The organism is Streptomyces sp. WI03-4A, from assembly GCF_033792105.1.
In the GTDB taxonomy this organism is placed as follows: Bacteria; Actinomycetota; Actinomycetes; order Streptomycetales; family Streptomycetaceae; genus Streptomyces; species Streptomyces collinus_A.
The window spans coordinates 1-112,514 of sequence record NZ_JARAUO010000017.1 but is presented as its reverse complement, the minus strand read 5'-3'; the positions used below and the strand labels follow the sequence as shown (position 1 = coordinate 112,514).

At 72.3% G+C, this 112,514-nt stretch carries 102 protein-coding genes, 3 tRNA genes and 1 pseudogene (1 of these 106 running past the window's edge); 58 read left to right on the top strand and 48 right to left on the bottom strand.

The window, feature by feature from the left end:
• Together PV343_RS19305 and PV343_RS19300 are read left to right on the top strand one after the other, a co-directional pair.
• On the top strand, positions 1 to 422 hold the end of the coding sequence (locus PV343_RS19305) for a helix-turn-helix domain-containing protein (protein WP_319148185.1). It extends 436 nt beyond the left edge of the window; 422 of the gene's 858 nt are visible here — the last part of the coding sequence; the start codon falls outside the window, past its left edge; the stop codon is at positions 420 to 422.
• Positions 423 to 610: 188 nt separating this feature from the next.
• Positions 611 to 802 carry a DUF397 domain-containing protein gene (locus tag PV343_RS19300; protein WP_020940643.1) on the top strand — a complete coding sequence of 64 codons (192 nt, stop codon included), beginning with the start codon at positions 611 to 613 and terminating at the stop codon, positions 800 to 802.
• A gap of 133 nt (positions 803 to 935) precedes the next feature.
• Here PV343_RS19300 and PV343_RS19295 read toward each other — a convergent pair whose 3' ends face one another.
• Complete coding sequence (locus PV343_RS19295; protein ID WP_319148184.1) at positions 936 to 1,442, bottom strand: glutathione peroxidase; 507 nt, start codon at positions 1,440 to 1,442, stop codon at positions 936 to 938.
• Positions 1,443 to 1,473: 31 nt separating this feature from the next.
• Positions 1,474 to 2,382, bottom strand: coding sequence for a slipin family protein (locus PV343_RS19290; protein WP_319148183.1), 909 nt, complete (start codon positions 2,380 to 2,382; stop codon positions 1,474 to 1,476).
• A gap of 280 nt (positions 2,383 to 2,662) precedes the next feature.
• Here PV343_RS19290 and PV343_RS19285 point away from each other — a divergent pair, with 280 nt between their 5' ends.
• Both PV343_RS19285 and PV343_RS19280 read left to right on the top strand, forming a co-directional pair.
• On the top strand, positions 2,663 to 4,735 hold the full coding sequence (locus PV343_RS19285) for a molybdopterin-dependent oxidoreductase (RefSeq protein WP_319148182.1): 2,073 nt from the start codon (positions 2,663 to 2,665) through the stop codon (positions 4,733 to 4,735).
• Between the two features lie 87 nt (positions 4,736 to 4,822).
• Entirely contained in the window at positions 4,823 to 5,482 is a 660-nt protein-coding gene (locus tag PV343_RS19280) for a fasciclin domain-containing protein (RefSeq protein WP_319148181.1), read from the top strand.
• A 59-nt stretch (positions 5,483 to 5,541) separates the two neighbouring features.
• Here PV343_RS19280 and PV343_RS19275 read toward each other — a convergent pair whose 3' ends face one another.
• The 3 genes from PV343_RS19275 to PV343_RS19265 form a co-directional block, all read right to left on the bottom strand.
• Positions 5,542 to 6,309, bottom strand: a complete 768-nt coding sequence (locus tag PV343_RS19275; protein WP_319148180.1) for an anti-sigma factor — start codon at positions 6,307 to 6,309, stop codon at positions 5,542 to 5,544.
• The gene (locus PV343_RS19270) at positions 6,306 to 6,890 is read right to left on the bottom strand and encodes a sigma-70 family RNA polymerase sigma factor (protein WP_319148179.1); all 585 of its coding nucleotides are present in this window, start codon (positions 6,888 to 6,890) and stop codon (positions 6,306 to 6,308) included. Before PV343_RS19270 ends, PV343_RS19275 begins: the two co-directional genes overlap by 4 nt.
• 115 nt (positions 6,891 to 7,005) lie before the next feature.
• A complete protein-coding gene (locus PV343_RS19265; protein ID WP_319148178.1) occupies positions 7,006 to 8,556 on the bottom strand; it encodes a transcriptional regulator in 1,551 nt (516 codons plus the stop codon).
• 174 nt (positions 8,557 to 8,730) lie between these two features.
• Here PV343_RS19265 and PV343_RS19260 point away from each other — a divergent pair, with 174 nt between their 5' ends.
• Positions 8,731 to 9,357, top strand: a complete 627-nt coding sequence (locus PV343_RS19260; protein ID WP_319148177.1) for a hypothetical protein — start codon at positions 8,731 to 8,733, stop codon at positions 9,355 to 9,357.
• Between the two features lie 162 nt (positions 9,358 to 9,519).
• Positions 9,520 to 9,981, top strand: coding sequence for a hypothetical protein (locus tag PV343_RS19255; RefSeq protein WP_319148176.1), 462 nt, complete (start codon positions 9,520 to 9,522; stop codon positions 9,979 to 9,981).
• 233 nt (positions 9,982 to 10,214) lie between these two features.
• Here the strand turns inward: PV343_RS19255 and PV343_RS19250 are convergent.
• The 3 genes from PV343_RS19250 to PV343_RS19240 all read right to left on the bottom strand — a co-directional run bounded on the left by PV343_RS19250 (position 10,215) and on the right by PV343_RS19240 (position 13,425).
• A tRNA-Arg gene (locus tag PV343_RS19250) sits at positions 10,215 to 10,290 on the bottom strand.
• Between the two features lie 59 nt (positions 10,291 to 10,349).
• Positions 10,350 to 11,984, bottom strand: coding sequence for an IclR family transcriptional regulator domain-containing protein (locus PV343_RS19245; RefSeq protein WP_319148175.1), 1,635 nt, complete (start codon positions 11,982 to 11,984; stop codon positions 10,350 to 10,352).
• Positions 11,985 to 12,144: 160 nt separating this feature from the next.
• Positions 12,145 to 13,425: a M6 family metalloprotease domain-containing protein gene (locus PV343_RS19240; RefSeq protein ID WP_319148174.1), complete on the bottom strand. Its 1,281-nt coding sequence runs from the start codon at positions 13,423 to 13,425 to the stop codon at positions 12,145 to 12,147.
• A gap of 293 nt (positions 13,426 to 13,718) precedes the next feature.
• Here PV343_RS19240 and PV343_RS19235 point away from each other — a divergent pair, with 293 nt between their 5' ends.
• Both PV343_RS19235 and PV343_RS19230 read left to right on the top strand, forming a co-directional pair.
• Entirely contained in the window at positions 13,719 to 14,360 is a 642-nt protein-coding gene (locus PV343_RS19235) for a TetR/AcrR family transcriptional regulator (RefSeq protein ID WP_319148173.1), read from the top strand.
• Between the two features lie 195 nt (positions 14,361 to 14,555).
• Positions 14,556 to 16,094, top strand: coding sequence for an MFS transporter (locus PV343_RS19230; RefSeq protein ID WP_319148172.1), 1,539 nt, complete (start codon positions 14,556 to 14,558; stop codon positions 16,092 to 16,094).
• An 84-nt stretch (positions 16,095 to 16,178) separates the two neighbouring features.
• Here PV343_RS19230 and PV343_RS19225 read toward each other — a convergent pair whose 3' ends face one another.
• Positions 16,179 to 16,688 (bottom strand): MarR family winged helix-turn-helix transcriptional regulator, encoded by a 510-nt coding sequence (locus PV343_RS19225; protein WP_319148171.1) that lies wholly within the window; start codon positions 16,686 to 16,688, stop codon positions 16,179 to 16,181.
• Positions 16,689 to 16,784: 96 nt separating this feature from the next.
• On the opposite strand from PV343_RS19225, the gene PV343_RS19220 reads away from it, so the two are divergent.
• On the top strand, positions 16,785 to 17,573 hold the full coding sequence (locus tag PV343_RS19220; RefSeq protein ID WP_319148170.1) for a dioxygenase: 789 nt from the start codon (positions 16,785 to 16,787) through the stop codon (positions 17,571 to 17,573).
• Between the two features lie 173 nt (positions 17,574 to 17,746).
• Here PV343_RS19220 and PV343_RS19215 read toward each other — a convergent pair whose 3' ends face one another.
• Complete coding sequence (locus PV343_RS19215; RefSeq protein ID WP_319148169.1) at positions 17,747 to 17,872, bottom strand: hypothetical protein; 126 nt, start codon at positions 17,870 to 17,872, stop codon at positions 17,747 to 17,749.
• Between the two features lie 214 nt (positions 17,873 to 18,086).
• Between PV343_RS19215 and PV343_RS19210 the strand changes: the two genes are divergently transcribed.
• Both PV343_RS19210 and PV343_RS19205 read left to right on the top strand, forming a co-directional pair.
• The gene (locus PV343_RS19210; RefSeq protein WP_020940605.1) at positions 18,087 to 19,085 is read left to right on the top strand and encodes an RNA polymerase sigma factor RpoD/SigA; all 999 of its coding nucleotides are present in this window, start codon (positions 18,087 to 18,089) and stop codon (positions 19,083 to 19,085) included.
• Between the two features lie 551 nt (positions 19,086 to 19,636).
• Positions 19,637 to 20,326 carry a TetR/AcrR family transcriptional regulator gene (locus PV343_RS19205; RefSeq protein WP_319148223.1) on the top strand — a complete coding sequence of 230 codons (690 nt, stop codon included), beginning with the start codon at positions 19,637 to 19,639 and terminating at the stop codon, positions 20,324 to 20,326.
• Between the two features lie 93 nt (positions 20,327 to 20,419).
• Here PV343_RS19205 and PV343_RS19200 read toward each other — a convergent pair whose 3' ends face one another.
• A complete protein-coding gene (locus PV343_RS19200) occupies positions 20,420 to 21,391 on the bottom strand; it encodes a helix-turn-helix transcriptional regulator (protein ID WP_319148168.1) in 972 nt (323 codons plus the stop codon).
• A 62-nt stretch (positions 21,392 to 21,453) separates the two neighbouring features.
• On the opposite strand from PV343_RS19200, the gene PV343_RS19195 reads away from it, so the two are divergent.
• The 5 genes from PV343_RS19195 (at position 21,454) to PV343_RS19175 (ending at position 27,651) form a co-directional block, all read left to right on the top strand.
• On the top strand, positions 21,454 to 22,971 hold the full coding sequence (locus PV343_RS19195; RefSeq protein WP_319148167.1) for an MFS transporter: 1,518 nt from the start codon (positions 21,454 to 21,456) through the stop codon (positions 22,969 to 22,971).
• Between the two features lie 211 nt (positions 22,972 to 23,182).
• Entirely contained in the window at positions 23,183 to 23,944 is a 762-nt protein-coding gene (locus PV343_RS19190) for a DeoR/GlpR family DNA-binding transcription regulator (protein WP_319148166.1), read from the top strand.
• The gene (gene pfkB / locus PV343_RS19185; RefSeq protein WP_319148165.1) at positions 23,941 to 24,888 is read left to right on the top strand and encodes a 1-phosphofructokinase; all 948 of its coding nucleotides are present in this window, start codon (positions 23,941 to 23,943) and stop codon (positions 24,886 to 24,888) included. Before PV343_RS19190 ends, pfkB begins: the two co-directional genes overlap by 4 nt.
• A gap of 202 nt (positions 24,889 to 25,090) precedes the next feature.
• The gene (locus tag PV343_RS19180; protein ID WP_319148164.1) at positions 25,091 to 27,286 is read left to right on the top strand and encodes a fructose-specific PTS transporter subunit EIIC; all 2,196 of its coding nucleotides are present in this window, start codon (positions 25,091 to 25,093) and stop codon (positions 27,284 to 27,286) included.
• A 110-nt stretch (positions 27,287 to 27,396) separates the two neighbouring features.
• Positions 27,397 to 27,651, top strand: coding sequence for a hypothetical protein (locus tag PV343_RS19175; protein WP_319148163.1), 255 nt, complete (start codon positions 27,397 to 27,399; stop codon positions 27,649 to 27,651).
• A 13-nt stretch (positions 27,652 to 27,664) separates the two neighbouring features.
• On the opposite strand, the gene PV343_RS19170 is transcribed toward PV343_RS19175, so the two are convergent.
• The 4 genes from PV343_RS19170 to PV343_RS19155 all read right to left on the bottom strand — a co-directional run bounded on the left by PV343_RS19170 (position 27,665) and on the right by PV343_RS19155 (position 32,267).
• A complete protein-coding gene (locus PV343_RS19170) occupies positions 27,665 to 28,411 on the bottom strand; it encodes a DUF6227 family protein (RefSeq protein ID WP_319148162.1) in 747 nt (248 codons plus the stop codon).
• Between the two features lie 157 nt (positions 28,412 to 28,568).
• Positions 28,569 to 29,789, bottom strand: coding sequence for a L,D-transpeptidase (locus PV343_RS19165; protein WP_319148161.1), 1,221 nt, complete (start codon positions 29,787 to 29,789; stop codon positions 28,569 to 28,571).
• Between the two features lie 170 nt (positions 29,790 to 29,959).
• Positions 29,960 to 30,991, bottom strand: a complete 1,032-nt coding sequence (locus PV343_RS19160) for a P1 family peptidase (RefSeq protein WP_319148160.1) — start codon at positions 30,989 to 30,991, stop codon at positions 29,960 to 29,962.
• Positions 30,992 to 31,031: 40 nt separating this feature from the next.
• Positions 31,032 to 32,267, bottom strand: a complete 1,236-nt coding sequence (locus PV343_RS19155) for a low temperature requirement protein A (protein ID WP_319148159.1) — start codon at positions 32,265 to 32,267, stop codon at positions 31,032 to 31,034.
• A gap of 115 nt (positions 32,268 to 32,382) precedes the next feature.
• Between PV343_RS19155 and PV343_RS19150 the strand changes: the two genes are divergently transcribed.
• On the top strand, positions 32,383 to 32,562 hold the full coding sequence (locus PV343_RS19150; protein WP_319148158.1) for a hypothetical protein: 180 nt from the start codon (positions 32,383 to 32,385) through the stop codon (positions 32,560 to 32,562).
• 19 nt (positions 32,563 to 32,581) lie between these two features.
• Here the strand turns inward: PV343_RS19150 and mscL are convergent, their stop codons facing one another.
• The 6 genes from mscL to PV343_RS19120 form a co-directional block, all read right to left on the bottom strand.
• Entirely contained in the window at positions 32,582 to 33,058 is a 477-nt protein-coding gene (mscL, locus tag PV343_RS19145) for a large conductance mechanosensitive channel protein MscL (RefSeq protein ID WP_319148157.1), read from the bottom strand.
• A gap of 138 nt (positions 33,059 to 33,196) precedes the next feature.
• A complete protein-coding gene (locus tag PV343_RS19140; RefSeq protein WP_388236520.1) occupies positions 33,197 to 33,679 on the bottom strand; it encodes an RcpC/CpaB family pilus assembly protein in 483 nt (160 codons plus the stop codon).
• 320 nt (positions 33,680 to 33,999) lie between these two features.
• A complete protein-coding gene (locus PV343_RS19135; protein ID WP_319148155.1) occupies positions 34,000 to 34,833 on the bottom strand; it encodes an S-methyl-5'-thioadenosine phosphorylase in 834 nt (277 codons plus the stop codon).
• A gap of 98 nt (positions 34,834 to 34,931) precedes the next feature.
• Positions 34,932 to 35,258, bottom strand: a complete 327-nt coding sequence (locus tag PV343_RS19130) for an FmdB family zinc ribbon protein (protein WP_319148154.1) — start codon at positions 35,256 to 35,258, stop codon at positions 34,932 to 34,934.
• A gap of 67 nt (positions 35,259 to 35,325) precedes the next feature.
• Positions 35,326 to 36,624 carry an MFS transporter gene (locus PV343_RS19125; RefSeq protein ID WP_319148153.1) on the bottom strand — a complete coding sequence of 433 codons (1,299 nt, stop codon included), beginning with the start codon at positions 36,622 to 36,624 and terminating at the stop codon, positions 35,326 to 35,328.
• Positions 36,625 to 36,879: 255 nt separating this feature from the next.
• On the bottom strand, positions 36,880 to 38,415 hold the full coding sequence (locus PV343_RS19120) for a potassium/proton antiporter (protein ID WP_319148152.1): 1,536 nt from the start codon (positions 38,413 to 38,415) through the stop codon (positions 36,880 to 36,882).
• 236 nt (positions 38,416 to 38,651) lie between these two features.
• Between PV343_RS19120 and PV343_RS19115 the strand changes: the two genes are divergently transcribed.
• A complete protein-coding gene (locus tag PV343_RS19115; RefSeq protein ID WP_319148151.1) occupies positions 38,652 to 41,504 on the top strand; it encodes a penicillin acylase family protein in 2,853 nt (950 codons plus the stop codon).
• Between the two features lie 74 nt (positions 41,505 to 41,578).
• On the opposite strand, the gene PV343_RS19110 is transcribed toward PV343_RS19115, so the two are convergent.
• The gene (locus tag PV343_RS19110) at positions 41,579 to 42,232 is read right to left on the bottom strand and encodes a 5-formyltetrahydrofolate cyclo-ligase (RefSeq protein ID WP_415923499.1); all 654 of its coding nucleotides are present in this window, start codon (positions 42,230 to 42,232) and stop codon (positions 41,579 to 41,581) included.
• A gap of 75 nt (positions 42,233 to 42,307) precedes the next feature.
• Here PV343_RS19110 and galU point away from each other — a divergent pair, with 75 nt between their 5' ends.
• The 7 genes from galU to PV343_RS19075 all read left to right on the top strand — a co-directional run bounded on the left by galU (position 42,308) and on the right by PV343_RS19075 (position 47,869).
• Entirely contained in the window at positions 42,308 to 43,219 is a 912-nt protein-coding gene (gene galU / locus PV343_RS19105) for a UTP--glucose-1-phosphate uridylyltransferase GalU (protein ID WP_319148148.1), read from the top strand.
• Complete coding sequence (gene glp, locus PV343_RS19100) at positions 43,216 to 44,538, top strand: gephyrin-like molybdotransferase Glp (protein WP_319148147.1); 1,323 nt, start codon at positions 43,216 to 43,218, stop codon at positions 44,536 to 44,538. Before galU ends, glp begins: the two co-directional genes overlap by 4 nt.
• Positions 44,539 to 44,652: 114 nt before the next feature.
• Positions 44,653 to 45,165: a cyclic pyranopterin monophosphate synthase MoaC gene (gene moaC, locus PV343_RS19095; protein WP_319148146.1), complete on the top strand. Its 513-nt coding sequence runs from the start codon at positions 44,653 to 44,655 to the stop codon at positions 45,163 to 45,165.
• Positions 45,162 to 45,677 (top strand): molybdenum cofactor biosynthesis protein B, encoded by a 516-nt coding sequence (locus tag PV343_RS19090; RefSeq protein ID WP_319148144.1) that lies wholly within the window; start codon positions 45,162 to 45,164, stop codon positions 45,675 to 45,677. The genes moaC and PV343_RS19090 overlap by 4 nt, the downstream gene beginning before the upstream one ends.
• A gap of 20 nt (positions 45,678 to 45,697) precedes the next feature.
• Entirely contained in the window at positions 45,698 to 46,336 is a 639-nt protein-coding gene (locus PV343_RS19085) for a GNAT family N-acetyltransferase (RefSeq protein WP_319148143.1), read from the top strand.
• 172 nt (positions 46,337 to 46,508) lie between these two features.
• A complete protein-coding gene (glpR, locus tag PV343_RS19080; RefSeq protein ID WP_319148142.1) occupies positions 46,509 to 47,702 on the top strand; it encodes a gephyrin-like molybdotransferase receptor GlpR in 1,194 nt (397 codons plus the stop codon).
• A 93-nt stretch (positions 47,703 to 47,795) separates the two neighbouring features.
• Positions 47,796 to 47,869: transfer RNA gene (locus PV343_RS19075), tRNA-Ala, on the top strand.
• A 48-nt stretch (positions 47,870 to 47,917) separates the two neighbouring features.
• On the opposite strand, the gene PV343_RS19070 is transcribed toward PV343_RS19075, so the two are convergent.
• Positions 47,918 to 48,394 carry a GNAT family N-acetyltransferase gene (locus tag PV343_RS19070; protein ID WP_319148141.1) on the bottom strand — a complete coding sequence of 159 codons (477 nt, stop codon included), beginning with the start codon at positions 48,392 to 48,394 and terminating at the stop codon, positions 47,918 to 47,920.
• Positions 48,395 to 48,465: 71 nt separating this feature from the next.
• Between PV343_RS19070 and PV343_RS19065 the strand changes: the two genes are divergently transcribed.
• Positions 48,466 to 49,269 carry an exodeoxyribonuclease III gene (locus PV343_RS19065; RefSeq protein WP_319148140.1) on the top strand — a complete coding sequence of 268 codons (804 nt, stop codon included), beginning with the start codon at positions 48,466 to 48,468 and terminating at the stop codon, positions 49,267 to 49,269.
• A 9-nt stretch (positions 49,270 to 49,278) separates the two neighbouring features.
• On the opposite strand, the gene PV343_RS19060 is transcribed toward PV343_RS19065, so the two are convergent.
• Positions 49,279 to 49,899, bottom strand: a complete 621-nt coding sequence (locus tag PV343_RS19060) for a MerR family transcriptional regulator (protein ID WP_319148222.1) — start codon at positions 49,897 to 49,899, stop codon at positions 49,279 to 49,281.
• Between the two features lie 201 nt (positions 49,900 to 50,100).
• Between PV343_RS19060 and PV343_RS19055 the strand changes: the two genes are divergently transcribed.
• The 4 genes from PV343_RS19055 (at position 50,101) to PV343_RS19040 (ending at position 53,882) form a co-directional block, all read left to right on the top strand.
• A complete protein-coding gene (locus PV343_RS19055; RefSeq protein WP_319148139.1) occupies positions 50,101 to 51,687 on the top strand; it encodes an NAD(P)/FAD-dependent oxidoreductase in 1,587 nt (528 codons plus the stop codon).
• Complete coding sequence (locus tag PV343_RS19050) at positions 51,684 to 52,685, top strand: alpha/beta hydrolase (protein ID WP_319148138.1); 1,002 nt, start codon at positions 51,684 to 51,686, stop codon at positions 52,683 to 52,685. Before PV343_RS19055 ends, PV343_RS19050 begins: the two co-directional genes overlap by 4 nt.
• Positions 52,682 to 53,566: an SDR family oxidoreductase gene (locus PV343_RS19045; RefSeq protein ID WP_020940573.1), complete on the top strand. Its 885-nt coding sequence runs from the start codon at positions 52,682 to 52,684 to the stop codon at positions 53,564 to 53,566. The genes PV343_RS19050 and PV343_RS19045 overlap by 4 nt, the downstream gene beginning before the upstream one ends.
• 94 nt (positions 53,567 to 53,660) lie before the next feature.
• On the top strand, positions 53,661 to 53,882 hold the full coding sequence (locus PV343_RS19040; protein ID WP_319148136.1) for a hypothetical protein: 222 nt from the start codon (positions 53,661 to 53,663) through the stop codon (positions 53,880 to 53,882).
• Between the two features lie 127 nt (positions 53,883 to 54,009).
• Here the strand turns inward: PV343_RS19040 and PV343_RS19035 are convergent, their stop codons facing one another.
• Positions 54,010 to 57,558 (bottom strand): S41 family peptidase, encoded by a 3,549-nt coding sequence (locus PV343_RS19035; protein WP_319148135.1) that lies wholly within the window; start codon positions 57,556 to 57,558, stop codon positions 54,010 to 54,012.
• Positions 57,559 to 57,706: 148 nt separating this feature from the next.
• Here PV343_RS19035 and PV343_RS19030 point away from each other — a divergent pair, with 148 nt between their 5' ends.
• The 6 genes from PV343_RS19030 to PV343_RS19005 all read left to right on the top strand — a co-directional run bounded on the left by PV343_RS19030 (position 57,707) and on the right by PV343_RS19005 (position 63,524).
• Entirely contained in the window at positions 57,707 to 58,312 is a 606-nt protein-coding gene (locus PV343_RS19030) for a TetR/AcrR family transcriptional regulator (protein WP_319148133.1), read from the top strand.
• Positions 58,313 to 58,437: 125 nt separating this feature from the next.
• Positions 58,438 to 60,678 (top strand): MMPL family transporter, encoded by a 2,241-nt coding sequence (locus PV343_RS19025; RefSeq protein ID WP_319148132.1) that lies wholly within the window; start codon positions 58,438 to 58,440, stop codon positions 60,676 to 60,678.
• A gap of 168 nt (positions 60,679 to 60,846) precedes the next feature.
• On the top strand, positions 60,847 to 61,356 hold the full coding sequence (locus tag PV343_RS19020) for a YbaK/EbsC family protein (RefSeq protein ID WP_319148131.1): 510 nt from the start codon (positions 60,847 to 60,849) through the stop codon (positions 61,354 to 61,356).
• Positions 61,353 to 62,201, top strand: a complete 849-nt coding sequence (locus tag PV343_RS19015; RefSeq protein WP_319148130.1) for an EamA family transporter — start codon at positions 61,353 to 61,355, stop codon at positions 62,199 to 62,201. Before PV343_RS19020 ends, PV343_RS19015 begins: the two co-directional genes overlap by 4 nt.
• Before the next feature lie 86 nt (positions 62,202 to 62,287).
• The gene (locus PV343_RS19010) at positions 62,288 to 63,193 is read left to right on the top strand and encodes an NAD(P)-dependent oxidoreductase (RefSeq protein ID WP_319148129.1); all 906 of its coding nucleotides are present in this window, start codon (positions 62,288 to 62,290) and stop codon (positions 63,191 to 63,193) included.
• A 55-nt stretch (positions 63,194 to 63,248) separates the two neighbouring features.
• Positions 63,249 to 63,524, top strand: coding sequence for a DUF1876 domain-containing protein (locus PV343_RS19005; protein ID WP_319148128.1), 276 nt, complete (start codon positions 63,249 to 63,251; stop codon positions 63,522 to 63,524).
• A gap of 30 nt (positions 63,525 to 63,554) precedes the next feature.
• Here PV343_RS19005 and PV343_RS19000 read toward each other — a convergent pair whose 3' ends face one another.
• The 6 genes from PV343_RS19000 to PV343_RS18975 all read right to left on the bottom strand — a co-directional run bounded on the left by PV343_RS19000 (position 63,555) and on the right by PV343_RS18975 (position 68,525).
• Positions 63,555 to 64,727 (bottom strand): serine hydrolase domain-containing protein, encoded by a 1,173-nt coding sequence (locus tag PV343_RS19000; RefSeq protein ID WP_319148221.1) that lies wholly within the window; start codon positions 64,725 to 64,727, stop codon positions 63,555 to 63,557.
• Positions 64,728 to 64,854: 127 nt separating this feature from the next.
• On the bottom strand, positions 64,855 to 65,310 hold the full coding sequence (locus PV343_RS18995; RefSeq protein ID WP_319148127.1) for an organic hydroperoxide resistance protein: 456 nt from the start codon (positions 65,308 to 65,310) through the stop codon (positions 64,855 to 64,857).
• A gap of 150 nt (positions 65,311 to 65,460) precedes the next feature.
• A complete protein-coding gene (locus PV343_RS18990) occupies positions 65,461 to 65,967 on the bottom strand; it encodes a MarR family winged helix-turn-helix transcriptional regulator (protein WP_319148126.1) in 507 nt (168 codons plus the stop codon).
• Positions 65,964 to 66,725, bottom strand: a complete 762-nt coding sequence (locus tag PV343_RS18985; RefSeq protein WP_319148125.1) for an ABC transporter ATP-binding protein — start codon at positions 66,723 to 66,725, stop codon at positions 65,964 to 65,966. Before PV343_RS18985 ends, PV343_RS18990 begins: the two co-directional genes overlap by 4 nt.
• A complete protein-coding gene (gene cbiQ / locus PV343_RS18980; RefSeq protein ID WP_319148123.1) occupies positions 66,713 to 67,474 on the bottom strand; it encodes a cobalt ECF transporter T component CbiQ in 762 nt (253 codons plus the stop codon). Before cbiQ ends, PV343_RS18985 begins: the two co-directional genes overlap by 13 nt.
• A gap of 1 nt (position 67,475) precedes the next feature.
• A complete protein-coding gene (locus tag PV343_RS18975) occupies positions 67,476 to 68,525 on the bottom strand; it encodes an energy-coupling factor ABC transporter permease (protein ID WP_319148122.1) in 1,050 nt (349 codons plus the stop codon).
• 174 nt (positions 68,526 to 68,699) lie between these two features.
• Here PV343_RS18975 and PV343_RS18970 point away from each other — a divergent pair, with 174 nt between their 5' ends.
• The gene (locus tag PV343_RS18970; protein WP_133921640.1) at positions 68,700 to 69,038 is read left to right on the top strand and encodes an SsgA family sporulation/cell division regulator; all 339 of its coding nucleotides are present in this window, start codon (positions 68,700 to 68,702) and stop codon (positions 69,036 to 69,038) included.
• 47 nt (positions 69,039 to 69,085) lie between these two features.
• On the opposite strand, the gene PV343_RS18965 is transcribed toward PV343_RS18970, so the two are convergent.
• Together PV343_RS18965 and PV343_RS18960 are read right to left on the bottom strand one after the other, a co-directional pair.
• On the bottom strand, positions 69,086 to 70,744 hold the full coding sequence (locus PV343_RS18965; protein WP_319148120.1) for a penicillin-binding transpeptidase domain-containing protein: 1,659 nt from the start codon (positions 70,742 to 70,744) through the stop codon (positions 69,086 to 69,088).
• Positions 70,745 to 72,074: 1,330 nt separating this feature from the next.
• Entirely contained in the window at positions 72,075 to 73,823 is a 1,749-nt protein-coding gene (locus PV343_RS18960; RefSeq protein ID WP_319148118.1) for a dolichyl-phosphate-mannose--protein mannosyltransferase, read from the bottom strand.
• Positions 73,824 to 73,928: 105 nt separating this feature from the next.
• Here PV343_RS18960 and rsmI point away from each other — a divergent pair, with 105 nt between their 5' ends.
• From rsmI to PV343_RS18910, 10 genes are all read left to right on the top strand, one after another.
• Complete coding sequence (gene rsmI, locus PV343_RS18955; RefSeq protein WP_020940555.1) at positions 73,929 to 74,780, top strand: 16S rRNA (cytidine(1402)-2'-O)-methyltransferase; 852 nt, start codon at positions 73,929 to 73,931, stop codon at positions 74,778 to 74,780.
• Positions 74,781 to 75,060: 280 nt separating this feature from the next.
• Entirely contained in the window at positions 75,061 to 75,486 is a 426-nt protein-coding gene (locus PV343_RS18950; protein WP_319148117.1) for a hypothetical protein, read from the top strand.
• Positions 75,487 to 75,581: 95 nt separating this feature from the next.
• Positions 75,582 to 76,481, top strand: a complete 900-nt coding sequence (locus PV343_RS18945) for a TatD family hydrolase (RefSeq protein WP_319148116.1) — start codon at positions 75,582 to 75,584, stop codon at positions 76,479 to 76,481.
• Between the two features lie 156 nt (positions 76,482 to 76,637).
• The gene (locus PV343_RS18940; protein WP_388236491.1) at positions 76,638 to 78,149 is read left to right on the top strand and encodes a ubiquitin-like domain-containing protein; all 1,512 of its coding nucleotides are present in this window, start codon (positions 76,638 to 76,640) and stop codon (positions 78,147 to 78,149) included.
• Positions 78,150 to 78,323: 174 nt separating this feature from the next.
• Positions 78,324 to 79,193 carry a 16S rRNA (adenine(1518)-N(6)/adenine(1519)-N(6))-dimethyltransferase RsmA gene (gene rsmA, locus PV343_RS18935; protein ID WP_319148114.1) on the top strand — a complete coding sequence of 290 codons (870 nt, stop codon included), beginning with the start codon at positions 78,324 to 78,326 and terminating at the stop codon, positions 79,191 to 79,193.
• On the top strand, positions 79,190 to 80,113 hold the full coding sequence (locus tag PV343_RS18930) for a 4-(cytidine 5'-diphospho)-2-C-methyl-D-erythritol kinase (protein WP_319148113.1): 924 nt from the start codon (positions 79,190 to 79,192) through the stop codon (positions 80,111 to 80,113). The genes rsmA and PV343_RS18930 overlap by 4 nt, the downstream gene beginning before the upstream one ends.
• Positions 80,114 to 80,161: 48 nt before the next feature.
• Complete coding sequence (locus tag PV343_RS18925; RefSeq protein WP_319148112.1) at positions 80,162 to 81,970, top strand: ABC-F family ATP-binding cassette domain-containing protein; 1,809 nt, start codon at positions 80,162 to 80,164, stop codon at positions 81,968 to 81,970.
• 235 nt (positions 81,971 to 82,205) lie between these two features.
• Positions 82,206 to 84,020 (top strand): PQQ-binding-like beta-propeller repeat protein, encoded by a 1,815-nt coding sequence (locus PV343_RS18920; RefSeq protein WP_319148111.1) that lies wholly within the window; start codon positions 82,206 to 82,208, stop codon positions 84,018 to 84,020.
• A 124-nt stretch (positions 84,021 to 84,144) separates the two neighbouring features.
• Positions 84,145 to 85,944 carry a PQQ-binding-like beta-propeller repeat protein gene (locus PV343_RS18915; RefSeq protein WP_319148109.1) on the top strand — a complete coding sequence of 600 codons (1,800 nt, stop codon included), beginning with the start codon at positions 84,145 to 84,147 and terminating at the stop codon, positions 85,942 to 85,944.
• A gap of 228 nt (positions 85,945 to 86,172) precedes the next feature.
• On the top strand, positions 86,173 to 86,859 hold the full coding sequence (locus PV343_RS18910) for a helix-turn-helix transcriptional regulator (RefSeq protein WP_319148108.1): 687 nt from the start codon (positions 86,173 to 86,175) through the stop codon (positions 86,857 to 86,859).
• Between the two features lie 42 nt (positions 86,860 to 86,901).
• Here the strand turns inward: PV343_RS18910 and PV343_RS18905 are convergent, their stop codons facing one another.
• A complete protein-coding gene (locus PV343_RS18905; protein WP_319148106.1) occupies positions 86,902 to 87,249 on the bottom strand; it encodes a hypothetical protein in 348 nt (115 codons plus the stop codon).
• Positions 87,250 to 87,270: 21 nt separating this feature from the next.
• Positions 87,271 to 88,962, bottom strand: a complete 1,692-nt coding sequence (locus PV343_RS18900; protein WP_319148104.1) for a sodium:solute symporter family protein — start codon at positions 88,960 to 88,962, stop codon at positions 87,271 to 87,273.
• A gap of 181 nt (positions 88,963 to 89,143) precedes the next feature.
• Between PV343_RS18900 and galT the strand changes: the two genes are divergently transcribed.
• From galT to PV343_RS18880, 4 genes are all read left to right on the top strand, one after another.
• Positions 89,144 to 90,235 carry a galactose-1-phosphate uridylyltransferase gene (gene galT, locus PV343_RS18895; protein ID WP_319148103.1) on the top strand — a complete coding sequence of 364 codons (1,092 nt, stop codon included), beginning with the start codon at positions 89,144 to 89,146 and terminating at the stop codon, positions 90,233 to 90,235.
• Entirely contained in the window at positions 90,232 to 91,194 is a 963-nt protein-coding gene (gene galE / locus PV343_RS18890; RefSeq protein WP_319148101.1) for a UDP-glucose 4-epimerase GalE, read from the top strand. Before galT ends, galE begins: the two co-directional genes overlap by 4 nt.
• A complete protein-coding gene (galK, locus tag PV343_RS18885) occupies positions 91,194 to 92,348 on the top strand; it encodes a galactokinase (protein ID WP_319148100.1) in 1,155 nt (384 codons plus the stop codon). The genes galE and galK overlap by 1 nt, the downstream gene beginning before the upstream one ends.
• 69 nt (positions 92,349 to 92,417) lie before the next feature.
• On the top strand, positions 92,418 to 92,915 hold the full coding sequence (locus PV343_RS18880; RefSeq protein WP_319148099.1) for a hypothetical protein: 498 nt from the start codon (positions 92,418 to 92,420) through the stop codon (positions 92,913 to 92,915).
• A gap of 7 nt (positions 92,916 to 92,922) precedes the next feature.
• Here the strand turns inward: PV343_RS18880 and PV343_RS18875 are convergent, their stop codons facing one another.
• Complete coding sequence (locus PV343_RS18875) at positions 92,923 to 93,378, bottom strand: GNAT family N-acetyltransferase (protein WP_319148098.1); 456 nt, start codon at positions 93,376 to 93,378, stop codon at positions 92,923 to 92,925.
• 265 nt (positions 93,379 to 93,643) lie between these two features.
• On the opposite strand from PV343_RS18875, the gene PV343_RS18870 reads away from it, so the two are divergent.
• The gene (locus tag PV343_RS18870; RefSeq protein ID WP_319148097.1) at positions 93,644 to 94,411 is read left to right on the top strand and encodes a response regulator transcription factor; all 768 of its coding nucleotides are present in this window, start codon (positions 93,644 to 93,646) and stop codon (positions 94,409 to 94,411) included.
• Here PV343_RS18870 and PV343_RS18865 read toward each other — a convergent pair.
• A complete protein-coding gene (locus tag PV343_RS18865) occupies positions 94,370 to 94,867 on the bottom strand; it encodes a MarR family winged helix-turn-helix transcriptional regulator (RefSeq protein WP_319148096.1) in 498 nt (165 codons plus the stop codon). The two genes, PV343_RS18870 and PV343_RS18865, sit on opposite strands and share 42 nt — an antisense overlap.
• Before the next feature lie 88 nt (positions 94,868 to 94,955).
• Between PV343_RS18865 and PV343_RS18860 the strand changes: the two genes are divergently transcribed.
• Both PV343_RS18860 and PV343_RS18855 read left to right on the top strand, forming a co-directional pair.
• Complete coding sequence (locus tag PV343_RS18860) at positions 94,956 to 95,774, top strand: trans-aconitate 2-methyltransferase (RefSeq protein ID WP_319148095.1); 819 nt, start codon at positions 94,956 to 94,958, stop codon at positions 95,772 to 95,774.
• 2 nt (positions 95,775 to 95,776) lie between these two features.
• A complete protein-coding gene (locus tag PV343_RS18855; protein ID WP_319148219.1) occupies positions 95,777 to 96,136 on the top strand; it encodes a VOC family protein in 360 nt (119 codons plus the stop codon).
• 31 nt (positions 96,137 to 96,167) lie between these two features.
• On the opposite strand, the gene PV343_RS18850 is transcribed toward PV343_RS18855, so the two are convergent.
• Together PV343_RS18850 and PV343_RS18845 are read right to left on the bottom strand one after the other, a co-directional pair.
• The gene (locus PV343_RS18850) at positions 96,168 to 96,845 is read right to left on the bottom strand and encodes a TetR/AcrR family transcriptional regulator (protein ID WP_043475731.1); all 678 of its coding nucleotides are present in this window, start codon (positions 96,843 to 96,845) and stop codon (positions 96,168 to 96,170) included.
• Complete coding sequence (locus PV343_RS18845) at positions 96,842 to 97,849, bottom strand: acyl-CoA desaturase (RefSeq protein WP_319148094.1); 1,008 nt, start codon at positions 97,847 to 97,849, stop codon at positions 96,842 to 96,844. The genes PV343_RS18850 and PV343_RS18845 overlap by 4 nt, the downstream gene beginning before the upstream one ends.
• Positions 97,850 to 98,159: 310 nt before the next feature.
• On the opposite strand from PV343_RS18845, the gene ppc reads away from it, so the two are divergent.
• Positions 98,160 to 100,904: a phosphoenolpyruvate carboxylase gene (ppc, locus tag PV343_RS18840; RefSeq protein WP_319148093.1), complete on the top strand. Its 2,745-nt coding sequence runs from the start codon at positions 98,160 to 98,162 to the stop codon at positions 100,902 to 100,904.
• 76 nt (positions 100,905 to 100,980) lie between these two features.
• On the opposite strand, the gene PV343_RS18835 is transcribed toward ppc, so the two are convergent.
• From PV343_RS18835 to PV343_RS18805, 7 genes are all read right to left on the bottom strand, one after another.
• Positions 100,981 to 101,487 (bottom strand): hypothetical protein, encoded by a 507-nt coding sequence (locus PV343_RS18835; protein ID WP_319148092.1) that lies wholly within the window; start codon positions 101,485 to 101,487, stop codon positions 100,981 to 100,983.
• A gap of 51 nt (positions 101,488 to 101,538) precedes the next feature.
• Positions 101,539 to 102,141, bottom strand: coding sequence for an aminoacyl-tRNA hydrolase (gene pth / locus PV343_RS18830; protein ID WP_319148091.1), 603 nt, complete (start codon positions 102,139 to 102,141; stop codon positions 101,539 to 101,541).
• A gap of 69 nt (positions 102,142 to 102,210) precedes the next feature.
• Positions 102,211 to 102,807, bottom strand: a complete 597-nt coding sequence (locus tag PV343_RS18825) for a 50S ribosomal protein L25/general stress protein Ctc (protein WP_319148090.1) — start codon at positions 102,805 to 102,807, stop codon at positions 102,211 to 102,213.
• Positions 102,808 to 103,012: 205 nt separating this feature from the next.
• Positions 103,013 to 103,993 (bottom strand): ribose-phosphate diphosphokinase, encoded by a 981-nt coding sequence (locus PV343_RS18820; protein WP_319148089.1) that lies wholly within the window; start codon positions 103,991 to 103,993, stop codon positions 103,013 to 103,015.
• A 152-nt stretch (positions 103,994 to 104,145) separates the two neighbouring features.
• Positions 104,146 to 105,594 carry a bifunctional UDP-N-acetylglucosamine diphosphorylase/glucosamine-1-phosphate N-acetyltransferase GlmU gene (glmU, locus tag PV343_RS18815; RefSeq protein WP_319148088.1) on the bottom strand — a complete coding sequence of 483 codons (1,449 nt, stop codon included), beginning with the start codon at positions 105,592 to 105,594 and terminating at the stop codon, positions 104,146 to 104,148.
• A gap of 124 nt (positions 105,595 to 105,718) precedes the next feature.
• Positions 105,719 to 105,794 (bottom strand) — tRNA-Gln (locus PV343_RS18810).
• A gap of 14 nt (positions 105,795 to 105,808) precedes the next feature.
• Positions 105,809 to 106,678, bottom strand: coding sequence for a hypothetical protein (locus PV343_RS18805; RefSeq protein ID WP_319148087.1), 870 nt, complete (start codon positions 106,676 to 106,678; stop codon positions 105,809 to 105,811).
• 166 nt (positions 106,679 to 106,844) lie between these two features.
• On the opposite strand from PV343_RS18805, the gene PV343_RS18800 reads away from it, so the two are divergent.
• A complete protein-coding gene (locus tag PV343_RS18800; RefSeq protein WP_319148086.1) occupies positions 106,845 to 108,146 on the top strand; it encodes a sensor histidine kinase in 1,302 nt (433 codons plus the stop codon).
• 122 nt (positions 108,147 to 108,268) lie between these two features.
• On the opposite strand, the gene PV343_RS18795 is transcribed toward PV343_RS18800, so the two are convergent.
• Together PV343_RS18795 and PV343_RS18790 are read right to left on the bottom strand one after the other, a co-directional pair.
• Positions 108,269 to 108,763, bottom strand: a complete 495-nt coding sequence (locus PV343_RS18795) for an SUKH-3 domain-containing protein (RefSeq protein ID WP_319148085.1) — start codon at positions 108,761 to 108,763, stop codon at positions 108,269 to 108,271.
• A 52-nt stretch (positions 108,764 to 108,815) separates the two neighbouring features.
• Positions 108,816 to 109,340, bottom strand: a complete 525-nt coding sequence (locus tag PV343_RS18790) for a YwqJ-related putative deaminase (protein ID WP_319148084.1) — start codon at positions 109,338 to 109,340, stop codon at positions 108,816 to 108,818.
• 254 nt (positions 109,341 to 109,594) lie between these two features.
• Between PV343_RS18790 and PV343_RS18785 the strand changes: the two genes are divergently transcribed.
• A complete protein-coding gene (locus PV343_RS18785) occupies positions 109,595 to 110,620 on the top strand; it encodes an SMI1/KNR4 family protein (RefSeq protein ID WP_319148083.1) in 1,026 nt (341 codons plus the stop codon).
• A 10-nt stretch (positions 110,621 to 110,630) separates the two neighbouring features.
• Positions 110,631 to 112,514: pseudogene (locus tag PV343_RS18780) on the top strand (hypothetical protein); the annotation flags it as partial.

Sequence of the window (112,514 nt, the reverse complement as noted above, 5' to 3'; positions counted from 1 at the left end):
AGCGCGTCCAGGTGCGCATGCGCCGACAGGAACGTATCACCGCAGAGGGCAACCCCCTGCGGCTGTGGGTGGTGCTCGACGAGGCGGCGCTGCGCCGGGTCGTGGGCAACAAACTCGTGATGCGCGAGCAGTTGGAGCACCTCATCGAGATGTCCCACCTGCCGCACGTCACCGTGCAGGTGCTGCCCTTCGAGGTGGGTGCCCACCCCGGGCTCAACGGCCAGTACGCCATCCTGGAGTTCACCGACGCGGCCGACTCCAGCGTGGTCTACCTGGAGGGCGTCACCAGCGACCTCTATCTGGAGAAGGCGCTGGACGTGCAGAAGTACGCCGTGATGTACGAGCATCTGCGGGCACAGTCCCTCAATGTGGAGCAATCCCGGCAATGCATCTCGGATGTGGCGAAAACCTACGCCGATTGAGCCTGCTCCACAGGAAGTGCCGGATCGTACACGGTGGTCCACTCAAGCGGAAGCTCACCTGGAATATGCCATCCGCTTGAGTGAACGACTACTCCGGCGGGGGCGGTTGCCCGGTAGCGTCGATCACGCCAATCAGTCGACAAGGTTGGCGTGAACCGCACCACCAGCAACTCGCAACAGGAGTGGACATGGCACTGATTCAGGGCGCTTCGGAGACGTGGATGAAGTCTTCTTATTCCGCGGGCAACGGCGCCTGCGTCGAGGTCAAGTCGCCCACCACCGCGGAACTCGCCGTGCGCGACTCCAAGGTCCACGAGGGTCCCGTCCTGGCCTTCCCCGCCGACGCGTGGAACGCCTTCGTGGCCTCGGTCAAGGCGTAGGGGGGCCTTCCCTGACCCTCGCCGGCAGACACGCACGACGACAACTGCACAAGCGTCACCCCGGAGCCCTCTCGACCAGTCGCCGTCCTTGCCGAGAGGGCTCGGGCATGCCTCGCCGCGCGGGGTCGGCCGGCTAGGCCAGCTGCGCCTCGATGGCAGCGACGACCTCGGCGGACTCTGGCTCGGTCTGCGGCGAGAAGCGGGCGACGACCTGTCCGTCCCGGCCGATCAGGAACTTCTCGAAGTTCCAGCGGATGTCCCCGCTGTGGCCCTCGGCGTCGGCGAAGCCCACCAGACGCTCGTACAGCGCGTGCCGGCCCTCCCCGTTCACCTCGACCTTCTCGGTCAGCGGGAAGGACACCCCGTACGTGGCCGAGCAGAACTCGGCGATCTCCTCGGCGGTGCCGGGCTCCTGCCCGAGGAACTGGTTGCAGGGCACGCCGAGCACGGTGAAGCCCTGCTCGGCGTAGCGCTCCTGCAGCCGCTCCAGGCCCGTGTACTGCGGGGTCAGGCCGCACTTGGAGGCCACGTTCACGATGAGCACGGTCTTGCCTGCGTAGCCCGGCAGAGCGGCGGAGCCGCCGCGCAGGGCGCCGATCTCGACGTCCAGCGCGGAGCCGTTGTGGTCAGTAGTGGTCATGAGCGGATGCTAACCCGGCCCGCTCGCGCGTTTACGGCTGGTCGGCACCCTCCTGGGCCTGCTGGGCCTGCTGGGCCTGCTGGGCCTGCTGGGTCTGCTGGGCCTGCTGGGTCTCCGGGGACTGGTGAACCGGCTGGGACGGCTGGGGCGGCACGCTCTTGGCGGTGAGGTCGGCACCGATGTGCTGCGCGGCCCGGTCGAAGTACCGCAGCAGCTCGACCGGGAACGGCATCACGAGCGTGGAGTTCTTCTCGGCCGCGACCTCCACGACGGTCTGGAGCAGACGCAGCTGCATCGCCTCGGGGGTGTCGGACATGATCCGCGAGGCGTTGGCGAGCTGCTGCGCGGCCTGGAACTCACCGTCGGCGGTGATGACCCGGGCCCGCCGCTCCCGCTCGGCCTCGGCCTGCCGCGACATCGACCGCTTGAGCGACTCGGGCAGCTGGACGTCCTTGATCTCGACGCGATCGATGTGAACGCCCCACGCGGCGGCCGGGCTGTCGATCATCAGGGCCAGCCCCTCGTGCAGCCGCTCCCGGTCGGTCAGCAGATCGTCCAGGTCGCTCTTGCCGATGATCGAGCGCAGTGAGGACTGGGCGACCTGGCCGACGGCGAAGACGTAGTCCTGCACCTCGATGGCGGCCCGCAGCGGGTCGGTCACCCGGAAGTAGACCACCGCGTCGACCTTCACCGACACGTTGTCCTTGGTGATGCCCTCCTGCGTGGGCACCGGCATGGTGACGACCTGCACGTTCACCTTGCGCATCCGGTCGGCGAACGGGATGAGGAAGGTGATCCCGGGCTGCCGGTGGCTCGGCAGGGCCTTGCCCCACCGGAACACCACCCCGCGCTCCACCTGGTTGACGACCCGCATGCCGCTCTTCAGCACGAGCAGCAGGAACACGGCCACGACGACCACTGCGACGACGGTGCCTTCCATGGCACTCCATTCTCCGACGCGACTTACGCCTCGTCCCGACCTGCTGGTCCGGACACCGGTGAGGACACCGCGGCGGGAGCCGCCGGATGCGGCGGGCGCGTCAGGGAAACGTAAAGAAACGGACGGGGCAGCGGTCCGCGAGGGGTGCCGGCCACCGGCGGACGGGTGAGGCGAACACGTAATACGTCACCGGGAGCGGGGCCGGATTGGTCCCGGACCGTTGTTCACCTGATCAGGGCAACTCACCCATCCGGCCCGGCCGCGGCACCGGATTCCCCGCGTGACGGACGAGGAGAAGGACCCGCGGGCACGGCGGCCGCCGCGCGCCGCGCTCGGCGCCCTGAGCGGGCTGCTGGGCGCGTTCGGCGCGCTCGCCGTGGCCGAACTGGCGGCGTCCGCCGTCCGCCCCGAGGCCGGCCCGGTCGTCGCCGTGGGCGGTGCGGCGATCGACCGGGCGCCGGCCGCCGTGAAGGACTGGGCGATCCGCCACTTCGGGACCGACGACAAACTGGTGCTCCAGGTGGGCATCCTGGCCGTGCTGGCCGTCGTGGCGGTGGTGCTGGGCGCACTGGCGGCACGGCTCGGCCGGGCGGCCGCAGCCGTCCTCGTCCTCGCGGCCTTCGGCCTCTTCGGAACCGCCGGAGCGTTGGCCGCGACCGGCCGCCCCGACTCCACCGGCTACCCCGACGCCCTGCCCTCGGCACTCGGCGCCCTGTTCGGCACGCTTCTCCTCCACACCCTGCTGACCCACCTCCGCCCGACCACGACCGGAACCGGTCCCGCGACGGGGAGGCGGGGCGTATCCGGCCCCGCGACCGGGCCGCTGGACCGACCCGCACCCGCGGCCGGCCCGCGGGGCGAATCCGGTCCCGTGACCGGTCCCCGGGCCGAACCCAGCCCCGCCACCGGCCCGGGGGCCGAACCCGGGCCCGCGACCGGGCCGCTGGACCGACCCGCACCCGCGGCCGGCCCGCGGGGCGGACGCGAGCCCGTGACCGGCCCGGGGGCCGAACCCGGGCCCGCGACCGGACCGCAGGATCAACCCACACCCGCGGCCGGCCCGCGGGGCGGACGCGAGCCCGTGACCGGCCCGGGGGCCGAACCCGGGCCTGCGACCGGACCGCAGGATCAACCCACACCCGTGACCGGCCCCCAGGGCGAACTGGGCCTCGCCACCGGCCGCCAGGCCGACCCCAGCTCCGCCTCCGGCCGCCAGGTCGACCCCAGCTCCGCCTCCGGCCGCCACAGCGAAGCGACCGGTGACTTCGATCGCCGGGGATTCGTCCGTACGGCAGTGGCCGCCGCGGTGGTCTCGGCCTCCGCCGGGGTCGTCGGGCGGTCGCTGAACGGTTCGAGCGGTGAGGACGCGGTCGCCTCGCGGCGGCGGCTGACCCTGCCCGCTCCCGGCTCACCGGCACGCCCCGTACCCGCCCGGGCCGGGCTGCGCGTCCCCGGGATCAGCCCCTTCCACACCCCGAACACCGGCTTCTACCGGGTCGACACGGCCCTGGTCGTGCCCAAGGTCGACGCGACCGCCTGGCGCCTGCGCATCCACGGCAAGGGGGTGCGCCGGCCGGTCGTCCACTCCTTCGGCGACCTGCTGCGCCGTGAGCTGATCGAGCGGGACATCACCCTCACCTGCGTCTCGAACGAGGTCGGCGGCCCCTACGTGGGCAACGTCCGCTGGATCGGCGTACGGCTGGCCGACCTGCTGGCCGAGGCCGGCGTGCGTCCGCCGTCGCGGGGCGGCCCGGCCGACCAGCTGGTGGCCCGCTCGGTCGACGGCATGACCCTCGGCACACCGGTCGAGGACGTGCTGGACGGCCGGGACGCGATGCTGGCCGTGGGCATGAACGGCGAGCCGCTGCCCTTCGCGCACGGCTTCCCGGTCCGCATGCTGGTGCCCGGCCTCTACGGCTACGTCTCCGCCTGCAAGTGGATCGAGGACATCGAGCTCACCACCTTCGACTCCTACGACCCCTACTGGGTCGAGCGGGGCTGGGCACGCCGGGCCCCGGTCAAGACCCAGTCCCGGATCGACACCCCGAAGCCGTTCGCCCCGCCGAAGGCGGGCCCGGTCATGGTCGCCGGAGTCGCCTGGGCCCAGCACCGCGGCATCGACAAGGTCGAGGTACGCGTCGACGACGGGCCCTGGCAGGAGGCCCGGCTGGCCGCCGAGGACACCCGCGACACCTGGCGGCAGTGGTCCTTCCCCTGGCAGGCCGCCAAGGGCCCGCACACCCTCACGGTCCGTGCGACCGACCGCACGGGCCGGGTCCAGACCGAGCGCCGCACGCGCACGATCCCGGACGGCGCGAGCGGCCGGCACTCGGTGGTGGTCACCGTCGACTGACCCGCCGCCCCCGCACGACCGACAACCGACCAACCCGACAACCGACCGACCAACCCAACAACCCAACAACCCAACAGGAGAACCGTGATGAACGCCCGTACCCGCCGTCTGGCCGTCACCCTCGCCGCCACCGCGGTGCTGCCCCTGGCCCTGAGCGCCTGTTCCGACTCCAAGGGCGGTGACTCCGGCAAGTCGGACTCGTCGAGCCCGGCGTCGGCCTCGCGCGGCGGCGGCGACATGGGCGGCTCGGCCGGCGACAGCACCGCCATGGACCAGCCGTTCGGCCCCGCCTGCTCCGCCGTCCCGAAGAACGGCGCGGGCTCCTTCGACGGCATGGCCAAGGACCCGGTGGCCACGGCCGCCTCGCACAACCCCGCGCTGTCCACGCTCGTGGCGGCGGTGCAGAAGGCCGGCCTGGTCGACACGCTCAACAACGCCCAGGACATCACCGTGTTCGCCCCGACCGACGACGCCTTCAAGAAGATCCCGAAGGCCACCCTGGACAAGGTCCTCGCCGACAAGGCCGCGCTGACGAAGATCCTGACCTACCACGTCGTCGGCAAGAAGCTGACCCCGAAGGACCTGGAGCACGGCTCCTTCGCCACGCTGGAGAAGTCGAAGCTGAGCACCGCCGGTTCGGGCGAGTCCTACACCGTCGACGACTCCGCGAAGGTCGTCTGCGGCAACGTCAAGACGGCCAACGCCAACGTGTACATCGTCGACACCGTGCTGATGCCGCAGAGCTGACACGGCGAAGGGGCCCGCCCCGCGACCACCACGGTCGCGGGCCGGGCCCCTTCGTGCGTTCAGCTCACGCGTGCGGGACGTGCGGGAACGGACAGCAGGCCGAGCGGCTTCGTGGTCGGCTGCCGCGACCCGCCGGCCGGCTCCACGGTGACGCCCACTCCGGAGGCGTCGTCCACCCGCCCCCGCATCAGCACCGTCTGGCCCGCCCGGCCGGTGCCCAGCAGACCGGCGGGCCGCATCCTGCCGCCGTCCGCGAACCACAGCTGGTAGACCTTGCCCTCGGGCGGGGCCGCCATGCCCGAGGCCACGAACACGGCCCGGTCCCGGCCCGCGGAGACCACCAGGGTGCCGGTGCCGCCCGCCATCCGCGCCGACCTCGTCGCCGCGTCCGGCGCGCCCAGCACCCCGGCCACCTCGTCGGCGTGCCGCTCCGCGACCGCCGCCTGCCGCCGGGCGTCCTGGGCCCGTTCGTACTGCCACACCGCCGTGCCCCCGAACACCGCCGCCGCGGCCAGGCAGGCGGCCAGCGCCCACCGGGCCGGCCCACGCCCACCCGGTACGGAACGCCCGGCCTGCGCCGGGGCGGGCTTGCCCGGGGGCACCTGACGGACCCCGGTGACGCGGCGCAGCACCTGCCCGCGCAGCGCCGCGCGGACGGGCTCGGAGGCGGCCGAGGCCAGCCGGGCGGCCGTCGCGGTGAACTCCGCGACCTCCCCCGCGCAGGACTCGCAGCCGGCCAGATGGCGTTCGAAGTCGGCGCGCTCGTCGTCGGGCAGCGCGTGCAGCGCGTAGGCACCCGTCAGCAGGTGCGGATCGGCCGTGTTCACGCGGTCACCCCCAGGCAGTCCCGCAGCCGGATGAGCCCGTCCCGCAGCCGGGTCTTCACCGTGCCCAGCGGCAGCGCGAGCGCCTCGGCGACCTGCCGGTAGGTCAGCCCGCGGTAGTACGCCAGCGTGAGGGACTGCCGCTGCAGCTCGGTGAGGGTCCGCAGGCAGCGCCGTACCTGCTCCTGCTCCAGCCGGATCTCGACCTGTTCGGTCACCTGGTCGTACTCGGGCGTCCGGGCCAGCAGCGCGGCCTTGCTGTCGCGGGCGGCGGCCGCTTCCACCGACCGGACCCGGTCCACCGCCCGCCGGTGGGCGAGGGTCAGGATCCAGTTGATCGCCGTACCGCGGTCGGGCCGGTAGCGCGGCGCGGTGCGCCACACCTCCACCAGGACGTCCTGTGCCACCTCCTCCGACTGCGCCTGGTCGCGCAGTACCGCCCGGACGACGCCGAGCACCGAGCCGGCCACCGCGTCGTACACCGCGGCGAACGCCTCCTGGTCGCCGAGGGCCACCTCGCGCACCAGTTGTTGCAGATCCGGCTTGGACGCCGGGTTCGTGCCGATGTGGACGGCTTCCTTCACCAGAGATCTCCCCAGGGTGCGACGGACGTTACGTCCCCGCGTAATCCGGGGCCCGGACGCCCGCGGATTGGTCGCACCGCGGGTTTTTCCGGCCGGGCGGGACCGGCGGCGCTCCTCACGCGTCGGCGGGCACCCACTGACGCTCACCCTGGCCGTTCGTGCCGTACCAGTAGCGGGGCAGCCCCTTGATGCCGCTGGTACGGAACGGGCGGCCGTGGTCGTCCACGCGGACCGTGCCGGAGCGGCCCTGGGAGGACCAGTCGAGCTCCAGGTACCAGGCGCAGTCGTACACGTCGGTCGTCGCGGTGACCAGCAGCACCTCCGGGTCCCCGGCGGACACGCGGTAGGGGAACCGCACCGCGGGGAGGGCCTTTCCGGCGTCGTTGCCGGGGCGCGGGTGGGCGATCGGCCGGTCGACGTCCAGGTTCACCGAGAACTCGCGGGGCGTCAGGTCGCCGCCACAGCCCTGTTCCATGGCGTACGCGGTGCCGGCGACCGGCGTGCCGCGGCTGACGACACGCACCCGGAGCGCCGTGAGGACCACGGCCGTGGACGACTTCCCCTGCACCGAGATCTGCACCATCGTCTGGTGCCCGTGCACCGCCCCCTGCGTCGCCGCCCAGCTCCCGGCGTCCTGCTGCACCGGCGGCGGCGGCACCTGCGCCGGGTCCTTCCGGATGACGTAGTCGTGCCCGCAACCGCCCTGCCAGACCTGCGAGTCGGCACTCCAGGCGAGCGGCACACCGGTCGGCGCGGGGGCGTCGCTCTTCCCGCCCGCCGACGGCTTCGGCCCGGCGCCGCCCGAAGCCCGTACGCCGGCGGAGGGCGAGGCCGAGGCCGAAGAACGGCTGGGGGAGGGGCTGCCGTGCGCGGCGGCGGTGGGGCGGTGCGACGCGCCGGCCGCCGCGGTACGGGTCCGTCCGTGCCCCTTGGCGGCCGGGTCGTCGTGGGACCGGTCGGCCGGCAGCGCGGCCAGGCTGCCCAGCGTCACCAGCAGCACGGCCGCCGCGGCGACACCGACGACGGTACGGCGACGGCGGTACCAGGGGCCGTCGGTCGGGCGGCTCGCGTCCCGCAGGACCGTCGGCTCGGAACCGCCGGCGTCGGCACCCGGGGCGCCGGCACCCGGGGCGCCCGCGGTACGGCTGCCGGGCCCGAAAGCCGGCTCTGCTGCCGCCGGTCGCAGCGGACTGTCGGCTGTGTCGGCTGTGGCGGCTGTGTCGGTTGCCGCCGGTTCGGCCGCTGCACCCGTGTGCGTGGGCTCCGGTGGCGGGTCGGCCGTCGCGGACTCCGCCGCCGCGTCGACGTTCGCCGGCTCCGAAGCGCCCCCGGCCGGTTCCGGTTTCCGAGCCTCGTCGGGCCTCGGCCGCTGGCGTGCCGTCAGTGCCAGCAGCCACAGGCGGTGCAGGTCGAGGCGTTCCTCCGGGGTCGCCCCGCAGAAGGCGGCCATGCGCTCCACGGGGGCGTAGTCCTGCGGGACCGCGTCGCCCGCGCAGTAGCGGTGCAGCGTGGAGGTGTTCATGTTGAGGCGCCGGGCCAGCGAGCCGTAGCTCCGGTCCGTGCGGTCCTTCAGCCGGCGCAGCAGCGCCGCGAACTGCTCGACGTCGTCCCCGATCGACACCGTTCCCCCGTCCTGCCGTGTGTCCCCGTATCCCAGGCGGTCCATATACCTGCACGTCAGATGGGCTGGGATGGTTCCACCGTCGGCGGAGGGGCTTCGGGCGTTGCGCCGGGCCGCCCCGACGGCCAATGCTCTTGGTGTCGCACCGACCAGGGCCAGGCCGACCAGCCGGCGGCGAGCGACAGACGACACCCATGCACTCATCCACGGGGGACACCCATGCCCAAGCGCACCCGAGCAGGCACGCTCCTCGCACTCGCCGTCACGGGCCTCGCCCTCGGCACGACGCTCGCCGCACCGGCGAACGCCGCCGCGTCCAAGGCGCCCGGCTTCCTCAAGGCGGCCGACCTCCCGCCGCACCCGAGCTCGGCCTGGACGGCCGGCAAGGTGACCGCCGGCGTACCGGAGGCCGTGGAGCGGGACCGCTGCCTGAGCATGGCGCTGGGCGGTGACGGCCGGGGCACCTGGTACCGGGAGTTCCGCACCGACCTGGACACGAACGCACGGCAGATCAGCGTGCGGTCGTCCACGACGGCCGCGGCGAAGGGCCGCTTCTCGCGGCTGAACAAGGACATCAAGTCCTGCGCGGCACGCATCGAGAAGGCAGACCCGGAGACCGAGGCCAGGCTGAAGGACTACGGCGCGCTGCGCGTCGAGGAGGGCGCCCACGTGTACGGCCTGCACACGGTGACCTCCTGGGGTGCCTCCGACATCCGGCTGCTCTCCGTCGGCCGGGACGGCAGGACCGTCACGGTCGTCGACTGGGGGCAGCTCGGCGGCTTCCGGGACGCGCCGGTGAAGGCGTTCAGGAAGACGACCGTCACGGCCGTGAACAGGCTCCACTGACCGCACGACCGGGGCCGCTCTCCGTCACGGGGGTGGGGAGAGCGGCTCGTGGACCGACCACGGACAGCGCCGAACGGCGCGGCCCGGCCCAACCGACTGACTGACTGACTGATCGACCGACTGACCGACTCCGAAACGACCATGAATACGGGGAACACACACATGAACAGCAAGACCCGCACCGTCCTGACCGCCGGCGTCCTCGCCGTCGCCCTGGGCCTCGGCGCCACCGCCCAGGCCTCCGCCGGCGCCCCGCGCAGTGTCAGCGGCAAGGCGAACGACAACATCACGCGCATCGCCGACTTCTACGGCACCTACATCGACGCGGTGTACGACGAGGACAGCGGCAAGCTCGGCAAGGCCCTGCGCAGCCACTACCTGACCCCGGCCTTCCAGAAGGAACTGGCGGCCTGGGAGGACCGGGAGCACGCCGACGGCGTCCTGCGCGCCCAGAACGTCCCGCTCGCCTGGAAGGTCACCGACAACGGCACCGCCCGCAACCACACGGAGGCCATCGTCACCCTGACCTGGAGCCGCGGCTCCAGCACCAAGCTGGTCGTCGACATGACCCGCGACACCCACCGGATCTACCACATCAGCGAGAAGAGCACGGTCCGCCGGTAGTCACCGGGGCCCGGCCGTCCGAAGGGCCACCCAGGGATCCGCGGAGGATCCCTGGCATCACCATGGATGTCTGCACACACGTCGTGCAGGACACCCAGCGCGAGGCCATGAGCCACATGACCGTCTGCTCCGGAAGAGGCGCCCCGAGCGTGGCTGACCACCCGCGTTGATGTCAGCGGTGGATGTCAAAGGCCCCTCACCTACGGAAATCCGTAGGTGAGGGGCCTTTGAACTGGTGCCCCCGGCAGGATTCGAACCTGCGACACCCGCTTTAGGAGAGCGGTGCTCTATCCCCTGAGCTACGAAGGCGCGGTACTCGGTCCACAGGGTACCGGATCGGGCCGGGGCGTGTGTGGGGTGATCTCGGGTCAGGCGGGGGGCACGGGGGTGAAGCGGGAGGCGGTGTGCAGGTCCGTCTCGATGTGGGCGGCGGTCGCGCGGAGGGCGGGGAGGAGGCCCTGGACGCAGTCGGCCAGGGTGCGGCGGGCCGCGTGGGTGGCCACGGTCAGGGCGGCGACCGTCCGGCCGGACCGGTCCCGCAGCGGTACGGCGATGGCGCGCAGGCCCGACTCCAGTTCCTCGTCGACCAGGGCGTAGCCCTGCGCGCGGACCTCGGCGAGGGCGGGCGGGAGCGGGGCGTCGGTGTCCGCCAGCAGGACCCGGCCCAGGGACGTCGACGCGGCCGGCAGCCGGGTGCCGACGGCGAAGTCCACGGTCAGTACCCGGCTCGCGCCGGCCCAGGCGGTGTACTGGACCTCCGGTTCCGGGCCCGGCACCAGGACCGCCAGCGCCGTCGGCTCGTGCAGCAGGTCCGCCAGCGCGCGGAGCCTGGGCCCGGCGAGCCGGGGGAGTGTGCTGCGGGACAGGGGCGGGAAGCCCAGGTCCAGGACGCGGGGGGTGAGGGTGAAGGTGCGGTCGGGCCCCGCGGTCACCAGCCCCAGGTGCTCGTACGTGATCAGCGCCCGGCGGGCCGTGGCCCGGGCCAGGCCGGTCGCGCGGGCCACCTCGGTCAGCGGCAGCGCCGAGCGGCCCTCGCCGAACGCGGTCAGCACGGTCAGGCCCCGGGCCAGCGACTCCACGAACTCCCGGCCCAGCTCGTGCTTGGACGCCGTCGTCCAGCCGGCCAGTCCCGAGGGCGGCGGTCCCGGCAGCGGCCGCGGTGCCTCCCGCAGCTCGTCCTCCATCGCCGCCACCGCCGTCCGCAGCCGCGGGAGCAGCGTGGTCCGCAGGCCGTCCGCGGAGTGGCGGCTGGTGTGGCTGACGACGCTGGCCACGCACGCGACGCGACCGGTGCCCGGCTCCCGCACCGGAACGGACACCGCGACCAGCCCGGGTTCGATCAACTGGTCGTCCAGCGCCCAGCCCTCGCGGCCGGCCTCCTCCGCCCGGCTTTCGAAGTCGTCGGCGGCGGACGGGGAACGGGACGGTACGGCCGGGAAGGACGCGTCCTTCGGGTCCGCGGCCCGCCGGTCCCGCCACCGCCGCCACTCCGCCCGCGTCCACTCGGCCGCGAACAGCGGTCCCGGCGCGGTGCGTTCGGCCGGCAGCAGGTCGCCGATGCGGAAGCTGACCGACATCGCGCGGCGGCGGGTCGCCTGGTGGATGAAGCGGATGCCGTCCAGGTCGGCCACCGCCAGCGACACCGACTCGTCCAGCTCGTCGGCGAGGGCGTCGGCGCGTGCGGCGAGCAGCGCGGGCAGGCGCAGGGCGGCCAGGTAGGCGTTGCCCAGCTCCATCACGCGGGGCGTCAGGACGACGTCCCGGCCGTCCAGGCGTACGTATCCCATCCGGGAGAGGGTGGCGGTGATCCGGTCGACCGTGGACCGCGCGAGGCCGGTGTCCCGTTCCAGCGCGCTCGGGCTCAGCGTGCCGCCCGCCTCGGTCAGCCGCCGCAGTACGGCGATGCCGCGCATGAGCGGCGCCACCGCCTCGGCCGGCGGCCCGGCCTCGGCGCCGGCCTCTGCGCCGGCCTCGGCGTCCTCCCGTGCGGTGTTCGCGGGCATCGACTCTCCGTTACGGCATCCAGGAACGACGCCTACGCTAAACCCCGCCGCCTCCGCGTCCCCTCGCGTCCCACCGCCATCCGGACGGTCCTCACACCCGTCCCAGCACCCGGCTGCCGCAGCCGTGGCGAACACTCCGGTGCCCCCACCCCGCCCCTACCTATCCCCGAGTGATCCGCATCCGATACGCCCCGCCGGGCGTCCCGCTCAGTACCTGGACGGTGATCCGGTGGCGGGGGTCCTTGAAGGTTTGGCCGACGGAGAAGGGGGCGTCGGAGAGTTCGGCGTGGACGTTGGGGCTGCGGGTGCAGCCGCCGCTGTCGCGGTGGCCGTCGTAGACCGTGATGGGGCCGCGCCCGGTGTCCACGGTGGAGTCGACGCGGTAGATGAGGATGCCGGGTTCGCAGACGTCCTCGTCATTGCCGCCCGGTGCGCGCAGCTCCAGTGCGTACACGCTGCGGGAGTCGACCGGCACCAGGACGAGTTTCCCGCCGCCCGCCTTGTACAGCGGGGTCAGCGTGTACTCGACGCTGCCCCGGGCCGCCGCGCAGCCGACCTGGGTGCCGTCCAGCCAGCCCAGCTTCCACTTGTGCCAGCCGAGCAGGTCGTTGTTGGCCCCCCAGTCCTCGCTCATGATGTCCCAGTGCCCGACCGCGCCCCCGCCCTCCTGGGTGTACAGGTCGGGCAGGCCGAAGGTGTGGCCGTTCTCGTGCGGCAGCACCCGGTAGCCGGTGCGGGCGTAGGAGCCGGAGCCGTCGTCCTGGCGGGAGTAGACGAAGGACGCGTTGGAGATGGGGACGCCGTCGGCGACCGGGGCGTCGGAGTTGCCGGCGAAGGTCACGGACAGCACCGTGTCCAGGGCGGAGGGGCCGGCGTTCGGGGTGACCAGCACGTTCAGCAGGTCGTACGAGCGGAAGTCCACGTCGGGATCGGCGGCGGCCACGATGTCCTGGACCAGGTCCCGGTAGCCGGGGTCGAAGGGCGCGCCGCGCTCTATTCCGTACGCCTTGAAGGGCTTCGGCATCCGCAGCCAGGTGGGTATGGGGGTCTCGGGGCGGTAGTCGAGGCGGCCGTAGGACGCCGTGCGGAACCACTCCTGGGTCTGCGGGAAGAACTCGTGGAAGCGGTCGAGCGCGCTGCCCTGTCCGGGCGCGTCGGAGAAGTCGACCATCAGGGTCAGGGCGTGGACCGTGCCCGTGGAGTGCGAGTAGCCGGTGGGGGTGGGCAGACCTTCCGTCATCTGTACGTCCAGGCCGCCGCGTATGAAGCAGGGGGAGAGCGCGGAGGAGCGGGCCAGGCCGACCGGCCCCGCGGTGGTGCGCGCCGTCAGACGCCCGGTTCCGGCCGAGGTGCTGACCGCGAAGGTCAGGACGGTCACCGCGGCGAGGGCGGCCACACGGCGCGGGCGTATGCGGCGGCGACGGGGTGACTGCGGCTGCATGCATGGACCTTTCGCTCCACGGCAGCCGTGGTCTCCGGCTGCACCCTTGCGATCACCCTGTGTGGCCGGGGTGACGGGCGCGCGCTGGAGGAGACCGATCGTGGGAAATCCCGGCGCGGGCGGGTGGGATGCTCACGCGGCGGGTGTGAGCCAGGTCACGGGAATTCTTTTCGACGGCGGGAAATAACCGGGGAACCTCTCCCCGTTTAGACCTGTGTCCGAGCGAAACGGGGAGTCACTCCCCGGATCCCCTCACCGCCCCGGACACACCGTCGAGACCCGAGGAGTACGCCGTGCAGACCGCAGCCCCCGAGCGCAAGGTGCCCCGGCCGCGCGCCGACGCCCTGCGCAACCGGGAGCGGATCGTCACCGCCGCCCGGGAGATGTTCGTCGAGCACGGCCCGGACGTGCCGCTCGACGAGATCGCCCGCCGGGCCGGTGTCGGCAACGCCACGCTGTACCGCAACTTCCCTGACCGCGATGCCCTCGTCCGCGAGGTCGTCTGCTCCGTGATGGACCGTACGGCCGAGGCGGCCGAGCAGGCCCTCGCGGAGACCGGAGACGCCTTCGCCGCACTGGAGCGCTTCGTGCACGCCGCCGCCGACGAGCGGATCAGCGCCCTGTGCCCGATGGTCTCCAGCACCTTCGACCAGCACCACCCCGACCTGGAGGCGTCCCGGGAACGCGTCGAGCAGCTCATCGGCGAGATCGTGGGCCGCGCCAAGGCGGCCGGGCAGCTCAGGACCGATGTCGGTGTCGGTGATCTGATGGTCGCCGCGGCCCAGCTCAGCCGGCCCCCGGCGGGTACGGGCTGTGGGTTCGGCGATCGCTTCGTGCACCGTCATCTGCAGCTGTTCCTGGACGGCCTGCGGGCCCCGGCCCGCTCCGCCCTGCCGGGCACGGCAGTGACCATGAAGGAGCTGCGTCAGTCCTGACCGCTTCCGCGATCACCAACCGCGTCGCCCGGTTCCGCATCGCTCGGTTCCGCACTGCTTAGTTCCGCACTGCTCAGTTCCGTATCGCTCGGTTCCGCATCGCTCAGTTCCGTACGGCTCGGCGGTCCTTCCTCTCGCCCTGCCTCCCTCTCTTCTTCTCTTTTTCCGTCACGAAGTCCCGAAGTGGGTACCTCCATGTCCGAAACAGCCCTCAAGGCTCGCGGCGCCGCCGCTCCGAGCGGTGACGCCAACCGCTGGAAAGCGCTCGTCTTCATCGCGCTCGCCCAGCTGATGGTCGTCCTCGACGCCACCATCGTGAACATCGCCCTGCCCTCCGCCCAGCAGGACCTCGGCATATCCGACGGCAACCGCCAGTGGGTGGTCACCGCCTACGCCCTGGCCTTCGGCGGTCTGCTGCTGTTCGGCGGCCGCATCGCCGACCTGTGGGGCCGCAAGCGCGCGTTCGTGCTCGGTCTGGCCGGCTTCGCCGCCGCGTCCGCGCTCGGCGGTGCCGCGACCAGCGGGTCGATGATGTTCGGCGCCCGCGCCCTGCAGGGTGTGTTCGGCGCGCTGCTCGCCCCGGCCGCGCTCTCGCTGCTGGCCGTGATGTTCACCGACGCCAAGGAGCGCGCCAAGGCGTTCGGCATCTACGGCGCCATCGCCGGTGGTGGCGGTGCCGTCGGCCTGATCCTCGGCGGTTTCCTCACCGAGTACCTGGACTGGCGCTGGACCTTCTTCGTGAACGTCCCGTTCGCCTTCGTCGCCGCCGCCGGTGCCTACTTCGTCATCCGTGAGCCGGAGGGCGGCCGCAACCGCTCCCCGCTCGACATCCCCGGCGTGGTCCTGTCCACCCTGGGTCTGGTCTCCCTCGTCTACGGCTTCACGCGTGCCGAGAGCGACGGCTGGGGCGACGCCGTGACCGTCTCGATGTTCGTCGCCTCCGCGGTGCTGCTGGTCGCCTTCGCCCTCGTCGAGTCGCGGGTCAAGGCGCCGCTGCTGCCGCTGCGCGTGGTGACCGACCGCAACCGCGGCGGCATCTACCTCTCCCTCGGTCTCGCGATCATCGGCATGTTCGGCCTGTTCCTCTTCCTGACCTACTACCTCCAGGTCGTGAAGGGCTACACGCCGGTCAAGACCGGCTTCGCCTTCCTGCCGATGGTGGCGGGCATGATCACCGGCTCCACCCAGATCGGCGCCCGGCTGATGACCCGGGTCCCGGCCCGCCTCCTGATGGGCCCGGGCTTCCTGGTCGCCGCGCTCGGCATGCTGATCCTGACCCAGCTGAGGATCGACTCGTCGTACACCACCCAGCTCCTGCCCGCGATGCTGCTGCTCGGCCTCGGCATGGGTACGGCGTTCATGCCGGCCATGTCGCTGGCCACCCAGGGCGTGCAGCCCCGGGACGCCGGTGTGGCCTCCGCGATGGTCAACACCTCGCAGCAGGTGGGCGGCGCGATCGGCACCGCCCTGCTGAACACGATCGCCGCGTCCGCGACCACCTCGTACATCACGGACCACATCGGCGGTGCGGCCGGCAGGCCGCAGCAGGAGCTGGTCAAGCTCCAGGGCATGGTGCACGGCTACAGCACCGCGATCTGGTTCGCCGTCGGCATCCTGACGCTCGCCTCGGTGATCGCCTTCACCTTCGTCAACGCGGGCCGGCCGGGCAGCACTCCGGTCGCCTCCGGCGAGGGTGCCGAGGACGAGCTGCCGGTGCCGGTGGTGGCCCACTGACCCCGGGCCACGGCCCGCTGGCCCGGACCCGGTCCGCGGTCCGCTGACCCGGTTCCGGTCCCCGGCTCCGCTGACAACGGGCCGTCAGCGGAGCCAGGGCAGGTCCGCACCCGCTTCGTTGGGCTGAAGGCCCTCGGCGACGATCTCCATGATCTCGCCGAGGGCCTTCTGCTGTTCCGGTGTCAGCCGCTCGAACAACGCCTGCCGCACGGCGGCCACATGACCCGGCGCGGTCCGGCGCAGCACCTCGGCGCCCTCGTCGGTGAGCACCGCGAACTGGCCCCGCTTGTCGGACGGGCAGTCCTCGCGGCGGACCCAGCCGCTCTTCTCCAGGCGGGCGATCGCGTGCGACAGCCGGGAGCGGGTGATCTTCGACCGCATCGCCAGCTCGGTCATCCGCAGCCGGCGGCGCGGCGCCTCGGCGAGGCCGACGAGCAGGCCGTAGTAGATGTGCGGCATCCCCGCGTCACGCTGGAGCTGCCGGTCGAGGTGGTCCTCCAGGAGGGTGGTGGCGTGCAGGTAGGCGCGCCAGACGCGCTGCTCCTCGTCGGTGAGCCAGCGGTGCCGGCCCGCGGAGTCCGTTGCCCTGTTCATGGGTCCCACTGTACGAGCCATCTCCTTGAAACTTGAACAAGTCGGGCGTAGGCTGGGGTGAAAAGCTTGAGAGTTAAAACATCTGGAGTCGCCGTCATGTCCGCAGCCACCGAGGAACGCATGCCCGCGCTGTACCTCAGTCACGGCGCCCCGCCCCTCGCCGACGACCCGGTCTGGCCCGGCCAGCTCGCCGCCTGGTCCGCCGACCTGCCGCGCCCCAAGGCCATCCTGATGGTCTCCGCCCATTGGGAGGAGGCGCCCCTCGCTCTGGGCGCCACGCACACCGTCCCCCTCGTCTACGACTTCTGGGGCTTCCCCGAGCACTACTACCAGGTGCGGTACGCCGCCCCCGGCGCCCCCGAACTGGCCGACTCCGTACGCAAGCTGCTGCGCGCCCCCGGCATCCCCGTCCAGGACATCCCCGACCGGGGCCTCGACCACGGCGCCTACGTCCCGCTGGCCGAGATGTTCCCGGCCGCCGACATCCCGGTGCTGCAGATCTCCATGCCCACCCTCGACCCGGTCCGGCTGATGGACATCGGGCGCAAGCTCGCCCCGCTGCGCGACGAGGGCGTGCTGATCGTCGGTTCAGGCTTCTTCACGCACAACCTGGCCGCCCTGCGCCACGCGGGCGGGGTGCCGAGCTGGTCCTCGGAGTTCGACGACTGGGGCAGGCGGGCCCTGGAGGCCCGGGACTGGGACGCCCTGCTCGACTTCCTCCACAAGGCCCCGGCCGGCCGCTACGCCCACCCGCGCACCGAACACTTCGCCCCGCTGTTCGTGACCATGGGCGCGGCGGAGGCCGGCGGCGAGCCGAGCGCGCACCGGTCGGTGATCGACGGGTTCTGGATGGGAATGGCGAAGCGGTCGGTGCAGTTCGACTGAGCGGCGGGCCGGGCTGGGCCGGGCCGTGGGCGGCGGTCCGCCTCCGTGAAGGCCGGTGGGCGGCGGTCCGCGTCCGTGACGGTCGGCGGGCGCCGACGGGTACGGGTGAGCGGGCGGAGCGTGCCGCCCTGGCAACCTTCGGGCCGCTGACGTCGTCTTCCGGGTGGGAGCGGTCAACGGCGGCGCTCCTCGGCGGTGACGACCGCCGTACGGAACGTGATGACCGTCTCATCCACGCAGTGGCCCCAGGGGTTGCCGAGGCTGCCGGTGCCGACCTCGACTCCCGTCCTGACCTGCACCTCCGTACGTCCGCACGGCCCCATGGGTCTCCGTGCGGCCGACAGGGTACTGCATGATCAGAAAAATAGCGGGCCTGGTTGGGAATTCTGTCCGGATTCCAGTCGTTGTTTCCCACGGATGCAGGGCACTCGAGGAGAGTCCCCAGAGACAGTCCCCGGAGAGCCGAGCGTTCACAAGGACCACCCGCCAGCCCACCATCGCAAGGGAGCACGCATGGCAACCCGTGCCGTCGCCCGTCGTAAGACCGCCTCCGGCGAGACGGTCGACTCGGCAAGCAGTGTTCGCGCCCATGGCGGCGAGATCGCCGACCGCGACCTGGTCGGCATGTACCTCGACGAGATCGCGCGTACGCCGCTGCTCGACGCCGCCAAGGAGGTCGAGCTGTCCCAGACCATCGAGGCGGGTGTGTTCGCGCGGCAGGTCCTCGACGGCGAGGAGGAGTCCGCCACGGACGCCACCCGCGAGGAACTGGAGTCCCTGTTCGCCGCCGGCGAGCGGGCCAAGGACGTCTTCATCCGCTCCAACCTCCGCCTGGTCGTGGCGGTGGCCCGGCGCTACCCGCGCAGCGGCCTGCCGCTCCTCGACCTGATCCAGGAGGGCAACGCCGGTCTGGTGCGCGCCGTCGAGAAGTTCGACTACCGCAAGGGCTTCAAGTTCTCCACGTACGCCACCTGGTGGATCCGTCAGGCCATCACCCGCTCCATCGCCGACCAGTCCCGTACGATCCGGCTCCCCGTCCACCTGGTGGAGGAGCTGGGCCGCATCCGCCGTGTGCAGCGCGAGTTCAACCGCGAGCACGGGCGCGAGCCGGAGCCCGCGGAGATCGCCGCCGAGCTCGGCTCGACGCCGGAGCGCGTGACCGACGTGCTCGACTGGTCCCGTGACCCGGTCTCGCTGAACATGCCGGTGGACGACGAGGGTGAGACGCAGTTCGGCGACCTGCTGGAGGACACCTCCGCGGTCTCCCCGGAGCAGTCGGTCCTCACCCTGCTGCGCAGCGAGGAGCTGGACGACCTGATCGGCCGTCTGGACCAGCGCACGGCCTCCATCATCAAGATGCGGTACGGCATCGACGACGGCCGCGAGCGCACGCTGACCGAGGTCGGCAAGGAGCACGGCCTGACCCGCGAGCGCATCCGCCAGATCGAGAAGCACGCGCTGCTGGAGCTGAAGAAGCTGGCCCGCCAGACCGGCTTCGACGCGGCGGCGTAACGGGGGGTACGGGAGCGCGGTGCGCGTGCGCCGTGGCGAAAGACGGCGCAAACATGGCGCGGTACCGTCGCTTCAATCCGCGGTCCCGAGGGAAAAACCACTCCGGGCCCCGTAGCAGGGGCCCAGGACCGCACTCCCCGCCTCGCGCACCCACCCCCACATCCGGTCGGCCGCACCTGGTCCGGCCGGGCGAGTGAGCCACGTCCTGACGCGATCCCCCCCCAGCGCCGGGACGTTCCAGAGCCGGGCTCCGGCGCCCCACCCCCCCTGGGCGCCGGGCCCGGCTTCTTCGTGCTGCCGGGGCCGGGCCTTCGTGCTGCCGGGAGCGGTCCGCGGCGCGATGATGAGGTCGCCGGGGCGGTCTTCCGTGGGTGGAGTGGTGGGCCACCCCGTACCTGAACCCCGGGGTGGCCCGCCGGATGGCAGATTCTGCCACACCGGCATAGCCTGCCGAGGTGAGCACCCCCCGTACTACCGGCAGCACCGCCCACCAGCACGTTCCCGCCTCTCCCACGGCGTCCCTCACCGAACGCCGCAAGGCGGAGACCCGTATGGAGATCGCCCGCGCGGCGGCGGCCCTCTTCGTCCGCCAGGGGCTGCGCGCCACTCGCGCCGAGGACATCGCCCAGGCGGCGGGCATCGCCCCGCGCACCTTCTACCGCTACTTCGCCTCCAAGGAGGAGGCGGTGGCCCCGCTCTACGCCGCGGGCGCCCAGCGCTGGACCCAGGCCGTCCGCGAGGCCCCGGCCTCCCTCAGTGTCCTGGAGGCCTTGCGGCACGCGGTCCGCGAGACCCTCACCCCCGGTTTCGGCGTCTCGGCGTCGGCCTGGGAGTGGGTGCGCACCCTCATCCGGCTGGCCGACGCCAGCCCCGCCCTGCGCAAGGTGTGGGCCGAGGTCTGCCAGGCGGAGGAGGGGGCACTCGCGGAGATCCTGGCCCAACGGCTGTCGACGTACCCGGGGCAGACGGCGGCCGCCGGGGACGACAACGTTTCCCACCCGGACACGGACCCGGACCCGACCCCCGGTCCGGACCTGACCACCGGCCCAGGCGGGGCGGCCCCCGCCCCCGTCCCGCCCCGTCTGCGCTTCGCCGCGGCGGTCGCGGGGGCGGCGATCCGGGTCGCCGTCGAATCCTGGGCCGCCACCACCGAGCCGCCCACGGGCGCCGACGGCCCGGCCGCGCTGGCCCTGCGCAACCTCGACGCCCTGGCCCACTTCACCTGGGAGGAAGCGAACTGACCCCGGCCGACGGCCGGTTGTCCCCATGCCTCGGCGCGCGGCTCACCGGCCGTCCCACCCGCGCGCCTCACCCAACCATCCCACTCGCGCGCCTCACCCGGCCGTCCCACCCGCGCGGCTCAGCCGGTCGCCCAGTTCCCTCGCGCAGTCCGCCAGTTCGGCCGGTGACCGTACGGTGAACTCGCAGCCCACCATGGCCAGGCGTACCGCCAGCCACTCCGGCTGGTCCCCGCCCGCGCCGCGCAGCACGCACCCGCCCTCCCCGTCCGCCTCCGGTGCGCCGAGCCATTCCGGCAGCCGTGCGGACACCGTCTCCACGGGGGCGGCGAACCGGACCTCGAACTCGTACCGGTCATGCCGCTGCCCGATGGACCGGCGCAGGTACTCCGCCGCGCCGCCCTCCGGCAGTTCCCGCGGCGCGAACCGCATCCCGGTGGCGAACGGCTCCCGCACCCGGTCGACCCGGAACGTGCGCCAGTCCTCCCGGTCGAGGTCGTAGGCGACGAGGTACCACCGGCGCCCGGTCGAGACGAGCCGGTGCGGCTCGGTCAGCCGCCGGGTCTCACCGCCCTCCTTGTCGCGGTAGGCGAAGCGCAGCCGCTCCCGTCCCGCCACCGTCGACGCCATCACGGTCAGCGTCTCCGGTGCGATGCTCGCCCCGTCCCCGCTGGTCAGCGGAGTCGTCGCGGCCTGCAGTGTGGAGACCCGGTGGCGCAGCCGGGCCGGCAGCACCTGCTCCAGCTTCGCGAGCGCCCGCACCGACGCCTCGTCCACGCCCGCCACCGCGTGCCCGGCACCTGCCCGCAGGCCGACCGCGATCGCCACCGCCTCCTCGTCGTCGAGCACCAGCGGGGGCATCGCCTTGCCCGCGACCAGCCGGTACCCGCCGTCCGAGCCCATCGTCGCCTGCACCGGGTAGCCCAGCTCCCGCAGCCGGTCGATGTCCCGCCGGACGGTACGGCGGGACACCCCGAGCCGGTCGGCGAGCTCGCCGCCGGGCCACTCGCGCGGCGTCTGGAGGAGGGAGAGCAGCTGGAGAAGCCGGGCCGGAGTGTCCGTCGTCATGCCTTCGAGGATGCCGTACGACTAGGACACGATCTGACCTACTGGGGTCCTAGCTTGGACGCATGACCTCCACGGAACCAACCCTCAGCACGCAGCAGGCACCGGGCGACCGCCGCCGCTGGTTCGCGCTCGCGATCGTCATGGCGGCGGCCTTCATGGACCTCGTCGACGTCACGATCGTCAACATCGCGATCCCCTCGATCCAGCGGGACGCGGACGCCTCGCTCAGCCAGATCCAGTGGATAACCGCGGGGTACGCCCTGGCCTTCGCGGCGGGACTGATCACCGGTGGCCGTCTCGGCGACATCCACGGCCGGCGCCGGCTGTTCCTCGTCGGCATCGGCGGCTTCACCCTGGCCTCCGCGCTGTGCGGGTTCGCCGCGAACCCGGAGATGCTGGTCGCCTCCCGCCTCCTCCAGGGCGGCATGGCGGCGATGATGGTCCCGCAGGTCCTGTCGATCGTGCACGCCACCTTCCCCGCCCACGAACGCGGCAAGGTCTTCGGGCTGTTCGGCGCGATCGTCGGCCTCGGTGCGGTGTCCGGACCGCTGCTCGGCGCGCTGCTGACGGAGTGGAACCTGTTCGGTCTCGAGTGGCGGCCCATCTTCCTGATCAACCTGCCGGTCGGCGTCGTCGCCTTCCTGCTCGGCCGCCGCTACATCACCGAGTCCCGCGCGCCGAAGGCGCTGAAGCTGGACCTGGTCGGCGTCGCCCTGGTGACCCTCGGCCTGCTGATGCTGCTCTACCCGCTCACCCGTGGCCGTGAGCTGCACTGGCCGCTGTGGGGCCACCTGTGCATGGCGGGCGCGCTCGTGGTGTTCGCGGCGCTGGTGGCGTACGAGCGGCGCAAGGCGGCCCGCGACGGCTCCCCGCTGATCGAGCTGTCGCTGTTCAAGGTCAAGAGCTTCGCCGCCGGCATCGCCGTGCAGACCGTCTTCGGTGTCGCACTCGGCATCTTCTTCCTGGTCTGGACGCTGTACATGCAGTTCGGCCTCGGCTGGAGCCCGCTGCGGGCCGGCCTGACCGGTGTGCCGTTCTCGCTCGCGGTGTCCACGGCGGCCGGGATGTCGGTGCAGAAGCTGGTCCCGCGGTTCGGCCGCAAGGTGCTCCAGGCGGGTGCGCTGGTGATGGCGGCGGGTGTCCTCCTCTACGTCTGGGAGGCCCACCGGTACGGCCTCGCCATCGCCTCCTGGCAGATGGCCCTCCCGCTGGTCGTCATGGGGGCCGGCATGGGGCTGATCGTCGCCCCGCTGACGGACGCGGTGCTCTCGGAGGTCCCGCGCGAGCACGCCGGATCGGCGTCCGGCCTCATCAACACCGTGCAGCAGATGGGCAACGCGCTCGGCCTCGGGCTGGTGTCCGTGGTGTTCTTCGGGGTGATCGGCGACCGGCTGACGCGTGCCCAGGTGGGCCCGGCCTTCGTGCACGCCTTCCAGCACGCGCTGTGGTGGGTCGCCGGGATCCTGGGCGTGATCTTCCTGCTGATGTCCGCCCTCCCGAAGCGTCCGGCGCAGCACGTGGAGGGCGCGCCGGACGACGAGCTCCCGGCGACCGAGCGGGAGCCCGAGCTGGTGGGCTGAGACCGGCAGGCAGCACGAGGGCCCGGCACCGCACAGGTGCCGGGCCCTCCGTCGTCCGCTCAGACACGGACACACGGACACAGGGACACATGGACACGCTCGGAAGTCCGTTCATGCCCGATTCAAATCCGAACCTGTTTACTTCCGGGAAATCGGCGCGTAGCCTCGAATCGAAACCACACGTTCGGGCATCAGTCGGAGGCGAACGGACATGTACGCACCGGAGCGGCAGCAGGAGATCCTCCGGATCGCCCGTGACGGCGGCCGGGTGGACGTGCTGTCGCTGGCCGAGGAGTTCCAGGTGACGGCGGAGACGATCCGCCGCGATCTGAAGGCCCTCGACCGCGCGGGCCTGGTGCGCCGGGTGCACGGGGGCGCCATCCCGGCCGGACGCCTCGACTTCGAGCCCGATCTCACGGAACGCGAGTCCACCGCCGCCGACGAGAAGGACCGCATCGCCAAGGCGGCCCTCGCCGAGCTGCCCGTCGAGGGCACCCTGGTCCTCGACGCCGGTACGACCGTGGCACGCCTGGCCGCCGCCGTCCCGCTGGAGGCCTCCCTCACCGTGGTCACCCACAGCCTGCCGATCGCGGCCCGCCTCGCCGATCACCCGGGCATCCAGCTCCACCTGGTCGGCGGCCGGGTACGGCACCGCACGCGCGCCGCCGTCGACGCCTGGGCCCTGCGCGCCTACGCCGAGATCCGCGCCGACGTCGCGTTCGTCGCCGCCAACGGCTTCTCCGTGGAGCACGGTCTGACCACCCCCGACCTCGCCGAGGCGGCGGTCAAGCGCGCGGCCGTCGCCGCCGCCCGCCGCGTCGTGCTGCTCGCCGACTCCGCCAAGCACGGCCAGGAGCACTTCGCCCGCTTCGGCGGCCTGAACGACGTGGACCTGCTGATCACCGACAGCGGGCTGAGCCCCGAGGACAGCGCCGCCATCGAGCGCGGCGGCACGGAAGTGGTGCGCGCATGATTCTCACCGTCACCCCCAACCCCTCCCTCGACCGCACCTACGAGGTCCACGCCCTGGAGCGGGGCGAGGTCATCCGCGCCGAGACCGAGCGCACCGACCCGGGCGGCAAGGGCGTGAACGTCTCACGTGCCGTCGCGGCCGCCGGCCGGCGCACCGTCGCGGTGCTGCCCCTGGGCGGCGCGGCGGGAGCCCTCGTCGCCGAACTGCTCGACGCCCAGGGCATCGAGGTCGCGCCGGTCGCGATCGCCGGGACCACCCGGTCCAACATCGCGCTCGTCGAGGTGGACGGGGTGCTGACGAAGATCAACGCTCCCGGCCCCAAGCTGTCGCCCGCCGAGCAGGAACTCCTCCTGGACACCGTCCGCGCGCAGTCCCCGGGCGCCGGCTGGATCGCCTGCTGCGGGAGCCTGCCCCGCGGGCTCGCGCCCTCCTGGTACGCCGACCTCGTGGCCCGGGCGCACGCGGCGGGCGTCCGCATCGCCCTGGACACCTCGGGGCGTGCGCTGCTCGAAGCGCTGCGCGCGCGGCCGGACGTGGTGAAGCCCAACGCCGCGGAACTCGCGGAAGCGGTCGGGCGCTCCCTGGCGACCGTGGGCGACGCGGTGAAGGCGGCCGAGGAACTGCGCGGCATGGGCGCGCGCGCCGTGCTCGCGAGCCTGGGCGCCGACGGTCAGTTGCTCGTGGACGCCGCCGGCACCTGGTTCGGCAGCGCCCGCGTGGACGCCGTACGCAGCAACGTCGGCGCGGGTGACTCCTCCCTCGCCGGCTTCCTGATCGCCGGCGGCAGCGGCCCCGGGGCGCTGGCCTCCGCCGTCGCCCACGGCGCCGCCGCCGTCCGGCTCCCCGGCAGCGTGATGCCCACCCCGGCCGACCTGGACCCGGCCGCGGTCACCGTCACGGACGACGTCCCGATGGACCGCGAACTGACGGAGCCGGTGTCATGAACACCGGGGCCGCACCGGGCCTGACGGCACACGAGGCTCCGCTCTGCTTCGTGGACCCGCTCGAACCAACCGCCCCCGGGAGGCGGGGACTCCCCGGCCCCGCCTGCGCCGGACCCGATCCCGCCGTCTGCCCCCGCAGCACCCCCGTCCCCACCCCCGCCCACGTCACCCACCGGGCGATACGCGTGCAGAGGAGCCCGCGATGAGCGACATGATCACCGCGGACCTGGTCGATCTCGACCTGTCCGCCGACACGAAGGAAGCGGCGGCGCGCGCCCTCGCCGAGCGCATGGTGAGCCTGGGCCGGGTGACCGACCTGGAGGGCTTCCTCGCCGACGTCGCCGCCCGCGAGGCACAGATGCCGACCGGCCTGGACGGTGGCATCGGCATCCCGCACTGCCGCAGCGCCCACGTCACCGAGCCGACGCTCGGCTTCGGCCGCAGCTCCGCCGGGATCGACTTCGGCGCCCCCGACGGGCCGGCCGACCTGATCTTCCTGATCGCGGCCCCGGCCGGCGCCGACGACGCCCATCTGACGATCCTCTCCTCCCTGGCCCGGCAGCTGATGAACACCGAGTTCACGGACGCGCTGCGGTCGGCGCAGGACGCGCGGACCGCGACCGCGCTGATCCGCGGGGAGGAGGCGCCCGCCGCCACGGCCGAGGGCGCCGGGGAAGACACCGCCGCGGCGTCGGGGGCGGCCTCCGCCGACGCCGCGGCGGGCAGCACCGTACAGGACACGGCCGCACCGGCACCGGCGCCCGCGGCGGTGCCGGCTCCGGCACCTGGCCCGGCGGCCGCCGGGACCGCTGATGCCACGGCAGGCGCCACGGAGGGCTCCGCGGTGAGTGCCGCCGAGGGCGGGGCCGGCGGGTCCGGTGCCGCTGAGCGGCCGTTCCGGGTCGTCGCCGTCACCTCCTGCCCGACCGGCATCGCCCACACCTACATGGCGGCCGAGTCGCTGGAGAACGCGGGCCGCGAGGCCGGCGTCGAGGTCGTCGTCGAGACGCAGGGCTCGGCCGGCTTCACCCGGCTCGACCCCGCGGTGATCGCGGCGGCGGACGGCGTGATCTTCGCGCACGACGTCCCCGTGCGCGACAAGGACCGCTTCGCGGGCAAGCCGACGGTCGACGTCGGGGTGAAGGCGGGGATCAACCGCGCCGCCGAGCTGATCGGCGAGGTGCGCGGCAAGGCGGAGCGCGGCGAGGCCACCTCGGGCGCGGCACCCGCCACCCCCGTGGAGCGGGCCGGTGACTCCACCGAGGGCTACGGCACCAAGCTGCGCAAATGGCTGATGAGCGGCGTGAGTTACATGGTCCCGTTCGTCGCCGCGGGCGGTCTGCTGATCGCCCTCGGCTTCGCGATCGGCGGCTACACCGTCAACAAGGCGCCCTCGGTGATGGACCACTTCCTGTGGACCCAGGCCGACAGCTGGGGCGCGCTGCTGTACCAGATCGGTGTGGTGTCCTTCGGGTTCCTGGTCCCGGTCCTGGCCGGGTACATCGCCTACGGCATGGCCGACCGCCCCGGACTCGTCCCCGGCTTCGTCGGCGGCGCGATCGCCCTGACCATCAACGCCGGTTTCCTGGGCGGCCTGGTGGCCGGTCTGGTCGCCGGCGGGGTGGTGATGGCGATCCAGAGGGCGCGCATCCCGGCGGCCCTGCGCGGCATCATGCCGGTGGTGGTGATCCCGTTGATCTCCTCGGCGATCGTCGGGTTCCTGATGTTCGTCGTGATCGGCAAGCCCATCGCGGCCGCCCAGAAGGGCATGACCGACTGGCTGAACGGCCTCACCGGCACCAACGCGATCCTGCTCGGCGCGCTGCTCGGCCTGATGATGTGCTTCGACCTCGGCGGACCGGTGAACAAGGTGGCCTACACCTTCGCCACCGCCGGCATCGCGGTCGCCAGCCCGAGCGACTCCGCGATGAAGATCATGGCCGCGGTCATGGCGGCCGGCATGGTCCCGCCGCTGGCGATGGCCCTGGCCACGACCGCCCGCGGCCGGCTCTTCACCCAGACCGAGCGCGAGAACGGCAAGGCCGCCTGGGTGCTGGGCGCCTCCTTCATCTCCGAGGGCGCCATCCCGTTCGCCGCCGCCGACCCGCTGCGGGTCATCCCCTCCGCGATGGTGGGCGGCGCCCTCACCGGCGCCCTGTCGATGACCTTCGGCGCCACCCTGCGCGCCCCTCACGGCGGCATCTTCGTGGTCCCGCTGATCGGCAACCCGTTCTTCTACCTGATCGCCATCGCGGCCGGTGTGTGCGTCACCACCGCCCTGGTCGTCGTCCTCAAGGGCATGCGCAAGCAGGCCCCCGAGGCCACCGCCGCCGGCACCGACCCCGCCGCGGGGCCGGCCACGGCGGCGCGGGACGCCGAGCACACGGTGGCCGCCTGACGGCACCGCCGCCTCTTGTCCCTTTGGCGCACTGTGAGTTGTTCACGGCACCTGCGAGATACGTCACGGTCCGGGACCAAAGTCCCGGACCGTGGTGTGTACTGGGGCGTATGCCTGCGCACGTCTCGACTCTTCAGCTGATCGGCCTGGCCGCGCTCACCGTGGCCGGGCTGGCCTGGGCCGTCGTGGTGATGCGCCTGCTGCGCCGTGCCCGCGTCGAGGCCGTCGCCGAATGGCAGGCCGCGGCCGTGCTGCCGGCGCTGCCGGAACAGCCCAAGGCCGGTCCCGCGCGCGAGTCGGTCGAGCTGACCCCGGCCGAACAGGACGCCTTCGCGGGCCTGATACGGCGAATCGGCGACCGCTGACCCGCCCGGCCCGCTAGGACTGCCGGGCCGCGCGCCGGTCCATGGCGTCGCGGGCCGCGTCCTCCGTCGCGTAGACCTCGCACATGTGCCGTCCGTCGGGGGTCGCCGTGTGCTCGACCTCCCACAGCGAGATCTCCCGGCCGTCGGGCAGCAGGAACGCGTGCTCGTACAGCGCGAAGCTCAGCCCCGCGCGGGCGGACCGCCCGCACCGGCCGAACGCCTGGGTGATCTGGTGCGCGGCCGCCGTCGCCAGCAGCGCCGCCGTCTCCTCGCCCGGCCGGTCATGGTTCTCCGCGCGGCGCAGCACCCGGCGGGCGTGGTCCGCGGAGTCGTCCGGCGCGTAGACGTGCCGGGGCTCGGGGACCGCCCAGAGCTGCGTCAGCGCGGGCAGCTCGAAGTCCGGCGCCTCCGGCGGCAACGGGAGCCGGGAGGTGGCCGCGTGCAGCTCCTCCTCGTCCACGTACACCTCGTGCTGGGCGTCGCCGCCCGGGGCGGTGTTGTGCACCAGCTCCCACAGGGTCACCGGCGAGCCGTCCGCCAGCAGCCAGGTGTGCCGGTACGTCTCGCGGTGCAGGCCCGCGCTGTGGTGGGCGGAGAGCAGGCAGCTGTCGTGCGCCAGCGCGCAGTCGAGCCGCCGTATCACCTCGTCGGGCAGCTCGAAGGAGTTCAGGGCACGGCCGAGAAGCCGCGCGAGGTGCTCCTCCGGAGACTCGGGCGACTCGGCTGGTTCGTACGCTGCCGTCTCGTACGGAACGCTCAAGGCTTCTCCCGGCGTTGCTGCATGTCACCTAGTGGGTGCATACCGTAGCCCCTCGGTCGGACATCGTGTCCCCGAACCGAGAAAACGTATGCCGGGAAAACGCGAGGGCCGCGCGAATAGTTCCCGTGCGGCCCCACGTACCGTCAAAACCCGCCGTTCAGAGGGCACTTCCCGCGGTCCAGGCGCTCCACGCCATGTTCCAGCCGTTGAGCCCGTTGTCCGGCGAGACCGTCCTGTCCGGGGAGTTCTTCACGATCACGACGTCCCCGACGAGCGAGTTGTCGTAGAACCACTTGGCCGTCGTGGCGCCCTGCGCGCCCTGCACGTCCGCCAGGCCCACGCAGCCGTGGCTGGTGCCCTCCCGGCCGAAGGGCGGGTTGCCCTTGTTGTACCAGTAGTTGCCGTGGATGAAGGTGCCGGACGAGGTCAGGCGCATGGCGTGCGGCACGTCCGAGATGTCGTACTCCCCGCCGAAGCCGACCGTCGAGCCGTTCATCCGCGTCTGCACGAACTTCTCGGAGATCACCATCTGCCCGTTGTACGTGGTGTGCTGCGGGCTGCCGGCGGAGATCGGCACCGTCTTGAGCGTCCTGCCGTCCCGCACCACCGTCATGGTCTGCGTGCGGGCGTCGACCGTGGAGACCTGGGCGCGCCCGACCGTGAACGACACGGTCTTCTTCTGCACCCCGTAGACGCCGTTCGCGCCCCGCACGCCGTCCAGGTCGATCCTCATCGTGACCTTGGAGCCGGCCTTCCAGTACTCCTGCGGCCGGAAGTCCAGCCGACGGTCCCCGAACCAGTGCCCGACGACCTGCTGGCCGCTGCTGGTGCCGACCGTGATGTGCGACTGCACGGCCTTCTTGTCGGTGATGGACTTGTCGAAGGTGAACGACACCGGCATGCCCACGCCGACCGTGGTGCCGTTGTCCGGGGTGTAGGTGCCGATGAAGCTGTTCGCCGAGGTGACGGTGGTGAAGATGGAGTTGGCCGCCGCGGTGTGTCCCCCGGCGTCCTTGGCGGTCGCGGCGATCTCGTACTTCGTCCCGCGCTCCAGCCGCGCCTTCGGCTTCCAGCTCGCGCCGTCGGCCGATATCGCCCCCGGCACCGCCTGCCCGGATCCCGCCACGGTCATCTTCACGTCCGTCAGCTTCCCGCCGCTGACCTTCACGCCGGTGGCGTTGATGGACGCGTTCGTCGCCCCGTCCTTCGCCGAGATCGTGATCGTGGCCGCCGACGTCTGCGACGACTTGCCGCCGCCGTTGCCGTTGTCGTCGGTCGCGCTGGCGTCGCCGCCGCATGCGGTGAGGGTCAGGCTGCCGACCATCAGGGCGGCACAGGCCAGCAGTGCGCGCCGCGCTGCGAGGTCCGGCGTAGTCACGGGCTGCTCCAGGTTCGTGTGAGGTGGGTGATCCGCTCCAGTGCGTGGGAAGAGAGGGACAGCGGCCGGGGCAAGGTTCCACCCCGGGCCCGAGAACGCCGTTGCGTGACAGAACCGCGACAATCAGGACCCCTTCGGGTCCTTTTGCCCCCGGGGCGCCCGCCGGGTGCCTACCGGCCGTCGCCGTACAGCTCCCGGTACGACGGCCACGCTCCGCCCGGCCCCTCGACCGGCTCGGCGGCGCGCACGGCACGGACGATCGCCCGGGTCACCAGGTCCGCGCCCGCCGCCAGGATCTCGTTGAGCGCCGACGGGTCCGCGGTGCCGAGCGGCCGCGCCCCCGTCGCCAGCGCGAACACCGTGTCGCCGTCGTGCAGCAGGTGCACCGGTCGTACGGCGCGTGCGATGCCGTCGTGTGCCGTGCCCGCCATCTTCTGCGCCTGCGCCTTCGTGAGGCCGGCGTCGGTCGCGACCACCGCGAGCGTCGTGTTCAGCGGCGGCAGCGTCGTGCGGGAGGCCACCTCGTCGAGGCGCCTGCGCGCGGCCTCGTGCACGGCCCGCTCCGGGTAGGCCACCCGGCCCTGGAAGAACTCCCCGTACAGCGCGCCCGTCTCCGGGTCGGCCACCGCGCCCGCGGAGTTCACGACCACCAGGGCCGCCACGGTGACGCCCGAGCCGAGGACCGTGCTCGCGGTCCCCACCCCGCCCTTGAGCCGCCCCGCCACCGCGCCCGTGCCCGCGCCCACGCACCCCTCGGGCACGGCCGCGCCCGGTGCGCCGGCCGCCGCGTCCTCCACCGCCGCGCGCCCCGTCGCCGCGTCCGGCCGGGCCCGGAAGTCGCCACCGCGCCCCAGGTCGAAGACGCACGCGGCCGGGACCACCGGTACGACGTGCGCCGGACCGGGCCCGACCCGCACCCCGCGCCCCCGCTCCTCCAGCCAGGCCATGACGCCCGACGCCGCGTCGAGCCCGTACGCGCTGCCGCCGGTCAGCACGACGGCGTCCACCCGCTGCACCACGTTGCGCGGGTCGAGGGCGTCGGTCTCCTTGGTACCGGGGCCGCCTCCGCGCACGTCCACCGCGGCGACGGCGCCGCCCTCCGGCGCGAGGACGACCGTGGTGCCGGTGAGCCGGCCCTCGCCGGTCCGGGTGGCGTGGCCCACCCGCAGCCCGGCGACATCCGTCAGAGCGTCAACTGTCATGGGGCCAGTCTGGCCCACCCCCGTGCGGCGTCAGGGGAGTTCAGCGGGCGGACCCCGCCTCGGCCGCGTGCCGTCGGCGGAAGGCCCCGTGGGCCGTCAGCGAGACCCCGACGGCCACCGCGGCCGCCGACACGAGCCCCGCCGCCAGGACCGCCCAGAAGCCCAGGAAGGTGCAGCAGACCACCAGCAGCGCGGTCCCGGGAAGCACCAGCTGCTGGGCGATGCCCATCTTGAAGTGCCGCGCGTGCAGCCCCCACACCGTCAGCAGGTACAGCGCCGTCGGCAGGGTCACCGCCGCCGAGGCGGCCAGCGCCGAGATCTGCGCCTTGCCGACCGCCTGCTCCACCGCCACCTCCAGACCCGCGCCGATCGCGGCCGCCGAGGCGAAGATCAGATAGTGGCCGTAGCCCCACAGGAACGCCTGCGCGTTGGAACGCAGATGGACGTGGATGGGCACCGCGAAGTAGATCCACCAGGCCGAGAAGACGATCAGCAGACCGCCCGCCGCGATCGGCAGCAGCTCGCCCAGCGCGTCGTGCTCGCCCACCGCCGACTTCACGGCGACCGTCGCCGCGGCGATCGTCTCGCCGAGCACGATGATGGTGAACAGGCCGTACCGCTCGGCGATGTGGTGCGGATGCCAGGACGTCTCGTGGTGCCGCTCCGCGAACAGCGGCACGCACAGCTCCACGACCGCCATCACCAGGAACACCCAGACCCGGGCGGGACCGGGCAGCAGCACCAGCCCCAGCCAGCCGACCTGGCACAGCAGCACACCGCCCGCGTATCTGAGCGCGGCGGTCCGCTCCCGCCCCTCGGCCGACCGCGCCGCTCTCAGCCACTGCGCGGCCATCGCCAGCCGCATGATCACGTACCCGAGCCAGACCACCAGGTAGTCGTGCTGCTGGAACGCCCGCGAGACACCCGCGGCCAGCACCAGCACGCCGGCGATCTGGACCAGGGTCACGACCCGGTAGAGCGCGTCGTCGTTGTCGTACGCCGAGGCGAACCAGGTGAAGTTCATCCACGCCCACCAGATGGCGAAGAACACCAGCGCGTAGTTCAGGATCCCCTCGCCCGGATGCCCTCCGGCCACGGCGTGCACGAGCTGCGCGCCGGCCTGGGCGATGGCCACGACGAAACACAGGTCGAAGAAGAGCTCGAGCGGTGACGAGACGCGGTGCGCCTCGTGGCGGCCGCGCGCGGTGAGCCGCCGCAGGGGCCCCTCGGACTGCGCACCCGGTGAGGCGGGCGCCGGAGCGGAACTCGACGTCATGCCTCCCAGCACAGCAGAAAACCCCGGCGAAATCTTGTGAACGCTTTCACAAGGGCTGGGTGGGCCGTCCGGGCCGCACCCGAGGAGGTCCGGGCCCGCGCCGTACCCTTGACGCATGAGTACAGTCCCCGCCCCCGAGCCGCGCGACCCGAAGACGGCGCTGGTCTTCGACGACCCGCTGAGCCAGCAGTCCTCGGACGACACCGACCGCGGGTGGGGCGAGCGCCCGGACGGCCGGGACAGCGCCGCCGACCTCAAGCGCTTCCTCGACGAGATGCCGCCCCACCACATCTGAGCCGCACGGGGCGGCCCCGCTAGCGGATGTCGCGCTCCATACCGCGCTGCGCGAGCAGCGCGTCGCGGATCTCCTTGAGGAGCTCCAGCTCGGTCACCTCCATGACCTCCTGCGTGCCCATGCGCGCCTTCTTGCGGGCCTCCTGCCGCGCCAGGTACTTCGACATGGGCAGGACCATCAGGAAGTACACGACGCCCGCGGTGATCACGAACGTCAGCGTGGCGCCGATGACCGAGCCCCACATGATCAGTACACCGCTCTTGGCCGACCCGTCCGCGTTCACGACGCACGGTTCCTTCAGGCAGGAGTGGTAGTGGTCCAGGTTCTGCGTGCCGATCGCTCCGACCAGCGGGTTGATGAGCCCCTTCACGACCGAGTTGACGATGTTCGTGAAGGCGGCGCCGATGACCACCGCGACTGCCAGATCGACGACGTTCCCGCGCATCAGGAAGGCCTTGAAGCCCTGCCAGACGCTCGGTTCCTTCTTCGCGCTCACCTCGGGGACTCTCCTCGTATGCACAGGCTGTGGAACGAAACGCTCCGCAACCTACGCCACCATGCCGCCATCCTGTCGAATTTCCGGGCTCGATCGGGCGACGGTGCGGCGTGTCACCGTGCACACGGCCAGGACCGGTCAGCACAGCGTCACCGCGAGCCGTGCCGTGGCACTGGCGCCGACGAGCCGGGCCGCCGAGCCGCGCGGCACCGTGAGCACGACCAGCGCCCCGCCCCCGCCGGAGCCCCCGTCCGTGCCGGCCAGGCCCTCAAGGCGGTCCGGCACCTCTCTCACCCGCACCCCGCGCGCCAGCACCCGGGCGTCGCCCCCGGTCGCCGGATCCCCGGCGGCGATGACGTCGACCCGGTCGCCGGGCCGGAGCAGCCGGACGGTGGCGGCGTCGGCGATCCGCACCGGCGCCGTCACCATGTCGCCCGCCCGGTGGTGCCGTCCCGGCGGCTCCACGGCCGGCCGGCCCGGGGCACGGGCGGAGGGGTGCGGCGGCGCGCCGGTCCGCGGACCCGCCGCGACGAGCGCGGCGGCGGTCACCGCCAGGCCGGCCGCCAGGGCGCGCCCGCGCCGGTGCGCCAGCCGCTGCAACCGGTACCGCCCGCCGCGCACCCGCACCGGACCGAACGGCGGGACCTCACAGGTCGCCGGAGCGTCGGTGCCCGGCGGGCGCGGCAGACGGAACGGAACCGGTCCGTGAGCGGGGGAGGGGAAAGGAGAGGGTGTGGGAGCGGGGGAGAGGGCGGGAGGCGTCGGGGACGACGAGGTCGAGGGCATGGGGTGTCACCACCTGCGACGAGGGCCTGGGCTTGCCCTGCCACGATGGCGCCCCGCGCCGATCCCCGCCGGAGCCCGTGCACCACCCGCCGGTTGTGGAAAACCCCGCCCCCCGAACCGGTGAACCCCGTCGGCGGGCCACGGAGACGAAACGACTACGGCAGGGGGAAGCCCGGGTCCATCCCGCCGAGGGCGTTCACGCACAGGCAGTCCCGCGCCGCGGTCTCCGGCAGCGCCGCCACGGCGTCGAACAGCACACCCCGCAGCCGGTCCACGTTCGCCGCGAACACCCGCAGCACCTCCTCGTGCGAGACGCCCTCGCCCGTCTCGGCGCCCGCGTCCAGGTCGGTGACCAGGGTCAGCGAGGTGTAGCAGAGCTCCAGCTCACGGGCGAGCGCCGCCTCGGGGTGGCCCGTCATGCCCACCACCGACCAGCCCTGCGCCTGGTGCCAGAGCGATTCGGCGCGGGTCGAGAAGCGCGGGCCCTCGACGACGACCAGCGTGCCGCCGTCCACCGGCTCCCAGTCCCGTCCGCGCGCCGCCTTCAGTGCGGCGGCCCGCCCGGTGGGGCAGTAGGGGTCGGCCATGGACACGTGCACCACGTGCGGCACCGTGCCGTCCGGCAGCGGGAGTCCGTCGAAGTAGGTCCCGGTCCGGGACTTCGTCCGGTCCGCGAACTGGTCGGGCACGAGCAGGGTGCCCGGGCCGTACTCGGGGCGCAGCCCGCCCACCGCGCAGGGGCCGAGGACCTGCCGGACGCCGACCGAGCGCAGCGCCCAGAGGTTGGCGCGGTAGTTGATGCGGTGGGGCGGCAGGTGGTGGCCGCGGCCGTGCCGGGGCAGGAAGGCCACCCGCCGGCCGGCGATCTCGCCGAGGAAGAGGGAGTCGCTGGGCTGCCCGTAGGGGGTGTCCACCTGGACCTCGGTCACGTCGTCGAGGAACGAGTAGAAACCCGAGCCCCCGATCACGCCGATCTCTGCGTTCGCCATGACGAGCACCCTAGTCGCCTGCCGCACCGGCGGGGAGGCGTGCCCGGGTACGCCTCAGGCCCCGCGTCCGACGACGGCGGGGCCCGGGAAGCGGGATGTCAGGCCGCGGAGCTGCTGGAGGAGCTCGACGACGAGGACGACGAGCTCGACGACGCCGACGACGTCGAGGAAGCCGACGAGGAGGACGACTTCGAGTCGGACGACGACGAGCCGGCCGGCTTGGAGGCCGGGCTGCTGCTCGACGTGGAGCCGCGGGAGTCGTTGCGGTAGAAGCCGGAGCCCTTGAAGACGATGCCGACGGCGGAGAACACCTTCTTCAGGCGGCCACCGCAGTTGGGGCACTCGGTCAGGGCGTCGTCGGTGAACTTCTGCACCGCCTCGAGGCCCTCGCCGCACTCGGTGCACTGGTACTGGTAGGTCGGCACTGTCTTCCTCCTGGCACTCTCACTCGATGAGTGCTAACGACGATCCATAGTGACGTATTCCAGGGCTTCAGTCCACCGTCACCGGTACGCGGTGACCGACGCCACGCGCGACGGTCCGGTTCCGGGCCGGGGTGACCAGCCGCGAACGCAGGGCCACGAGGGTGGCCAGCGCGAGCAGGGTGCCGGCCATCGGCACCAGGAATCCGGCGCCGCCCCACAGCCGGTCCTCCAGCTGTCCGGCGACCGTGACGGCGGCCGCCTGGCCCAGCGCCACGGCGCCGGTCAGCCAGGTGAACGCCTCGGTGCGGGCGCCGGCCGGGACGAGGCCCTCGACCAGGGTGTAGCCGGTGATCAGGGCCGGGGCGATGCACATGCCGACCAGCAGGCCGAGGCCGGCCAGCAGCAGGACCGAGTGCGCCGTCCACAGCGCGGCGGCGGTCAGGGCGAGCCCCGTGTAGCCGACGAGCAGGCGCCGCTGCGGGGCCGCCTTCCAGGCGATGGCGCCGCAGGCGACGCCGGAGAGCATGTTGCCCGCGGCGAAGACGCCGTACAGGACGCCGTTCAGACCGGGCTCGCCGATCGACTCGGTGAACGCGGCCAGCGACACCTGCATGCCGCCGAAGACCGACCCGATGCCGAGGAACGTCACGACCAGGACCCGCACGCCTGGGACGCGCAGCGCGGAGGTGTGCTCCACGCGCGCGTGGCCGCCCTCGACGGCGGTCACCGGCGGCTGCGTGCTCTTCTGCGCGGCGAACAGCAGACCGCCGACGAGGGTGAGCGCGGCCTCGGTGACCAGGCCGGCGGACGGGGTCACCGTCGTGCACAGCGCGGTCGCCAGCAGCGGCCCGAAGACGAAGGTCAGCTCGTCCGTGACGGACTCGAAGGCCGCCGCGGTGCTCATCAGGGGCGAGCCCTGGAGCCGGACGCCCCAGCGGGCGCGCACCATGGGGCCGACCTGCGGCACCGAGGCGCCGGTCGGGACGGCGGCCGCGAACAGCGCCCACAGCGGCGCGTGCGCCAGCGCGAGTGCCGTCAGGGAGAGGCCGGACACCGCGTGCACCAGGACGCCGGGGATCAGGACGGCGCGCTGCCCGTAGCGGTCGGCGAGACGGCCGCTGTAGGGCGCGAACAGCGCCATGGAGACACCGGTGGCGGCCGCGGCGGCGCCGGCGGCGCCGTACGAGCCGGTGGTGTGCTGCACGAGCAGCACGATGGAGATGGTGAGCATCGCGAACGGCTGGCGTGCCGCGAAGCCGGGGAGCAGGAACGTCCAGGCGCCGCGGGTGCGCAGCAGCTGTCCGTAGCCCGGTCGGGAGGAGGACGACGGGTTCTCCGCCGCCTCGCTGGTGACCGTGGACGCCACGGCCCGTGCCTTTCTACCGCCTGGTAGCGCGCCCGTGCGGGGGCGCCGAGAGCTGTCCTCTTGCGCGGAACTGCGGTAGATACCGGTGCCACTGCGGAGGGCGTTCCGGCCGCCATACGGTCGCGCCAGCTCTGCGTCAGGCAGAGTTGGTTCGATCAGGGTGCGCCTTCATACTACAGGGATCAAGAGCTTGTGCCCCTGTGAAAAGGCGCACCCCGGCGGGCGTCCGCCTGTGAAGGCAGCGCATGCGCGCCCTCAGCGCGAGCCCGCCCCGCTCGTCCCGAGCCAGTCGGCCAGTTTGCCGCCGTGGGCGACGGCGCGCAGCCGCCGTTCCGCGGCGTCGCGGACCGGGTCGGTGGCCACCACGAGGAGTTCGTCGGCGTGCCGCAGCACCGTCGTGGGCAGCGGGACGAACGACTTCCCCTCCCGCACGACCAGCGTGACGGCGGCTCCGGGTGGCAGCCGCAGCTCGTTGACCTCGACGCCGTTCATCCGCGAGCCCTCGGGGATGGAGACGGACAGCAGGTGCCCACGCAGCCGCTCCAGGGGTGCCGACTCGATGCCGAGGTCGGACGCCTCGCCCTGCTCGCCCAGCCGCAGCTTGCGGGCCAGCCAGGGCAGTGTCGGCCCCTGGATGAGGGTGTAGACGACGACCAGCACGAAGACGATGTTGAAGATGCGCCGGCTGCCCACGACGCCGTTCACCATGGGGATGGTGGCCAGGATGACGGGCACGGCGCCGCGCAGGCCCGCCCACGACATCAGGACCTGCTCCTGCCAGGGCACCCGGAACGGGGCCAGGCTGAGGACCACGCTCAGTGGGCGCGCGACCATGGTCAGCACCAGCCCGATGACCAGCGCGGGCAGGATGTCGTCGCCCAGCTCGTGCGGGGTGACCAGCAGGCCGAGCACGACGAACATGCCGATCTGCGCGATCCAGCCGAGCCCCTCGGCGAAGCCGCGGGTGGCGGGCCAGTGCGGCAGCTTGGCGTTGCCGAGCACCATCGAGGCCAGGTAGACGGCGAGGAAGCCGCTGCCGTGCGCCAGGGCGCCGCCGGCGTACGCGGTGACGGCGATGGCCATCACGGCGATCGGGTACAGACCCGAGGCGGGCAGTGCCACGTGCCGCAGCGCCCAGGAGCCGATCCAGCCCACCGCGAGGCCGACGGCCGCCCCGATGGCCAGCTCCAGGGCTATCTCGCCGACCAGGGTGTACCAGTGCTCGACCGGGCCCGCCTGGGAGAAGGCGACGACCAGGATGACGACCGGGGCGTCGTTGAAGCCGGACTCCGCCTCCAGGGTGCCCGTCACGCGCGCGGGGAGCGGGATGCGCCGCAGCACGGAGAAGACCGCCGCCGCGTCCGTCGACGACACCACGGCCCCGACGATGAGCGCCTGCCGCCACTCCAGCCCGACCAGGTAATGGGCGCCGGCCGCCGTGACGCCGACACTGACCGCGACTCCCGCCGTCGCCAGGACCGACGCGGACGACAGGACCGGCCTGACCTCCTTCCACTTCGTGCCCAGACCGCCCTCGGCGAGGATCACGACCAGGGCCGCGTATCCCATCACCTGGGTCACTTCGGCGCTGTTGAAGTGGATGTGCCCGATGCCGTCCTGGCCCATGAGGACGCCGATCCCCAGGTAGACGAGCAGGCTGGGGAGCCCGCTGCGGGAGGAGATCCGGACCGCCGCGACGGCGACGAGCAGGACGAGGGAGCAGACGAGCAGGAGCTGGTTGAGGTGGTGGACAGTCAGCGGCGGTTCCCTTCCTTGGCACGCGCGGGGCACGCGCGGGCTCCCGTACACAAGACCCGAGGCTGCGGCGCACCGCACCCAAGTACTTCGTTACCTTACCTAATTCTTGACGCTTTCTTGACGCTTCGCGGGGCAAGATCGAACGCTCGTGCGCGCTGGTTCCCGACTCCGCGTCAAGCGGGACAGGGCCCTGCGCCTATGGTTGCTCCCAGCGCTCATTCAAAGTCACAGCCCGACCTGCCGCTCGCGTTAGGACAGCAAGGACAGCGATGCCCCCCAACACCACCGCCACAACGGGTGACACCGCCACGACCGGTGCCACGCCCGTCAAGTCCGGCAGGAAGAAGGGGCGCAAAGCCCGACTCCTCGTGCTGGTCCTGGTCCTGGCCCTCGTCGGAGGCGTCGCCTACGGGGCGTACTGGTCGATCAGCACCGTCCGCGCCTCCTTCCCGCAGACCCAGGGCACGATCACGCTCGACGGCCTCTCCGGGCCCGTCGACGTGAAGCGGGACGGCAACGGCATCCCGCAGATCTACGCCTCCTCCGACGCGGACCTGTTCATGGCGCAGGGCTACGTCCAGGCGCAGGACCGGTTCTACGAGATGGACGTGCGCCGGCACATGACCTCCGGGCGCCTGTCGGAGATGTTCGGCAAGGGCCAGGTCAAGAACGACGAGTTCTTGCGCACCCTCGGCTGGGACCGCATCGCCGAGCAGGAGTACGACACCAAGCTGTCGTCCTCCACCAAGGCGTACCTGCGGGCCTACGCCAAGGGTGTCAACGCCTACCTCAAGGGCCGGAGCGGCAAGGACATCTCCCTGGAGTACGCGGCGCTGGGCCTGACCAACGACTACAAGCCGCAGCAGTGGACCCCGATCGACTCGGTCTCCTGGCTGAAGGCGATGGCCTGGGACCTGCGCGGCAACATGCAGGACGAGGTCGACCGCGCGCTGATGACCAGCCGTCTCGGCCCGCAGCAGATCCAGGACCTGTACCCGCGGTACCCGTACAGCCGCCACAAGCCGATCGTGCAGGAGGGCCAGTACAGCGAGCTGACCCACTCCTTCCAGCAGAGCGGCAGCGGCTCCACCGGCGCGACCGGCTCCACCGGCACGACGGGCACGACCGGGACCACCGGCACGACGGGCACCACCGGTACGACGGGCACGACCGGCTCCACGTCGTCCGGTGCCTCGGCCTCGACCTCGTCGGGTTCGGCGCTCACCAGCCAGCTCGCGGGTCTCTACAAGGTCCTGGACGACGTGCCGACGGCCGTCGGAGTGAACGGCCAGGGCATCGGCTCCAACTCCTGGGTCGTCTCCGGCAAGTACACGATCACCAAGAAGCCGCTGCTCGCCAACGATCCGCACCTGTCGGCGTCGCTGCCGTCCGTCTGGTACCAGATGGGCCTGCACTGCCGCACCGTCTCCAGCAAGTGCCAGTACGACGTGGCCGGCTACACCTTCGCCGGGATGCCCGGTGTGATCATCGGCCACAACGCCGACATCGCCTGGGGCATGACCAACTCCGGGGTCGACGTCACCGACCTCTACCTGGAGAAGGTCACCGCGAACGGCTACCTGTACGACGGCAAGGTGCGGCCCTTCAAGAACCGGCAGGAGACCATCAAGGTCGCCGGCGGCAAGTCCAAGACCATCGTCGTGCGCCAGACCGCCGACGGGATGCCGCTGCTGTCCGACCGCGACGACGAACTCGTCCAGGTCGGCAGGAAGGCCGGGGTCAACGCGGCCGCGCCCGACCGCGGCGACGGCTACGGCATCGCCCTGAGGTGGACGGCGCTCGACCCGGGCACCTCCATGGACGCGGTGTTCGCCCTCGACAAGGCGGCCGGCTGGAGCGACTTCCGCTCCGCCGCCGCACTGTTCGACGTGCCCTCGCAGAACCTCGTCTACGCCGACACCGCCGGGCACATCGGCTACACCCTGCCCGGGAAGATCCCCACGCGCTCCTCGGCGGACGACGGCTCGATCCCGGCTCCCGGCTGGGACTCCAAGTACCGCTGGACCGGCTTCATCAAGAAGAACGAGCTGCCCTACGAGTACGACCCCGCGCGCGGCTACATCGTCACCGCCAACCAGGCCGTGGTCGACCCGGACAAGTACCCGTACACGCTCACCACGGACTGGGGCTACGGCACCCGCAGCCAGCGCATCACCGACCTGATCGAGTCGAAGATCAAGGACGGCGGCAAGATCTCCACCGAGGACATGCGCCAGATGCAGCTGGACAACAGCAGCGACATCGCCAAGCTGCTCGTGCCCAAGCTGCTGAAGATCAACGTCGACGACAAGGACGTCCGCCAGGCGCAGAAGCTTCTGGAGGGCTGGGACTACACCCAGGACGCCGACTCCGCCGCGGCCGCCTACTTCAACGCGGTCTGGCGCAACATCCTCAAGCTCGCCTTCGGCAACAAGCTGCCCAAGGAGCTGCGGGTCAAGGGTCAGTGCCTGTGGGTCGACAAGATCGACAGCACCGGTCCGGTCGACGACGACGCCAAGGTGCGCGAGTGCGGCGAGCGCGACGCCGACCAGGCCCAGCCGGACGGCGGCGACCGCTGGTTCGAGGTGGTCCGCACCCTCATGGAGAAGCCGGACAGCGACTGGTGGAAGACCCCGGCGGGGGCGGGTGACCGCAAGAAGGCCGACAACATGGACCAGCTCTTCGAGCGCGCCATGGTCGACGCCCGCTGGGAGCTGACCGCCAAGCTCGGCAAGGACATCGACTCCTGGAGCTGGGGCCGGCTGCACCGCCTGTTCCTGAAGAACCAGACGCTCGGCACCGAGGGCCCCGGATTCCTGCAGTACGTCCTCAACCGCGGCCCCTGGAAGCTCAGCGGCGGCGAGGCGACCGTCAACGCGTCCGGCTGGAACGCGGCCGGCGGCTATGGCGTGGTCTGGGTGCCGTCCATGCGGATGGTGGTCAACCTCAAGGATCTCGACAAGTCCCGGTGGATCAACCTGACCGGCGCCTCGGGGCACGCCTACAGCGCCCACTACGTCGACCAGACGGGCAAGTGGGCCAAGGGCGAACTGCTGCCCTGGTCGTTCACGGACAAGGCGGTCGACGGGAGCACGAGCGACACCCTCGTCCTCAAACCGTGAGCCACGGCCGGCACATCGACGGCGGGGGCCGCCACGCGCGCGTGGCGGCCCCCGCCGTCGGCGTACCGGCCGGATCAGGCGCCGGGGAAGCGGCGCACGCCCGACGGCGTCACCACCGCGTGCACCGGCCGGTCGTGCGGCTCCGCCGGCACACGCGCGACGACCTCCGTGTCGTAGAGCAGCACCACCAGGGCGGGGTGGGCGCCCGCGCGCTCCAGACGGGCGAGCACCCGGTCGTACGACCCGCCGCCGCGCCCCAGGCGCATCCCGCGCGCGTCCACCGCGAGCCCGGGCAGCAGGACCACGTCGGCCGCGGTGACCGCCTCCGGCCCGAGCCGCTCGCCCGAGGGCTCGAACAGGGCCAACTTTCCGCCATGTCGGATCCGCGCGAGCGAGCCGGGACCGGCGTACTCGCCCCAGTCCAGGTCGTTGTCGGGCAGCAGCGCGGGGAGCAGGACACGGACGCCCCGCGCGCGCAGCGCGTCCAGCAGCGCGGCCGTGCCGGGCTCGGACCCGACCGAGACGTACGCCGCCACCGTGCGGGCGTCCGCGAGTTCGGGCAGCTCCAGGGCGCGTCCGGCCAGCGTGCCGCCCGCCTCCCGGACGACATCCGCCGTCAACCTGTTCCTCACCGCGAGGAACTCCCGCCGCAACGTGCGCTTGTCAGGCTCGTCGGTGCGTCCGTCGTGTTCCACTGGTCGTTCTCGCGCCTTTCTCGATGTGCTCATTCTCAATGTGCTCATATGAGAGTCAAATAACCGGAGCCACACATTCCGCGCAAAGGCACCGGATAAGGTTCGGGCATGACTCAGTCGCACCCCAGGATCAGCAAGGCTGTCATTCCCGCAGCAGGCCTCGGCACCCGGTTCCTGCCGGCCACCAAGGCCACTCCCAAGGAGATGCTGCCGGTCGTGGACAAGCCGGCGATCCAGTACGTGGTCGAGGAGGCCGTGTCGGCGGGGCTCGACGACGTCCTCATGATCACCGGACGCAACAAGCGTCCCCTGGAGGACCACTTCGACCGCAACTACGAGCTGGAGTCGGCGCTCGAGAAGAAGGGCGACGCCGAGCGGCTCTCGAAGGTGCAGGAGTCCAGCGACCTGGCCACCATGCACTACGTGCGCCAGGGCGACCCCAGGGGCCTCGGCCACGCCGTCCTGTGCGCCGCCCCGCACGTCGGTCACGAGCCCTTCGCCGTCCTCCTGGGTGACGACCTGATCGACCCCCGCGACCCGCTGCTCCACCGCATGATCGAGGTCCAGGAGCGGCACGGCGGCAGTGTGATCGCCCTCATGGAGGTCGCCCCCGAGCAGATCCACCTCTACGGCTGCGCCGCCGTGGAGGCCACCGCCGACGGTGACGTGGTCCGGGTGACCGGCCTGGTCGAGAAGCCCGACCCGGCCGACGCGCCGTCGAGCTACGCCATCATCGGCCGTTACGTCCTCGACCCCCACATCTTCGACATACTCCGCAAGACCGAGCCCGGCCGCGGCGGCGAGATCCAGCTCACCGACGCCCTCCAGCAGCTCACCGAGGACGAGAAGGTCGGCGGCCCGGTGCACGGCGTCGTCTTCAAGGGCCGCCGTTATGACACCGGCGACCGTGGCGACTACCTGCGTGCCATTGTCAGACTGGCGTGCGAACGTGAAGACCTGGGCCCGGACTTCCGGACCTGGCTTCGCAGTTACGTAGCCGAGGAGATGCAGCAACGTTGAGCAGCGCCGCGACCCGTCCCGCCGACCCGGACCACCTCTGGTCGGTGGACGAGCACCTGGACGACATCCTCACCACCGTCCGCCCCCTCGAACCCATCGAGCTGCAACTGCTCGACGCCCAGGGCTGCGTCCTGGTCGACGACGTCACGGTGCCGGTCTCCCTCCCGCCGTTCGACAACAGCTCCATGGACGGCTACGCGGTGCGGGTCGCGGACGTGGCGGGTGCCAGCGAGGAGTTCCCGGCCGTCCTGGAGGTCGTCGGGGACGTCGCGGCGGGTGCGGCCGGCCCGGTCCGGGTCGGCCCCGGCCAGGCGGCCCGCATCATGACCGGCGCCCCGCTGCCGCCCGGCGCCGAGGCCGTCGTCCCCGTCGAATGGACCGACGGCGGGCTCGGCGAGGGACCGGTGAGCGGGATGCGGGCGCGCAGCTCGGCCCCCGAGGGCGCCGAGGGGCAGGTGCGCGTGCACCGCCCCGCCGAGGCACGCGCGCACGTGCGCGCCAAGGGCGGCGACGTGAAGGCCGGGGACCTCGCCCTGGAGGCCGGGACGATCCTCGGCCCGCCGCAGATCGCGCTGCTCGCCGCCATCGGCCGGGGCACGGTCCGGGTGCGCCCGCGCCCGCGCGTGGTCGTCCTGTCCACGGGCAGCGAACTCGTCCAGCCCGGCGAGGAACTGGCCCACGGCCAGATCTACGACTCCAACAGCTTCGCCCTCACCGCCGCCGCGCGGGACGCGGGCGCCATCGCCTACCGGGTGGGCGCCGTCGCCGACGACGCCGACATCCTCCGGTCCACCGTCGAGGACCAGCTCATCCGCGCCGACCTGCTGGTCACCACCGGCGGGGTCAGCGTCGGGGCGTACGACGTCGTCAAGGAGGCGCTGTCGTACGCCGGCGACGAGGACGAGGCGGGCGGCGGCATCGACTTCCGCAAGCTCGCCATGCAGCCCGGCAAGCCCCAGGGCTTCGGCTCCATCGGCCGCGACCACACCCCGCTGCTGGCCCTGCCCGGCAACCCCGTGTCGTCGTACGTCTCCTTCGAGCTGTTCGTGCGCCCCGCGATCCGCACCCTGATGGGCCTGAAGGACGTCCACCGGCCCCGCGCCCGGGCCACCCTGCGCTCGGACAAGGCGCTCGGCTCGCCCCGGGGGCGCCGGCAGTTCCTGCGCGGCACCTACGCCGACGGCGAGGTGACCCCGGTGGGCGGCTCCGGCTCGCACCTCGTCGCGGCGCTCGCCCACGCCGACGCGCTGATCGTCCTGCCCGAGGACGTGGATTCCGCCGAGCCGGGCACCGAGGTGGAGGTCGTGCTGCTCGGCTGAGCGTCCGCCCGGAGGTCCTGGCCCGGTGCCCGTCCCGACTTGGCGGTACCGTGTCGCGCACAACAGGTCCGCGCACCGCACCGCGCCGGGCCCGGACCGGGAGCGCCACACATCATGACCGTGCCTTCCCGGGGGGAGACCCCCGGAACCTCCGCACAGGACCGACTGACGCACATCGACGAGGCGGGCGCCGCCCGCATGGTCGACGTGTCCGGCAAGGACGTCACCGCGCGCACCGCCCGCGCCACCGGACGGGTCCTCGTCTCGCCCCGCGTGGTGGAGCTGCTGCGCGGCGAGGGCATGCCCAAGGGGGACGCCCTGGCCACCGCCCGCATCGCGGGCATCATGGGCGCCAAGCGCACCCCCGATCTGATCCCGCTCTGTCACCCGTTGTCGGTGTCCGGTGTGAAACTGGACCTGTCGGTCGCGGACGACGCCGTGGAGATCCGGGCCACCGTGAAGACGACGGACCGGACCGGTGTCGAGATGGAGGCCCTGACCGCGGTGACGGTCGCCGCGCTCACCGTGATCGACATGGTCAAGGCGGTCGACAAGGGAGCGGTCATCACGGACGTGCGGGTCGAGGAGAAGACGGGCGGCAAGTCGGGCGACTGGAGCCGGGCATGAGCGGCGGGCCGTACCGCGCGCTGGTCGTGACCGCCTCCAACCGCGCCGCCGCCGGCGTCTACGAGGACAGGGGCGGGCCGCTGGTCGCGGACGGCCTCAGGAGCCTCGGGTTCGCCGTCGAAGGGCCGCGGGTCGTGCCCGACGGCGACCCGGTCGAGGCAGCGCTGCGGGAGGCCGTGGCGGCCGGTTTCGACGTCGTCGTCACCACCGGGGGCACCGGCATCTCGCCCACCGACCGCACGCCGGAGGCGACCCGGAGCGTGCTCGACCACGAGGTGCCGGGCATCGCGGAGGCCATCCGCGCGTTCGGCCGGGAGAAAGTGCCGACCGCCGCGCTCTCCCGGGGACTGGCCGGGGTCGCGGGGCGGACGCTGATCGTCAACCTGCCGGGTTCCACCGGCGGGGTGCGGGACGGGCTGGCCGTCCTGGAGCCCCTGCTGGCGCACGCCGTCGACCAGATCCGCGGCGGCGACCACACCCGCCCCGGAGCCATAAGTGGGGGTGCGAGCTGAACAGCCCATCCTGGCCGGTCGTGCTGGCGGACGGCGATGTCGTCCTCCGGCCGATAAAGCTGCGCGACCAGCGGGCCTGGCGTGAGGTGAACCGGCGCAACCGGGACTGGCTGCGTCCCTGGGAGGCGACCATCCCGCCGCCCACGCCGAGCGGTCCGGTCGTGCACCGGCCGACCTACCGCCAGATGGTCCGGCACCTGCGGTCCGAGGCCAACGCGGGCCGGATGCTGCCCTTCGTCATCGAGTACCAGGGGGAGCTCGTCGGGCAGTTGACGGTCGCCGGGATCACCTGGGGGTCGATGTGCTCTGGGCACGTCGGCTACTGGGTCGACGAGGCGGTCGCCGGGCGCGGAGTGATGCCGACGGCCGTCGCGCTGGCGGTGGACCACTGTTTCCGCGCCGTCGGGCTGCACCGCATCGAGGTCTGCATTCGCCCCGAGAACCGGCCCAGTCGCCGGGTCGTGGAGAAACTCGGATTCCGCGAGGAGGGGCTGCGGCCGCGTTATCTGCACATCGACGGCGCCTGGCGGGACCACCTCGTCTTCGCGCTCACCGCGGAGGAGGTGCCCGAGGGGCTGCTCGGGCGCTGGAAGCGGGCCCGCTCCGCGCGCGACCAGCACACCCGGCACCCCGGGAATCACGCGCAGTCCGGTAATTGAATATGTGTTCGAAATTGACCGCTCGGCGACCGTCTCCGGGCATTCAATTCGCGACTTCGGCGGTCCTGTGATCGCATCGGTCGCAAAAAAAGCTGGAAATATCAGCCGGATCGTGCGACACACCGGCTCAATTGGCGGATGGCCCCACGCAAACCCCTCTACCGTGTGAGACGTGAGCAGCAGCGGCCTCATCTACGCAGTCATCGTCGGGGCCTGGGCCGCCTACTTGGTGCCGATGTGGCTCCGTAGGCAGGACGAGCTGAACGAGGCCCGTCCGACGGAACGCTTCAGTACCGCCATCCGGCTGCTGTCCGGACGGGCGGGTATGGAGCGCCGGTACGCCAAGGACCTGCGGGCGCGCTCCGCCCAGGAGGGGGAGCCGGACGCCGGTGAACCGGACGTCACCGACTCGGTCGACGTCCGGGCCTTCGCCGTGCCTCCGACCCGCCGTCAGGTCCACGCCGACGCCGAACCGGAGACCTCCGAACGGGCGGAACCGGCAACCGGCCGGCCCGTCATCCCGGCGCCCAAGTCCCCGTCCGCGCACACCCCGGGCCCCGTCCCCGCGCAGAAGCGGGTGCCGGCCCCCCGGCGCACGCCCTCGGCGCAGGCGTCCGCGGCACGCGCCCAGCGCTCCAAGGCGCTCGCGCGCCGCCGGCGCACCACCGTGATGCTCTTCCTCGCCTTCACCCTGGGCGCGATCGTCGCGGCCGTCGGCGGCCTCGCCTTCCTCTGGGCGCCCGGCGTGCCCGCCATCCTGCTGAGCGGATACATCGCGCACCTCCGCTCCCAGGAACGCCGCCGCTTCGCCTACCAGATGGACCGGCGCAGCGCCGAGGCCGCGGCCCAGCGGCTGCGCGAACGCCAGCCGCGCCGCCGCCCCCTCCCGGACGCCGGCCCCGTCGCCGACGAACCGGAAGAGGGAGCGGAGACGGACACCGACACCGGCCTCTCCGCGCTCGCCGCGGACCGCCGCGCCCTCGTCGAGCAGACCGACCACGCCGAGTGGGTCGACCAGCAGCGCGAGCGCCGGCGGCGCCCCGGGCACGGGGACAGCTGGGACCCGGTGCCGGTGCCGCTGCCGACCTACGTGACCGCCCCCGTCGCGCCCCGGGCCACCTCTGACGTCGACCTCGGCGCACCCGACACCTGGAGCTCGGCACGCTCCAGCACGGTCGCGCCGGACCAGGAGAGCGGGCACGCCCCCGAGGCGGACGCCCCCGCGCCCGACGCCGAGGACCGGCCGGCGGACGGCCGCGGTGACCAGCGCCGCGCCGCCTCCGCCCGGCGGGCACGCGGCCGTGGACGCACACCGCTGTTCGATCAGTACGAGGACGGCGACCGCCCCCGTGCGGCGAACGAGTGACAGCCGTCACGCCGTCGGAGGCCCGCCCCTGACCAGTCAGGGAACGGATTTCCAAGCACCCCGACGGGGATGCTAGAGTTTCACTCGTTGCAAGGGCCTGTGGCGCAGTCCGGTAGCGCACCTCGTTCGCATCGAGGGGGCCAGGGGTTCAAATCCCCTCAGGTCCACGCATCATGAAGCCCCAGTCGGCAGAGCCGACTGGGGCTTCATCGCGTCTACAGGGCCTTCGCGTAGCAGCGGCTGTCCTCGTAGTGCCGGTAGTAGCCGAACTTGTCGCACGGCTCGTAACCGCACGAGGTGTACAGCGCGATGGCCTCCGGCTGCTTGGTGCCGGTCTCCAGGACCATGCGGAGCCGGCCGGCCGCGCGGGCGTCCTCCTCCAGGGCCGCGAGGATGCGGCGGGCCAGACCCCGGCCGCGCATCTGCGAGACGACGAACATCCGCTTCAGCTCGGCGTCGCCGTCCGCGTTGCCCTCGTCGTTGTCGTCCTGGCTGCGCCAGCCGCCGGTGGCCACCGGGCGGTCGAGCTCGTCGTAGACGATCAGGTACGCCCCGCGCGGTGGGTCGAAGTCGGTGGCGTCGAGGCTCGTGGCATCGCCGCCGTCGCCGTAGCGCAGGTGGTACTCGGCCTGGACCTCGTCGTTGAGCTTGACGGCGTCAGGGTGATCGAAACGAACGCGACGTATATTCATTCTGGGCATCGTACTTCTATGCAGGCGATGGGGAAGGCGGACCTGCACCAGTGTGCCGGTATCGTGCCCTGGTGCTGACTGTGACCTCGGTGAACGTGAACGGGCTGCGGGCCGCCGCCAAGAAGGGCTTCGTGGAGTGGCTCGCCCAGACCCCGGCGGACGTCGTCTGCCTCCAGGAGGTGCGCGCCGAACCGCACCAGCTTCCCGAGGAGGTCAGGCAGCCCGAGGGCTGGCACGTGGTGCACGCCCCGGCCGCCGCCAAGGGCCGCGCCGGCGTCTCCCTCTACACCCGCCGCGAGCCCGACCGCGTCCGGATCGGCTTCGGCTCGGCCGAGTTCGACGGCAGCGGCCGCTACGTGGAGGCCGACCTGCCCGGCGTCACGGTCGCCTCCCTCTACCTGCCCTCCGGCGAGGTCGGCACGGAGCGCCAGGACGAGAAGACCCGCTTCATGGGCGAGTTCCTCGCCCACCTCAAGGTGCTGCGCGAGAAGGCCGCCGCCGACGGCCGCCACGTGGTCGTCTGCGGCGACTGGAACATCGCCCACCAGCAGGCCGATCTCAAGAACTGGCGCGGCAACACCAAGAACTCGGGCTTCCTCCCCGAGGAGCGGTCCTGGCTCGACCGCGTCCTCGCCCCGGCCGAGGGCGGCTACGTCGACGTCGTACGCGCCCTGCACCCGGACACGGAGGGCCCGTACACGTGGTGGTCGTACCGGGGGCGGGCCTTTGACAACGACTCAGGATGGAGAATCGACTACCACCTCGCGACGCCGGGGCTCGCGGACAAGGCGGTCAAGGGGTTCGTCGAGCGTGCGGCCACGCATGCCGAGCGCTGGTCCGACCACGCACCCGTGACCGTCGTGTACGACCTGTAGGGGCGCCGCTCAGTCCCGCTTCGCCAGTCGCCGGTCCAGGGCCAGGGACAGTTCCGCCTCCACCACACTGCGGGCCAGGGGGCGCAGGCGGGGGAGGTCGTGTTCGGTGGTGTGGCGCAGGATCAGGTCGGTGAAGAGGTCCGCCAGGGCCTCGGCGTGTTCGCGGACGCGTTCGCCCGCCGCCAGGACCTCCGCGAGCGGGATGCCCTCGCGGACCAGGGCGGAGGAGACGTCCAGCAGGCGGCGGCTGATGTGGACGATCTCGCCGCCGTCGGTGCCGAGGTAGCCGAGGTCCAGGGCGGCCGCCAGGTTCTCCGGGGTGACCTCGCCCTCGAAGCGGGCGGCGAGCTCCTCGGGGGTGAGGCGGACCGGCTCCTCCTCGGTCGGGGTGCCGACGCCCAGCAGGTCGGCCACGTCGCGGCCCTGGTCGAGGGCCTCGGCGAGTTCCGCGATGCCGGTGAGGGTGTGGCCGCGTTCCAGGAGCGCCGCGATGGTGCGCAGGCGGGCCAGGTGGCGGTCGTCGTACCAGGCGATGCGGCCCTCGCGGCGGGGCGGCGGGATCAGCTTGCGCTCACGGTAGAAGCGCAGGGTGCGCACGGTGATGCCGGCCAGGCCGGCCAGTTCCTCCATGCGGTACTCGCGCGGTCCGCCGGTGTGCCCGGGGCTCTGCTCGACCTTGTGTCCGCCGTCGTCTGCCACGCCCGCAGCCTATGTTGTACCGCCGGTAACTTTCCTTTCCGCGCCCCCTACCGCTCGGTACGGAGCTGCTCTACAGTCCCATTGCGCCAGTGTTCACTGGCAGAGTCCAAGGCGATGCGTGGAGGCTTCGGGATGGCCGAGCACGAGCATGTTCGAGTGGCGGTGATCGGGTCCGGGTTCGGCGGGCTGGGGGCCGCGGTGCGGCTGCGCCGGGTGGGGATCACCGACTTCGTCGTCCTGGAGCGGGCCGACAGCGTCGGCGGCACCTGGCGGGACAACAGCTATCCCGGGTGCGCCTGTGACGTCCCGTCCCACCTGTACTCCTTCTCGTTCGCGCCGAACCCCCACTGGCCGCGCACCTTCTCCGGCCAGGAGCACATCCGGGCCTACCTGGAGCACGTCACCGACGTCTTCGGGCTGCGCCCGCACCTGCGCTTCAACGCCGAGGTGAAGATGATGCGCTGGGACGGCGAGGAACTGCGCTGGGAGATCGAGACCGCGGCCGGGACGCTGACCGCCGACGTCGTCGTCTCCGCGACCGGACCGCTGTCCGACCCGAAGACCCCGGAGATCCCCGGTCTCGAGACCTTCCCGGGCGAGGTGTTCCACTCGGCCCGCTGGGACCACGACTACGACCTGGCCGGCAAGCGCGTGGCCGTGATCGGCACCGGCGCCTCCGCCATCCAGATCGTGCCCGCCATCCAGCCCCGGGTCGGCCGGCTCACCCTCTTCCAGCGCACCCCGGCCTGGGTGATGCCCCGGGTGGACCGCGCGATCAGCGGCGCCGAGCGCCGGCTGCACCGGGCGCTGCCCTTCACCACCCAGCTGCGGCGCGGCCTGCTGTGGGGCATCAGGGAGCTCCAGGTGCAGGCGTTCACCAAGCACCCCGACGAACTCGGCCTGGTCGAGCAGCTCGCCAAGCGCAACATGGCCCGTGCGATCAAGGACCCGGCGCTGCGCGCCAAGCTCACCCCGGACTACCGCATCGGCTGCAAGCGGATCCTGCTGTCCAGCGCGTACTACCCGGCGCTGGCCCAGCCGAACGTGGACGTCGTCGCGAGCGGGCTCGCCGAGGTCCGCGGCTCGACCCTGGTCGCCGCCGACGGCAGCGAGGCCGAGGTCGACGCGATCGTCTTCGGCACGGGCTTCCACGTCACGGACATGCCCATAGCCGAGCGGGTGGTCGGCGCGGACGGCGTCACCCTCGCGGAGACGTGGAAGAACGGGATGCAGGCGCTGCGCGGAGCCGCGGCGGCCGGGTTCCCCAACTGGATGACGATCATCGGGCCCAACACCGGCCTCGGGAACTCCTCCATGATCCTGATGATCGAGTCGCAGCTGAACTACATGGCGGACTACCTGCGCCAGCTCGACGTCCTCGGCGGCCGGGCCGCGCTCGACGCCCGCCCCGCCGCCGTCGACGCCTGGAACCACCGGGTGCAGGAGCGCATGCGGCGGACCGTGTGGAACACCGGCGGCTGCACGAGCTGGTACCTCGACCCGAGCGGCCGCAACACCACCATCTGGCCCGGCACGACGACGGAGTTCCGGCGCGCGACCCGGCGGGTGGACCTGGCGGAGTACCAGGTCGTCCGGAAGGCCGGCACGCAGGGGACCGACGGGCCGGCGCCCGCCGCCTCGTCCGCGTCCACCTCCTCGCCCGAGTCCGCCCCCTCGCCCGCGACCGGCGGCGCGCCGAAGAGCGGGGCCGTCGCATGAGCCGCGTCCTCTCCGTGGCCTCCGGGCCCTACGCGCCGCCCGTCCCCGCCCGCACCCTCACCGTCGTCTCCGCCGACGGCGCGCGGCTGCACGTCGAGGTGCACGGACCCGAGGGGGCGCCCGCGGTCGTGCTCTCCCACGGCTGGACCTGCTCGACCGCCTTCTGGGCGGCCCAGATCCGGGAACTGGCGCGCGACCACCGGGTGATCGCCTACGACCAGCGGGGGCACGGGCGCAGCCCGGCGAGTCCCGCCTGCACCACCGACGCACTGGCCGACGACCTCGAGGCGGTGCTCGGGCAGACGCTGGAGAGCAGGGAGAAGGCCCTGGTGGTCGGCCACTCCATGGGCGGGATGACGGTCATGGCCGCCGCCGGCCGGGCCCGCTTCCGTGAGCACGCCGCCGCCGTCCTGCTGTGCAGCACGGGCAGTTCCCGGCTGGTCGCCGAGTCGCGAGTGGTGCCGCTGCGCGCCGGGCGGGCGCGCACCTGGATCACCGGACGCATCCTCGGTTCGCGGGCCCCGCTGGGCCCGGTCACGCCGCTGGCGATGCGCGTCCTCAAGTACGGCACCATGGGCGCCGGTTCGGCCCCGCACATGGTGGAGGCGTGCGCGCGGATCGTGCACGCCTGCCCCCGGGCCGTGCGCCACGCCTGGGCCGGTGTCCTCGCGGCGCTCGATCTCGACCACGGTGTACGGGAGTTGCGGGTGCCCACCGCGGTGATGCACGGTACCCGCGACCGGCTCACCCCGCCCGTGCACGCCCGCGCGCTGGCGGCCGCGCTGCCGTACTGCGTCGGGCTGACCGAACTGCCCGGGGTCGGCCACATGACCCCGGTCGAGGCTCCCGACCCGGTGACCGGCAGGATCCGGGACCTGGTCACCACGTACGTCACGTCGGACGACGCCAGGTCGGAAGGCGCCACGTCGGACACCCCCGGCGTACCGCAGCAGCAGTCCCACGGCACCCCGGTGCAGCAGATCAAGGAGGGCGCATGAGCAGGGTCGGTCTCGAAGGGCAGGTCGCCGTCGTCACCGGAGCGGCGCGCGGCGTCGGTGAGTTGCTCGCCCGCAAGCTCTCCGCCCGGGGCGCCAAGGTGGCGCTGGTCGGGCTTGAGGAGGAGGCGCTCAAGGAGGTCTCCGAGCGGCTGCACAGCGACAGCGCGCACTGGTACGCGGACGTCACCGACCACGAGGCGATGAGCCGGGTGGCGCGGGAGGTGAAGGCGCACTTCGGCAAGGTGGACATCGTCGTCGCCAACGCCGGTGTGGCGACCGGGGGGCCGTTCATCGACTCCGACCCGGAGGCCTGGCGGCGGGTGATCGAGGTGAACCTGATCGGTTCGGCGGTGACGGCCCGCGCGTTCCTGCCGGTGCTGGTCGAGAGCCGGGGCTATCTGCTGCAGATCGCCTCGCTGGCCGCGATCACCCCGGCGCCGATGATGTCGGCGTACTGCGCCTCCAAGTCGGGGGTGGAGGCGTACGCGCACAGTCTGCGGGCCGAGGTCGGCTACCAGGGGGTCCGGGTCGGCGTCGGCTACCTGTCCTGGACCGACACCGACATGGTGCGCGGCGCCGACCAGGACGACGTGATGCGCGAGTTGCGGCAGCGGCTGCCGTGGCCGTCGAACAAGACGTACCCGCTGGGCCCGGCGGTGGAGCGGATCGTGGCCGGGATCGAGCGGCGCTCGGCGCACGTGTACGGGCAGTGGTGGCTGCGCGGCATGCAGGGCGTGCGCGGATATCTGCCGGCCCTCATCGGCACGGTCGGCCAGCGCGAGATGCGCAGGTTCGCGCCGAGGCTTCAGGGGATGCGTTCCGGGCTCGTCGGCGCAGGTGGGGAGGCCGACGAGGCAGCGAGGGCTACGCACCGTAACTGATCGACATGCGCAGCGTGTTCGCCCGTGTGAATCTGGTCGAGGCCCCACCAAGGGGCCGAATCCCCCACCTCACTCATTACGGGAGTGAACCCACATGGGTATGAAGGACAAGTCGAACGAGTGGCAGGACCAGGCCAAGCAGAAGGTCGGCGAGGCCCGTGAGAAGGCCGGTCAGCGCGGCCCGCAGTCGGGCCAGCAGCGTGGCCAGCAGCCTCAGCGTGGCCAGCAGCCGCAGCGTGGGCAGCAGAACGCCCGCGACATCACGGACCCGGAGCGGGAGATGGACGACCGCTTCGACCACGACTACGACGCCTAGTCGCTGCGCTCGGCTTCGGCCGGTCGACGTGGGGTGCCCTTCTTCCCGGAGGGTGCCCCGCGTCGTCTTGTGCGTGCGGGCCGGTGGGGGGCTGGGCGCGCAGTTCCCCGCGCCCCTTACGGGGCGCTCATCTCGGGGGGAGGTGGGGGCGGGATCTGTTCGGTACGTCGGTGAGGTTCGGGGGGGTCGCGGGTGGGTTGTCCTTGAGGAGGTCCAGGGCGAGTCGGACCGCGTCGTCGAGCTGGGCGTGGCGGCCCTCGGCCCAGTCCAGGGGGGTGCGCTGGATCTCCAGGTCGGGGGCGACGCCGTGGTTCTCCACGGACCAGCCGTAGGCGTCGAACCAGGCCGCGTTCATCGGGACGGTGATCACGGTGCCGTCGCCGAGCCGGTGCCGGCCGGTCATGCCGACGACCCCGCCCCAGGTGCGCTGGCCGACGACCGGTCCGAGCCGCATGAGCTTGAAGGCGGCGGTGATCATGTCGCCGTCGGAGGAGGTCGCCTCGTCCGCGAGGGCCACCACCGGGCCCCGGGGCGCGTTGGAGGTGTACGACACCGGCTGCGCGTCCCGGGTCAGGTCCCAGCCCAGGATGGTCCGGGAGAGCTTCTCGATGACGAGTTCGCTGATGTGGCCGCCCGCGTTTCCGCGCACGTCGACGATCAGCGCGGGCCGGGACACCTCCAGGCGCAGGTCCCGGTTGAACTGGGCCCAGCCGGAGCCGCCCATGTCCGGGATGTGCAGGTAGCCGCACTTGCCGCCGCTCAGCTCCCGGACGACGGCCCGGCGTTTGGCGACCCAGTCCTGGTAGCGCAGCGGCCGTTCGTCGACGAGCGGGACGACCGCGACCCGCCGGGGCCGTGCCCTGCCGCCCTCGGTGGGTGCGGCCGGGGTGAAGGTCAGTTCCACGGTCGTCCCGCCGGAGCCCGCGAGCAGTGGGTACGGTCCCGCCACCGGGTCGACGGGGCGGCCGTCCACGTGGGTCAGCACGGCGCCCTCGCGGATGCCCGTGCCGGCCAGCGGTGAGCGCGCCTTGGAGTCGGACGAGTCGCCGGGCAGGATGCGCTTGACCGCCCAGCCGCCGTCCCGGCGCACGAGGTTGGCGCCGAGCAGGCCCTGCCAGCGCTGGTAGTGGGGCGGGCCCTCGTTGCGGCGGGCGGCGGTGACGTAGGCGTGCGAGGTGCCCAGCTCGCCCAGCACCTCGCGCAGCAGGTCGGCGAACTCGTCGGGGGAGGCGACCCGTTCGACCAGCGGCCGGTACTGGTCGAGCACGGCGTCCCAGTCGATGCCGCACATGCCGGGGTCCCAGAAGTAGGCGCGGATGATCCGGCCCGCCTCCTCGTACGCCTGGCGCCACTCGGCGGGTGGGTCGACCTCGTGCAGGATGCGGCGCAGGTCGATCCACACGGTGGTGTCGGAGTCGCCGGACTCGGTCGACGGCACGGCCCGCAGGTCGCCCTCGTCGACCACCACCAGGCGGCTGCCGTCCCCGCTCACCGCGAACCAGTCGAGGTGGTCGACGAGTTCGGCCTTCTTCGCCTTGGCGATGTTGAAGTACTCCAGCGTCGGCCGTCCGCTGATATCGGCCGGGTTGGCGAAGGTCTCGCCGAGCGCGCCGGAGATGGGCCAGCGCAGCCAGACCAGGCCGCCGCCCGCCACCGGGTACAGCGCCGAGTACTTGGAGGCGACCACCGGGAAGGGGGTCACCCGGCTCTCCAGGCCCTCCGCCTCCACCGTCACCGTGCCGTCGCCGGTCTCCTCGTCCTCGACGGGGTCGAGCCCGCCCGCGGCCGGCCGTCCCTCCGGGTTCAGGGCGAACGGGGAGGGGGTCGCGGAGGACAGCGGGACCAGGTAGGGGCGGCAGCCCAGCGGGAAGGACAGGTCACCGGTGTGGACGTCGTACACCGGGTCGAAGCCGCGCCAGGACAGGAAGGCGAGGTAGCGGCCGTCGCGGGTGAAGACGGGGTTCTCGTCCTCGAAGCGGCCGTTGGTGACGTCCACGACGAACCGGTCCTTGATGCGGGCCAGCTTGATCTGGCGCAGCGAGCGCCCGATGCCCGGGTGGGACCAGGTGAGCCAGGACCCGTCCGGGGAGAACGCCAGGTCGCGGACGGGGCCGTTGACGGACCGGATCAGTTCGGTGACCCCCGTGCCGTCGGCGGCTTCCGGGGCGCTCGTCCCCACCTCATCGGCGGCTTCCTCCGCCGGGCTCGCCTCCGGCTCCCCGGCAACTCCCCCCGCGGGGCTCGCCTCCGGCTCCCCGGCAACTCCCCCCGCGGGGCTCGCCTCCGGCTCCCCGGCAACTCCCCCCGCGGGGCTCGCCTCCGCCTCCGCCGTCCCCTCCCCGGTTCCCGCGCCCGCGTCCCCCTCGGCCCCCGCACCCGCGCCCTCCCCGTCCTCCGCGCCCGCGACCGCCGCGGCCTCCGCCGCCTGCGCCGCTTCCGTCTCCCCCGTCAGGTCGAGCAGCAGGAGCCGTCCGTCGTGGGAGGCGATCGCCATCCGTTCGCCGAGCGGGTCGGACACCATCTCCAGGACCCGGCCCAGCTCGCCGGAGGCCAGCCGGTGCGGTGGGCGGTCGCCGCTGGCCCGGGGCAGCTGGGCGATCTCGACGGCGTCCGCGCCGTCGGCGTCCGTCACGTAGGCGACCTGGCCGGTGGAGCCGAGCATCTCGGGCAGCCGGACCCGTACCCCGGGCGTGTCCGTGATGGTGCGGGCCGGTCCGTCCCGGTGGGTGAGCCAGTACAGGCTGCCGCGTACGACGACGGCGCTGGCGCGTCCGGTCTCGTCCACCGAGATGCCGTCCACGTGCTGGGCGGCCGGCACCTGGTACCTGCGGCGTCCCGGGCACGGGCCGCTCAGCCGGACGTCGAGCCGGCGCGGCCGCGCGTCCGGGGCCAAGTCCTCCATCAGCCACAGGTCGCCGGCGCACTGGTAGACGACGCGGGTGCCGTCGCTGGAGGCGCCGCGGGCGTAGAAGGCGTCGTGGTCGGTGTGCCGGCGCAGGTCGGAGCCGTCGTAGGCGCAGGAGTAGAGGTTGCCGATGCCCTCGTGGTCGGAGAGGAAGGCGATGCGCCCGGCGACGAACATGGGCGCCTCCAGGTGGCCGCCGATGTCCTCGAGGAGCCGCTCGCCGTGCAGCCACAGCCGGCCCATGGCGCCGCCCCGGTACCGCTTCCAGGAGGCCGGTTCGTGCGGTGGGGTGCCGGTGAGCAGCAGGGTCTTGTGCACGCCGTCGAGGTCGGCGACCTGGAGGTCGGCGACCGGGCCCCAGGGCAGTTTGCGGCCGGGGTCGCCGTCGGTGGTCACCTTGTAGGCCCAGGTGAAGTAGGAGAAGGGCTCGCCGTGCGAGGCGACGGCGAGGATGTCGCTGCGGCCGTCCTCGTCCGGGGGTGTCCAGCCGCGCACCTGGGTGTCGGTGCTGCCCCAGTAGGTCAGCTGCCGCGCGGGCCCGCCGTCGACGCCGACGACGTGGATCTCGGGCACCAGGCTGCGCCAGGTCGTGTACGCGATCCGGCGGCCGTCGGGCGAGAAGCGGGGATGGCCGGTCTTGGTGCGGTCGACGGTGAGCCGCCAGGCGCGGCCGGGCGCGTCGAGGGGGGCCAGCCAGAGGTCGTCCTCGGCCACGAAGCACAGCAGGTCGCCGCTGATGTGGGGAAGGCGCAGATAGCTCACCCTCACCATGCTTTTCCGGGGGAGAGGGGCCAGCAACTTATGCGGAACCGACAGCCGTGAGCCAGGACACGTACGAAACGGTTTCGTTTCGCTTGCTCTCGGGGTATCTTCATGGATGTACGACGAAGGAAGGCTCCGGAGCGGGAAGGTGACTGGCATGACCGAGGCTGCCGCAACCACGCGTCGCAGTCGGATCACGCCCGAGCGCGAGGCCGAGCTGTACGAGGCCGTGCTCGACCTGCTCCGGGAAGTCGGCTACGACGCCCTCACCATGGACGCCGTGGCGGCCCGCACCCGTTCCAGCAAGGCCACCCTCTACCGCCAGTGGGGCGGGAAGGCCGAGCTGGTGGCCAAGGCGGTGCGGCACGGCAAGCCGGGCACGTTCGCCGACGACATCGACACCGGGTCGCTCAAGGGCGACCTGCACGCGCTCACGCTGCGCGCGGACGACTGCGAGATGGAGCAGAACTCCGCGCTGATGCGGGGCCTGGCCATGGCGACCCACTCCAACCCGGACCTCCTGCGGGCGTTCCGGGACCACCTGATCGAGCCGGAGCTGGCGGAGTTCCGCCGGGTCCTGCAGCGGGCGATCCACCGGGGTGAGGTCCGAGCGGACAATCCCGCCATCCAGTACGTGATGCACATGATGATCGGTGGCTTCGCCGCCCGCACGCTGATCGACGAACAGCCGCCCACGCAGGAGTTCCTCCTGTCGTACATCGACGCCGTGGTCCTCCCCGCCCTCGGCGCGCCCACCGGCTGAAGCCCAGTCGAGCCCAGCTGAACCCCATCCCCAGCAAGCCCACCACCTGACGTCACCCGCTCACGTCGTCGGGCTGATCTCCCCTGCCCTGATGAACCCCACGACCTGACCGGGAGTACGCCTCCATGGCCACGTTCCTCTACAAGATCGGCCGTCTCGCCTTCCGGCGACGGCACTATGTCGCCCTCATGTGGGTGGCGCTGCTGACCCTCGCCGGAGTGGGCGCCGCCTCGGCGCCGGCCGCCGGCAACTCGTCCTTCTCCATCCCCGGCACCGAGGCCCAGAAGGCCTTCGACCTGCTGGAACAGCGCTTCCCCGGAATGAGCGCCGACGGCGCCACCGCGCGCGTCGTCTTCAAGGCGCCGAGCGGCGAGAAGATGACGGGCAAGGCCAACAAGGCCACCGTCCGCGACACGGTCAAGGAGCTGCGGTCCGGCTCCGAGGTCACCTCCGTCGCCGACCCGTACACCGCGCACGCCGTCAGCAAGGACGGCACGATCGCCTACGCCTCGGTGAAGTACAAGGTCTCCGGCATGGAGCTGGAAGACGCCTCCCGGGACGCCCTGAAGGCGGCCGCGCAGGACGCGCGGGACGCCGGGCTCACGGTCGAGGTCGGCGGTGACGCGCTCACCGCGGCCCCCGAGACCGGCTCCAGCGAGATCATCGGCATCGCGGTCGCGGCCGTCGTCCTCGTCATCACCTTCGGCTCGCTGCTCGCGGCCGGGTTCCCGCTGCTCACCGCGCTCATCGGGGTCGGCATCGGGGTCTCCACGATCACCGCGCTCGCCAGCGCCCTGGACCTCGGCACCACCACCTCCACCCTGGCGTCGATGATCGGCCTCGCCGTCGGCATCGACTACGCCCTGTTCATCGTCTCCCGCTACCGCTCCGAACTGGCCGAGGGCCGCGAGCGCGAGGAGGCCGCCGGCCGGGCCGTCGGCACCGCGGGCTCGGCGGTGGTCTTCGCGGGCCTGACCGTCCTGATCGCCCTGGTCGGCCTGTCCGTGGTCAACATCCCGATGCTGACCAAGATGGGCGTGGCGGCCGCGGGCACGGTGGCCATCGCGGTCCTCATCGCCCTCACCCTGATCCCGGCCCTGCTCGGCTACGCGGGCCGCCGGATCAAGCCGACCGGCGAGAAGAGCAGGCTCCTCGGCGGCGGCCGCAAGGCCAAGGCCGGTAAGCCGGGTGGCCACGGCAAGCAGACCCGCCCGAACATGGGCACCCGCTGGGCGAGCTTCGTCGTACGGCGCCCCGTCGCCGTGCTGCTGCTCGGCGTGATCGGCCTCGGCGCCGCGGCCGTCCCGGCCGCCTCCCTGGAACTGGGCCTGCCCGACGACGGCGCGCAGCCGACGTCCACCACCCAGCGCCGCGCCTACGACCTGCTGTCCGAGGGCTTCGGGCCGGGCTTCAACGGGCCCCTGATGGTCGTGGTCGACGCCAAGGACAGCGCCCACCCGAAGGCGGCCTTCACCGAGGTCGGCCACGAGATCAAGGGGCTCAAGGACGTCGTCACGGTCACCCCGGCCGTGCCCAACAAGGCGGGCGACACCGCGACGATCACCGTCGTCCCGAACTCCAAGCCGTCCTCGACCACCACCGAGGACCTGGTCCACGCCATCCGCGGCAAGGGCGCGGACATCACCTCGGCGACCGACGCGAAGGTGCTGGTCACCGGCTCGACGGCGATGAACATCGACGTCTCGCAGCGACTGAACGACGCCCTGCTGCCCTACCTCGCCCTCGTGGTCGGCCTGGCCTTCCTGCTGCTGATCGTGGTCTTCCGCTCGGTCCTCGTCCCGCTGAAGGCGGCCCTCGGCTTCCTGCTCAGCGTGATGGCGGCGCTCGGCGCCGTGGTCGCGGTCTTCCAGTGGGGCTGGCTGTCCAACCTGATGAGCGTCGAGCAGACCGGCCCGGTCATGTCGATGATGCCGATCTTCATGGTCGGCGTGGTCTTCGGTCTCGCCATGGACTACGAGGTGTTCCTCGTGACCCGCATGCGGGAGGCGTACGTCCACGGGGAGAAGCCCAGCCAGGCCGTGGTGACCGGCTTCCGGCACGGCGCACGGGTGGTCACGGCCGCCGCCGTCATCATGATCGCCGTCTTCTCCGGCTTCATCGGCTCCAGCGAGTCGATGATCAAGATGATCGGCTTCGGCCTGGCCGTCGCCGTCTTCTTCGACGCGTTCATCGTCCGCATGGCCATCGTCCCGGCGGTGCTCGCCCTGCTCGGCCGGCGGGCCTGGTGGCTGCCCAGGTGGCTGGACCGGGCGCTGCCCAACGTCGACGTCGAGGGCGAGGGCCTGCGCACCGCCGGGGACCGGCACGCCGACCCCGACGGGGAGCGGGAGCTGGTGCGCGCCTGACCCAGCGCGCGCGACCGACGCCACGCGGGCGTCCGGGACGGCGCGTGCGATGAGGACCAGCCGGTGAGGGATCCGTGGGGACGGGGCTACCCTCACCGGCTTCTTCATGCCCTCGTCGCCGGTCAATCCGTTCGCCCCCGCCGCCACCCCGCCGCTAGCGTGCCCCGCATGACGACAGCCGCCACTGACGAAGAACCCGGAGCCCACCCCCGCTTCGCCGAGGCCCTGCGCGGGCTCGGCCTCGAGGACGTGCTCGCCCGGACCCGGCGCTTCCCCGAGGGCACCCGCACCGCCGCCGAGGCCGCGGCCGCCCTCGGCTGCGCACTGAGCCAGATCTGCAAGTCACTGATCTTCGCGGCGGACGGCGTGCCGGTGCTGGTCCTGATGGACGGCGCCTCCCGCGTCGACGTGGAGCGCGTCCGCGAGGAACTGGCGGCCGGGAAGGTCACCCGCGCCGACGCCGGGCTCGTGCGCGAGACCACCGGGTACGCCATCGGCGGCGTACCGCCCTTCGGTCACCGCACCCGCACCCGGGTCCTCGCCGATCGCTCGCTGCTCGCGCACGACGTGGTGTGGGCGGCCGCCGGGACCCCGCACGCGGTGTTCCCCATCGAGCCGAAGGCGCTCGTGGCCCACGCCGGTGCCGCACTCGTGGACGTGCGCGAGCGGACCGCGTGACACCCCTGGTCGCCGCGGCGGTCCTGCTCGCCGCGGTCACCCACGCCGGCTGGAACGCCCTCGCCCACCGGATCACCGACAAACTGGTCGGATTCACGCTGATCCTGGCCGGCGGCGTGCTCATCGGCCTGCTGCTGGCCCCGTTCGCCGCGTTCCCGGCACCCGCGGCCTGGCCGTACCTCGCCGTCTCGGCCGCCGTCCACCTCGTGTACGTCGTCCTGCTGATGACGTCGTTCCGGCTGGGCGACTTCGGGCAGGCCTACCCGATCGCGCGGGGCACCGCGCCCCTGGTGGTCACCCTGTTCGCGGCCGTGTTCGCGCACGAGGTGCCGGACGGCTGGGCCGCCACCGGCATCGCCCTGTCCTGCGCCGGGCTCACCGGCGTGGCGCTGTGGGGGCTGCGCGGCCGCCGGCCCGACTGGGCGGCGATCGGGGCCGCGCTGGCGACGGGCCTGTCCATCGCCTCCTACACGGTCGTCGACGGCCTCGGCGTCCGCGCCTCCGGATCGGCGCTCGGCTACACGGCCTGGCTGATGGTGGCGCAGGGCGTGGCGATACCGGCGTACGCCGTCAGCCGCCGCTGGCGGCGCGACACGGTTGCCGTGCTGCGCCCGTACGCCGCCGCGGGCCTGCTGGGCGCGCTTTTGTCCGTCGGCGCCTACGGCCTGGTCCTGTGGGCCCAGACCCGCGCCGAACTCGCCCCGATCGCCGCCCTGCGCGAGTCCTCGATCATCGTCGGCGCGGCCATCGGCGCGGTGTTCTTCAAGGAGCGCTTCGGCGCTCCCCGGATCGCGGCGGCGGGCCTGCTGGTCGTGGGCATCGGGCTCATGCTGCACGCTGGGTAGGCGCATCGAGGGACCCCGGGGGACCTCAGGGGACTTCGGGGGACTCGGGGGACTCGGGGGACAGGAACCGTAGGACAGGAGCCGTCATGACCGACAAGCCGACCGTCAGTGTCCTGGGCACGGGCATCATGGGTGCCGCCATGGCCCGCAACCTCGCCCGCGCCGGACTCGACGTACGGGCCTGGAACCGCACCCGGGAGAAGGCCGAGCCGCTGGCCGCCGACGGGATCCGGGTCACCGGCACGCCCGCCGAGGCCGTCGAGGGCGCCGACGTCGTGCTGACCATGCTGTACGACGGCGGCACCGCCCTGGACGTCATGCGCGAGGCGGCCCCGGCCCTGCGGCCGGGCACCGTGTGGGCGCAGTCCACCACCGCCGGCGTCGAACTCGTCGCCGACCTGGCCGGATTCGCCCGCGAACACGGTCTGGTGTTCTACGACGCGCCGGTCCTGGGCACCCGTCAGCCCGCCGAGGCCGGTGAGCTCGTGGTGCTGGCCGCCGGGCCGGAGGAGGGCAGGGAGACGCTCGCGCCGGTCTTCGACGCGGTCGGCACCCGGACCCTGTGGACCGGCGAGGACGGGGCCGCGGGCAGCGCCAGCCGGCTGAAGCTGGTCGCCAACAGCTGGGTCCTCGCGGCCACCGCGGCGGCCGGCGAGGTGCTGGCCCTGTCCCGGGCCCTCGGCGTGGACCCGCACGACTTCTTCGGCCTCATCGAGGGCGGCCCGCTCGACATGGGATATCTGCGCGCCAAGTCCGCCCTGGTCCTCGACGGGAAGCTGACCCCGGCGTCGTTCGCCGTGTCCACCGCCGAGAAGGACGCCCGGCTCATCGTGCAGGCCGGTGAGCGCAACGGCGTACGGCTCGACGTGGCCGCCGCGACCGCGGAGCGGCTGGCCCGGGCCGCCGCGCAGGGGCACGCCGACGAGGACATGGTCGCCGCCTACTTCGCCAGCTTCGAGGAGCGGCCGGGCGGCGGCCCGGCCTCCACGTGACGTTCCGGGCGCGCGGGAGCACCCTGGAATCACGGACTTCGTGGAGGTGGTCGACATGATGAACACCGTGGTGGGATGGCACGTCGAGATGGAGTTCCACGAGGACGACCAGCACACGCGCGCGGTCGCCCTGGTGCGCTTGCCCGACGGAACCGAGGTGCGCGCCCACGGCGCCGCCAGCCGTCACCGCGTCGACTCCAACCAGCCCCGGGTCGGCGAGGAGATCGCGGGTGCCCGCGCCCTCAACGAACTCGCCATGCAGTTGCTGACCAAGGCGCACGGGGAGATCGACTCGGTGTCCGGACGGACCTCGCACCCGATCAACGTGTGAGGCGCGGCGCCCGGTCATCCGGTGATCCGGTCACCCGGCCGCGCGGTCGAGCGCCGTTCGCACGGCCCGCACCAGCGCCTGCGCCCTCGGGTCCGCCGTCACGCTCGCGCGGAAGCCGTTGGTGACGTAGCCGAAGGCGATCCCGGTCCCCGGGTCGGCGAACGCGAGGGCGCCGCCCCGGCCCGGGTGGCCGAAGGAGCCGGGGGAGAGCAGCGGGGACGCGCTGCCGTGCAGCATGTGACCGAGGCCGAACCGGGTGCCCACGACGAGGACCCGGTCCGGCCCGGCGGACCGCTCGGTGCGGGCCAGTTCCGCGGTCCGCGGGGTGAACAGGCGGGCTCCGCCGTCCACCTCGCCGATGAGCGAGGCGTAGAAGCGGGCGAGCCCGTCGGCGGTGGCGATGCCGTTGGAGGCGGGCAGGGCGGCCGCGCGGTAGGCGGGGTCGTTCTCGTCCGGCAGCGGGGTGATCGCGGCGAACGCGCGCCGGGTGAGCGAGCCGGGGTCGGCGTACGCCTCGGCGACCGCGCGCTTGGGTCGGGTCTTCAGCACCCCGGCCGTCTCGGGCGCCGTCAGCGGGCCGACGCGGCCCACGCGCGCCCGCTCGGTCTCCGGCAGCCCGAGCCACAGATCGGCGCCGACGGGAGCGGCGATCTCGCGGGCGATCCATGCGCCGACCGGACGTCCGGTGACCCGGCGGACCAGCTCGCCGGTGAGCCAGCTGTAGGTCTGCGCGTGGTAGCCGTGGTCCGTGCCGGGCTCCCACACCGGCGCCTGGGCGGCGACGGCGGCCGCGCCGAGGTCCGGGTCGGCCGCCTCGGCCGGGGTCAGCGGCCGGTCCAGTACGGGCACGCCGGCGCGGTGCGCGAGCAGGTCACGGACGAGGGTGCGTTCCTTGCCGGCCGTCTTGTACTCGGGCCAGTACGTGCCGACGGGGGCGTCGAGGTCCAGCTCGCCGCGCTGGTGCAGGAGCAGGAGCGCGGCGGCGGCGACCCCCTTGGTCGCCGAGCGCACGACCTGCGCGGTGCCCCGCTCCCAGGGCTCGGTGCCGTCCACGTCCCGGGTACCGGCCCACAGGTCGACGACTCGGTGCCCGTCCCGGTACACGGTGACGGCCGCGCCGCGCTCACCGAGCAGTTCGAAGTTGGCCGCGAACGCCTCCCCGACCGGCTCGAAGCCCTCGGTCACCGTGCCGTTCACATCCACATCCACGCCTGATCCCTCCACTGACCCCGGACCATGAGTGAAACACGGGTGCGCGGCCTTGGATTCCTCGGCGGGTGGTGACGTCGGCTACGGTCCGGCGGCCTCGGACCCGGGTGCGGCCGCCGGCTCAGCCCAGCAGGATCGTCACGTCGATGTTCCCGCGGGTGGCGTTGGAGTACGGGCACACCTCGTGCGCCGCGTCCACCAGCTTCTCCGCGATCTCCCGGTCCAGGACCGGCAGCGAGACGCTGAGGGCGACGGCGAGGCCGTAGCCGCGGTGCCGGTTGGGGCCGATGCCGACCTTCGCGGCCACCGTGGAGCCGGTCAGGTCGTATCCCGCGCGGTTGCCGACGAGGATCAGCGCGTTGTGGAAGCAGGAGCTGTAGCCGGCCGCGAACAGTTGCTCGGGGTTGGTGCCGTTGCCGTCGCCGCCCAGTTCCGGCGGCATCGCGACCTTCAGCTCGATCTCGCCGTCCTGGCTGGTGACATAGCCGTTCCGGCCCCCGTGGGCGGTGGCCTCGGCGAGGTACATGATCTTCGTCGGACGGGTGTCGACGGCGGTGTCCGCGGTGGCATCGGTCATGGTCGGCCTCCCCCAGGAAAAGTGGCGCACAAATGCATCGCGCACAAGGTACTGGCCGGTATGTCGGCCCGCGCGGGCGGGGGGTGGCAACCACCGGTAACCCCGGGACCCCGTGACCCCGGGCCCCGGGTCGGCGACGGAAAGCCGGGATCAGCGCCGGTCGGCCGCGGGCGGCCGGTCCCAACGCCGGTCGGCCGCCGCGTCCGCGCGCTCGGTGAGCCTCCACAGCTCCGCGCGCAGCAGCTCCGTCTCCCGGCCGCCGAGCCCCGTCGCCGCGAGCAGCGCGCCGGGCACGCGGGCCGCGCGCTCCCTGAGCTGCTCGCCGCGCCCGGTGCACGCGACCAGGACCGACCGTTCGTCGTCCGCCGCGCGCTCCCGGCGCACCAGGCCCGCCCCCTCCAGCCGCTTCAGCAGCGGCGAGACGGTGCCGTAGTCCAGCCGCAGGGCGCCCGCCAGCTCCTTCACGCTGGTCTCCCCGTGCTCCCACAGCACCAGCAGCACGAGGTACTGCGGGTAGGTGAGCCCCAGGTCGTCCAGGAGCGGGCGGTACGCGGCGGTCACGGCGCGCTGGGCCGCGTACAGCGCGAAGCACAGCTGGTCGTCCAGCAGCAGCGACCCGGCGGCGCCGTTGTCGTCTCGGTCGTCTTGACGCGTCACGCGCCCATTGTCACGGACTTCGGGTCGAAGCCGAACGGCAGCTCAAGGCGGTGGGCCCGCATCAGGGTGTCGTCGCCGAGCAGCGCGCCGGTCGGGCCGTCCGCCGCGATCACGCCGTCGCTGAGGACGAGCGAGCGCGGGCACAGCTCCAAGGCGTACGGCAGGTCGTGCGTGACCATGAGGACCGTCACGTCCAGCGAGCGCAGGATGTCGGCGAGTTCGCGCCGGGAGGCCGGGTCCAGGTTGGAGGAGGGCTCGTCCAGGACCAGGATCTCCGGCTCCATGGCGAGCACGGTCGCCACCGCGACCCGGCGTCGCTGGCCGAACGAGAGGTGGTGCGGCGGCCGGTCGGCGAACTCCCGCATCCCGACCCGCTCCAGGGCCGTGCTCACCCGCTCCTGAAGCGCCGCACCCCGGATCCCGGCCGCCGCCGGCCCGAACGCGACGTCCTCGCGCACGGTCGGCATGAACAACTGGTCGTCGGGGTCCTGGAAGACGATGCCGACCTTCTGCCGGATCTCGGCCATGTGCCGCCGGCAGACCGGCAGTCCGGCCACGGTGACCGTGCCGGTACCGCCGCCCAGGATGCCGTTGAGGTGCAGCACGAGGGTGGTCTTGCCCGCGCCGTTCGGGCCGAGCAGCGCGACCCGTTCGCCGCGCTCGACGGAGAAGTCCACGCCGAACAGCGCCTGGTGGCCGTCGGGGTAGGCGAACGCGAGGCCGGAGACCTCCAGGGAAGCAGTACTCACAGAACCCATCCCAGCAGACAGACGACAAGGGCGGCACAGGGGAGGGCGAGGGCGTGGCGCCACTGGGCCCGGGACGCGGTCACCTCGTCGATGACCGGCATCGAACCGGCGTACCCGCGGCTCACCATGGCGAGGTGCACCCGCTCGCCGCGCTCGTAGGACCGGATGAACAGGGCGCCGGCGGACTTGGCGAGCACCCCCCAGTGCCGCACCCCCCGCGCCTCGAAACCGCGCGACTCGCGGGCGATCCGCATCCGGCGCATCTCGTCGGTGATGACGTCCCCGTAGCGGATCATGAACGAGGCGATCTGCACGAGCAGCGGCGGCAGCTTCAGCCGCTGGAGCCCGAGCAGCAGTTCGCGCAACTCCGTGGTGGCGGCCAGGAGCACGGAGGCGGCGACGCCGAGGGTGCCCTTGGCGAGCACGTTCCAGGCACCCCACAGCCCGTTCACGCTCAGCGACAGGCCCAGCACGTGCACCCGCTCGCCCTCCGCCACGAACGGCATGAGCACCGCGAACGCGACGAACGGCACCTCGATCAGCAGCCGCTTGAGCAGGAACGCGGCGGGCACGCGGGCCCGGTGGGCGACGTACCCGAGCAGGCCCGCGTACAGCGCGAACGCCCACATGGCCTCGCGCGGGGTCGAGACGACGACCACCACGAAGGCGAAGGCGGCGGCCAGTTTGGTGTGCGGCGGCAGGGCGTGCACGGGCGAGTGCCCGTGCCGGTAGAGCCGGTGCGCGTGTCCTGCGCCCATGTCAGACGCCCGAGTTCACGGGTGAGACGTCCCGGACGTCCTCGGTGCGCCGCCTGCGCACCGTCCAGAACACCGCGCTGCCCGCGACGACCGTCACGCCGACGCCGATCACGCCCGCGAGGCCGCCGGAGAGGCGCGCGTCGGTGACGTCCTTGACGCCGTAGCCGGCCAGCGGGGAGCCGTCCGAGGCGTGCTTCTCCGCCTTCTTGTCGATGCCCTGGTCGTGCGCGACCTTCTCCAGGCCGTCGGGGCTGGCCGAGGCGTAGAAGCTGACGACGCCGGCGAGCACCAGCGAGGCGGCCAGGCCGGTGAGCCACAGCCCGCGCCGGGAGGTGCGGGCCGCGACGGGAGCCGCCGCGGGCGCGTCCACCAGCTCGCCGTTCACCCGCAGCCTGAGGCGCTGCCGCAGCCCGCGCGCGCCGTGCACCAGGTCGGGGCGGACGGCGACGACGGCGCTCACCGTCAGCGCGGTGATCACGGCCTCACCGATACCGATCAGCACGTGGACGCCGATCATCGCGGTCGCGACCTTGCCGATGGCGACGTCGGTGGTGCCGCCGATCGCGTACATGAGCGTGAAGGCGACGGCCGCGGCCGGCACGGAGACCAGCGCGGCGACGAACGAGGCGACGGTGACCGAGCGCCGTCTGCGGGGCAGCACCGCGAGCAGCGCGCGGAAGACGGCGTACGACACCACCGTCGTGACCAGGGCCATGTCGGTGATGTTCACGCCGAGCGCGGTCAGGCCGCCGTCCGCGAACAGCACGCCCTGCATGAGCAGCACGACCGACACACAGAGCACACCGGTGTAGGGACCGACCAGGATGGCGGCGAGCGCGCCGCCCAGCAGATGGCCGCTGGTGCCGGCCGCCACGGGGAAGTTCAGCATCTGCACGGCGAAGATGAACGCCGCGACGAGACCGGCCAGCGGGGCGGTCCGCTCGTCGAGTTCGCGGCGGGCGCCGCGCAGGCTCACCGCGAGGGCGCCTGCGGCGACCACGCCGGTGACGGCGGAGGTGGGGGCGTCGATGAATCCGTCGGGTACGTGCACCGTACGATTTTAGAGGCTTGTTGCGAACGAATTGCAAGAGAGAGTCGGTCTCGGTGCCGGTCGGCGGTCCACGGCCCCGTGCTCGCCAGGGCACGCCCGGGAATATGTGCGACATTGGAGGGGAAGCGGATGCACAGCTTTCACTTCTGTCACTGAGTGTGAGAGGGCGGTCCGATGTCTGTGGTCGAACAGTACGCGCGCGCCCATATCGTCACCGACGAAGAGGATCCGGGAGCGGTGCCCGTCGTGCTGCGCTGGGACCCCGACACCGACCCCCGGCTGGTCCGGGTCGGCCTTCCCGGGCCGCACGAGTGGGCGTTCTCCCGCGCACTGCTCGAACAGGGACTGCGGGCACCCGCCGCCAGCGGCGACGTACGGGTCTGGCCCTGCGGACGCGTCCAGGCCGTCGTCGAGTTCCACTCCTCCCACGGCGTGGAAGTGGTGCAGTTCGAGTCGAAGACGCTGGTCAGATTTCTGCGCCGGACCTACACGGCGGAGCCGGTCCGCGGCTGAACGGCAGCGCCCGTGAGCGGAACGGCGGCGCCGGCGCGCTCGGCTGATCAGCCGCCGAGCTTCAGCAGGGCCGCCACGATCGGACCGGCCGTGTCACCGCCGTGGCCACCCGCCTCGACCACGCCGGCCGCGGCGAGGTCGCCCCGGTACGCGGTGAGCCAGCCGTTCGGCTTCTTCTGGCCGTCGACCTCGGCGGAGCCCGTCTTGGCGCCGTAGTCCGGGCCTAGGCCCGCCATCGCCTTGGCCGCCGTGCCGTACGCCGCCGTGTACTGCATGACCTCCTTCAGCTGGGACTGCGTCTTCGACGACATGGTGCGCGCGGCCTTCGCCACCGTGCGGTGGTCCACCGAGGGCGCCACCAGGTACGGCTGGCGGAAGACGCCGGACTCCACCGTCGCCGACACCGAGGCCATGTTCAGCGGGTTCATGCGGACCCCGCCCTGCCCGATCAGCGAGGCGCCCATCTGCGCGCCGCTCTGCACCGGCACGGAGCCGTCGAACGTGGGGACGCCGATCGCCCAGTTGTTCAGGCCCAGGCCGTAGACCTGCTGGGCCTCCTTCGTCAGGTCGCTGTTCGACAGCTTCGGCGCGAAGTTGATGAAGGCGTTGTTGCAGGAGGCCCCGAAGCTCAGCTTGAACGAGCCCTTCTTGATCTCCGAGTCGGCGTCGTTGTGGAACGTCCAGCCGGCCAGCTTGTACATCTTGGGGCAGGGGTGCGAGGCGCCGGGCGTGACGAGCTTCTTCTCGAACAGCATCGTCGATGTGATGATCTTCATGGTGGAGCCGGGCGCCAGCGAGCCCTGGAAGGCGGTGTTGAAGCCGTGCCCGCTGTTGGCGACCGCGAGGATCTCACCCGTCGAGGGCCGCATGACGACCACCGAGGCCCGCGGCCGCTTGCCGACCTGCCGTTCGGCGGCGGCCTGGAGGGTCGGGCTCAGCGTGGTCCGCACCGTGCCCGGCGTGCCCTTGCTCAGCTCCACGAGCGTCTTGTCGGACAGCTTGGCCGTCTGCGACGCCTTGCCGCGCACCACGCGCAGCTCGACGCCCGCCTTGCCGCCCGCCGTCTTGCCGAACTTCTCGCGCAGGCCGTCCAGCACGGTGCCCAGCGACGGATAGGTGGCCGTGGTCAGCTCGGCGCCCTCGCGGTCCAGCGCCTTGATCGGCGGAGTGCCGGACTCGCCGGTGACGAGGGTGTCGCCGTCCTTGAGGTCCGGGTGGACCACGGAGGCGTGCCAGTCGACGAGCGGCTTGCCGTCGCTCGCCCGCCGGACCACGGTCAGCGCGCTGCCGTAGGCGAGCGGCTTGCTCAGGTCCCGGTACGACACCGTCGCCTTGACGGAGAACGGCACCTTGGCGCCGGTCGCGGTGCCGGCGGTGAGCGTGACGTCCTTGAGGTGGGCGTCCTTGGCGTAGCCGGTGAGCAGGGAGGTGGCGGCGGACGGGTCGTCGGTGGCGGCGGCGGCCTCGGACACCCTGCCCTTCTGCCAGGCGGTGAGGAAGCGCGTGGTCACCGTGTGGATCTCGGCCGCGGTCGGCGGGCCGGTCTTGACGGTCCTGTGGCCGGAGGCACGATCGTCGGCAGCGGCACCGCCGCCGTAGAGCGCGTAGGCACCGAGGCCGGCGCCGCCGACGACCACGGCGATCATCCCGCCGAGCACGGCGGGTCCGGTCTTCCGTCGCTCGGCGACGCGCCTTCTCTTGCCCACAGCCTCAGTTCCTCCGCGCCTTCCCCAGGGTCCCCGCAGCCCTCACACTCCCCAACGATTCCCCCCACACTAAGGTCCCCGGCTCAGCGGGCCACCTCAGCCCGCACTCCGTAGCAGGCTTGCGACATTCGGCCGGGCCGCCCCCGGGGCCGGGCCGCTCGGCGGTGAGGTCCTGATCAGTGTGTTTGCCGCTGGCCAGGGCTAGCTCATCCGGCTTGGGCCGTCTGGGGGCCGTGATCCTATTTCACCGTGCCCTCGTGAGGGTGCGGCAGACGGGTGGCGGCAGGGGTCGGCGAGGCCGTCACCACGGTGGCGAGGACAGCGACCGCCGTGTGGCTCGAGCTGGACGGGCCAACCTGATCGCCGCGGTGGCCCTGTGGGCCAAGCTCGGTTATGGCTGACGGCCCGGTGGACTTCGCGCCGTGCCGCGCCGAAAGAGCGAGCTGTGTCGAACCAGGAGAAGCATCGCCGCAGGAGCCACGCCCAGCGGGAACGATGAACGGCGCCGGGTTCGGCGTTGACCGGCAGGCCGACATGTCGCCGGCCGTGATCGCACGCCAAACGAGCGCAGAACTTGCCAGGTGTGCAACGGCCATCAAGGCCGATTTGCCTTATCGGGTGAGCCATTATCGACCTTGGGCAGGATGCTTTCACGAGCTTCCCGGGAACCGATGACTACAACCAAATCCCCAGGGACCCCGCGGTGATTCTTGATCGAAACATTGCCCAGCTGATCAGAGGTAATCGCATGATCTCGGGACGAATAGTTGATCACCATCGCGGACTTGCTGCATCCCAGAGAAGCCCACGCTCTGGACCCGCTCACACCTGTTGCCGAGGCGAAACTGTAAGGGCCGGCAGGGTAGCGAGAACTTCCTTCCGCATCGCTACCAGGCCACGCTGACTTGATATGAATCAGCGACCTCTTAGCGTTCCGGGCGCCAGCGATCCGAAGGCCGCAAGAGCTGCCTTCGATATAGGCGATCAGGCGGTATGAACCCTTTCGGACCTCGCCTATTACCTTAGGGGAATGAGATTCGGGTGGAAATTCATCGGCCGTGATGAGTTGCTCTTCAGTCGAGTCGACGGAACCTAGTCGACTCAGGTGCGTAAATCGGTCAGCCGAGGGTCCAGGATCTGCCTTGATCCCTCCCGAAGTGCATGCGGCACATGAAAGCAAAAGGGTAACCCCTAAGGCTATTTTCCGAATTGCCTGCGCCATAGGAGTTACCCTTTCACATGCCGCGATTACTTGTGGTTAATTATTCCGACCACTGGTTTGCATACGCCGATGGGCTTATACACCTCGACTGGTTGCACGTGTGCCCAGCTAAACCCACGTGTCCAGCCACATCCGCGACCGCCACGAGTCGATCGGGATCGCCTGGCCCGTGTACAGGGGCCAGAAGTAGATGAAGTTCCAGGCGATCAGCAGGACCAGGACGCCCGCCGCCGAGGCGCCGATGACGCGGCGGGTGTCGGAGGAGCCCGGTGGGCCGATGACGGCGCCGATCATCATCGCCACCGCAAGGCACAGGAACGGCAGGAAGACGACCGCGTAGAAGAGGAAGATCGTCCGCTCCTGGTACATGAACCAGGGGAGGTAGCCGGCCGCGATGCCGCAGGCGATGGCGCCGGCCCGCCAGTCGCGGCGGAAGGCCCAGCGCCACAGGACGTACAGGACCGCGAAGCAGGCCGCCCACCACAGCAGGGGCGTGCCGATGGCCAGCACCTCACGGGCGCACTTCTGGCCGGCGCCGGCCGGGCAGCCGTCCGCGCCGGGGGAGGGTGACTCGTAGAAGTACGACACCGGGCGGCCCAGCAGGATCCAGCTCCACGGGTTGGACTGGTAGGTGTGCGGGGACGACAGGTGCACGTGGAAGTTGTAGACCTCGTGCTCGTAGTGCCACAGACTGCGCAGCCAGTCCGGCAGGAAGGTCCAGTGGCCGCCCTTGCCGTCGGTCGCCGCCCAGTTGCGGAAGTAGCCGCCGGTGCCGTCGGACGGGGAGAGGATCCAGCCGGTCCAGGACGCGAGGTAGACCGCGATCGTCACCGGGACCGTCGCGAGGAACGTGATGCCCGTGTCGTGCTTCAGCGCGGCCAGGTAGGGGTGCCGGGCGCCGGCCACCTTGCGCGCGCCGACGTCCCACAGCACCGCCATCACGCAGAACGCGACGAGGATGTACAGACCGTTCCACTTGGTGCCGAAGGCCAGGCCCAGCATCAGCCCGGCGCCCCAGCGCCAGGGCCGCCATCCGAACCGGAAGGTGTCGGCCACCCGCTCGTCCGGGCGGACCACGCCGTTCGGCCCGGCGGGCAGCGCCTCGGCCAGTCTGCGCCGTGAGCGGTCCCGGTCGACGACCAGACAGCCGAACGCGGCCACCACGAAGAACATCAGCACGCCGTCGAGCAGCGCGGTCCGGCTCATCACGAAGTGCAGGCCGTCCACCGCCATCAGCGCGCCCGCCAGGCAGCCGAGGAACGTCGAGCGGAAGATGCGGCGGCCGATCCGGCACAGCAGCAGCACGGACAGGGTGCCGAGCAGCGCCGTCATGAACCGCCAGCCGAACGGGTTGAACCCGAACATCAGCTCGCCCAGGCCGATCACGTACTTGCCCACCGGCGGGTGCACGACGTACGCGGCGTCCGCGGGGATCGTGAGATGGCCGTGCGACTGCAGCACGAGGTCGTTGGCGTTCTTGTCCCAGTTGACCTCGAACCCGCGGTGGACGAGCGACCAGGCGTCCTTGGCGTAGTACGTCTCGTCGAATATCACCGCCCGGGGGCTGCCCAGGTTCCAGAACCGCATCACGCCCGCCATCAGCGTGACCAGCAGCGGACCGGCCCAGCCCGACCAGCGCGTGATCCGGTCCGCGAGCACCGGCGGCGCCCCCAGGGCCTGCCACAGGCGCGGGCTCGGCGCCGCGTACGGCGGGACCAGCCGGTCCCGTACGTCGCCGGCGGGCGCGTCCGTGGCGGGCGTGTAGCCGAATCGGCGCAGCCGCTGCTGCCACGGCGTCCGCTGGTCGTGCGGTGCCTGGCCCTGCCGGAGGTCCGTGGAGGACGCGGTACTGGTCACCGCGCCATCGTAGGGAACCGATCTGTGTGAGTCCCGTGCATGGCGGTACCGGTCGGGACACGGCCGCTTTCCGCCCGGCCCGCGAGCGCCTGCGAGGATGGGGGCGTGACTGGAACCCTTGTCCTGGCAGGTACTCCCATCGGCGACATCGCGGACGCGCCGCCCCGGCTGGCCGAGGAGCTGGCGGGCGCCGACGTCGTCGCCGCCGAGGACACGCGGCGGCTGCGCCGGCTCACCCAGGCGCTCGGCGTGTCCCCCAAGGGCCGCGTCGTGTCGTACTTCGAGGGCAACGAGGCCGCCCGCACCCCCGAACTCGTCGAGGAGCTGCTCGGCGGCGCGCGGGTGCTGCTGGTGACCGACGCGGGCATGCCGTCGGTCTCCGACCCCGGCTACCGGCTGGTCGCCGCCGCCGTGGAGAAGGACGTCCGGGTCACCGCGGTCCCCGGCCCGTCGGCCGTGCTCACCGCACTGGCGCTGTCCGGGCTGCCCGTCGACCGGTTCTGCTTCGAGGGCTTCCTGCCGCGCAAGGCCGGCGAACGGCTGTCCCGGCTGCGGGAGGTCGCCGCCGAGCGGCGCACGCTCGTCTACTTCGAGGCCCCGCACCGGCTCGACGACACCCTCGCCGCCATGGCCGAGGTCTTCGGCGCCGACCGGCGGGCCGCCGTGTGCCGCGAGCTGACCAAGACGTACGAGGAGGTCAGGCGGGGCCCGCTGGACGAGCTGGCGCGCTGGGCCGCCGAGGGCGTGCGCGGGGAGATCACCGTCGTCGTCGAGGGCGCCCCCGAGGCCGGGCCCGAGGAGCTCGACGCCGAGGAACTGGTCCGGCGGGTGCGTGTCCGGGAGGAGGCCGGCGAGCGCCGCAAGGAGGCCATCGCGGCGGTGGCGGCGGCGGCCGGGCTGCCCAAGCGGACGGTGTTCGACGCGGTGGTCGCCGCGAAGAAGGAGGGGGCGCTCTGACCGCGCCCAACCCGCGCACACGCCCTCTGAGCAGGACTCTTCTCGGCTGAGCGTGCGCCCCATGGGCGGGCAAAAGGCCGCCTCCGAAGGCAAAGCCAGACCCCTCGCGGAGGGCCGTTTCGGCAAGGAACGTCCAAAACGCCTCCAACACTCGACAGGACTGATGCGTTCGCGTCGGCGGAGGCGTCCACTGGTCGAAGGGACGTATCCGTCCCTCGCCCCAGGGTTCCGGGGGGAACCCGCACGGGGGGCGCTTGTCCAGCGGACAAGAGGAGCTGGCATGAGTGAGATCGCAGGGCGGACCGGCCTTCGCGGCACCGCCGCCGCCGTCGTTCACGAGTCGTACGCGTTCGCCTGCATGCGGTGCGGGCACGGGTGGGAGCAGTCGTACGCCATAGAGCACCACACGGACCTGCACGGACAGCAGTTCGTGACGTACGTGGCCGACGACCGGGTCGTCCCGTCCCCGTTGAGCCGGCCCGCGTGCCAGAACTGCGACGGGCACGTCGTCAGGATCATGCGCGCGGGCCAGGTCTCGTCGGTGCGCGGTGCCGCCGAGCGGCAGCACCGGGTGCCGCAGGCGGGGCCGGTCGAGACCCCGCAGGTGCCGGGACAGTCCACCCCCCAGGTGCCGGAGCGGACCAGGGAACCGCACCACTGGCACCTGTCCGATCTCCTGCACCCGTTCCAGCGCCGCGCGAGCTGAGCGGAGCACCCCGGACGGCAGCACCCCGGACGGGAGTACCCCGCGCGGGCGGGACACCGGCGTTCGAGAGCGTCCCCCTTTCGTAGGATCGGAGCATGCCTTCGAACGCCGGCCGCGCCGCACATAAGGACGACAAGAGCACGGCTCCGCCGCTCCCGGCACCGCTGCGGGTGCCCGTCGCCGACTCCCACACCCATCTCGACATGCAGTCCGGCAGCGTCGAGGAAGGCCTCGCCAAGGCCGCCTCCGTGGGTGTGACGACGGTCGTCCAGGTCGGCTGCGACCTCGCGGGCTCCCGCTGGGCCGCCGAGACCGCCGCGGCGCACGCCGGCGTCCACGCGACCGTCGCCCTTCACCCGAACGAGGCGCCGCGCATCGTCCACGGCGACCCCGACGGCTGGTCGCGGCAGGGCGCGCGCGAACCCGGCGGGGACGCGGCGCTCGACGAGGCCCTCGCCGAGATCGACCGGCTGGCCGCGCTGCCCCAGGTCAAGGGCGTCGGCGAGACCGGCCTCGACCACTTCCGCACCGGCCCCGAGGGCAAGGCGGCCCAGGAGCGGTCGTTCCGCGCCCACATCGAGATCGCCAAGCGGCACGGCAAGACCCTCGTCATCCACGACCGCGACGCCCACGCCGACGTCCTGCGCGTGCTGAAGGAGGAGGGCGCACCTGAGCGCACCGTCTTCCACTGCTACTCCGGCGACGCCGAGATGGCCGAGATCTGCGCCCGCGAGGGCTACTACCTGTCCTTCGCGGGCAACGTCACCTTCAAGAACGCCCAGAACCTCCGGGACGCGCTCGCCGTCGCCCCGCTGGAACTGGTCCTGGTGGAGACCGACGCGCCCTTCCTGACCCCGGCGCCCTACCGCGGCCGGCCCAACGCCCCGTACCTGATCCCCGTCACGGTGCGCGCGATGGCCGCCGTCCGGGGCGTCGACGAGGACGCCCTGGCGACCGCCCTGGGCGCGAACACGGCCCGCGCCTTCGGTTACTGAGGGCGCGTACGGCCCGGCCCCCGGCTCACTGAGGGCGCTGGGCGCGCGTTCGGTGGGCAACTGTGCGTAGTCGAGCCGCTTTGGAGAGTGACCGTCGCTCCGCTAGGTTCTGGGGGCCCGATCCGGACCCCTCTGGCCCCTCTGGAGCGTGTCGGCGTGAGCAAGCCGCAGTTCGAGACGTACGACCCGCACGGCCACGACGCCTCCGTGCACACCGCGGAGACGTTGCCGTACGGGGTGTACCGGGACACGTACCGGCCCGCCTACGAGGCGGAGGCGTACTTCGTCACCGAGCCGGCCATGCCCCTGCCGCGCCAGGTGACGGGCGTGCCCGGGGTGGCGGCGCCGGACGCCGAGACGGTGATCCTCGACCGCGGCGAGCCCACGGTGGCCCCGCACCGGGGTGAACCCACGGTCGTCCTCGACCGCGGGGAGCCCTCGGCCCTCCCGGAGTCCCTGGAGCCCACGGTGGTGCTGGACCGCGGCGAGCCCACGGTGGTGCTGGACTCCGCCCGGGCAGCCGCCGCGGGCGGCCGGGCCGCCCGACGGCGCAGGGCCCGCTCCGCCGAGCGCCCCGAGTCGGCCGTGCGCCGGCTGCTGCCGCAGGCGCTGGTCGTCGCGTTCCTGGCCGGCGGCACCACCGCCTTCGTCGCCAACGACAAGGCCGTCCAGCTGAGCGTCGACGGCAGGCCGCGCACCCTGCACACCTTCGCCGGCGACGTGTCGGAGCTGCTCGCCGAGGAGGGCGTGCGGGTCGGTGAGCACGACATGGTCGCGCCCTCCCGCGACGCCCGTCTCGTCAGCGGCGACGAGGTGTCCGTGCGCTACGGGCGCCCGGTGCGGCTCACGCTGGACGGCGAGCAGCGCGAGGTGTGGACGACGGCGCACACCGTGGACGGGGCGCTGCGGGAGATGGGGGTGCGCGCGGAGGGCGCGTACCTGTCGGCCTCCCGCTCCCGGGGCATCGGACGCGCCGGTCTCGCACTCGACGTGCGCACCGAACGCGCCGTCACGATCATGGCGGACGGCCGCACGCGCACCATCCGCACCAACGCGGCCACCGTCCGCGAGGCCGTCGAGGAGGCCGGCATCACCCTGCACGGCCAGGACACCACCTCCGTGCCGCCGGACAGCTTCCCGCGCGACGGGCAGACGGTGACCGTGCTGCGGGTGATCGGCAGCAGGGAGATCCGCGAGGAGCCGATCCCCTTCGGTGTACGGCGGACCGCCGACCCCACCCTCTTCAAGGGCACCGAGGTCGTCGACCGTCCGGGCCGGCCCGGGCTGCGGCGGGTCACCTACTACCTGCGCACCGTCAACGGAGTACGCGAGAAACCGCGCCGGGAGACGTCCGAGGTGGTGCGCGCACCGCGCAAGCAGCTCGTGCGGGTCGGCACCAAGCCGCGGCCGCACTCCGTGCAGGGCGCCGAGCACCTGGACTGGCGCGGCCTGGCGGCCTGCGAGTCCGGCGGCCGCCCGGACGCCGTGGACCCCTCCGGGACGTACGGCGGGCTGTACCAGTTCGACACGCGTACCTGGCAGAGCCTCGGCGGCAGCGGCCGCCCCCAGGACGCGCCCGCGGAGGAGCAGACCTTCCGCGCCAAGAAGCTCTACGTGCGCCGGGGCGCCACCCCCTGGCCGCACTGCGGGGCACGCCTGCGCGGGTGAGGGGGTCCGCCGGTGGCAGGTCCGCCGGGGGCGTGTCCAGTGGTGGTGGGTCCGCCGGCAGCGTTCGTCCGCCGGTGGTGGGTCCGCGGACCGGCCGCGGTCCCGGGTCGGCTCGGGCCGCTCCCGCGGTGAGCGCCGGACGGAGGGCCCCCGGCGGCCCCGTACCCTTGTCCCGTGACCAGCCCCACCCCCGACGCCCTCCTCGGCCCCGCCGACATCCGCGAGCTCGCGGCCGCACTCGGTGTCCGCCCCACCAAGCAGCGCGGTCAGAACTTCGTCATCGACGCCAACACGGTCCGCCGGATCGTCCGCACCGCCGGGGTCCGCCCCGACGACGTGGTCGTCGAGGTCGGCCCGGGCCTCGGCTCCCTCACGCTCGCCCTGCTGGAGGCCGCCGACCGGGTCACCGCCGTCGAGATCGACGACGTGCTGGCCGCCGCGCTGCCCGCCACCATCGCCGCCCGGATGCCCGAGCGCGCCGACCGGTTCGCGCTGGTCCACTCCGACGCGATGCACGTCGCCGAGCTGCCCGGCCCCGCGCCCACGGCCCTGGTGGCGAACCTGCCGTACAACGTGGCCGTACCGGTGCTGCTGCACATGCTCGACACCTTCCCCGGCATCGAGCGGACGCTCGTGATGGTGCAGGCCGAGGTCGCCGACCGGCTGGCCGCCGCGCCAGGCTCGAAGGTGTACGGCGTCCCGTCCGTGAAGGCCAACTGGTACGCCGAGGTGAAGCGGGCCGGGGCCATCGGGCGCAACGTCTTCTGGCCCGCGCCGAACGTCGACAGCGGCCTGGTCTCGCTCGTCCGGCGGACCGAGCCGGTCAAGACGACGGCCGCCAAGGCCGAGGTCTTCGCGGTCGTCGACGCGGCGTTCGCGCAGCGCCGCAAGACCCTGCGGGCGGCCCTCGCCGGCTGGGCCGGGTCCGCTGCCGCCGCCGAGGCCGCCCTCGTTGCCGCCGGGGTCTCCCCGCAGGCGCGCGGCGAGTCACTGACGGTGGAGGAGTTCGCTCGGATCGCCGAGCAGAGGGAGGCGGGCAAGTGAGCGTGACGGTGCGGGTGCCGGCGAAGGTGAACGTGCAGCTCGCGGTGGGCGCCGCCCGCCCCGACGGGTTCCACGACCTCGCCAACGTGTTCCTCGCGGTCGGCCTGTACGACGAGGTCACCGTCACCCCGGCGGACGAGCTCCGCGTCACCTGCGAGGGGCCGGACGCCGACCAGGTCCCGCTGGACCGCACCAACCTCGCCGCGCGCGCGGCGATCGCGCTCGCCGAACGCCGGGGCATCGAACCGGCCGTGCACCTGCACATCACCAAGGACATCCCGGTCGCCGGCGGCATGGCGGGCGGCAGCGCGGACGGCGCGGGCGCCCTGCTCGCCTGCGACGCGCTGTGGGGCACCGGCGCCTCACGCGCCGAGCTGCTCGCCATCTGCGCCGAGCTGGGCAGCGACGTGCCGTTCAGCCTGGTGGGCGGGGCCGCCCTCGGCACCGGGCGCGGCGAACGGCTGACCGCCCTCGAGGTCGGCGGCACCTTCCACTGGGTGTTCGCGATGGCCGGGCGCGGACTGTCCACCCCGGCGGTCTTCCGGGAGTTCGACCGGATGGCCGAGGGCCGCGAGATCCCGGAGCCCGAGGCCTCGGCCGAGCTGCTGGACGCACTGGCGAAGGGTGACCCGGACGCGCTGGCCGCCACGGTCTCCAACGACCTCCAGCCCGCCGCGCTCTCCCTCTTCCCGGAACTCGCCGACACCCTGGCCGCGGGCCGCGACGCGGGCGCCCTGACCGCGCTCGTCTCCGGTTCGGGCCCCACCACGGCCTTCCTCGCCCGCGACCCCGAGTCCGCCGCGAAGATCGCCGACGCCCTGCGCACCTCCGGCACCTGCCGCACGGTCCGCACGGCCACGGCACCCGCACCGGGCGCGACGGTGACCGCGGGCCCGGCCGAGCGCGCCGGCGGCGTCTGACCTCCGACTACCCTGGAAGGTCGATCCATCCCCCGGGGCAGGAGTGAAATGGCCGTCAACCTGGTCAATGTCGAGAACGTCAGCAAGGTGTACGGCACCCGTGCCCTGCTGGACGGCGTCTCGCTCGGTGTGTCCGAGGGGGACCGGATCGGCGTCGTCGGGCGCAACGGCGACGGCAAGACCACCCTCATCCGGATGCTCGCCAAGCTGGAGGAGGCCGACACCGGGCGTGTCACCCACTCCGGCGGGCTGCGGCTCGGCGTGCTCACCCAGCACGACTCGCTCGACCCCGCCGCCACCGTCCGGCACGAGGTCATCGGCGACATGGCCGACCACGAGTGGGCGGGCAACGCCAAGGTCAGGGACGTGCTGACCGGGCTGTTCGGCGGACTCGACCTGCCCGGCTTCCCCAAGGGCCTCGACACCGTCATCGGACCGCTCTCCGGTGGCGAGCGCCGCCGTATCGCGCTCGCCAAGCTGCTCATCGAGGAGCAGGACCTGCTCGTCCTCGACGAGCCCACCAACCACCTCGACGTCGAGGGCATCGCCTGGCTCGCCACGCACCTGCGCAACCGGCGCTCGGCGCTGGTCTGCGTCACCCACGACCGGTGGTTCCTGGACCAGGTCTGCACCCGCATGTGGGACGTGCAGCGCGGCGACGTCTACGAGTACGAGGGCGGCTACTCCGACTACGTCTTCGCCCGCGCTGAGCGCGAGCGGATCGCCGCCACCGAAGAGGCCAAGCGGCAGAACCTCATCCGCAAGGAGCTGGCCTGGCTGCGCCGCGGCGCGCCCGCCCGCACCTCCAAGCCGCGCTTCCGCGTCGAGGCCGCCAACGAGCTGATCGCCGACGTGCCGCCGCCCCGCGACAGCAGCGAGCTGATGAAGTTCGCCTCCTCCCGGCTCGGCAAGACCGTCTTCGACCTCGAGGACATCACCGTCCAGGCCGGACCGAAGGTGCTGCTCAAGCACGTCACCTGGCAGCTCGGTCCCGGCGACCGGATCGGCCTCGTCGGCGTCAACGGCGCCGGCAAGACCTCCCTGCTGCGGGCGATGGCGCAGGCGGCCCGCACCGAGGGCGAGGCGCAGCCGGCCGGCGGCCGGGTCGCCGTGGGCCGGACCGTCAAGCTCGCCTACCTCTCCCAGGAGGTGGCCGAACTCGACCCCGCCCTGCGGGTCCTGGAGGCCGTGCAGCAGGTACGGGAGCGCGTCGACCTCGGCAAGGGCCGCGAGATGACCGCAGGTCAGCTCTGCGAGACGTTCGGCTTCAACAAGGAGAAGCAGTGGACGCCGGTCGGTGACCTCTCCGGTGGCGAGCGCCGGCGGCTCCAGCTGCTGCGCCTGCTCATGGACGAGCCCAACGTCCTCTTCCTCGACGAGCCCACCAACGACCTCGACATCGAGACCCTCACCCAGCTCGAAGACGTCCTCGACGGCTGGCCGGGCTCGATGATCGTCATCTCCCACGACCGGTTCTTCGTGGAGCGCACCACGGACCGGGTGTTCGCCCTCCTCGGCGACGGCGCCCTGCGGATGCTGCCGCGCGGCATCGACGAGTACCTGGAGCGGCGACAGCGGATGGAGGAGGCGGTCGCCGCGCAGGCCGCCGCCGCGGCCCCGCGTCCGGCCACCACCGAGAGGAGCGCCGCCGACCAGCGCGCCGCCAAGAAGGAACTCCAGAAGATCGAGCGCCAGTTGGACAAGGTCTCCGAGAAGGAGGCCAAGCTGCACGCCCAGATCGCCGAGAACGCCACCGACTTCGCGAAGGTGGCGGAACTGGACGCCCAGCTGAGGGACTTGGGCGCCGAGCGGGAGGAACTGGAGATGCGCTGGCTGGAACTGGCGGAGGACGCCTGACCTCGCACGCGGCACGCGCAGGGGGCGCGCGCGTCGCGTGAAGGGGGCGTGAAGGCGCGTAACGAGGGCATCACGGGCCGGTTCGCCCTTGGGAACAGGGGAGGGCACGGCCCCGTCCGCTGTCGGCACCGGGTGATAGAAAGAGCCGTCTGAGAACAGTCTGAGTACGACCCAGGGTCCGTGAGCGAACCTCAGGGCGTGGCTAAAAATCAGTGAACGAGGGGGAAGAGCGCTGATGACCCAGCCGCCCGACCAGCCGCCGCAGGGCGGTTTCGGAGCACCGCAGGACCAGCCGCCGCAGGGTGGTGGATACGGCGCCCCGCAGCCGCCGCCCCCGCCGCCGGCGCAGCCGCCCCAGGCACCGGCCCAGCCTCCGCAGCCCCAGCCCGGCTACGGCTATCCCCAACAGCCCGGCCCCTACGCCCAGCCGGGCCCGTACGGGGCGCCCGGCGCCCCCGCACCCGGCCCCTACGGCCAGCCGCAGCAGCCCGGTCCGTACGGCCAGCCGCAGCCCGGCCCGTACGGACCGCAGCCCGGCTACGGCTACCCGCAGCAGCCGCCGTACCCCGGCGCCCCCGGCACCGCGCCCGGCGGGGCCCCGTTCGGCGGCAAGCCGCCGGCCAAGGGCCGGACCGCGCTGATCATCGGTGCCGCGGCGGCCGCGCTGCTCGTCATCGGCGGCACCGTCTACGCCGTGACCAGCGGCGGCAATGACGACGACGGGAAGAAGACGCCGGTCGCCGGAAAGAGCGACGACGGCAAGCAGTCCTCCTCCACCGCGTCCGTCGACCCCGGTGACGGCAGCGGCAACGGCGGCGCCGACCCGGACAACCTCAACGAGGGCCGCAAGCCCGGCGAGGCGAAGGTGCTCTGGTACAAGAGCGCGCCCGACGCCCCCGGTTCCGGCGCCGACGCCCCCGGCATGTGGATCTCCGGCGGCACGGCGGTGAAGGCGGCGTACAAGCAGGTCTTCGCCTACGACGCCGGCACCGGCCGCGCGGCCTGGGACCCCATCACGTTCCCGCAGAAGATCTGCGCCGTCACCGCGCAGAAGTCGGCGGACGACAAGATCGTCGTGGCGTACATGAGCGGTGTCAGCGACCGCGCCAAGTGCAACCAGCTCCAGCAGATCGACCTGGGCACCGGCAAGAAGGGCTGGAGCGCCGAGGTCGCCGACGGCGCGCTGTTCGACAGCGCCATCAGCATCGAGCTGACGGTCAGCGGCAAGACGCTGATGGTCGGCCGCTCGCAGTCGGGCACGGCGTACGACATCGACAACGGCCACAAGCTGTACGACAAGCAGAAGTACGGCTCGGCCTGCTTCCCGACCGCGTTCGCGGGCGGCGCGGGCCGGCTGGTCCAGGTGGCCTCCTGCGGCGCCGGCACCAGCAACGAGCACGACGAGATCCGGGAGCTGAACCCGGCCGACGGCAAGGTCAAGTGGACGCAGCCGGTCAAGAAGGGCTGGCGGGTCGCGCGTACCTACTCCCTGAACCCGCTCGTGGTCTACCTGACCAACCAGGACAAGAAGGCGTGGAACATCTCCACCTTCACCGCGGCCGGCAAGTTCAGGTCCGAGGTCAAGGTGAACGAGAAGTTCGCGCCGCAGTGCGGCTGGGCGATCCTCGCCCGCGACCTGCAGGGCTGCCAGGGCGTCGCCGTCGACGGCGACACGCTCTACCTGCCCACCGACACGACGAGCGGCGCCAACGAGATCGTCGCCATCGGCCTCGCCGACGGCAAGGAGAAGTGGCGGGTCAAGTCGCCGACGGACGAGTCGATGGCCCCGGTGAAGACCGAGGGCGGCAGGCTCATCGCGTACGTGCGGCCGTCGTACGACGCGGGCGGCCAGGTCGTGTCGATCCCGACCACGGGCGGCTCGCACCGGCCCACCAAGCTGCTGCAGAACCCCGCGGGCACCGCGACGATCGAGAACGGCTTCTTCAGCTCGGCCGTGGACTGGGCCGGCGGACGCTTCTTCATCTCCACCACCCGGCTCAACGGCAACGACGAATCGAAGGAGAAGCTGATGATGGCGTTCGGCAAGTGAGTCCGGGCCCGGCTTCCGGCCGCCCGCTCCCTTCTCCGCTCCCTCTTCGTTCTCCGCTCCCTCTCCTTCGTCCCCCTTCTCCCGGGCCGTCCGGCCCGGAGAGCGTCACCGAGGTACCCCAGTCATGAGCCAGCCGCCCCCGCCGCCACCCAACCAGCCGCCCAACCAGCCGCCGCAGGGCGGCTTCGGGCCGCCCCAGGGCCAGCCTCCCGCGGCCCCGCCCACCCCGCCGGCTCCCCAGCCCGGTTACGGCTACCCGCAGCAGCCCCAGCCCGGCTACGGGCCGCCGCAGCCCCAGCCGCCGCAGCCCGGATACGGCTATCCGCAGGCGCCCCAGCCGGCGCAGCCCGGCTACGGCCGGCCGCAGGTCCCGCAGCCGCCCCAGCCGCAGCCCGGGTACGGCTACCCGGGCGCGCCGCAGAACCCGTACGCCCAGCAGCAGCCCTACGGTTACCCGACCGCGCCCATGGCGCCCGCGCAGGGCGGCGGCGGCAGGAGCACGACCACCTTCGTCATCGTCGCCGCGGCACTCGTCGTGATCGCCCTGATCGTCGGCGGCGGTGTCTGGTACGCCAAGTCCTCCGGCGACGACGGGAAGAAGGACGACACCGCGCACTCCACCGGCGGCGCGGGCGGCAAGGACGGCTCCGGGGGCACGACCGCCGGCGGCAAGGAGAAGGCGCCGGCGGACCCCGCCGCGAAGGTGCTCTTCCAGGCCCCGATGCCCAAGACCTCCGACACCGTCGTCACCGCGGGCTCCTGGCTCACCGACCAGGTGTACGCCAAGAGCGGGATCGCGCAGATCGTCGGCTACGACCCGGTCAAGGGCACCAAGCTGTGGACGGTCGAGCTGCCGGGCCCGGTGTGCACGGCCGCCAAGCACGTGACGGAGGACGGCAGGACGGCGATCGTCTTCCAGCCGAAGATGCCCGCCAAGAACTCCAGCGCGGGCTGCAGCCAGGTCGCCGCCATCGACCTCGCCAAGGGCACCAAGCTGTGGACCAAGACGGTCAAGAACGCTGACAGCACGATCAACCTGGACAACGTGACGGTCGCCCAGCACACCGTCGCGGTCGGCAGCACCAACGGCGGTGCCGCGTTCGACATCGACTCCGGCAAGGCGCTGTGGCAGCCGAAGCCCGGGGACACCTGCTACGACGCCGGCTACGGCGGCGGCGCCAAGCTGGTCGCGATGCGCAAGTGCGGCAGCTACGGCGACCGCCAGCTCCACGTCCAGACCATCGACCCGGCCTCCGGGAAGGTGATCTCCGACTACAAGATGGCCTCCGGCATCGAGTACGCCAGCATCGTCTCCACCGACCCGCTGGTGGTGGCCGCCGACGTCGGCGACAGCGCCGGTGACGGCAGCGGCATCTCCGACTACTTCTCCATCGACGGCAAGACCGGCAAGCTGCTGGCCCGTATCTCGGCGCCCGGCGACACCTACGCCGGCCGCTGCGACGGCATCACCCGCATCGAGGACTGCCGGGAGGTCGTCGCCGGGGGCGGCAAGCTGTACGTGCCGACCGAGGAGCACGACGGCACCGGCAAGTACAGCAAGACCAACGAGGTCGTCGCCTTCGACCTGGCCACCGGCAAGGAGACCGGCCAGCGCGCCGAGGCAGGCGACGGCTACCTGCTCTCCCCGCTGCGCATGGACGGCGGCAACCTGATCGCCTACAAGCGCCCGCCGTACGACAAGGGCGGGCAGGTCGTCAGCATCGACGGGGGCTCCTTCAAGGCGACCGAGCTGCTGGAGAACCCGGCCGCGCAGGACGTGCGGCAGGCGGAGACCACGATGCTCCCCGACTACGCGGAGATCCTTTTCGGGCGGGGCCGGCTGTACATGTCGTCCGTGTACGCGCACAAGGCCTCGTCCTACGGCAAGGAGTACCTGCTGCTCGCGTTCGGCGCGGGCGGCTGACCGCACGCCCCGTGGTGCTTCAGGGCGCCCGGGGTGAATGCCAGGGATTACCAGGGAGTGCCCCGGATTTCATCGATCCGGGGCACTTCTCCTTCATAGGGGCAGCGCGACGTCGAACAAGCGTGTAGCTTCCGGGGGCATGAAGGGCGGGGTGCCGGGGGGCCCTCTGTCGTGGTGCGCGGTGGGCGTCCATAGTGGGGCATCCATGGGGGGACTGGGGGTTGCTGCATGGGAGTGCGGCTCATGGTCGTCGACGACCATCGCCTGCTCGCGGAGGCGCTGGCGTCGGCGTTGAAGCTGCGCGGGCACCGGGTGCTCGCGGCGGCGGCGCCGGCCGCGGGCGCGGCGGATCTGGTGATCACGCGGGCGCCGGAGGTGTGCCTGCTGGGCACGGCCGCGCCGGCCGAGCCGGGGGCGTTCGACCCGGTGGTGAAGATCAAGCGGGAGCGGCCGCAGGTGGCGGTGCTGGTGCTCGGCCCGGTGCCGTCGCCGCGGGGGATCGCGGCGGCCTTCGCGGCCGGCGCGTCGGGGTACGTGCGGCACGACGAGCGGATCGAGGGGGTCGAGCGGGCCATCATGAAGGCCCGGGCCGGTGAGGCGGCGGTGGCCCCGCAGCTGTTGCAGGGCGCTTTCGGCGAGCTGCTCAACCCGGCGGCCCAGCCCGACGACGAGGGGCAGCGGCTGCTGCGGATGCTCACCCCGCGGGAGGTGGAGGTACTGGTCAGGGTCGCCGAGGGGGAGGACACCCGGCTGATCGCCGCCGGCATGGGGATCGCTCCCAGCACGGCGCGCACGCACGTCCAGCGGGTCCTGATGAAGCTGGGGGTGGGCTCCCGGCTCGAGGCGGCGGCACTGGCGGCCCGGACCGGCCTGCTGGACCGCGCGGGACCGCCGCCGGCGGGGCCGGAGTCGTAAGGACCCCGCCCCGCCGCGCGGCCGGCGCGTTCCCGGCCGGTGTTACGCCTTCTCCCCCGGCTCCTCGGGCAGCCCCTCGCGGGGCAGCGGCGGCGGGGTCGGCCGCAGCTTCAGCCAGGCCAGGAAGAAGATGCCGAGGAGCAGCATGCCGATGCCTGTCCACAGGTTGATGTTGACGCCCTGGGCCTTGTCGATGGCGGCCTGGGAGTCGGTGATGCCGGTGATCGTGACGATGACGCCGTAGACCACGAACAGGCCGCCGATGATGCGGCGCAGGTCGAACAGGCGGGCGGCCGTCTCGGACCTGCCCTCCAGGTCGGTGACTTCGCGCTGGACGTCGTCCTCGGAGAAATGGAACCGCTCGGGCTCGCGGTCGGAGTGCTCGGTCATGGTTTCCTCATCCTCCCGCGGTCAGAACGAGAACGGGATGTAGCAGGCGGCGGCCAGGACGATCGCGCCCCAGCCGAGCAGGGCGGGCTTGCGGTACCAGGCGTCGTCGCCCGCGGCGGGCGGTTCGGCCATGCCGGGGGAGCGGGTGCCGTACACCAGACCCCGCAGTTCCTGTTCCGGCTTCGGCCTGGTGAACAGGGACACGATGAACATCACGACGGCGCCGGCGACGAAGCCCGCGATCGCCGAGACGAAGTTGGCGCCCTGGTCGGTGGGGATCGAGATGATGCCCTTCTTGTAGAGCACGAAGTAGTTGACCATCGCGGTCACGGTGCCCGCGAGCAGCCCCCAGAAGCCGGACTTGGCCGAGGCCCGCTTCCAGAACATGCCGACGATGAACACCACGAACATCGGCACGTTGAAGAAGGAGAACAGGGTCTGCAGGTAGGACATGATGTTCGAGAACGAGGAGGCCAGGAAGGCGGTGCCGACGGAGGCGCACACGCCGATGGCGGTGATCAGGCGGCCGAAGCGGACGTAGTAGCCGTCCTCGCGGCCGCGCACCACGTACTTGGCCCAGATGTCGTTGGTGAACACGGTGTTGAAGGACGACACGTTGGCCGCCATGCCGGCCATGAAGGCGGCCAGCAGACCGGTGACCGCGATGCCGAGCACGCCGTTGGGCAGCAGTTCCTGCATCAGGAACGGGATGGCGTCGTTGTACTGGTATCCGGAGCCGGTGGTGCCGAACCGGGGGATGATCGCGGCGGCGACCAGGCCCGGGATCATCACCAGGAAGACGATGAAGATCTTCGGGTAGGCGGCGATCAGCGGGGTCCGCTGCCCGGCGGAGAGGTTCTTGGCGGACAGGGCGCGCTGCACCTCGGCGAAGTTGGTGGTCCAGTAGCCGAAGGAGAGCACGAAGCCGAGGCCGAGGACGATGGTCAGCCAGTTGGCGCCGAGCGGGTTGCCGCTGCCGATGCCGGTGCCACCCCAGGCCGTGGTGAAGTCGGCGCCGTGGGTGGCGGTGAGCTTGTCGGTCAGCCCGCCCCAGCCGCCGACCTTCTGCAGGCCGAGGATGGTGATCGGGATGAGGGCGGCCAGGATCACGAAGAACTGCAGCACCTCGTTGTAGATCGCCGAGGACAGGCCGCCCAGCGTGATGTACGCCAGCACGAAGGCGCCGGCGACGACGATGGCCACCCACTGCGGCCAGCCGAGCAGGGCCTCGACGACGATCGCCAGGGCGTAGAGGTTGACGCCGGCGATGAGGATGGCCGCGAAGGCGAACAGGATCGAACTGAGCAGGTGGGCGCCCCGGTCGAAGCGCAGCAGCAGGAACTCGGGGACCGAGCGCACCTTGCTGCCGTAGTAGAAGGGCATCATCACCAGGCCCAGGAAGACCATGGCCGGGATGGCGCCGATCCAGTACCAGTGCACGGTGTAGGCACCGTACTGGGCGCTGTTCGCCGCCATGCCCAGGATCTCGGTGGCCGCCAGGTTGGCGGAGATGAAGGCGAGGCCGGTGATCCAGGCGGGCAGCGAGCGTCCGGAGAGGAAGAAGTCGAGGCTGGTCTTCACCGAGCGGCGGGCCGCGAAGCCGATGCCGAGCACGACGACGAAGTAGATCGCCAGGATCGTGTAGTCCAGCCAGTTGGTGGGGAGCCGTAGCTCCGCCGCCAGGTAGGTGGGGGCATGTGTGGGGGTTTGCATGAAGAACTCGCTTCGTCGCGCGAACTGATCCAGAGCGGAACCTACGCCGCCGCGTTCAGATATTGAACAGTTCTGATGGTGTTCTTTGTTTGATTGTGATCGTCCAGGGTGTTGTCGAGTTGTGATCTGTTATGTTTGATTGTGTTGAGTGATTGGGTGCGGGACGTAGAGGAGTCCGGCGTTGAAGAAGACCTCGACACGGCTGGCCGACGGACGTGAGCTGATCTACTACGACCTCCGGGACGACACCGTGCGCACCGCCGCCGACCGTCGCCCGCTGGACCGTACGGTCACCACGTCGGAGATCCGCCGTGACGTGCTGCTCGGCGACTCGGTCGCCATCGCCTCCCACCGGCAGGGCCGCACCTACCACCCGCCGGCCGACGAGTGCCCGCTCTGCCCGACCCAGGGCGAGCGCCTGAGCGAGATCCCCGACTCCTCGTACGACGTCGTCGTCTTCGAGAACCGCTTCCCCTCGCTCGCCGGCGACTCCGGCCGCTGCGAGGTCGTCTGCTTCACCTCCGACCACGACGCGTCCTTCGCCGACCTGACCGGGGAACAGGCCCGGCTGGTGCTGGACGCGTGGACGGACCGCACGTCGGAACTGTCTCATCTGCCCTCCGTCGAGCAGGTGTTCTGCTTCGAGAACCGCGGTGAGGAGATCGGGGTGACGCTGGGTCACCCGCACGGCCAGATCTACGCCTACCCCTTCACCACCCCCCGCACCGCGCTGATGCTCCGCTCGATCGCCGCGCACAAGGAGGCCACCGGCGGGGAGAACCTGTTCGACGCCGTCCTGCGCCGGGAGACGGCCGACCGCCGGGTCGTCCTTGAGGGTGAACACTGGGTGGCCTTCGTGCCCTACGCCGCCCACTGGCCGTACGAGGTGCACCTCTATCCCCGGCGCCGGGTGCCCGACCTGCTCGCGCTCGACGAGGCGGCACGCACAGAGTTCCCCCAGGTCTATCTGGAACTCTTGAGGCGCTTCGACCGGATCTTCGCCGCTGGTGACGGTGACGCAGGACAGGGCGCGGCGGACGGGCCCCGCACGCCGTACATCGCGGCCTGGCACCAGGCCCCGTTCGGCGCGCTGGAGGAGTTCGACGGGGTCACCCGGGACGACTTCGCCCTGCACCTCGAGCTTTTCACCATCCGACGTACTTCCGGCAAGCTGAAGTTTCTCGCGGGTTCCGAGTCCGGCATGAACGTGTTCATCAACGACGTGCCGCCGGAGCGCGCGGCCGAGCGACTGCGAGAGGTAGCGAGTTCATGAAGTACCTGGTGACGGGTGGCGCGGGTTACGTCGGGAGTGTCGTGTCCCAGCACCTGCTGGAGGCCGGCCACGAGGTCACCGTCCTCGACAACCTCTCGACCGGCTTCCGCGCGGGCGTCCCGGCCGGCGCCGCCTTCGTCGAGGGCGACATCCGCGACGCCGCCAAGTGGCTCGACGCCTCCTACGACGGCGTGCTGCACTTCGCCGCGTCCTCCCAGGTCGGGGAGTCGGTGGCGAAGCCGGAGAAGTACTGGGACAACAACGTCGGCGGCAGCATGGCCCTGCTCGGCGCGATGCGCGAGGCGGGCGTGCGCAAGCTGGTCTTCTCCTCCACGGCGGCCACCTACGGCGAGCCCGAGCAGGTCCCCATCGTCGAGACCGCCCCCACCGCCCCGACCAGCCCCTACGGCGCCACCAAGCTGGCCGTCGACCACATGATCACCGGCGAGGCGGCCGCCCACGGCCTGGCCGCGGTGTCCCTGCGCTACTTCAACGTCGCGGGTGCCTACGGCCGTTGCGGCGAGCGCCACGACCCCGAGTCGCACCTCATCCCGCTGGTCCTCCAGGTCGCCCAGGGCCGCCGCGAGGCGATCTCCGTCTACGGCGACGACTACCCGACCCCGGACGGCACCTGCGTCCGCGACTACATCCACGTCGCGGACCTGGCCGAGGCCCACCTGCTGGCCCTGACGGCGGCCCGCCCGGGCGAGCACCTGATCTGCAACCTCGGCAACGGCAGCGGCTTCTCCGTCCGCGAGGTCGTCGACACCGTCCGCAAGGTCACCGGGCACCCGATCCCGGAAGTGGTGGCCCCGCGCCGCGGCGGCGACCCGGCCGTCCTCGTCGCGGCCGCCGGCACGGCCCGCGAGAAGCTGGGCTGGAACCCGTCCCGCGCGGATCTCGCGGGGATCGTCGCGGACGCGTGGGAGTTCGCGCAGAGCATCGCGAAGGAGCACTAGTGGGGGCACAGCAGGTCCAGGAGCGCTTCGCCGAGCTGTACGGGGCGCGACCCGAGGGAGTGTGGGCGGCGCCGGGCAGGGTCAACCTGATCGGCGAGCACACCGACTACAACGACGGCTTCGTGATGCCGTTCGCCCTGCCGCACCAGGCCACCGCGGCGGTCTCCCGCCGCACCGACGGCATGCTGCGCCTGCACTCGGCGGACGTCGGGGACACGGTCGTGGAACTGCGCCTGGACTCCCTCGCCCCGGGCAGCGACCGGGACTGGACGGCCTACCCGGCCGGCGTGGTCTGGGCCCTGCGCGAGGCCGGGCACCCGGTCACCGGCGCCGACGTCCACCTCGCCTCGACGGTCCCGACCGGCGCGGGCCTGTCCTCCTCGGCCGCCCTCGAGGTCGTGATCGCCCTCGCCCTCGACGACCTGTTCGACCTGGGACTCCAGCGGTGGCAACTGGCCCGCCTGTGCCAGCGCGCCGAGAACGTCTACGTCGGCGCGCCCACCGGCATCATGGACCAGACGGCCTCGGCCTGCTGCACCGAGGGCCACGCCCTCTTCCTCGACACCCGGGACCTGTCCCAGCGGCAGATCCCCTTCGACCTCGCCGCCGAGGGCCTTCGCCTGCTGGTGGTCGACACCCAGGTCAAGCACGCCCACAGCGGCGGCGAGTACGGCAGGCGCCGGGCCGGCTGCGAGAAGGGCGCCGCCCTGCTCGGCGTCGACGCCCTGCGCGACATCCCCTACGACGGCCTCGACGCGGCCCTGGCCCGGCTCGGCGACGAGGAGGAGGTCGCCCGCCTGGTCCGGCACGTCGTCACCGAGGACCGGCGGGTGGAGCGGGTGGTGTCCCTCCTGCACGCCGGCGAGACCCGCGCCATCGGCCCGGTCCTGACCGAGGGCCACGCCTCCCTGCGCGACGACTTCCGCATCTCCTGCCCCGAGCTCGACCTGGCCGTGGACACCGCCCTGTCCCACGGCGCCCTCGGCGCCCGGATGACCGGCGGCGGCTTCGGCGGCTCCGCGATCGTCCTGGCCGAGGTGACCGACGTGAACACCCTGACCAAGGCGATCGAGGAAGCCTTCACGGCAGCGTCCTACGCCACCCCCCGCGTCTTCGAGGCGGTGCCTTCGGCGGGGGCGCGGCGGGTGGTCTGACGTTGCGTTGGTCTGGTCGGCCCCGTCCGCCTGTACGGGGCCGACGACTTTTCACGGGAGGCGGGCCGGATGGACGCCGACGCGATTCGGTCCCGCTTCGACGGGCGGGGCCAGGTCGAGTTGCAGGTCGGAGGGGGACAGCGGGCGCCGGCCGAGGCGATCGCGCGTGCGCTCGGCTACGAACTGGTCTCCGTCGAGCAGCGGGGCGGCAGACCGATCAACCTCGGTGCCATCGACCTGCGCACGGCGCGCAGCTACCGGCTGGTGTTTCGGCGCGACGACGACCCCCGGGCCCGGCGCCGGGCCGAGCTGACCATCGAGCGGCTGCGGGCCGGCGGCCCGGTCCTCACGGACGACGAGCTGCTGCCGCCCCCACCGCCGCCCTCGCCCCCACCGCCCTTCGTCCCCCGCCCGCCCCAGCCGCGGCCGCGGCGGTCGTGGGAGCCTCAGCCGCCACCGCCGGTGGGACCGTCGCGGCCCAGGATCCCGCCGCGGCCGGCCTACCCGCCTGCGCCCGCTCCGCCCCCGCCGCTGACGCCCCCTCCGCCGTCACCGCCGGAGGAGTGAGCGCTCGTCAGGCCAGGCGCTTCGTCAGGGTGTACTCCGTGATGCCCGGGGGGTAGTCGGGGATCACGCACACCACGTCGTAGCCCTGCTTGGTGTAGAAGGACGGGGCCTGGAAGTCCCAGGTCTCCAGGCGGGACGCGGTGCAGCCGCGGGTGGTGCGGGCGATGCGTTCGGCGCGGGCGAGCAGGTGGGCGCCCAGACCCGCGCCGCGGTGGCGGGCGTCGACCCACAGGTAGGTGACGTGCAGCCAGGTCGCCCAGGTGTGGCCGACCAGACCGCCGGCCAGATCACCCGCGGGGTCCAGCGCCCAGACGTGGAGGGGGACTTCGCGTTCGCCGGGCGTGCCGCGCAGGGACGCCAGGACGGGGGACGCCGCCGTGTTGGTGTCCCGCAGCCGCGAGCGGAGCAGATCACGTCGGCCTTTGTCGACTTCCGCCTCAATACGAAACATGCGGCACACCATAAACGTGCCGGACGGCCAGTTCTGTAAATCGCCTTCCGCTCCCTGCCGCCATCCGTACTCTGATGAGCAGCACCGGTGGGGGCCGGTGCTGATCAGGGGGCGAGACAGGCGGGTACGGCGCCCGCGGTGGGGGTAGCAGTTTCCGCAACGGCGGCGGCCGTGTGCGGTCGGGCGTTCCTTCCGCGGGTGTCGTGTCCGCGCGCGTCGTCGTTCTCCGGACCTTGGCTATCCCCTGCTCCTCGAGGAGCCCGGGGAAGGGGGTTTCGTGGTTCGCATCCGAGTTCTGGTCGTCGACGACCACCGCATCTTCGCCGAGTCGCTGGCCGCGGCACTGGCCGCCGAGCCCGACGTCGACGTCTCCGCCGCGGGCAGCGGCCCGGCCGCGCTGCGCTGTCTGGAGCGCGCGGCCACCGAGGGCCGCCGCTACGACGTCCTGCTCGTCGACGCCGACCTCGGCGGCAACCTGCCCGGCGCCCGCCCGGCCGTCCCGGTGCAGGAGGGCAACGAGGAGGGCCTGGTGGACGGGATCTCCCTGGTCGCCGGCGTCCGCTCGACCCAGCCCACGGTGCGCACGGTGGTCATCGCCGAGAAGGACGACCCCCGCCGCGCGGCCCTCGCGCTGGGGGCCGGCGCCTCCGGCTGGGTCGCCAAGGACAGCTCGCTGTCCCGGCTGCTGACGGTGATCCGGGGGGTGCTGCGCGACGAGACCCATCTGCCGCCCGCCCTGCTCACCGGCGTCCTCAAGGAGCTGACGGCCGCGCGCAAGCACCGGACCGAGAGCGAGCGGCTGGTGGAGTCGCTGACCCCGCGCGAGCGCGAGGTGCTGCGCTGCATGGTCGCGGGTCTGGGCCGCAAGGCCGTCGCCGAACGGCTGTTCCTCTCCCCGCACACCGTGCGCACCCACATGCAGAACGTCCTCGGCAAGCTGGGCGTGCACTCGACCCTGGCCGCCGTGGCGCTCGCGCGCCGGGCCGGCGTGGGCCCGGCCGCCCTAACCGGGGATGTTGTCGAACGGGGCGGTCAGCTGGCGTAGCAGCGCCGCCAGTTCGGCGCGCTGGGCGCGGGACAGCTCGGCGAGGATCGCCCGCTCCTGGTCCAGCAGGCCCGCCAGCGCCTGGTCCGCGCGTTCCTGCCCGGTCCCGGTCAGCCGGACCAGCACGCCCCGCCGGTCACTGGGATCGGGCAGCCGCTCGACCAGGCCCTTCTTGGCGAGCCGGTCGATCCGGTTGGTCATCGTGCCCGAGGTGACCAGCGTCTGGGTGAGCAGCTGCCCGGGCGAGAGCTGGTACGGCGTCCCCGCGCGCCGCAGCGCGGTCAGCACGTCGAACTCCCAGGGCTCCAACCGGTGCTCGGCGAAGGCGAGCCGTCGCGCCCGGTCCAGGTGCCGGGCCAGCCTGCTCACCCGGCTGAGCACCTCGAGCGGGTCCACGTCGAGGTCCGGGCGCTCCCGGCGCCACGCTGCGACCAGCCGATCGACCTCGTCCTCCATGGGGATCAGTGTAGTGGTTGTGTCGACATGAAGTCTCTTGATCTCAAGTCTCTTGACATCGAGAGAAATGCCCGGGGAGAGTAGACCCATGACGCACACCAACCCCACCTGGGACCCCGCCCAGTACCTCCGCCACGCCGGCCACCGCGCCCGCCCCTTCACCGACCTCCTCGCCCGCATCCCCGGCCTCCCCGCCGACCGCCCCCGCATCGCCGACCTCGGCTGCGGCCCCGGCAACGTCACCGTCCTGCTCACCCAGCGCTGGCCCGCCGCCCACGTCACCGGCCACGACAACTCACCCGCGATGCTCGACCGCGCCCACACCGAACACGAGGGCCCCACCTCCGGTGGCGGCCACCTCGACTTCGCCCACGCCGACGTCGCCACCTGGACGCCCGCCGAGCCGTACGACCTGATCGTCTCCAACGCCACCCTGCACTGGGTCCCCAACCACGCCGACCGCTTCGCCGACTGGATCGCCGGACTGCGCCCCGGCGGCACCTTCGCCTTCCAGGTCCCCGACAACATCGACGCCCCGCTGCACGCCCTCATGCGCGAACTGGCCGCCACCCCCCGCTGGCAGCCCCTCCTCGGCGACGTGCTGCGCCCCACCGACTCCGTGCACACACCCGACGTCTACCTGGACCGCCTCGCCCGCCTCGGCTGCGCGACCGACGTGTGGCAGACGACGTACCTCCACGTCCTCCAGGGAGAGGACCCCGTCCTCGACTGGGTCAAGGGCACCGGCCTGCGGCCCGCCCTCACCGCGCTCGCCGACGACCCCGAGGCCCGCGACGCCTTCGTCACCGAATACCGGGACCTGCTGCGCCGCGCCTACCCGAGTGCCCCCTACGGCACCGTCATGCCGTTCCGCCGGCTGTTCGCCGTCGCCACCAAGGAGGCGTGAGGATGCTCGCCGCCCTCGACCACGTACAGCTCGCCGCACCGCCCGGCACGGAGGACGCGCTGCGGGCGTTCTACACCGGCGCCCTCGGCATGACCGAGATCCCCAAGCCACCCGCACTCGCCGCACGGGGCGGATGCTGGTTCCGGGCCGGAGCCGTACACCTCCACCTGGGCGCCGAACACGACTTCCGGCCCGCGAAGAAGGCCCATCCCGGGCTGCGGGTGACCGGCATCGACGCCCTGGCCGCCCGGGTCACCGCCCACGGTGCCCCGGTGACCTGGGACGACGACCTGCCCGGCCACCGCCGCTTCTACTCCGAGGACCCCGTCGGCAACCGGCTGGAGTTCCTCCAGCCGCACTGACTGGCGCCGCACTGGGTGCAGCCGCACCGCATCAGCTCTTGCGGTGCCCGATCAGGCGCGGCTTCTGCTCCAGCCCGTCCAGACCGTGCCACGCCAGGTTCACCAGATGCGCCGCGACCTCCGCCTTCCGCGGCCGGCGCACGTCCAGCCACCACTGCCCCGTCAGCGCGACCATGCCCACCAGGGCCTGCGCGTACAACGGGGCCAGCTTCGGGTCGAAGCCACGGCTCTTGAACTCACGCCCCAGGATGTCCTCCACCTGGGTGGCGATGTCGGAGATCAGCGAGGCGAACGACCCCGTGGACTGCGGGATGGGCGAGTCCCGCACCAGGATGCGGAAACCGTCCGTGTACTCCTCGATGTAGTCCAGCAGCGCGAAGGCCGCCTGCTCGCACAGCTCACGCGGGTGACCCGCGGTCAGCGAGCCGGTCACCATGTCCAGCAGCCGCCGCATCTCGCGGTCCACCACCACCGCGTACAGGCCCTCCTTGCCGCCGAAGTGCTCGTACACCACCGGCTTGGACACCCCGGCCTTCGCCGCGATCTCCTCCACCGACGTGCCCTCGAAGCCCTTCGCCGCGAAGAGCGTGCGACCGATCTCCAGCAGCTGCTGGCGGCGCTCCGCACCGGTCATACGCGTCCGGCGGGTCCGCCGCTGCTTGTCATTTCCGGGATTGCTGCTGGGATCGGTCGCCACGGCGTCAATCATGCCGCTTCAGCGGCCTCTTTCCGGCGCCGGGAGCCGTCTTCGCCGGTGTGACGACGCGAATCGATACGCGAGCGTGACGGCCAGCGCACGTCGTACGCCCAGCCCAGCAGCTCGAACCAGCGGATGAAACGCGCCGAGGAGTCGATCTGCCCGCGCATCACCCCGTGCCGGGCCGACGTCGGGTCCGCGTGGTGCAGGTTGTGCCAGGACTCCCCGCACGACAGCACCGCCAGCCACCACACGTTGCCCGAGCGGTCCCGCGACTTGAACGGCCGCTTGCCCACCGCGTGACAGATCGAGTTGATCGACCACGTCACGTGGTGCAGCAGCGCCACCCGGACGAGTGAACCCCAGAAGAGCGCGGTGAACGCGCCCCACCACGACATCGTGACCAGCCCGCCGATCAGCGGCGGCAGCAGCAGCGACACCGCAGTCCACAGCACGAACTGCCGGGAGATCGCCCGGATCGCACCGTCCTTGATCAGATCCGGCGCGTACTTGTCCTGCGGCGTCTGCTCCTCGTCGAACATCCACGCGATGTGCGCCCACCACAGGCCCTTCAGCAGCGCGGGCACCGTCTCCCCGAACCGCCACGGCGAATGCGGATCACCCTCCGCGTCGGAGAACTTGTGGTGCCTGCGGTGGTCCGCCACCCAGCGCACCAGTGGGCCCTCGACCGCCAGCGACCCCATGATCGCCAGAGCGATCCGCAGCGGCCGCTTCGCCTTGAACGAGCCATGGGTGAAGTACCGGTGGAAACCGATCGTGATGCCGTGGCACCCCAGGAAGTAGAAGAACACCAGCAGGCCCAGATCGAGCCAGCTCACCCCCCAGCCCCAGGCCAGCGGCACGGCCGCCACCAGCGCCAGGAACGGCACGGTGATGAACAGGAGCAGCGTGATCTGCTCGATCGAACGCTTCTGCTCGCCGCCCAGCGTGGCGGAAGGGGTGGAGGTGTCGTTGGCCGAACGGGCTTCGTCGATCACATCGGAACTTGACGTCATGCGCGTCCCCTGTGGGGTCGAGGGTAGAGACAGATACCGGGGCCGCCGGAACCGGACGGGCCGCGAAGCGGTGCGTTCCCTACGGTTCCGTAACCTACGGCAACGTAAGTATGGCAGCGTGCCGCCCTGCGGCAAGAGCCCGAGAGCCTGCGCGTCCCCATGGACACCTATCCTTGGAGTCGGTCGGACAGCGCGGTCCGCTCTGATTCCTTCCCGGATCATCCGGCCAGTAAGCGGCGCCCGCCGCCCGGTGGACGGATGCCCCGGGTTCCCTCCCGGACGAGCTTCAACACTGCAAGGAGCCGCACCTGTGAGCAGTGCCGACGACCAGGCCACCACGACCAGCACCGAGCTGCGCGCCGACATCAGGCGACTGGGTGACCTCCTGGGCGAGACCCTCGTACGCCAGGAAGGCCCGGAACTCCTCGACCTGGTCGAGAAGGTCCGCCGCCTCACCCGCGAGGACGGCGAGGCCGCCGCCGAGCTGCTGCGCGGCATCGAACTGGACACCGCGGCCAAGCTGGTCCGCGCCTTCTCCACCTACTTCCACCTGGCCAACGTCACCGAGCAGGTGCACCGCGGCCGCGAACTGCGCGCCCGGCGCGCCGCCGAGGGCGGCCTCCTCGCCCGCACCGCCGACCGCCTCAAGGACGCCGACCCCGAGCACCTGCGGCAGACCGTCGAGCACCTCAACGTGCGCCCCGTCTTCACCGCACACCCGACCGAGGCCGCACGCCGCTCCGTCCTCAACAAGCTCCGCCGCGTCGCCGCCCTCCTGGACACCCCCGTCCTCGACTCCGACCGGCGCCGCCACGACGTCCGCCTCGCCGAGAACATCGACCTCGTCTGGCAGACCGACGAACTCCGCGTCGTCCGCCCCGAGCCCGCCGACGAGGCCCGCAACGCCATCTACTACCTCGACGAACTGCACGCCGACGCCGTCGGCGACGTCCTCGAGGACCTCACCGCCGAACTCGAGCGCGTCGGGGTCAGGCTCCCCGACCACGCCCGCCCCCTCACCTTCGGCACCTGGATCGGCGGCGACCGCGACGGCAACCCCAACGTCACCCCCCAGGTCACCTGGGACGTCCTCATCCTCCAGCACGAGCACGGCATCAACGACGCCCTGGAGATGATCGACGAACTGCGCGGCCTGCTCTCCAACTCCATCCGCTACACCGGCGCCACCCAGGAACTCCTCGACTCCCTCGACACCGACCTGGAACGCCTCCCCGAGATCAGCCCCCGCTACAAGCGCCTCAACGCCGAGGAGCCCTACCGGCTCAAGGCCACCTGCGTCCGGCAGAAGCTGGAGAACACCAAGCAGCGCCTCGCCAAGGGCACCGCCCACGAAGAGGGCCGCGACTACCTCGGCACCGGCGAACTCCTCACCGACCTGCGGATCATCCAGGCCTCCCTGCGCGAACACCGCGGCGCCCTCTTCGCCGACGGCCGCCTCAACCGCACCATCCGCACCCTCGCCGCCTTCGGCCTCCAGCTCGCCACCATGGACGTCCGCGAACACGCCGACGCCCACCACCACGCCCTCGGCCAGCTCTTCGACCGCCTCGGCGAGGAGTCCTGGCGCTACGCCGACATGCCCCGCGACTACCGCGCCAAGCTCCTCGCCAAGGAACTGCGCTCCCGCCGGCCCCTCGCCCCCACCCCCGCCCCCGTCGACGCGGCCGGACAGAAGACCCTCGGCGTCTTCGAGACCGTCAAGAAGGCCCTCGCGGTCTTCGGCCCCGAGGTCATCGAGTCCTACATCATCTCCATGTGCCAGGGCGCCGACGACGTCTTCGCCGCCGCCGTCCTCGCCCGCGAGGCCGGACTCCTCGACCTCCACGCGGGCTGGGCCAAGATCGGCATCGTGCCCCTCCTGGAGACCACCGACGAGCTGCGCGCCGCCGACACCATCCTCGAGGACATGCTCTCCGACCCGTCCTACCGGCGCCTCGTCGCGCTGCGCGGCGACGTCCAGGAGGTCATGCTCGGCTACTCCGACTCCTCCAAGTTCGGCGGCATCACCACCAGCCAGTGGGAGATCCACCGCGCCCAGCGCCGGCTGCGCGACGTCGCCCACCGCTACGGCGTCCGCCTGCGCCTCTTCCACGGCCGCGGCGGCACCGTCGGCCGCGGCGGCGGCCCCTCGCACGACGCCATCCTCGCCCAGCCCTGGGGCACCCTGGAGGGCGAGATCAAGGTGACCGAGCAGGGCGAGGTCATCTCCGACAAGTACCTCATCCCCTCCCTCGCCCGGGAGAACCTGGAGCTGACGGTCGCCGCCACCCTCCAGGCGTCCGCCCTGCACACCGCGCCCCGCCAGTCCGACGAGGCGCTCGCCCGCTGGGACGCGGCCATGGACGTCGTCTCCGACGCCGCCCACGCCGCCTACCGCCGGCTCGTCGAGGACCCCGACCTGCCGACGTACTTCCTCGCCTCCACGCCCGTCGACCAGCTCGCCGAGCTGCACCTGGGCTCGCGGCCCTCCCGCCGCCCCGGCTCGGGCGTCTCGCTCGACGGTCTGCGCGCCATCCCGTGGGTGTTCGGCTGGACCCAGTCCCGGCAGATCGTGCCCGGCTGGTTCGGCGTCGGCTCCGGCCTCAAGGCGCTGCGGGAGGCAGGCCTGCGGCAGGAAGGGGACACCGTGCTCGGCGAGATGCACGAACAGTGGCACTTCTTCCGCAACTTCATCTCCAACGTCGAGATGACCCTCGCCAAGACCGACCTGCGCATCGCCCAGCTCTACGTCGACACCCTCGTCCCCGACGAGCTCAAGCACGTCTTCGACACCATCAGGGCCGAACACGAGCTGACCGTCCGCGAGGTCCTGCGGGTCACCGGCGAACAGGAACTCCTCGCCGCCCAGCCCGCCCTCAAGCAGACCTTCGGCATCCGCGACGCCTACCTGGACCCCATCTCCTACCTCCAGGTCACCCTGCTCAAGCGCCAGCGCGACGAGGCCGCCGCCGGCGCCACCCCCGACCCACTGCTCTCCCGCGCCCTGCTCCTCACCGTCAACGGCGTGGCCGCCGGCCTGCGCAACACCGGCTGACCCGCACCCGAGACGAACAGTGCCCCCGGGGTCCTACGACCCCGGGGGCACCCCCGTATCCGCTCACCGCGCCGGACTACCGCACCGCCACGAACGCCGACGTCAGCAGAGCCGCTCCCGCAAGACCCAGCACCCACGCCACCCGCGTCAGCCGCATCCCGCCGGCCACCACCACCGCGGCCAGCAGCAACGCACCGCCCAGCGGCAGCCACGCGTACAGGATCCCGGCCGGGCCCGAACGCACCGCGTCCACGGTGCCCGGCTTCAGGATGACGTCGTACGTCCGCCCCTCGCGCACCGCCACCGACTTCTCCAGCTCCACGCGCGCGTGCGCCCGCGCCCCCGCCGACCCCGGCGAGAACGGCCCGCCGCAGGTGTCACCCGAACACCCGGTCACCCGCACCGTGCCCCGCTCGCGCCCCTTGGTCAGCATCACGTGCTGCGCGGTCCCCCAGGAACCCCATACCCCCGCGAAGAGGATCAGCGCGGCGAGGACACCCGTCGTCGCGACCCGCCCGAACCGCAACGCGGACACGGACGCCCGGCGGGCTGAGCTGGCAGAGGCAGGCATGGCCGGGATCATTGGCCAAACTCCCACGCGTGGTCAACTCAGGTGTCCGCGTCGAGCCACATGTCAGGAGTTGTACGCGCTCTGCGCCCGCTCCAGCCCCTCCGCCACCAGACTCTCCACCGCGTCCGCCGCCCGGTCCACGAAGTAGTCCAGCTCCTTGCGCTCCGCCGACGCGAAGTCCTTCAGCACGAAGTCCGCCACCTGCATACGGCCCGGCGGACGCCCGATCCCGAACCGCACCCGGTGGTACTCCGCCCCCATCGCCTTCGTCATCGACTTCAGCCCGTTGTGGCCGTTGTCGCCACCACCCAGCTTCAGCCGCAGCGTGCCGTAGTCGATGTCCAGCTCGTCGTGCACCGCCACGACGTTCGCCACCGGCACCTTGTAGAAGTCCCGCAGCGCGTTCACCGGACCTCCCGACAGGTTCATGAACGACATCGGCTTCGCCAGGATCACCCGCCGGCCGGCCGGCCCCACCGGGCCCATCCGCCCTTCCAGCGCCTGCGCCTGCGCCTTGCCCGCCCGCTTGAACTTCCCCCCGATCCGCTCCGCCAGCAGATCCACCACCATGAACCCGACGTTGTGCCGGTTCATCGCGTACTCCGGCCCCGGATTGCCGAGCCCCACGATCAGCCAGGGGCCCTCTGCGGGAGTGCTCACGTCCATGTCTCCTTGATACGCGCCAGCCGCTGTCCCCCACGGGAACAGCGGCTGACGAAACGACGACTACGAGGATCAGGCCTCGGCGACTTCCTCGCCCTCGGCCTCCTCGCCCTCCACGGCCTCCTCGACCTGCGCCTGCAGGACCTGGAGGACGACCGTGTCATCCTCGACGGCCAGCGAGATGCCGGACGGCAGGGCGATGTCCTTGGCGAGGACGGAGGCGCCGGCCTCCAGGCCCTCCACGGAGACCGTGAGCGACTCGGGGATGTGCGTGGCCTCGGCCTCGACCGGCAGCGCGTTCAGCACGTGCTCGAGCAGGTTGCCACCCGGGGCCAGCTCGCCCTCGGCGTGCACCGGAACCTCGACCGTGACCTTCTCGCCGCGCTTGACCAGCTGCAGGTCGACGTGCTCCAGGAAGCCCTTCAGCGGGTCACGCTGCACGGACTTCGGGATCGCCAGCTCGTTGCTCTTGCCGTCGATGTCCAGGGAGATCAGGACGTTCGGCGTACGCAGCGCCAGCAGCAGCTCGTGGCCCGGCAGGGTCAGGTGCAGCGGGTCGGAACCGTGGCCGTACAGGACACCCGGAACCTTGTTGTCGCGGCGGATACGACGGGCGGCACCCTTGCCGAACTCGGTGCGCGTCTCGGCGGTGAGCTTCACCTCGGACATGTTGATCACTCCTCGTCAAACAGATACGGACGTGGTCACCCGGCCACGAACGGCCTGCTACGAAGAGCGCGTCGATAACGGACAGCCGTCCCCGCATGAACGGAGTACGGCCTCCCTCGCCGAGCAACTGCAGCAGTCTACTCGGCAAGGGAGGCCGCACCCAAAAGGATCTTCAGTCAGCCCGCGTCAGGGCGCTGCAGAAACCTCACTGCTCGTCGAAGAGGCTGGTCACCGAGCCGTCCTGGAACACCTCACGCACCGCGCTCGCGATCGTCGGAGCGATCGACAGCACCTTGATCTTGTCCATGTCCGCCGCCAGCTCACCCGGCGTCGGCAGCGTGTTCGTGAACACGAACTCGCTCACCCGCGAGTTCTTCAGACGGTCCGCAGCCGGCCCCGACAGCACACCGTGCGTCGCCGTCACGATGACGTCCTCCGCACCGTGCGCGAACAGCGCGTCCGCCGCCGCACAGATCGTGCCACCCGTGTCGATCATGTCGTCGACCAGCACACACACCCGGCCCTCGACCTCACCCACGACCTCGTGGACGGTCACCTGGTTCGCCACGTCCTTGTCCCGGCGCTTGTGCACGATCGCCAGCGGCGCACCGAGCCGGTCGCACCACCGGTCCGCCACCCGCACCCGGCCCGCGTCCGGCGACACCACGGTCAGCTTCGACCGGTCCACCTTGCCGCCCACGTAGTCCGCCAGCAGCGGCAGCGCGAACAGGTGATCCACCGGACCGTCGAAGAAGCCCTGGATCTGGTCCGTGTGCAGATCCACCGTCAGGATCCGGTCGGCACCCGCGGTCTTCATCAGATCCGCGATCAGACGCGCCGAGATCGGTTCACGACCACGGTGCTTCTTGTCCTGCCGCGCGTAACCGTAGAACGGCACGATCACCGTGATGGAGCGGGCCGACGCACGCTTCAGCGCGTCGATCATGATCAGCTGCTCCATGATCCACTTGTTGATCGGAGCCGTGTGGCTCTGGATCAGGAAGCAGTCCGCACCTCGCGCCGACTCCTGGTAGCGAACGTAGATCTCGCCATTGGCGAAGTCGAAGGCCTTCGTCGGGACTACCCCGACATCCAACTGCTGGGCGACCTCCTCGGCAAGCTCGGGGTGGGCGCGGCCGGAGAAGAACATCAACTTCTTCTCGCCGGTCGTCTTGATCCCGGTCACAGCACTGTCTCCTCAGAGGTTCTCAGCCAGCCGGCTGCTCGGCGACCTCTCGGCTGGGCATGAGAGGCCGTATCAGCTGGTAGGGGTGCAGGGTGCACTCGTGCGGATGTGCACTTATCACGGTACGCCGTGTTTGGCGCACCCGTTTCCGGTCAGCCCTCGCGCTCGACCTGCCGCGACGCCGCCTCGGCCGCCTTCGCGGCCGAACTCCCAGGACGCTTGCGCGCCACCCAACCCTCGATATTCCGCTGCTGGCCACGGGCCACGGCCAGCGAACCGGGCGGCACGTCCTTCGTGATCACGGACCCGGCGGCGGTGTAGGCACCGTCCCCGACCGTGACAGGAGCCACAAACATGTTGTCCGAACCCGTCTTGCAGTGCGACCCGACGGTCGTGTGGTGCTTGCTCTCACCGTCGTAGTTCACGAACACGCTCGCCGCACCGATGTTCGTGAAGTCACCGATCGTCGCGTCACCCACGTACGACAGGTGCGGAACCTTCGTCCCCTCACCGATCGACGAGTTCTTCGTCTCCACGTACGTACCGATCTTGGCCTTCGCACCCAGCCGGGTCCCCGGCCGCAGATACGCGTACGGCCCCACCGACGCGCCCTCACCGACCCGGGCACCGTCCGACACCGTGTTGTCCACCCGCGCGCCCCGGCCCACCCGGGTGTCCTTCAGCCGGCTGTTCGGACCCACCTCGGCACCACCGCCGACGTGCGTCGAACCCGACAGCTGCGTGTTCGGATGCACCACCGAGTCCTGCTCGAACGTCACGGTCACGTCCACCCAGGTGCTCGCCGGGTCCACCACCGTCACGCCCTCCAGCATCGCGCGGGTCAGCAGCCGGTCGTTGAGGATCCGGCGCGCCTCCGCGAGCTGTACGCGGTTGTTGATCCCCGCGATCTCCCGGTGGTCGCCGGCCACCGACGCACCGACCCGGTGCCCCGCCTCGCGCAGGATCCCGAGGACGTCCGTCAGGTACTCCTCGCCCTGGCTGTTGTTCGTCCGCACCTTCTTCAGCGCGTCCGCGAGCAACTGCCCGTCGAAGGCGAACACCCCGCTGTTGATCTCCCGGATCGACCGCACGGCGTCCGACGCGTCCTTGTGCTCCACGATCGCGGTCACGGCACCCGTCGTCTCGTCCCGCACGATCCGGCCGTATCCGGTCGCGTCGGGCACCTCGGCGGTCAGCACCGTCACGGCGTTGCCGTCCGCGTGGTGGGCCGCCGCGAGCTTCTTCAGCGTGTCCGCGGTCAGCAGGGGCGTGTCACCGCACACCACGACCACGGTCCCGTCCACGGAACCGCCCAGTTCCTCCAGGCCCATCCGCACGGCGTGCCCCGTACCGTTCTGCTCCGCCTGCACGGCCGTGCGCACACCGGGGTCGATCTCGGTCAGGTGCGCGGCGACCTGCTCACGGGCGTGGCCCACGACGACGACCAGGTTCGCCGGGTCCAACTCGCGAGACGCGGCCAGCACATGACCGACCAGGGAACGGCCGCAGATCTGATGCAGGACCTTCGGTGTGGCCGACTTCATACGGGTGCCCTCACCCGCTGCGAGAACGACGACGGCTGCCGGGCGAATGGCGCTCACGGGGTTGCCCTTCGGCTCTGGATGGGTGGGGGTGACAGCCGCAGGATACCGGGGGGACACCGGGGGGAAATGAGCGCGGGCCCTGACGGTGGTGGCAGGGCCCGAACTTAGGTCTTGTGTGCTGTGGCTCCCCCGCAAGGATTCGAACCTTGTCCTGCTGGTACCAAAAACCAGTGTGCTGCCAGTTACACCACGGGGGACAGCGCTCCAGACCTTACCCGAGACGTGCCCGGGCCTGAGCGACGATTCCGCTCCACCAGCCCTCGATGCGGTTGTACAGATGGGCGCTCCTGGCCACGGAGACGACCAGGCAGCCGTGATAGTCGTCCCCGGTGTTCTTGCGGACCGTCTTGGGGTTGTGTTTCTTCAGTGTCGGCTTCGCGAAGACCGACTCGTCCACGTCGGCCACCTCCGCCCAGAAGCGGTGCGCGGCGGCCACGTCCGCCGACTCGTGGATGAGCACTCGGAACGACAGACGCTCCCGGTCCACGTCCAGGAGATCCAGCCACGCGAGGTAGGTCCGGATGACGCCGGCGTCACTGTTGACGAAGATCGCCCGCTCGCGTCGGTCGTAGGACTTGCTCTTCGCCCCCTCCGCCCAGTAGAGCGCGACGCCCGCCATGAACAGCTCGCGATCCGTCAGTTCACCGACGTCCTGAAGCGCCGTGATCCTGGATTTCCTGCGCTTGTCGTGTTCCGCGGCGCGGCAGCGCGCCAGCCCCTCCCGCATGAGTGCCTGCTGTTCTTCGGGGGTGTACCGCGGTTCCGGCTTCGGCAGGTCGCGGACCCACAGGGAGATCGAGCTCTTCGAGCAGCCCAGGGCCGCCTGGATGCGGTCGTAGGTCCAGCCCTGGAGGCGCAGCTCGCGGGCCTTCTCCCTCAGGTCGTCCTTCGCGTTCGGGCGTTTCGTCCATTCCGGCGGTGGTTCGCCCTTCACCAGTTGGTTGAGGATGTCGTTGTTGAAGACCTTCAGTTCGTCGCGGATCTGCCGGAGGCTGCGGCCCTCGCGGCGCAGGGCGATCGCTCGCTCCCGCAACGTCTCGAACTCCTCGTACCTGCCGCTTTTGCCGTTCGCATGTGTCATACGCATACCGTCCGGGCGGAATGCCGAGTTCCGGTCTCGAACGGGTGTGGTTCAGCAGTTCGAGGGACAGCGGCGGCTTTCGAGAGCCTCCGGTCACGGCGTGTGGTCTACGCCGGTCGGCGAAAGTCACCGGAAAAGCCTCCCCCCGCGCCCGTAGGCTGGACGCATGACCACGACGGGGGAAGAGCACGCCAGGGCCCTGACCGGCCCGTGGTGGTGGGCCAGGTGGCGCAGTGCGGTGCTCGACGGGAGTCTCGCCCTGGTGTCGGCCGTGGAGTGCGGCGCGGAGGGGATCCCGTTCGCGCACGACGCGGGGATCCCCGTGTCGGTGGGGATCGTGTTCGGTCTGATCGCCGGTTCGGTGCTGCTGGTGCGCCGAAAGTGGCCGATCGCCGTCGTGCTGGTCGCGATCGCGATCACGCCGGCCCAGATGGGTTTCCTGATGGGCATCGTCGGCCTGTACACGCTGGCGGCGTGCGAGCTGCCGCGCCGGATCATCGCGGCGCTGGCCGGGATGAGCCTGCTGGGCACGATGATCGTGACGTTCGTGCGGGTGCGGCAGGACATGGCACGGGGTGATCTGACCCTGGGCGACTGGTTCGTGCCGTTCGCCTCCATCACGACGTCCCTGGGGCTGACGGCGCCGCCGGTGCTGCTCGGGCTGTACGTCGGCGCGCGCCGCCGGCTGATGGAGAGCCTGCGGGAGCGGGCGGACAGTCTGGAGCGGGAGCTTCAGCTGCTCGCGGAGCGGGCCGAGGAGCGGGCCGAGTGGGCGCGCAACGAGGAGCGGACGCGGATCGCCCGGGAGATGCACGACGTCGTCGCGCACCGGGTGAGTCTGATGGTGGTGCACGCGGCGGCGTTGCAGGCGGTGGCGCCCAAGGACCCGGAGAAGGCCGTGAAGAACGCGGCGCTGGTCGGGGACATGGGGCGGCAGGCGCTCACGGAGTTGCGGGAGATGCTTGGGGTGCTGCGCGCCGGTGAGGACGCGGGGCGGCGTGCGGCTGCGGTGCCGCTGGTGGCGGTCGGGCTGGCCGCCGCGCAGGCGGCGTCGCGGGCGGTGGACGAGGCCGAGGGGCCGTGTCTGTCCGAGCTGGAGGAGCTGGTGGGGCAGTCGGCCGCCGCGGGGATGGTGGTGGCCCTGTCCGTGGAGGGGGAGGCGCGCGGGTACGCGGCCGAGGTGGAGCAGACGGCGTACCGGGTGGTGCAGGAGGCGTTGACGAACGTCCACAAGCACGCGGCGGGTGCGAAGACGTACGTGCGTCTGGCGCACCGGGGTGCGGAGATCGCGATGCAGGTGGAGAACGAGCCGCCGGAGCCGGGTTCGGGGTCCGCGGCGCGGTTGCCGTCGGGCGGCAACGGCCTGGTGGGGATGCGGGAGCGGGTCTTGGCGCTGGGCGGGGTGTTCGTGTCGGGGCCGACGGACGCGGGTGGTTTCCGGGTGTCGGCGGTGATTCCGGCGGTGTGACGGCGGGCGGGCCGGTCCGGTTGTCGGTTTGTCGGGTCGCCGGATCGTCGTGCCGTCAGGTTGTCGCGTCGTCGGTCCGGTCGGCGTTGCCGGCCCGCTGTCAGTCCGCTGTCGGCCCGTCGTCAGCCCGTGGTCAGCCGGGCCGGTTCGGTGCCGGCGATGAGGGTGGCCAGGGCGTGGTCGATGTCGGGGCCGACGTACCAGTCGCCGGTGTGGTCGACGGTGTAGACGCGGCCCTCGGTGTCGATGGCGAGGAGGGCGGCGGTGTCGGTCTCCTCGCCGAGGGGGCTGACCTCGGTGCCGAGGGCGCGGCCGAGGTCGCCGAGGGTGCGGGCGAGGTGGAGGCCGTGCAGGGGGTCGAGGTGGAGGGTGGCGGGGGCGACCTGGCGACCGGGTCCGCCGGGGGTGATGTGGAGTCCGCCGAACTCGGCCCAGGCCTCGACGGCGGCGGGGAAGACGGTGTGCCGGTGTCCGGCGGGCGAGGTGTGCTCGCGCAGGGTGTCGGCCCAGTACTCGGCCTGTTTTATGTCCCAGCGGCCGGGCTGCCAGCCGGCGGTGCGCAGGGCGGCGTCGACGGGGACGGGGAAGCGGGTGGTCGAGGTGCGGTCGGGGTGCATCGGCCTTCGATCGTCGTGTGTGCCTGGTGGTTCCGTGGGCGCCGGGGGTGGTTCAGCCGTCGGTCGCGGTGGGGTCGACGATGCGGACGCCGAAGTGGGCGCTGAGGGCGGTGCAGGCGCGGCAGGGCGCGGCGAAGCTGCCGTGGAGGGGGTCGCCGTCCTCGCGTATGCGGCGGGCGGTGAGTTTGGCCTGTTTGAGGGCCTTGCGGGCTTCGCCGTTGGTCATGGGTCTGCGGGCGGCGCGTTTGCTGCGGGCGGCGTCGGCGACGGCGATCTGCCGGGAGATGAGGATGGTCTCGGCGCAGCGGCCGGTGAAGCGGTCGCGCTGGGCGCTGGTGAGGGTGTCGAGGAAGTCCTGCACGAGCGGGTGCAGGGCCGGGGGCTGGTCGCCGCGGGCGGCGGTGCCGGTGAGGGTGGCGCCGCGGACGGAGAGGGCGGCGGCGACGGTGGGCAGGATGCCGTCGCGGCGGTGCAGGAGCGTGGGGACGGGGGGCGTGCCGGTGCCGCTCCAGCCGATGCGAGGGTCGCCGGCCCGCACCTCGGTACCTCCGGTCTGCAAGGTGTTCATGATCGTCATCCCCTCCCGGGCATCCCCCCGAAGGACACAGAGTGCCAAATGCCGTGGCTCGTGCGGAAGCTGGGGCGGCGCGACACGCCCGTGGCGATTCGGGCCGTCACGGTGGGGTGACGGCTGGTCACGGAAGCGGAGGGGGGAAGTGAGGGGGTGGGGTGGCGGGCCGGTGACCGGTGTGCGGGTACCGCATAGGCTGTCGGCGTCCGCGATCGACACCGCCGTTCAGGCCAGAGAGAACGCCGCAGGGGGCAACTGCCATGACGACAGGTCGGCTCGGGCTGGGGGCACCGGCCAGCCGCCAGGCCGGGGGAGAAGCCGTGCCGCCGAACGCGGCCTATGCCGGGCAGGTCGTGCACTTCCCGGATCCGGTCCGGGCGGCGCGTCACCCCAGAGGGGTACGGGTCGATGAGCATGGCTACCCGGATTTCTCGCCGTACGCGCGGGCGGCGGCGGAGATCGCCGATCCCCCGGAGGGTTTCGGGGTCGACGAACTGCGGCTGACGGACTACGTGTCGGCGAACGCGGCGCTGGCCGCTTCGGGGCACGAGTTGTGGGACACGGTGCCGGATGTGGCGACGCCGCACGGCTGGACGTGGCACCACGTGCTCGGTTCGCGGCGGCTGGAGCTGGTTCCGGTCGAGGTGAAGGCGTTGCTGCGGCACCACGGTGGGGTGGCGACGGCCCGGGTCGACCAGGGCAAGCGGGGCACGCGGCCGTTGCAGGAGACGCGTCCGGCGCACTTCGGTCTGCCGAAGTCGGGTGTGGCGGTGACGGAGTCGCAGGTGCTGGCCGTCGAGGAGGATCTGGGCTACCGGTTGCCGGGTGGCTATCGGACGTTCCTGAAGGCGGCGGGCGGTTGCGCGCCGGTGGGCGCGGCGCTGGACGCCGAGTTGGGCCTGCTGCTGGACCAGCCGTTCTTCACGGTGCGGGACGAGGCGGCGGTCAACGACCTGGTGTACGTGAACAAGTGCCTGCGTGACCATCTGACGAAGGATTATCTGGGCGTCGGTTTCGTCCAGGGCGGGCTGCTCGCGGTGAAGGTGCGCGGCGAGCGGGCCGGTTCGGTGTGGTTCTGCGCGTACGACGATGTGCGGGACGTGGATCCGTCGTGGTCGCCGGCGGAGCGGGTGGAGCGGTTGCTGCTGCCGTGCGGTGACGACTTCGACGGGTTCCTGGCGCGGCTCGCGGGCAATCCGCCGGAGCTGGAGACGGTGGCGAACCTGATGGTGGACGGCGGGTTCGCGCGTGCGGTCGCGGTGTCGTCCGGCCCGGTGGGGGAGTGAGGTCCGAGCGATGGTGACTTTCGCGCAGGCGCAGGAGCGCGCCGAGGAGTGGATCAACGGGGACGTCCCGGCGTACCAGCACCGTGAGGTGCGGGTGCGGGAGTTCGAGCTGGGTTTCGTGGTGTGGGGCGAGGACCGTGCGGAGGGCCCGCGTTCGGACGCGGGCGCGCAGCGGCTCGTCATCGCGCGGGACAGCGGTGAGGCGACGTTGTGGCCCGCGTTGCCGGTGGGTGAGGTGATCCGCCGGTACGAGGAGGAGTACGGCCGTGGCGACGAGGTCGAGGACGCGGTGCCGGCGCCGGCCGCCCGAGTGGACCTGAACCAGACGTCGTTCCTGCTGAGTCCGCCGGAGTGGTTGCAGGAGGCGGCGGACAAGCTGGGGATTCCGGACCGGCGTGCCGGTGCGGGTGCGGGTGACGCGGCTCCGGGGCCGTCCGGTCCGTCCGAGCCGGTCGACGCGGTGCCGCCGGCGCCGGTGCCTTCGGCGGGTTCCGGTGGGTTCGGCGCGTCGGGTGGCGGTGCCGCCGGGGGCGGTGCGCTGGCCGAGACGCAGGCGGGGGTTCCGGTGGGGGCCGATGCCGCCGCTTCCGCTCCTGTTCCGGCCCCCGCTCCGCCTGCCGCCGCTGCGCAGGCTCCCGCTCAGGCTCCGGCCTCCGGTGCGGGTGCGGGTGCGGCCGGTGGGCCGGGGAGCGGTGCCTCGTGGCCGGCCGCCGGCGCGCAGGACGTGCCGGCCGGTGCCACGCCGTGGGCCGGTACGGACACCAACGCGGATTCCGGTGAGGACCGCTCGGTGCCGTTGCCCGCGACGGTGTTCGCGCCGCCGCTGAGCGATCCGGACGCGGCGGGTCCGCGGCCTCCGGCGGTCGCGCCGGAGGCGAAGACGGCGCTGATGTCGGGGGGCAGCCAGTTGCCCGCCACGGCGGTCGCGCCGGCACTGGACGCGTCGGGCGTGCCGGGGGCGCAGTCCCCCCGGAACGCGCCGGGCGCTGCGTCGCACGGCACGCCTCCGCCGCCTCCGGGCACGCCCCCGCAGGGCGCCCCCTCCTACGCTCCGGCTTCCGGTGCGCAGGCCGGGCCTCCCGCCGGTCCGGGTGTTCCCCCGGGCAGCACGCCTCCGCCGCCGCCTGGCGGCGAGCCCTACGGCTATCCGCAGGGTCCCGCCGGTCCGGGTGTCCCTCCGGGTGCTCCCGGTTACGGCTATCCGCAGGGGCCGGGCGCCGGTCCGCACGCGCCGCAGCCGCCGGCCGGGCCGGGGCGTCCGCTTCCGCCCCACGCCGGTGACATCGCCGACGCGGCGACCAGCAAGGCCGCTCCGCCGCCGCGCAAGGCGCGCGGTGGGGCGGGCGCTCCGCCGCCTCCGCCGGGCGCCCCGGGTGCGCCGGGCGCGCGTCCGGGGAGCATGCCACCGCCCCCGCCCGGTACGCCCGGTGCGCCCGCGGGCGGGTACATCCCGACCCAGCTGGTGTCGGCGCTCGGGCCCGAGGGGCCGGAAGGACCCGGTGCTCCCGGTGGTCCGGCGGGTGCCGGAGCGGCCCAGGGGCAGGGCCCCGGCGGTGCTCCGCACGCGCCGGGTGCTCCCGGCGCTCCCGGCGTTCCGGGTGGCACGCCTCCCGGTGGTATGCACCACGCGGCCACGGTGTTCGCCGACCCGAGCCTGAGGGGAGCCGGGTCCCAGCCTCCCGGCGCCCCTGGCGCTCCGGGTGTTCCGGGTACCCCGGGCGTTCCGAACCCCCCAGGCGCCCCGGCGGCTCCGGGCGCCCCCGGCATGCCTCCGGGCCCCGGGGCACCGCACCTCGCGGGCGCCCCCGGCGCACCTCAGCCGCCCGGCGGTCCCGGTGGTGCGCGCGGTGCGGTGCACCACGCGGAGACCGTGCTGGCCGCGCCTCCCGTGGCC

What these genes read in the sequence shown, in the direction of transcription:
- PV343_RS19300 (WP_020940643.1), top strand. Translation starts at nt 611, where the DNA reads ATGGCACTGATTCAGGGCGCTTCGGAGACGTGGATGAAGTCTTCTTAT.
- PV343_RS19295 (WP_319148184.1), bottom strand. Translation starts at nt 1,442, where the DNA reads ATGACCACTACTGACCACAACGGCTCCGCGCTGGACGTCGAGATCGGC.
- PV343_RS19290 (WP_319148183.1), bottom strand. Translation starts at nt 2,382, where the DNA reads ATGGAAGGCACCGTCGTCGCAGTGGTCGTCGTGGCCGTGTTCCTGCTG.
- PV343_RS19280 (WP_319148181.1), top strand. Translation starts at nt 4,823, where the DNA reads ATGAACGCCCGTACCCGCCGTCTGGCCGTCACCCTCGCCGCCACCGCG.
- PV343_RS19265 (WP_319148178.1), bottom strand. Translation starts at nt 8,556, where the DNA reads ATGGACCGCCTGGGATACGGGGACACACGGCAGGACGGGGGAACGGTG.
- PV343_RS19260 (WP_319148177.1), top strand. Translation starts at nt 8,731, where the DNA reads ATGCCCAAGCGCACCCGAGCAGGCACGCTCCTCGCACTCGCCGTCACG.
- PV343_RS19255 (WP_319148176.1), top strand. Translation starts at nt 9,520, where the DNA reads ATGAACAGCAAGACCCGCACCGTCCTGACCGCCGGCGTCCTCGCCGTC.
- PV343_RS19245 (WP_319148175.1), bottom strand. Translation starts at nt 11,984, where the DNA reads ATGCCCGCGAACACCGCACGGGAGGACGCCGAGGCCGGCGCAGAGGCC.
- PV343_RS19240 (WP_319148174.1), bottom strand. Translation starts at nt 13,425, where the DNA reads ATGCAGCCGCAGTCACCCCGTCGCCGCCGCATACGCCCGCGCCGTGTG.
- PV343_RS19230 (WP_319148172.1), top strand. Translation starts at nt 14,556, where the DNA reads ATGTCCGAAACAGCCCTCAAGGCTCGCGGCGCCGCCGCTCCGAGCGGT.
- PV343_RS19225 (WP_319148171.1), bottom strand. Translation starts at nt 16,688, where the DNA reads ATGAACAGGGCAACGGACTCCGCGGGCCGGCACCGCTGGCTCACCGAC.
- PV343_RS19220 (WP_319148170.1), top strand. Translation starts at nt 16,785, where the DNA reads ATGTCCGCAGCCACCGAGGAACGCATGCCCGCGCTGTACCTCAGTCAC.
- PV343_RS19210 (WP_020940605.1), top strand. Translation starts at nt 18,087, where the DNA reads ATGGCAACCCGTGCCGTCGCCCGTCGTAAGACCGCCTCCGGCGAGACG.
- PV343_RS19205 (WP_319148223.1), top strand. Translation starts at nt 19,637, where the DNA reads ATGGAGATCGCCCGCGCGGCGGCGGCCCTCTTCGTCCGCCAGGGGCTG.
- PV343_RS19200 (WP_319148168.1), bottom strand. Translation starts at nt 21,391, where the DNA reads ATGACGACGGACACTCCGGCCCGGCTTCTCCAGCTGCTCTCCCTCCTC.
- PV343_RS19195 (WP_319148167.1), top strand. Translation starts at nt 21,454, where the DNA reads ATGACCTCCACGGAACCAACCCTCAGCACGCAGCAGGCACCGGGCGAC.
- PV343_RS19190 (WP_319148166.1), top strand. Translation starts at nt 23,183, where the DNA reads ATGTACGCACCGGAGCGGCAGCAGGAGATCCTCCGGATCGCCCGTGAC.
- pfkB (WP_319148165.1), top strand. Translation starts at nt 23,941, where the DNA reads ATGATTCTCACCGTCACCCCCAACCCCTCCCTCGACCGCACCTACGAG.
- PV343_RS19180 (WP_319148164.1), top strand. Translation starts at nt 25,091, where the DNA reads ATGAGCGACATGATCACCGCGGACCTGGTCGATCTCGACCTGTCCGCC.
- PV343_RS19175 (WP_319148163.1), top strand. Translation starts at nt 27,397, where the DNA reads ATGCCTGCGCACGTCTCGACTCTTCAGCTGATCGGCCTGGCCGCGCTC.
- PV343_RS19160 (WP_319148160.1), bottom strand. Translation starts at nt 30,991, where the DNA reads ATGACAGTTGACGCTCTGACGGATGTCGCCGGGCTGCGGGTGGGCCAC.
- PV343_RS19155 (WP_319148159.1), bottom strand. Translation starts at nt 32,267, where the DNA reads ATGACGTCGAGTTCCGCTCCGGCGCCCGCCTCACCGGGTGCGCAGTCC.
- PV343_RS19150 (WP_319148158.1), top strand. Translation starts at nt 32,383, where the DNA reads ATGAGTACAGTCCCCGCCCCCGAGCCGCGCGACCCGAAGACGGCGCTG.
- PV343_RS19135 (WP_319148155.1), bottom strand. Translation starts at nt 34,833, where the DNA reads ATGGCGAACGCAGAGATCGGCGTGATCGGGGGCTCGGGTTTCTACTCG.
- PV343_RS19115 (WP_319148151.1), top strand. Translation starts at nt 38,652, where the DNA reads ATGCCCCCCAACACCACCGCCACAACGGGTGACACCGCCACGACCGGT.
- PV343_RS19110 (WP_415923499.1), bottom strand. Translation starts at nt 42,232, where the DNA reads ATGAGCACATCGAGAAAGGCGCGAGAACGACCAGTGGAACACGACGGA.
- galU (WP_319148148.1), top strand. Translation starts at nt 42,308, where the DNA reads ATGACTCAGTCGCACCCCAGGATCAGCAAGGCTGTCATTCCCGCAGCA.
- moaC (WP_319148146.1), top strand. Translation starts at nt 44,653, where the DNA reads ATGACCGTGCCTTCCCGGGGGGAGACCCCCGGAACCTCCGCACAGGAC.
- PV343_RS19090 (WP_319148144.1), top strand. Translation starts at nt 45,162, where the DNA reads ATGAGCGGCGGGCCGTACCGCGCGCTGGTCGTGACCGCCTCCAACCGC.
- PV343_RS19070 (WP_319148141.1), bottom strand. Translation starts at nt 48,394, where the DNA reads ATGAATATACGTCGCGTTCGTTTCGATCACCCTGACGCCGTCAAGCTC.
- PV343_RS19060 (WP_319148222.1), bottom strand. Translation starts at nt 49,899, where the DNA reads ATGGAGGAACTGGCCGGCCTGGCCGGCATCACCGTGCGCACCCTGCGC.
- PV343_RS19055 (WP_319148139.1), top strand. Translation starts at nt 50,101, where the DNA reads ATGGCCGAGCACGAGCATGTTCGAGTGGCGGTGATCGGGTCCGGGTTC.
- PV343_RS19050 (WP_319148138.1), top strand. Translation starts at nt 51,684, where the DNA reads ATGAGCCGCGTCCTCTCCGTGGCCTCCGGGCCCTACGCGCCGCCCGTC.
- PV343_RS19045 (WP_020940573.1), top strand. Translation starts at nt 52,682, where the DNA reads ATGAGCAGGGTCGGTCTCGAAGGGCAGGTCGCCGTCGTCACCGGAGCG.
- PV343_RS19040 (WP_319148136.1), top strand. Translation starts at nt 53,661, where the DNA reads ATGGGTATGAAGGACAAGTCGAACGAGTGGCAGGACCAGGCCAAGCAG.
- PV343_RS19035 (WP_319148135.1), bottom strand. Translation starts at nt 57,558, where the DNA reads ATGGTGAGGGTGAGCTATCTGCGCCTTCCCCACATCAGCGGCGACCTG.
- PV343_RS19030 (WP_319148133.1), top strand. Translation starts at nt 57,707, where the DNA reads ATGACCGAGGCTGCCGCAACCACGCGTCGCAGTCGGATCACGCCCGAG.
- PV343_RS19025 (WP_319148132.1), top strand. Translation starts at nt 58,438, where the DNA reads ATGGCCACGTTCCTCTACAAGATCGGCCGTCTCGCCTTCCGGCGACGG.
- PV343_RS19020 (WP_319148131.1), top strand. Translation starts at nt 60,847, where the DNA reads ATGACGACAGCCGCCACTGACGAAGAACCCGGAGCCCACCCCCGCTTC.
- PV343_RS19010 (WP_319148129.1), top strand. Translation starts at nt 62,288, where the DNA reads ATGACCGACAAGCCGACCGTCAGTGTCCTGGGCACGGGCATCATGGGT.
- PV343_RS19005 (WP_319148128.1), top strand. Translation starts at nt 63,249, where the DNA reads ATGATGAACACCGTGGTGGGATGGCACGTCGAGATGGAGTTCCACGAG.
- PV343_RS18995 (WP_319148127.1), bottom strand. Translation starts at nt 65,310, where the DNA reads ATGACCGATGCCACCGCGGACACCGCCGTCGACACCCGTCCGACGAAG.
- PV343_RS18985 (WP_319148125.1), bottom strand. Translation starts at nt 66,725, where the DNA reads ATGGGTTCTGTGAGTACTGCTTCCCTGGAGGTCTCCGGCCTCGCGTTC.
- cbiQ (WP_319148123.1), bottom strand. Translation starts at nt 67,474, where the DNA reads ATGGGCGCAGGACACGCGCACCGGCTCTACCGGCACGGGCACTCGCCC.
- PV343_RS18970 (WP_133921640.1), top strand. Translation starts at nt 68,700, where the DNA reads ATGTCTGTGGTCGAACAGTACGCGCGCGCCCATATCGTCACCGACGAA.
- PV343_RS18950 (WP_319148117.1), top strand. Translation starts at nt 75,061, where the DNA reads ATGAGTGAGATCGCAGGGCGGACCGGCCTTCGCGGCACCGCCGCCGCC.
- PV343_RS18945 (WP_319148116.1), top strand. Translation starts at nt 75,582, where the DNA reads ATGCCTTCGAACGCCGGCCGCGCCGCACATAAGGACGACAAGAGCACG.
- PV343_RS18925 (WP_319148112.1), top strand. Translation starts at nt 80,162, where the DNA reads ATGGCCGTCAACCTGGTCAATGTCGAGAACGTCAGCAAGGTGTACGGC.
- PV343_RS18920 (WP_319148111.1), top strand. Translation starts at nt 82,206, where the DNA reads ATGACCCAGCCGCCCGACCAGCCGCCGCAGGGCGGTTTCGGAGCACCG.
- PV343_RS18915 (WP_319148109.1), top strand. Translation starts at nt 84,145, where the DNA reads ATGAGCCAGCCGCCCCCGCCGCCACCCAACCAGCCGCCCAACCAGCCG.
- PV343_RS18910 (WP_319148108.1), top strand. Translation starts at nt 86,173, where the DNA reads ATGGGAGTGCGGCTCATGGTCGTCGACGACCATCGCCTGCTCGCGGAG.
- PV343_RS18905 (WP_319148106.1), bottom strand. Translation starts at nt 87,249, where the DNA reads ATGACCGAGCACTCCGACCGCGAGCCCGAGCGGTTCCATTTCTCCGAG.
- PV343_RS18900 (WP_319148104.1), bottom strand. Translation starts at nt 88,962, where the DNA reads ATGCAAACCCCCACACATGCCCCCACCTACCTGGCGGCGGAGCTACGG.
- galE (WP_319148101.1), top strand. Translation starts at nt 90,232, where the DNA reads ATGAAGTACCTGGTGACGGGTGGCGCGGGTTACGTCGGGAGTGTCGTG.
- PV343_RS18880 (WP_319148099.1), top strand. Translation starts at nt 92,418, where the DNA reads ATGGACGCCGACGCGATTCGGTCCCGCTTCGACGGGCGGGGCCAGGTC.
- PV343_RS18875 (WP_319148098.1), bottom strand. Translation starts at nt 93,378, where the DNA reads ATGGTGTGCCGCATGTTTCGTATTGAGGCGGAAGTCGACAAAGGCCGA.
- PV343_RS18865 (WP_319148096.1), bottom strand. Translation starts at nt 94,867, where the DNA reads ATGGAGGACGAGGTCGATCGGCTGGTCGCAGCGTGGCGCCGGGAGCGC.
- PV343_RS18860 (WP_319148095.1), top strand. Translation starts at nt 94,956, where the DNA reads ATGACGCACACCAACCCCACCTGGGACCCCGCCCAGTACCTCCGCCAC.
- PV343_RS18855 (WP_319148219.1), top strand. Translation starts at nt 95,777, where the DNA reads ATGCTCGCCGCCCTCGACCACGTACAGCTCGCCGCACCGCCCGGCACG.
- PV343_RS18850 (WP_043475731.1), bottom strand. Translation starts at nt 96,845, where the DNA reads ATGATTGACGCCGTGGCGACCGATCCCAGCAGCAATCCCGGAAATGAC.
- PV343_RS18845 (WP_319148094.1), bottom strand. Translation starts at nt 97,849, where the DNA reads ATGACGTCAAGTTCCGATGTGATCGACGAAGCCCGTTCGGCCAACGAC.
- PV343_RS18835 (WP_319148092.1), bottom strand. Translation starts at nt 101,487, where the DNA reads ATGATCCCGGCCATGCCTGCCTCTGCCAGCTCAGCCCGCCGGGCGTCC.
- pth (WP_319148091.1), bottom strand. Translation starts at nt 102,141, where the DNA reads ATGGACGTGAGCACTCCCGCAGAGGGCCCCTGGCTGATCGTGGGGCTC.
- PV343_RS18825 (WP_319148090.1), bottom strand. Translation starts at nt 102,807, where the DNA reads ATGTCCGAGGTGAAGCTCACCGCCGAGACGCGCACCGAGTTCGGCAAG.
- PV343_RS18805 (WP_319148087.1), bottom strand. Translation starts at nt 106,678, where the DNA reads ATGACACATGCGAACGGCAAAAGCGGCAGGTACGAGGAGTTCGAGACG.
- PV343_RS18800 (WP_319148086.1), top strand. Translation starts at nt 106,845, where the DNA reads ATGACCACGACGGGGGAAGAGCACGCCAGGGCCCTGACCGGCCCGTGG.
- PV343_RS18795 (WP_319148085.1), bottom strand. Translation starts at nt 108,763, where the DNA reads ATGCACCCCGACCGCACCTCGACCACCCGCTTCCCCGTCCCCGTCGAC.
- PV343_RS18790 (WP_319148084.1), bottom strand. Translation starts at nt 109,340, where the DNA reads ATGACGATCATGAACACCTTGCAGACCGGAGGTACCGAGGTGCGGGCC.
- PV343_RS18785 (WP_319148083.1), top strand. Translation starts at nt 109,595, where the DNA reads ATGACGACAGGTCGGCTCGGGCTGGGGGCACCGGCCAGCCGCCAGGCC.